The organism is Halomonas sp. 25-S5 (assembly GCF_029889845.1).
In the GTDB taxonomy this organism is placed as follows: Bacteria; Pseudomonadota; Gammaproteobacteria; order Pseudomonadales; family Halomonadaceae; genus Halomonas.
Genome location: NZ_JARANV010000011.1, coordinates 1 through 113,969, shown reverse-complemented (window position 1 = coordinate 113,969; position 113,969 = coordinate 1). Strand labels below are relative to the sequence as shown.

The 113,969-nt window shown below is 65.4% G+C and carries 102 protein-coding genes, 3 tRNA genes and 3 pseudogenes (1 of these 108 running past the window's edge); 62 read left to right on the top strand and 46 right to left on the bottom strand.

Annotation, left to right across the window (positions count from 1 at the left end; all coding sequences use genetic code 11):
* The 3 genes in view from radA to mnmH are tightly spaced (at most 50 nt apart) and all read left to right on the top strand, a layout consistent with a single transcriptional unit that may run on beyond the window.
* Positions 1-902, top strand: the 3' portion of a protein-coding gene (radA, locus tag OP498_RS09985) for a DNA repair protein RadA (RefSeq protein WP_280553413.1). Its footprint begins 478 nt before the window's first position; the window shows 902 of its 1,380 coding nt (coding positions 479-1,380); its start codon lies beyond the left edge, outside the window; its stop codon occupies positions 900-902.
* Between the two features lie 50 nt (positions 903-952).
* Positions 953-1,990 carry a selenide, water dikinase SelD gene (gene selD / locus OP498_RS09980; RefSeq protein ID WP_280553412.1) on the top strand — a complete coding sequence of 346 codons (1,038 nt, stop codon included), beginning with the start codon at positions 953-955 and terminating at the stop codon, positions 1,988-1,990.
* Positions 1,987-3,108 carry a tRNA 2-selenouridine(34) synthase MnmH gene (mnmH, locus tag OP498_RS09975; RefSeq protein ID WP_280553410.1) on the top strand — a complete coding sequence of 374 codons (1,122 nt, stop codon included), beginning with the start codon at positions 1,987-1,989 and terminating at the stop codon, positions 3,106-3,108. Before selD ends, mnmH begins: the two co-directional genes overlap by 4 nt.
* Positions 3,109-3,112: 4 nt before the next feature.
* Here the strand turns inward: mnmH and OP498_RS09970 are convergent, their stop codons facing one another.
* Positions 3,113-3,811 carry a type 1 glutamine amidotransferase gene (locus OP498_RS09970; RefSeq protein ID WP_280553409.1) on the bottom strand — a complete coding sequence of 233 codons (699 nt, stop codon included), beginning with the start codon at positions 3,809-3,811 and terminating at the stop codon, positions 3,113-3,115.
* Between the two features lie 56 nt (positions 3,812-3,867).
* Here OP498_RS09970 and OP498_RS09965 point away from each other — a divergent pair, with 56 nt between their 5' ends.
* Together OP498_RS09965 and OP498_RS09960 are read left to right on the top strand one after the other, a co-directional pair.
* Positions 3,868-4,161: an MGMT family protein gene (locus tag OP498_RS09965; protein WP_280553408.1), complete on the top strand. Its 294-nt coding sequence runs from the start codon at positions 3,868-3,870 to the stop codon at positions 4,159-4,161.
* A gap of 172 nt (positions 4,162-4,333) precedes the next feature.
* Positions 4,334-4,918 carry a YjaG family protein gene (locus tag OP498_RS09960; protein ID WP_280553407.1) on the top strand — a complete coding sequence of 195 codons (585 nt, stop codon included), beginning with the start codon at positions 4,334-4,336 and terminating at the stop codon, positions 4,916-4,918.
* A 54-nt stretch (positions 4,919-4,972) separates the two neighbouring features.
* Here the strand turns inward: OP498_RS09960 and hisF are convergent, their stop codons facing one another.
* The 4 genes from hisF to hisB form a co-directional block, all read right to left on the bottom strand.
* Positions 4,973-5,746, bottom strand: a complete 774-nt coding sequence (gene hisF / locus OP498_RS09955; protein ID WP_280553406.1) for an imidazole glycerol phosphate synthase subunit HisF — start codon at positions 5,744-5,746, stop codon at positions 4,973-4,975.
* 3 nt (positions 5,747-5,749) lie between these two features.
* The gene (gene hisA, locus OP498_RS09950) at positions 5,750-6,496 is read right to left on the bottom strand and encodes a 1-(5-phosphoribosyl)-5-[(5-phosphoribosylamino)methylideneamino]imidazole-4-carboxamide isomerase (protein ID WP_280553405.1); all 747 of its coding nucleotides are present in this window, start codon (positions 6,494-6,496) and stop codon (positions 5,750-5,752) included.
* 155 nt (positions 6,497-6,651) lie between these two features.
* The gene (gene hisH, locus OP498_RS09945) at positions 6,652-7,293 is read right to left on the bottom strand and encodes an imidazole glycerol phosphate synthase subunit HisH (protein WP_280547683.1); all 642 of its coding nucleotides are present in this window, start codon (positions 7,291-7,293) and stop codon (positions 6,652-6,654) included.
* A gap of 31 nt (positions 7,294-7,324) precedes the next feature.
* Complete coding sequence (gene hisB / locus OP498_RS09940) at positions 7,325-7,918, bottom strand: imidazoleglycerol-phosphate dehydratase HisB (RefSeq protein WP_280547684.1); 594 nt, start codon at positions 7,916-7,918, stop codon at positions 7,325-7,327.
* Positions 7,919-8,111: 193 nt separating this feature from the next.
* On the opposite strand from hisB, the gene OP498_RS09935 reads away from it, so the two are divergent.
* The 10 genes from OP498_RS09935 to OP498_RS09890 all read left to right on the top strand — a co-directional run bounded on the left by OP498_RS09935 (position 8,112) and on the right by OP498_RS09890 (position 14,894).
* Positions 8,112-8,564 carry an acetyl-CoA sensor PanZ family protein gene (locus OP498_RS09935; RefSeq protein ID WP_280547685.1) on the top strand — a complete coding sequence of 151 codons (453 nt, stop codon included), beginning with the start codon at positions 8,112-8,114 and terminating at the stop codon, positions 8,562-8,564.
* Entirely contained in the window at positions 8,561-10,906 is a 2,346-nt protein-coding gene (locus OP498_RS09930; RefSeq protein ID WP_280553403.1) for an AsmA family protein, read from the top strand. The genes OP498_RS09935 and OP498_RS09930 overlap by 4 nt, the downstream gene beginning before the upstream one ends.
* Positions 10,907-10,975: 69 nt before the next feature.
* Entirely contained in the window at positions 10,976-12,067 is a 1,092-nt protein-coding gene (gene mutY / locus OP498_RS09925; protein ID WP_280553401.1) for an A/G-specific adenine glycosylase, read from the top strand.
* 22 nt (positions 12,068-12,089) lie between these two features.
* Positions 12,090-12,362, top strand: coding sequence for an oxidative damage protection protein (locus OP498_RS09920; protein WP_250063664.1), 273 nt, complete (start codon positions 12,090-12,092; stop codon positions 12,360-12,362).
* Positions 12,363-12,454: 92 nt separating this feature from the next.
* Positions 12,455-12,530 (top strand) — tRNA-Phe (locus OP498_RS09915).
* 6 nt (positions 12,531-12,536) lie between these two features.
* Positions 12,537-12,611, top strand: a tRNA-Gln gene (locus OP498_RS09910).
* Positions 12,612-12,654: 43 nt separating this feature from the next.
* Positions 12,655-12,730, top strand: a tRNA-Thr gene (locus OP498_RS09905).
* 209 nt (positions 12,731-12,939) lie between these two features.
* Positions 12,940-13,482: a hypothetical protein gene (locus OP498_RS09900; RefSeq protein ID WP_280547688.1), complete on the top strand. Its 543-nt coding sequence runs from the start codon at positions 12,940-12,942 to the stop codon at positions 13,480-13,482.
* Complete coding sequence (locus OP498_RS09895) at positions 13,479-13,934, top strand: type II toxin-antitoxin system YafO family toxin (RefSeq protein ID WP_280547689.1); 456 nt, start codon at positions 13,479-13,481, stop codon at positions 13,932-13,934. The genes OP498_RS09900 and OP498_RS09895 overlap by 4 nt, the downstream gene beginning before the upstream one ends.
* Positions 13,935-14,228: 294 nt before the next feature.
* A complete protein-coding gene (locus OP498_RS09890; protein WP_280553400.1) occupies positions 14,229-14,894 on the top strand; it encodes a fumarylacetoacetate hydrolase family protein in 666 nt (221 codons plus the stop codon).
* Positions 14,895-14,973: 79 nt separating this feature from the next.
* Here the strand turns inward: OP498_RS09890 and speA are convergent, their stop codons facing one another.
* The 3 genes from speA to OP498_RS09875 form a co-directional block, all read right to left on the bottom strand.
* Positions 14,974-16,896 carry a biosynthetic arginine decarboxylase gene (gene speA / locus OP498_RS09885; RefSeq protein ID WP_280553399.1) on the bottom strand — a complete coding sequence of 641 codons (1,923 nt, stop codon included), beginning with the start codon at positions 16,894-16,896 and terminating at the stop codon, positions 14,974-14,976.
* Complete coding sequence (locus tag OP498_RS09880; RefSeq protein ID WP_280547692.1) at positions 16,893-17,852, bottom strand: homoserine kinase; 960 nt, start codon at positions 17,850-17,852, stop codon at positions 16,893-16,895. The genes speA and OP498_RS09880 overlap by 4 nt, the downstream gene beginning before the upstream one ends.
* A 122-nt stretch (positions 17,853-17,974) precedes the next feature.
* A complete protein-coding gene (locus tag OP498_RS09875) occupies positions 17,975-18,274 on the bottom strand; it encodes a DUF2782 domain-containing protein (RefSeq protein ID WP_280553397.1) in 300 nt (99 codons plus the stop codon).
* Positions 18,275-18,429: 155 nt separating this feature from the next.
* Between OP498_RS09875 and polA the strand changes: the two genes are divergently transcribed.
* Positions 18,430-21,198 carry a DNA polymerase I gene (gene polA, locus OP498_RS09870; RefSeq protein WP_280553395.1) on the top strand — a complete coding sequence of 923 codons (2,769 nt, stop codon included), beginning with the start codon at positions 18,430-18,432 and terminating at the stop codon, positions 21,196-21,198.
* A 1-nt stretch (position 21,199) separates the two neighbouring features.
* Here polA and OP498_RS09865 read toward each other — a convergent pair whose 3' ends face one another.
* A complete protein-coding gene (locus OP498_RS09865; protein WP_280553393.1) occupies positions 21,200-22,231 on the bottom strand; it encodes a Fe(3+) ABC transporter substrate-binding protein in 1,032 nt (343 codons plus the stop codon).
* A 242-nt stretch (positions 22,232-22,473) separates the two neighbouring features.
* Here OP498_RS09865 and OP498_RS09860 point away from each other — a divergent pair, with 242 nt between their 5' ends.
* Positions 22,474-23,661 carry an ABC transporter ATP-binding protein gene (locus OP498_RS09860; protein WP_280553392.1) on the top strand — a complete coding sequence of 396 codons (1,188 nt, stop codon included), beginning with the start codon at positions 22,474-22,476 and terminating at the stop codon, positions 23,659-23,661.
* Here the strand turns inward: OP498_RS09860 and OP498_RS09855 are convergent.
* The 4 genes from OP498_RS09855 to dctP form a co-directional block, all read right to left on the bottom strand.
* A complete protein-coding gene (locus OP498_RS09855) occupies positions 23,578-25,185 on the bottom strand; it encodes an iron ABC transporter permease (protein ID WP_280553420.1) in 1,608 nt (535 codons plus the stop codon). The two genes, OP498_RS09860 and OP498_RS09855, sit on opposite strands and share 84 nt — an antisense overlap.
* A 233-nt stretch (positions 25,186-25,418) precedes the next feature.
* Positions 25,419-26,747, bottom strand: coding sequence for a TRAP transporter large permease subunit (locus tag OP498_RS09850; RefSeq protein ID WP_280547697.1), 1,329 nt, complete (start codon positions 26,745-26,747; stop codon positions 25,419-25,421).
* Positions 26,744-27,247 (bottom strand): TRAP transporter small permease subunit, encoded by a 504-nt coding sequence (locus OP498_RS09845; RefSeq protein WP_280547698.1) that lies wholly within the window; start codon positions 27,245-27,247, stop codon positions 26,744-26,746. Before OP498_RS09845 ends, OP498_RS09850 begins: the two co-directional genes overlap by 4 nt.
* An 81-nt stretch (positions 27,248-27,328) precedes the next feature.
* Positions 27,329-28,432, bottom strand: a complete 1,104-nt coding sequence (gene dctP, locus OP498_RS09840) for a TRAP transporter substrate-binding protein DctP (RefSeq protein WP_280547699.1) — start codon at positions 28,430-28,432, stop codon at positions 27,329-27,331.
* 343 nt (positions 28,433-28,775) lie between these two features.
* Between dctP and OP498_RS09835 the strand changes: the two genes are divergently transcribed.
* Both OP498_RS09835 and rmuC read left to right on the top strand, forming a co-directional pair.
* Positions 28,776-30,947 carry a GNAT family N-acetyltransferase gene (locus OP498_RS09835; RefSeq protein WP_280553391.1) on the top strand — a complete coding sequence of 724 codons (2,172 nt, stop codon included), beginning with the start codon at positions 28,776-28,778 and terminating at the stop codon, positions 30,945-30,947.
* A 32-nt stretch (positions 30,948-30,979) separates the two neighbouring features.
* Positions 30,980-32,410, top strand: a complete 1,431-nt coding sequence (gene rmuC / locus OP498_RS09830; protein WP_280553389.1) for a DNA recombination protein RmuC — start codon at positions 30,980-30,982, stop codon at positions 32,408-32,410.
* A 69-nt stretch (positions 32,411-32,479) separates the two neighbouring features.
* On the opposite strand, the gene OP498_RS09825 is transcribed toward rmuC, so the two are convergent.
* Both OP498_RS09825 and OP498_RS09820 read right to left on the bottom strand, forming a co-directional pair.
* The gene (locus tag OP498_RS09825) at positions 32,480-32,953 is read right to left on the bottom strand and encodes a Dps family protein (protein WP_280547702.1); all 474 of its coding nucleotides are present in this window, start codon (positions 32,951-32,953) and stop codon (positions 32,480-32,482) included.
* Positions 32,954-33,072: 119 nt separating this feature from the next.
* Entirely contained in the window at positions 33,073-34,218 is a 1,146-nt protein-coding gene (locus tag OP498_RS09820) for a glycerate kinase (RefSeq protein WP_280553388.1), read from the bottom strand.
* 127 nt (positions 34,219-34,345) lie between these two features.
* On the opposite strand from OP498_RS09820, the gene OP498_RS09815 reads away from it, so the two are divergent.
* A complete protein-coding gene (locus tag OP498_RS09815) occupies positions 34,346-34,882 on the top strand; it encodes a hypothetical protein (protein ID WP_280553387.1) in 537 nt (178 codons plus the stop codon).
* Positions 34,879-35,235, top strand: coding sequence for a hypothetical protein (locus tag OP498_RS09810; RefSeq protein WP_280553386.1), 357 nt, complete (start codon positions 34,879-34,881; stop codon positions 35,233-35,235). Before OP498_RS09815 ends, OP498_RS09810 begins: the two co-directional genes overlap by 4 nt.
* Here OP498_RS09810 and OP498_RS09805 read toward each other — a convergent pair.
* Positions 35,224-35,655 (bottom strand): HIT family protein, encoded by a 432-nt coding sequence (locus OP498_RS09805; RefSeq protein WP_280553385.1) that lies wholly within the window; start codon positions 35,653-35,655, stop codon positions 35,224-35,226. The genes OP498_RS09810 and OP498_RS09805 overlap by 12 nt on opposite strands.
* A gap of 139 nt (positions 35,656-35,794) precedes the next feature.
* Between OP498_RS09805 and OP498_RS09800 the strand changes: the two genes are divergently transcribed.
* Positions 35,795-36,541 (top strand): sulfite exporter TauE/SafE family protein, encoded by a 747-nt coding sequence (locus tag OP498_RS09800; RefSeq protein WP_280553384.1) that lies wholly within the window; start codon positions 35,795-35,797, stop codon positions 36,539-36,541.
* A gap of 102 nt (positions 36,542-36,643) precedes the next feature.
* Positions 36,644-36,775, top strand: a complete 132-nt coding sequence (locus OP498_RS09795) for an entericidin A/B family lipoprotein (protein WP_280553383.1) — start codon at positions 36,644-36,646, stop codon at positions 36,773-36,775.
* A 128-nt stretch (positions 36,776-36,903) separates the two neighbouring features.
* On the opposite strand, the gene OP498_RS09790 is transcribed toward OP498_RS09795, so the two are convergent.
* The 4 genes from OP498_RS09790 to OP498_RS09775 form a co-directional block, all read right to left on the bottom strand.
* Complete coding sequence (locus OP498_RS09790) at positions 36,904-37,407, bottom strand: acyl-CoA thioesterase (RefSeq protein ID WP_280553381.1); 504 nt, start codon at positions 37,405-37,407, stop codon at positions 36,904-36,906.
* Positions 37,408-37,501: 94 nt separating this feature from the next.
* Positions 37,502-38,812: a short-chain fatty acid transporter gene (locus OP498_RS09785; RefSeq protein ID WP_280547710.1), complete on the bottom strand. Its 1,311-nt coding sequence runs from the start codon at positions 38,810-38,812 to the stop codon at positions 37,502-37,504.
* 70 nt (positions 38,813-38,882) lie between these two features.
* On the bottom strand, positions 38,883-40,256 hold the full coding sequence (locus tag OP498_RS09780) for an MATE family efflux transporter (protein ID WP_280553380.1): 1,374 nt from the start codon (positions 40,254-40,256) through the stop codon (positions 38,883-38,885).
* Positions 40,257-40,357: 101 nt separating this feature from the next.
* A complete protein-coding gene (locus OP498_RS09775; protein ID WP_280553379.1) occupies positions 40,358-40,969 on the bottom strand; it encodes a porin family protein in 612 nt (203 codons plus the stop codon).
* A 187-nt stretch (positions 40,970-41,156) separates the two neighbouring features.
* On the opposite strand from OP498_RS09775, the gene OP498_RS09770 reads away from it, so the two are divergent.
* Complete coding sequence (locus tag OP498_RS09770) at positions 41,157-41,480, top strand: hypothetical protein (RefSeq protein WP_280553378.1); 324 nt, start codon at positions 41,157-41,159, stop codon at positions 41,478-41,480.
* 177 nt (positions 41,481-41,657) lie between these two features.
* On the opposite strand, the gene OP498_RS09765 is transcribed toward OP498_RS09770, so the two are convergent.
* From OP498_RS09765 to OP498_RS09755, 3 genes are all read right to left on the bottom strand, one after another.
* Positions 41,658-41,906, bottom strand: a complete 249-nt coding sequence (locus OP498_RS09765) for a YfhL family 4Fe-4S dicluster ferredoxin (RefSeq protein WP_089713546.1) — start codon at positions 41,904-41,906, stop codon at positions 41,658-41,660.
* A gap of 67 nt (positions 41,907-41,973) precedes the next feature.
* Positions 41,974-42,453: a pantetheine-phosphate adenylyltransferase gene (gene coaD, locus OP498_RS09760; RefSeq protein ID WP_280547714.1), complete on the bottom strand. Its 480-nt coding sequence runs from the start codon at positions 42,451-42,453 to the stop codon at positions 41,974-41,976.
* Positions 42,450-44,342, bottom strand: a complete 1,893-nt coding sequence (locus OP498_RS09755) for a beta-ketoacyl synthase (RefSeq protein WP_280553419.1) — start codon at positions 44,340-44,342, stop codon at positions 42,450-42,452. Before OP498_RS09755 ends, coaD begins: the two co-directional genes overlap by 4 nt.
* Before the next feature lie 188 nt (positions 44,343-44,530).
* Between OP498_RS09755 and OP498_RS09750 the strand changes: the two genes are divergently transcribed.
* The 6 genes from OP498_RS09750 (at position 44,531) to OP498_RS09725 (ending at position 51,473) form a co-directional block, all read left to right on the top strand.
* A complete protein-coding gene (locus tag OP498_RS09750) occupies positions 44,531-45,247 on the top strand; it encodes an SAM-dependent methyltransferase (RefSeq protein ID WP_280553377.1) in 717 nt (238 codons plus the stop codon).
* Positions 45,247-45,576, top strand: a complete 330-nt coding sequence (locus tag OP498_RS09745) for an SMR family transporter (RefSeq protein WP_280547716.1) — start codon at positions 45,247-45,249, stop codon at positions 45,574-45,576. The genes OP498_RS09750 and OP498_RS09745 overlap by 1 nt, the downstream gene beginning before the upstream one ends.
* 32 nt (positions 45,577-45,608) lie before the next feature.
* Positions 45,609-47,042: a D-alanyl-D-alanine carboxypeptidase/D-alanyl-D-alanine-endopeptidase gene (gene dacB, locus OP498_RS09740; protein ID WP_280547717.1), complete on the top strand. Its 1,434-nt coding sequence runs from the start codon at positions 45,609-45,611 to the stop codon at positions 47,040-47,042.
* 18 nt (positions 47,043-47,060) lie between these two features.
* Positions 47,061-47,432 (top strand): diacylglycerol kinase, encoded by a 372-nt coding sequence (locus OP498_RS09735; RefSeq protein WP_280547718.1) that lies wholly within the window; start codon positions 47,061-47,063, stop codon positions 47,430-47,432.
* Positions 47,433-47,499: 67 nt separating this feature from the next.
* Positions 47,500-50,487 (top strand): bifunctional [glutamate--ammonia ligase]-adenylyl-L-tyrosine phosphorylase/[glutamate--ammonia-ligase] adenylyltransferase, encoded by a 2,988-nt coding sequence (glnE, locus tag OP498_RS09730; protein ID WP_280553376.1) that lies wholly within the window; start codon positions 47,500-47,502, stop codon positions 50,485-50,487.
* Between the two features lie 62 nt (positions 50,488-50,549).
* Positions 50,550-51,473, top strand: a complete 924-nt coding sequence (locus OP498_RS09725) for a branched-chain amino acid transaminase (protein ID WP_280547720.1) — start codon at positions 50,550-50,552, stop codon at positions 51,471-51,473.
* A gap of 298 nt (positions 51,474-51,771) precedes the next feature.
* Here OP498_RS09725 and OP498_RS09720 read toward each other — a convergent pair whose 3' ends face one another.
* From OP498_RS09720 to OP498_RS09700, 5 genes are all read right to left on the bottom strand, one after another.
* A complete protein-coding gene (locus OP498_RS09720; protein ID WP_280547721.1) occupies positions 51,772-52,434 on the bottom strand; it encodes an HAD-IA family hydrolase in 663 nt (220 codons plus the stop codon).
* Positions 52,435-52,504: 70 nt separating this feature from the next.
* Positions 52,505-53,386 carry a tripartite tricarboxylate transporter permease gene (locus tag OP498_RS09715; protein ID WP_280547722.1) on the bottom strand — a complete coding sequence of 294 codons (882 nt, stop codon included), beginning with the start codon at positions 53,384-53,386 and terminating at the stop codon, positions 52,505-52,507.
* Positions 53,386-53,670, bottom strand: a complete 285-nt coding sequence (locus tag OP498_RS09710) for a tripartite tricarboxylate transporter permease (RefSeq protein ID WP_280547723.1) — start codon at positions 53,668-53,670, stop codon at positions 53,386-53,388. The genes OP498_RS09715 and OP498_RS09710 overlap by 1 nt, the downstream gene beginning before the upstream one ends.
* 16 nt (positions 53,671-53,686) lie before the next feature.
* The gene (locus OP498_RS09705; RefSeq protein WP_280547724.1) at positions 53,687-54,163 is read right to left on the bottom strand and encodes a tripartite tricarboxylate transporter TctB family protein; all 477 of its coding nucleotides are present in this window, start codon (positions 54,161-54,163) and stop codon (positions 53,687-53,689) included.
* A 60-nt stretch (positions 54,164-54,223) separates the two neighbouring features.
* Complete coding sequence (locus OP498_RS09700) at positions 54,224-54,538, bottom strand: hypothetical protein (RefSeq protein WP_280547725.1); 315 nt, start codon at positions 54,536-54,538, stop codon at positions 54,224-54,226.
* Positions 54,539-55,171: 633 nt separating this feature from the next.
* Between OP498_RS09700 and OP498_RS09695 the strand changes: the two genes are divergently transcribed.
* The 6 genes from OP498_RS09695 to OP498_RS09670 all read left to right on the top strand — a co-directional run bounded on the left by OP498_RS09695 (position 55,172) and on the right by OP498_RS09670 (position 61,628).
* Positions 55,172-57,016 carry a sugar phosphate isomerase/epimerase and 4-hydroxyphenylpyruvate domain-containing protein gene (locus OP498_RS09695; RefSeq protein WP_280547726.1) on the top strand — a complete coding sequence of 615 codons (1,845 nt, stop codon included), beginning with the start codon at positions 55,172-55,174 and terminating at the stop codon, positions 57,014-57,016.
* 63 nt (positions 57,017-57,079) lie between these two features.
* Positions 57,080-57,946, top strand: coding sequence for a shikimate dehydrogenase (locus OP498_RS09690; RefSeq protein WP_280547727.1), 867 nt, complete (start codon positions 57,080-57,082; stop codon positions 57,944-57,946).
* Positions 57,943-58,392, top strand: coding sequence for a type II 3-dehydroquinate dehydratase (gene aroQ, locus OP498_RS09685; protein WP_280547728.1), 450 nt, complete (start codon positions 57,943-57,945; stop codon positions 58,390-58,392). Before OP498_RS09690 ends, aroQ begins: the two co-directional genes overlap by 4 nt.
* 334 nt (positions 58,393-58,726) lie before the next feature.
* A complete protein-coding gene (locus tag OP498_RS09680) occupies positions 58,727-59,740 on the top strand; it encodes a DctP family TRAP transporter solute-binding subunit (protein WP_280547729.1) in 1,014 nt (337 codons plus the stop codon).
* Positions 59,741-59,801: 61 nt separating this feature from the next.
* Positions 59,802-60,356, top strand: coding sequence for a TRAP transporter small permease subunit (locus OP498_RS09675; RefSeq protein WP_280547730.1), 555 nt, complete (start codon positions 59,802-59,804; stop codon positions 60,354-60,356).
* Positions 60,357-61,628 (top strand): TRAP transporter large permease, encoded by a 1,272-nt coding sequence (locus tag OP498_RS09670; RefSeq protein WP_280547731.1) that lies wholly within the window; start codon positions 60,357-60,359, stop codon positions 61,626-61,628.
* A gap of 55 nt (positions 61,629-61,683) precedes the next feature.
* Here the strand turns inward: OP498_RS09670 and OP498_RS09665 are convergent, their stop codons facing one another.
* The 6 genes from OP498_RS09665 to OP498_RS09640 all read right to left on the bottom strand — a co-directional run bounded on the left by OP498_RS09665 (position 61,684) and on the right by OP498_RS09640 (position 67,947).
* On the bottom strand, positions 61,684-62,574 hold the full coding sequence (locus tag OP498_RS09665) for a DMT family transporter (protein WP_280547732.1): 891 nt from the start codon (positions 62,572-62,574) through the stop codon (positions 61,684-61,686).
* 40 nt (positions 62,575-62,614) lie between these two features.
* A complete protein-coding gene (locus OP498_RS09660; protein ID WP_280547733.1) occupies positions 62,615-63,469 on the bottom strand; it encodes a sugar phosphate isomerase/epimerase in 855 nt (284 codons plus the stop codon).
* Positions 63,462-65,204 carry an FAD-dependent oxidoreductase gene (locus OP498_RS09655; protein WP_280553374.1) on the bottom strand — a complete coding sequence of 581 codons (1,743 nt, stop codon included), beginning with the start codon at positions 65,202-65,204 and terminating at the stop codon, positions 63,462-63,464. The genes OP498_RS09660 and OP498_RS09655 overlap by 8 nt, the downstream gene beginning before the upstream one ends.
* A 121-nt stretch (positions 65,205-65,325) precedes the next feature.
* The gene (locus OP498_RS09650; RefSeq protein ID WP_280553373.1) at positions 65,326-66,279 is read right to left on the bottom strand and encodes an AEC family transporter; all 954 of its coding nucleotides are present in this window, start codon (positions 66,277-66,279) and stop codon (positions 65,326-65,328) included.
* Between the two features lie 46 nt (positions 66,280-66,325).
* Positions 66,326-67,105, bottom strand: a complete 780-nt coding sequence (locus tag OP498_RS09645) for an IclR family transcriptional regulator (RefSeq protein ID WP_280553372.1) — start codon at positions 67,103-67,105, stop codon at positions 66,326-66,328.
* A gap of 62 nt (positions 67,106-67,167) precedes the next feature.
* Entirely contained in the window at positions 67,168-67,947 is a 780-nt protein-coding gene (locus OP498_RS09640) for an IclR family transcriptional regulator C-terminal domain-containing protein (RefSeq protein WP_280553417.1), read from the bottom strand.
* 188 nt (positions 67,948-68,135) lie between these two features.
* Here OP498_RS09640 and OP498_RS09635 point away from each other — a divergent pair, with 188 nt between their 5' ends.
* The 5 genes from OP498_RS09635 (at position 68,136) to OP498_RS09615 (ending at position 73,744) form a co-directional block, all read left to right on the top strand.
* Positions 68,136-69,494, top strand: a complete 1,359-nt coding sequence (locus OP498_RS09635; RefSeq protein ID WP_280553371.1) for an adenylosuccinate lyase family protein — start codon at positions 68,136-68,138, stop codon at positions 69,492-69,494.
* 197 nt (positions 69,495-69,691) lie between these two features.
* Positions 69,692-70,537 carry a CoA-transferase gene (locus OP498_RS09630; RefSeq protein WP_280553370.1) on the top strand — a complete coding sequence of 282 codons (846 nt, stop codon included), beginning with the start codon at positions 69,692-69,694 and terminating at the stop codon, positions 70,535-70,537.
* Positions 70,537-71,310, top strand: a complete 774-nt coding sequence (locus OP498_RS09625) for a CoA-transferase subunit beta (RefSeq protein ID WP_280553369.1) — start codon at positions 70,537-70,539, stop codon at positions 71,308-71,310. The genes OP498_RS09630 and OP498_RS09625 overlap by 1 nt, the downstream gene beginning before the upstream one ends.
* 13 nt (positions 71,311-71,323) lie before the next feature.
* Complete coding sequence (gene pcaF / locus OP498_RS09620; RefSeq protein ID WP_280553368.1) at positions 71,324-72,526, top strand: 3-oxoadipyl-CoA thiolase; 1,203 nt, start codon at positions 71,324-71,326, stop codon at positions 72,524-72,526.
* Positions 72,527-72,550: 24 nt separating this feature from the next.
* A complete protein-coding gene (locus OP498_RS09615; protein WP_280553367.1) occupies positions 72,551-73,744 on the top strand; it encodes an alpha/beta fold hydrolase in 1,194 nt (397 codons plus the stop codon).
* A gap of 71 nt (positions 73,745-73,815) precedes the next feature.
* Here the strand turns inward: OP498_RS09615 and OP498_RS09610 are convergent, their stop codons facing one another.
* The gene (locus tag OP498_RS09610) at positions 73,816-75,540 is read right to left on the bottom strand and encodes a DUF262 domain-containing protein (protein WP_280553366.1); all 1,725 of its coding nucleotides are present in this window, start codon (positions 75,538-75,540) and stop codon (positions 73,816-73,818) included.
* Positions 75,541-75,652: 112 nt separating this feature from the next.
* On the opposite strand from OP498_RS09610, the gene OP498_RS09605 reads away from it, so the two are divergent.
* From OP498_RS09605 to OP498_RS09530, 16 genes are all read left to right on the top strand, one after another.
* A complete protein-coding gene (locus OP498_RS09605; RefSeq protein ID WP_280553365.1) occupies positions 75,653-76,228 on the top strand; it encodes a plasmid pRiA4b ORF-3 family protein in 576 nt (191 codons plus the stop codon).
* Positions 76,229-76,403: 175 nt separating this feature from the next.
* Positions 76,404-77,318 carry a pca operon transcription factor PcaQ gene (gene pcaQ / locus OP498_RS09600; RefSeq protein WP_280553364.1) on the top strand — a complete coding sequence of 305 codons (915 nt, stop codon included), beginning with the start codon at positions 76,404-76,406 and terminating at the stop codon, positions 77,316-77,318.
* A gap of 311 nt (positions 77,319-77,629) precedes the next feature.
* Entirely contained in the window at positions 77,630-77,842 is a 213-nt protein-coding gene (locus OP498_RS09595) for a helix-turn-helix domain-containing protein (RefSeq protein WP_280553363.1), read from the top strand.
* Entirely contained in the window at positions 77,839-78,453 is a 615-nt protein-coding gene (locus OP498_RS09590; RefSeq protein WP_280553361.1) for a DUF1819 family protein, read from the top strand. Before OP498_RS09595 ends, OP498_RS09590 begins: the two co-directional genes overlap by 4 nt.
* 17 nt (positions 78,454-78,470) lie before the next feature.
* A complete protein-coding gene (locus tag OP498_RS09585; protein WP_348533481.1) occupies positions 78,471-79,061 on the top strand; it encodes a DUF1788 domain-containing protein in 591 nt (196 codons plus the stop codon).
* Between the two features lie 43 nt (positions 79,062-79,104).
* Positions 79,105-82,689, top strand: coding sequence for a BREX system P-loop protein BrxC (gene brxC / locus OP498_RS09580; RefSeq protein WP_280553359.1), 3,585 nt, complete (start codon positions 79,105-79,107; stop codon positions 82,687-82,689).
* Between the two features lie 40 nt (positions 82,690-82,729).
* Complete coding sequence (locus OP498_RS09575; RefSeq protein ID WP_280553358.1) at positions 82,730-84,400, top strand: crosslink repair DNA glycosylase YcaQ family protein; 1,671 nt, start codon at positions 82,730-82,732, stop codon at positions 84,398-84,400.
* 74 nt (positions 84,401-84,474) lie between these two features.
* A complete protein-coding gene (locus OP498_RS09570) occupies positions 84,475-85,689 on the top strand; it encodes an ATP-binding protein (protein ID WP_280553356.1) in 1,215 nt (404 codons plus the stop codon).
* 5 nt (positions 85,690-85,694) lie between these two features.
* Positions 85,695-86,228, top strand: coding sequence for a hypothetical protein (locus OP498_RS09565; protein ID WP_280553355.1), 534 nt, complete (start codon positions 85,695-85,697; stop codon positions 86,226-86,228).
* 11 nt (positions 86,229-86,239) lie between these two features.
* Positions 86,240-89,737 carry a BREX-1 system adenine-specific DNA-methyltransferase PglX gene (gene pglX, locus OP498_RS09560; protein ID WP_280553354.1) on the top strand — a complete coding sequence of 1,166 codons (3,498 nt, stop codon included), beginning with the start codon at positions 86,240-86,242 and terminating at the stop codon, positions 89,735-89,737.
* Between the two features lie 20 nt (positions 89,738-89,757).
* Complete coding sequence (locus OP498_RS09555) at positions 89,758-91,638, top strand: DUF262 domain-containing protein (RefSeq protein ID WP_280553353.1); 1,881 nt, start codon at positions 89,758-89,760, stop codon at positions 91,636-91,638.
* Entirely contained in the window at positions 91,635-94,133 is a 2,499-nt protein-coding gene (pglZ, locus tag OP498_RS09550) for a BREX-1 system phosphatase PglZ type A (RefSeq protein WP_280553352.1), read from the top strand. Before OP498_RS09555 ends, pglZ begins: the two co-directional genes overlap by 4 nt.
* 12 nt (positions 94,134-94,145) lie before the next feature.
* Positions 94,146-96,197 (top strand): BREX system Lon protease-like protein BrxL, encoded by a 2,052-nt coding sequence (brxL, locus tag OP498_RS09545; protein WP_280553351.1) that lies wholly within the window; start codon positions 94,146-94,148, stop codon positions 96,195-96,197.
* Between the two features lie 147 nt (positions 96,198-96,344).
* On the top strand, positions 96,345-97,073 hold the full coding sequence (gene pcaH, locus OP498_RS09540; RefSeq protein ID WP_280553350.1) for a protocatechuate 3,4-dioxygenase subunit beta: 729 nt from the start codon (positions 96,345-96,347) through the stop codon (positions 97,071-97,073).
* A gap of 36 nt (positions 97,074-97,109) precedes the next feature.
* Positions 97,110-97,742, top strand: a complete 633-nt coding sequence (pcaG, locus tag OP498_RS09535) for a protocatechuate 3,4-dioxygenase subunit alpha (protein WP_280553349.1) — start codon at positions 97,110-97,112, stop codon at positions 97,740-97,742.
* A gap of 136 nt (positions 97,743-97,878) precedes the next feature.
* Complete coding sequence (locus OP498_RS09530; protein WP_348533480.1) at positions 97,879-98,301, top strand: plasmid pRiA4b ORF-3 family protein; 423 nt, start codon at positions 97,879-97,881, stop codon at positions 98,299-98,301.
* Here the strand turns inward: OP498_RS09530 and OP498_RS09525 are convergent.
* The 4 genes and pseudogenes from OP498_RS09525 to OP498_RS09510 form a co-directional block, all read right to left on the bottom strand.
* Positions 98,256-98,456: pseudogene (locus OP498_RS09525) on the bottom strand (transposase); the annotation flags it as partial. The gene OP498_RS09530 and the pseudogene OP498_RS09525 sit on opposite strands and share 46 nt — an antisense overlap.
* Positions 98,457-98,585: 129 nt before the next feature.
* A complete protein-coding gene (locus OP498_RS09520; protein WP_280553348.1) occupies positions 98,586-99,884 on the bottom strand; it encodes an amidohydrolase in 1,299 nt (432 codons plus the stop codon).
* Between the two features lie 16 nt (positions 99,885-99,900).
* Positions 99,901-101,355, bottom strand: coding sequence for a sodium:solute symporter family protein (locus OP498_RS09515; protein ID WP_280553347.1), 1,455 nt, complete (start codon positions 101,353-101,355; stop codon positions 99,901-99,903).
* Positions 101,348-101,560 (bottom strand): hypothetical protein, encoded by a 213-nt coding sequence (locus OP498_RS09510; protein ID WP_280547755.1) that lies wholly within the window; start codon positions 101,558-101,560, stop codon positions 101,348-101,350. Before OP498_RS09510 ends, OP498_RS09515 begins: the two co-directional genes overlap by 8 nt.
* A gap of 197 nt (positions 101,561-101,757) precedes the next feature.
* On the opposite strand from OP498_RS09510, the gene OP498_RS09505 reads away from it, so the two are divergent.
* On the top strand, positions 101,758-102,681 hold the full coding sequence (locus OP498_RS09505) for a LysR family transcriptional regulator (RefSeq protein ID WP_280553346.1): 924 nt from the start codon (positions 101,758-101,760) through the stop codon (positions 102,679-102,681).
* 61 nt (positions 102,682-102,742) lie between these two features.
* A pseudogene (locus OP498_RS09500) lies at positions 102,743-103,214 on the top strand (M48 family metallopeptidase); the annotation flags it as partial.
* On the opposite strand, the gene OP498_RS09495 reads toward OP498_RS09500, so the two are convergent.
* A complete protein-coding gene (locus tag OP498_RS09495; RefSeq protein WP_280553344.1) occupies positions 103,178-104,410 on the bottom strand; it encodes an MFS transporter in 1,233 nt (410 codons plus the stop codon). The pseudogene OP498_RS09500 and the gene OP498_RS09495 overlap by 37 nt on opposite strands.
* A gap of 161 nt (positions 104,411-104,571) precedes the next feature.
* Entirely contained in the window at positions 104,572-105,477 is a 906-nt protein-coding gene (locus OP498_RS09490; protein ID WP_280553342.1) for a LysR family transcriptional regulator, read from the bottom strand.
* A gap of 215 nt (positions 105,478-105,692) precedes the next feature.
* Between OP498_RS09490 and salA the strand changes: the two genes are divergently transcribed.
* Together salA and OP498_RS09480 are read left to right on the top strand one after the other, a co-directional pair.
* Entirely contained in the window at positions 105,693-107,012 is a 1,320-nt protein-coding gene (gene salA, locus OP498_RS09485; RefSeq protein WP_280553341.1) for a salicylate 1-monooxygenase, read from the top strand.
* Between the two features lie 63 nt (positions 107,013-107,075).
* Positions 107,076-108,251, top strand: coding sequence for an ABC transporter substrate-binding protein (locus tag OP498_RS09480; protein ID WP_280553340.1), 1,176 nt, complete (start codon positions 107,076-107,078; stop codon positions 108,249-108,251).
* A gap of 76 nt (positions 108,252-108,327) precedes the next feature.
* Here OP498_RS09480 and OP498_RS09475 read toward each other — a convergent pair whose 3' ends face one another.
* The 5 genes and pseudogenes from OP498_RS09475 to OP498_RS09455 form a co-directional block, all read right to left on the bottom strand.
* Positions 108,328-108,798 (bottom strand): MarR family transcriptional regulator, encoded by a 471-nt coding sequence (locus tag OP498_RS09475; protein WP_280553338.1) that lies wholly within the window; start codon positions 108,796-108,798, stop codon positions 108,328-108,330.
* 119 nt (positions 108,799-108,917) lie between these two features.
* Positions 108,918-109,922, bottom strand: coding sequence for a TRAP transporter large permease (locus tag OP498_RS09470; protein ID WP_280553337.1), 1,005 nt, complete (start codon positions 109,920-109,922; stop codon positions 108,918-108,920).
* Between the two features lie 115 nt (positions 109,923-110,037).
* Positions 110,038-110,139, bottom strand: a pseudogene (locus OP498_RS09465) (hypothetical protein); the annotation flags it as partial.
* 43 nt (positions 110,140-110,182) lie between these two features.
* Positions 110,183-110,701, bottom strand: a complete 519-nt coding sequence (locus OP498_RS09460; protein ID WP_280553336.1) for a TRAP transporter small permease — start codon at positions 110,699-110,701, stop codon at positions 110,183-110,185.
* A gap of 63 nt (positions 110,702-110,764) precedes the next feature.
* On the bottom strand, positions 110,765-111,502 hold the full coding sequence (locus OP498_RS09455; protein ID WP_280553335.1) for a TRAP transporter substrate-binding protein: 738 nt from the start codon (positions 111,500-111,502) through the stop codon (positions 110,765-110,767).
* 246 nt (positions 111,503-111,748) lie between these two features.
* Between OP498_RS09455 and OP498_RS09450 the strand changes: the two genes are divergently transcribed.
* Positions 111,749-113,644 (top strand): FAD-dependent monooxygenase, encoded by a 1,896-nt coding sequence (locus OP498_RS09450; protein WP_280553334.1) that lies wholly within the window; start codon positions 111,749-111,751, stop codon positions 113,642-113,644.
* Positions 113,645-113,969 lie beyond the last annotated feature (325 nt).

Below are 113,969 nucleotides of genomic sequence, written 5' to 3'. Positions count from 1 at the left end.
GCATCGAGACCATCCTCGCCGTGGCCGAGCGTGAGCGTCCCGAGATCCTGATCATCGACTCCATCCAGACCATGCACCTGGAGGACATCGCCTCGGCGCCCGGTGGGGTGGCCCAGGTGCGTGAGTCCGCCGCGTCCCTGACGCGTTTTGCCAAGCAGAGCAATACCGTGCTGATGCTGGTGGGGCACGTCACCAAGGACGGCAGCCTGGCCGGCCCCAAGGTGCTGGAGCACATGATCGATGCCTCGCTGTTGCTCGAGGGCGGGGCGGACTCGCGCTTTCGCACTCTTCGGGGGCAGAAGAACCGTTTCGGCGCGGTCAACGAGCTCGGTGTGTTCGCCATGCTCGAGCACGGCCTCAAGGAGGTGAAGAACCCTAGCGCCATCTTCCTCTCGCGCAACGAGGAGCAGAGTGCCGGCAGCCTGGTGATGGTGGTCTGGGAGGGCACCCGGCCGATTCTGGTGGAGGTCCAGGCGCTGCTCGACGAGTCGGCGCTGGGCAATCCGCGCCGCGTCGCCGTGGGCCTCGACCCGAACCGCCTGGCCATGCTGCTGGCGGTGCTGCACCGCCATGGGGGGCTATTCACCGGGGACCAGGACGTCTTTCTCAACGTGGTCGGCGGGGTCAAGGTGCTGGAGACCAGCGCCGACCTCGCGGTGCTGCTGGCGGTAGTCTCCAGCCTGCAGAACCGGCCGCTCCCCCGGGAGCTGGTGGTGTTCGGCGAGGTGGGACTCTCCGGCGAGATCCGCCCGGTACCCAGCGGCCAGGAGCGCATCGTCGAAGCGGCCAAGCACGGCTTCAAGCGGGCCATCGTGCCCCGCGGCAATGCCCCCAAGCGCTCGCCCGAGGGCATGGAGGTGGTCGCCGTGGACAAGCTCGCCGAGGCCCTCGATGCCCTCTAGGTCCGGCACTCTGATGTAGAATGCGGGTAGTGAATGCCAAGGAGAACGAGATGAGCGCCATCCGCCTGACCCAGTACAGCCACGGCGCCGGCTGCGGCTGCAAGATCGCCCCCGACGTGCTAGATAGTATCCTCGCCAAGGCCGGCCCCGGGGCCAGCCACTCGCGGCTGATTGTTGGCAACCAGGGGCGCGAGGACGCCGCCGTCTACGACCTGGGCGACGGTCGCGGCATGATCGCCACCACTGACTTCTTCATGCCGATCGTCGACGACCCCTTTGATTTCGGCCGCATCGCGGCGATCAATGCCATCAGCGACGTCTATGCCATGGGCGGCAAGCCGGTGCTGGCATTGGGCATCCTCGGCTGGCCGCTGGACACGCTCGGCGCCGACATCGCCGGCGACGTGGTAGCCGGTGCCCAGGCGGTGTGTCGCGAACTGGGCGTGGCGCTGGCCGGCGGTCACTCCATCGATGCCCCCGAGCCGATCTTCGGCCTGGCGGTCAACGGCCTCGTCGACCTCGAGCATCTAAAGCTCAACAAGGGTGCCAAGCCCGGCGACCTGCTGTTCCTCACCAAGCCGCTGGGGGTGGGCCTGCTGACCACGGCCGAGAAGCAGGGGCTGATCGAGCCCGGCCATCAGGGCCTGGCGCGTGAGACCATGCTCAAGTCCAATGCCATCGGCATGGAGCTTGCGAAGGTCAAGGGCGTGCATGCCATGACCGACGTCACCGGCTTCGGCCTGGCCGGACACCTCGCCGAGATCTGCGCGGCCAGCGGCGTGGCCGCCCGGATCAACTTCCGCCGCCTGCCGCGGCTCGCCGAGGCCGAGGCCTATCGCCGCAAGGGCGCGGTGCCTGGCGGCACCCGTCGCAACCGCGAGGCGCTGGGCGAGAGCCTGCCGCAGATGGACGAGGCCCACTGGCAGTGGCTCTGCGACCCGCAGACCTCCGGTGGCCTGCTGCTCTCGGTGCACCCCTCCTGGGAGGATGATGTGGAACGCATCGGCCGCCAGCACGGCATCGAGCTCGTGCCCTTCGGCGAGGTCGTCAAGGCCAGCGGGCCGGCGCTGATCGAGGTGCGTGGATGAGCCTGCCGCTGGTCGAGCCCGACCTCGCCCTGCTGCGGGAAGGGCGCGTGCTGATCGATGTCCGCGCGCCGGTGGAGTTCGCCCAGGGGTCGCTGCCCGGCGCCGTCAATCTGCCGCTGATGGACGACGAGGAGCGCCACCTCGTGGGGATCGCCTACAAGGCGCATGGCCAGGACGCGGCCATCGCCCTGGGCGAGCGGCTGGTCAGCGGTGGCCTCAAGGCGTCCCGGGTCGCCGCCTGGCAGCGGCTCCTCGCGGCGCATCCCGATGCCGTCATCTACTGCTTCCGCGGCGGGTTGCGCTCGCGGACCGCCCAGCAGTGGCTGGCCGAGTCCGGCATCACCCGTCCGCGTATCCGCGGCGGCTGGAAGGCGATGCGCCAGGCCCTCTGCGCGCGCATCGACGCGGCGGCCGAGCAGCCTCAGCTGGTGGTGGGCGGCCTCACCGGCTGTGCCAAGACGCCGCTGATTCTGGCGCTGGGCAATGGCCTCGACCTGGAGGGCTGTGCCCGCCACAAGGGCTCGGCCTTCGGGCGCCACCCGCTGCCGGCGCCCAGCCAGATCGACTTCGAGCATGCCATGGGGCGTCGACTGCTGGAGCTGCCCGGGCCGGTGGTGGTGGAGGACGAGTCCCGCCGCATCGGGGCGGCCAACATCCCGCTGCGCTTCTGGGAGGGCATGGTGCCGGCACCGCGTATCCGCATCGAGATGCCCCTGGACTGGCGGTTGGCGCAGATCCGCAAGGACTACATCGACGACCTGTGGGAGGTCCATCGCCGGCAGTTCGGCGACTGGCTGGGCTGGGCGCTGATGCGCAAGCAGCTCACCACCGCCCTGAGCCGGCTGAGGAAGCGCCTGGGCAGCGAGCGTCTGGCGCGCCTGCAGCGCCTGCAGGCGCTCGCCTTCCGCGAGCATGAGCGGGGCAACCGCCAGGCCCATGAGGCCTGGCTGGCCCCGCTGCTGACCGAATACTATGACCCGCTCTATCGCCATCAGCTGGAGAAGCACCCCGAGCGCCACTTTCTCCACGTCGGCGACTGGGAGAGCTGTCTGCGGGTCGCCAGGGAGTGGTCGGCCGAGGCGCGCCGGGACGGCCGGCCGCAGCCTCAGTCGGCCTGAGCCGTCATGCCGCGGCGGTGCTGCCCAGCCACTGGCTGAGCAGGCGGTCGAGCAGCGGGGCCAGCCGGTCGAAGCGCCTCGGGTCGTCGAGCATCGCCGCCCGGTCCTGGGCATGGGAGCTGGTCTCGCTGCCCTCGGGCGGCGCCTGATGGTCAAGCAGCGCCCGCACGCTGTCGGTGGTCGTTTCCAGGTGGCAGAGCAGTGCCACCACCCGGCCGTCGTCCCAGGTGAAGCCCTGCAACGGGCTGGCCTGGCTGCGGCCCAGCGCCAGGGCATCGTCGGGCAGGGCGAAGACCTCGCGGTGCCACATGAAGGCCTCGAAGGTATCGGGCAGGTCGACGGGGCTCAGCGGGGCGAGGTCCACCCGGTGCCAGCCGGTCTCGGCCACGGTGCCGCGGGCCACCACCGCCCCCAGCGCCTCGGCGATCAGGCGGGCACCGAAGCCGATTCCCAGCAGCGGCTTGTTGGCATCCAGCGCCCGGTGGATCAGCTTGCGCTCGCCCCTGAGCCAGGGGCATTGGCCATCCTCGAGGCTGCCCTCGGGGCCGTCGAGCACGATCAGCGCATCGCCATCGGCCAGCCGCGGCGGCAGTTCCCCCGCATCGAGGTGGAAGACGGTGAAGCTGTGCCCCATGCTGGCAAGCCAGTCGGCGATGCGGGCCGGTCCCTGGTGGAGGCTGTGCTGGAGAAGGTGAACGTGCATGCGGGCCTCGCCTTGATGGAATGCCGAGTGACGGACGGGACGGAGCGCAAGGGTACATGAAGCCGGAGCTGCGGGAACAGATACTGACCATCCTGGCCGAGATCCCGCCCGGCCGGGTGACCAGCTACGGGCGCATTGCCGCGATGACCGATGGTGGCACCCCGCGCCTGGTGGCACGGGCCCTGCGCGAGCTGCCCGCCGGCCACGGCCTGCCCTGGTTCCGGGTGATCACCGCCTCCCGCAAGCTGGCCGATCACGGCGGGGCCGAGGAGCAGCGTCGGCGACTGGTCGCCGAAGGCGTGCTCTTCGATCCCCGTGGGCGCGCCCCGGCGGAGCTTCTATGGCCTTGATCTGCGAAACTTCAGCGGGGCTGGTTCGGCGACAGGCCTGTGGGGAGGCGCTGTGAACCCATCCCTGGGCGCTACCGACGCCATCCCTGGCGTAGGACCTCCCCTCCGGCCTGCCCCCGACGCCCCTTGCCATCCATCGAACATTCGGACAACAGGATCCCAAGGAGACTCCATGAGCGGCTTCTTCCAGCGCCTGCAGCAGCTCGACCCGCGCCGCCAGCAGGCCTTCATGGCGGCGCTCTGCGAGCGGCTGTTGCCCAACTACAGCCTCTATGCCGCCACCACCGGCGTGGGCGATCCCCACGGCCTGCGGGTGATCCTGGACCTGGTCTGGGAGCAGCTGGCGGTCAGGGAAGCACGCATCGACTTCGACCGCCAGGCCGAGAAGCTTGCCGCGCTGGAGCCCCCCGCCGAGGACGACAGCTTCGGGGCCCGGCGTGCCCTGGAGGCGGTGGTGGCGCTCTCGGCGCTGCTCGACATCCTGCGGGGCGAGGCCCCGGAGGCGGTACTGGAGGTCAGCCGGGCCTCGCGCAGCGGGGTACGCGCCTATATCGAGCTCACCGAAGGTGAGGAAGACGCCGCGCGGCTGGGCGAGCTGGTGCGCGACCATCCGCTGATGGCGGACGAGAACGACTTCCAGGACGCGGTGCTCGAGGCCCTGGAGGCGGGACCGCTTGATCGCGAGGCGCTCAAGGCGCTGCGCCGCCTGGGGCGCAACGATGGCATCAGCAACCTGGGCCTCTCCGCCGAGGAGTAGGCCCAGGCCGGCCGGAAGGCAAGGGGCTCGCCAAATGGCGAGCTCGTCGTTTGTTTACAGCCGCATCTCGATCCCCCGCTCGGCCATGTAGCGCTTGGCCTCGGGAATGGTGTACTCGCTGAAGTGGAAGATGCTGGCCGCCAGCACCGCATCGGCACCACCCTCGATGACGCCCTCGACCAGGTGGTCGAGGGTGCCGACCCCGCCGGAGGCGATCACCGGTACGCTCACCGCGTCCGCGATGGCGCGGGTCACGCCCAGGTCGAAACCGACCTTGGTGCCGTCGCGGTCCATGCTGGTCAGCAGCAGCTCGCCGGCGCCGTAGGCCACCATCTTCTTGGCCCATTCCACGGCATCCAGTCCGGTGGGACGGCGTCCGCCATGGGTGAAGATCTCCCAGCGCTCCGGCTCGCCTTCCCCGGAGACCTTCTTGGCGTCGATGGCCACCACGATGCACTGGCTGCCGAAGCGCTCGGCGGCCTCGTGCACGAAATCGGGGTTGGTCACCGCGGCGGTGTTGATCGAGACCTTGTCGGCGCCGGCGTTGAGCATGGTGCGGATGTCGTCGCAGCTGCGGATGCCGCCGCCCACGGTGAGCGGGATGAACACCTCGCCGGCGATGCGCTCGACCATCCCCACCGTGGTGTCGCGGTCCTCGTGGCTCGCCGTGATGTCGAGGAAGGTGATCTCGTCGGCGCCCTGCTGGTTGTAGCGCTGGGCGATCTCCACCGGGTCACCCGCGTCGCGGATGCCGATGAAGTTGACGCCCTTGACCACGCGGCCGGCGTCGACGTCCAGGCACGGAATAATGCGCTTGGCGAGTCCCATGGATCAGTTCCCCTTCTGGCTGAGTTCGTCGCACAGCCGCTGCGCCTCGGCGACGTCGAGGCTGCCCTCGTAGATGGCGCGCCCGGTGATGGCGCCCAGGATGCCGGGTTCGCCGGCCGCGATCAGGGCGCGCAGGTCGTCGAGGTCGGTCACCCCGCCGGAGGCGATCACCGGCAGGCCCCCCTCGCGGGCAAGCTGAGCGGTGGCCTCGACGTTGACGCCCTGCATCATGCCGTCGCGGGCGATATCGGTGTAGACGATGCTGGAGACGCCATCGTCGGCGAAGCGCTTGGCCAGGTCCACGGCCTTGACCTCGGAGACCTCGGCCCAGCCGTCGGTGGCCACGAAGCCATCCCGGGCGTCCAGGCCGACGATCACGTGGCCGGGGAAGGCCCGGCACATTTCGCCGACGAAGGCCGGCTCCTTGACCGCCTGGGTGCCGATGATCACGTAGGAGACCCCGGCCTCGAGGTAGTGCTCGATGGTCTCGGCGCTGCGGATGCCGCCGCCGATCTGGATGGGCAGGTCGGGGTAGGCCCGGGCGATGGCGGTGACCGCATCAAAGTTGACCGGCGCGCCCTCGAAGGCACCGTTGAGGTCGACCAGGTGCAGGCGCCGGGCGCCGGCCTCGACCCAGCGGGCGGCCATGGCCACCGGGTCGTCACCGTAGGTGGTGGCGTCGTCCATGCGGCCCTGCTTGAGGCGGACGCACTCGCCGTCCTTGAGGTCGATGGCGGGAATTACCAGCATGTCAGTGTCCTCGGTTGGCCCAGCCGCGGGCGCCTGCAGAAAGTAAAGAGGGGCGCGGCGGCGGGCGCCTGTAGAGTGTGGCGCGGCCGCGGGCGCCTGTGCCTGTAGAGTGTGGCGCGGCCGCGGGCGCCTGTGCCTGTAGAGTGTGGCGCCGCTCAGGGCGTCCACTGCACGAAGTTTTCCAGCAGCTTGAGGCCGGCCCGGGAGCTCTTCTCCGGGTGGAACTGCACGGCGAAGGTGGCATCGCGGCCGATGGCCACATGGGCATTCACCCGACCGTAGTCGGTGGTGCCGAAGACCGTGGCGTCGTCCGCGGCGTCGACATAGTAGCTGTGCACGAAGTAGAAGTGCTCGTCCTGGTCGATGCCCGCCCACAGGGGATGGTCGTGGTGCTGGTGCACCAGGTTCCAGCCCATGTGGGGCACCTTGAGGCGGTTGTCCCGGTCATCGCGCATGTCGGTCGGGAACTTCCTCACCTCGCCGTGCAGGAAGCCCAGGCAGCCGATGCCGCCGTTCTCCTCGCTGTGGTCGAGCAGCATCTGCTGGCCGACGCAGATGCCCAGCAGCGGCTTGGCCTGGCGGGCGAGCAGTTCCTCGACCAGGCCACGCAGCTCGGTCTTCTCGAGCTCACCCATGCAGTCGCGGATGGCGCCCTGGCCGGGCAACACCAGGCGGGTGGCGCCGCGGATGCGACGGGCATCCCGCGTCACGATCACGTTCTCGTGGGTGACGTGTTCCAGTGCCTTGGCGACGGAATGCAGGTTGCCCATCCCGTAGTCGATGACGGCAATGGTCATGGAGCGCTCCTCGTGTGATCGTTCGGCGGCCTCAGAGGCTGCCCTTGGTGGACGGCATCTGGCCGGCCATGCGCGGGTCCGGCGCCACGGCCATGCGCAGCGCGCGGCCGAAGGCCTTGAAGATGGTTTCCGCCTGGTGGTGGGCGTTGAAGCCCTTCAGGTTGTCGATGTGCAGGGTCACCCGGGCATGGTTGACGAAGCCCTGGAAGAACTCCCAGAACAGCTGGGTATCCAGGCGGCCGATGCTGGCGCGGGTGAACTCGACATCCATGAACAGCCCCGGGCGGCCGGAGAAATCCACCACCACCCGCGACAGGGCCTCGTCCAGGGGCACGTAGGCATGGCCGTAGCGGTAGATGCCGCACTTGTCGCCGATCGCCTGGTGGAAGGCCTGGCCCAGGGTGATGCCGAGGTCCTCGACGGTATGGTGGTCATCGATGTGCAGGTCGCCCAGCGCCTCGATGTCGAGGTCGATCAGGCCGTGGCGGGCCACCTGGTCGAGCATGTGGTCGAGGAAGGGCACGCCGGTCTCGCAGGCCAGGCGTCCCGCGCCGTCGAGATTGAGGGTCACCGTGATCTGGGTTTCCCGGGTGTTGCGGGTGACCGTGGCGATACGCTCGGACATGTCGAGACTCCAGCGCCGGGGCGCGTGTCGAGATGGGCCGGTGGTAGCCACCGACCGGCAAGGCGGAAGGGCGTCGGGTGCTGTGCCTGACGCCGCGAGCCTGCCATTATAGTGAATCGCCTGCCCCATCCGCTACAATGCTGGCCATTACAGTGGTGGCGACCCCGCCGCCCCGGCTCAAGGAGAACCACGCATGCCGGTGACCCTTCAACAGGTCGACCAGGCCGCCTGGGAAGCGGATGCCCAGGTACGCCACGACCTCGCGCGCATCTACGCCGACGCTCCCACCGAGCGCCTGCCCCTGCCCGTGGACGATTTCATCCGTGACCACCTCGCGAGTGGCCACCTGTTCAGCTGCGCCCGCTTCAACGACCGGCTGCTGGGCGCCGTGGCGGTGAAGCCCGACCAGCACGCCTGGTGGCTGTCGAACCTCTGCGTGCGCAGCACGACCCGGCGTCGCGGCGTCGGCTCGCGGCTGCTGGCGCTGGTCAGCGAGAACGCCCATGCCGAGGGGCGTCGCCTTTATGCCGACTCCTCCCAGCTGCCGGTGGCCGACCAGATGTTGCTCACCCGGCTCGGCTATCGGCTCACCCAGGACGGCGACTACTTCGAACTCGACCTGTCACCACGGGGAGGCCAGCAATGAAGCGCCTGTTGCGGATCCTGCTCGCCGCCATCGGCGTGCTCGGCCTGGTGATGGTCGGCGCCGTGGTCTACGTCACCACCTTCTTCGACCCCAATGATCTCAAGCCGCGGCTGGTCGAGGTGGTGCGCGAACACAGCGGGCTGGAGCTGAGCCTGGATGGCTCCCTCTCCTGGTCCTTCTATCCTCGCCTGGGGGTGAGCGTGGAGAAGGCCGAGGCCCGTCTGCCGGACCAGGCGGAAGACTCGACGCCCTTCGCCGCCTTTTCCCACGCCGAGGTCAGCCTCGCCTTCACGCCGCTGCTGCGCGGCGAGATCGCCATCGACGGCCTGACCCTCGACGGCCTCTACCTCGACCTGCAGCGCGACGAACAGGGGGCAGGCAACTGGGAAGTGCTGCTCGAGCGGCTGGGCGAGAGCAGCGAGGAGGCCGAGGCCGCCCTGGCCCCGGCCAGTGCCGGGCCCGATCCCGACATCGACACCGGCCTCTCGGTGGCGCTCAACGTCGCCAGCGTGCAGGTCCGGGACGGTGAGGTGCGCTTCCGCGATGCCGTGGGCGACCGTGAGCTGCTCTTCGAGAACGTCCAGGTCAGCGGCAGCAACGTCAATCCCGGGCGGGCCTTCCCGGTCGCGTCCTCCTTCCGGCTGACGGCCCACGAGGGCCTCGACTGGCGGGAGCAGGAGCGTGAGCCGCGCCTGGTCAGCGAGATCTCCCTGAAGGGCCGGGTAGCCCTGGGCCTGGCGGAGGGCCGGCACGTGCTGGAAGGGCTGAGCCTGGAGACGGTCAACCGCCTCGCCGGCCTCGACAGCGAACAGAAGGTCAACCTCAAGGGTGCCCAGCTGGTGGTGAACGTCGGTGAAGGCAGCCTGCAGCTGGAGGAGGGGCAGCTCGACGCCAGCCTCAAGCATCCGCGCCTGGGCGAGAAGGTGGTGCCGCTGTCGCTGGCCTTCACCCTGGACGCCGACCTCGACGAGCAGAGCGCCCGCCTGCGCGACCTGGCGCTCACCGGCCCCGACGGCCTGGCGCTCAGGGGCAACCTCAATCTCAGCCAGCTCGCCGAGGCGCCGGCCTACACCGGCCAGCTGCGCCTGGCGCCGGTGTCGCTGCGGCCCTGGCTGGCGCGGCTCGACATGATGCCGGCCATGGCCGATGGCGAGGCGCTCTCCGACGTGGCGCTGACCAGCCCCGTCAGCGGCGACCTCGAAGGCTTCGAACTCGCCGGCCTGACCCTGGTGCTGGACGGCAGCACCTTCACCGGCCGCCTGGCGGGACAGTATGACGGCGAGCAGCTCGCCGCCGACCTGCAGGGCGACCGGCTCGACCTGGATGGCTACCTGCCGCCACCGGGGGTGGAGGGCGACGGCGCCTCGCTGTGGCGCCTGCCGGGCATCCGCCGGGCCCATGCCGCCGAGTCGGAGGGGCTGGTGCCGACGGAGTGGCTGTCTGCCCTCACGCTCGATGCCCACCTGGCCCTGGGTGAGCTGCGCCTGGCGGGGCTGGACTTCCAGGACGTCGACCTGACCCTCGAGGGGCGCGACGGTCGGCATCGCCTGGTCGCCTTCGAGTCGCGCTTCCACGATGGCCGCCTGGCCGCCGACGGCGCCCTCGACCTGCGCGAGACACCGGCGCGCTGGCAGCTGGCGCCCAAGGTCGAGCGGGTGCGCCTGGAGTCGCTGCTCGAGGCCCTCGGCAACGAGCCGGCGCCCCTGAGCGGGCGCTTCAGCGGCGAGGGCGAGCTCGCCACCCGCGGCAACACCCTGGTGGAGCTCAGGCGCCACCTGGGCGGCAACCTCGCCACCCGCGTCGAGGAGGGGACGATTCCCGGTGTCAACGTCTCCCGGGAGCTGTGCACCATGGCCGCCACCCTGGAGGGCGAGCAGCTCGACCGCGAGTGGCGCGACGAGACCCGCTTCGAGCGCATCCGGGCCACCCTGAGGCTGGACGAAGGCACCGCCAGGAGCGATGACCTGCTGGTCACGCTGCCCGGCATGGAGGTGGGCGGCAAGGGCGAGCTGGACCTGGTCAGCGAGCAGTTCGACCTGCGTGCCGCGGTTCGCCTGGTCAATGCCGAGAACGCCCCCTGCGAGGTCAACCGGCGCCTGGAGCGGGTACCGCTGCCGGTGCGCTGCGAGGGGCAGCTGGGCGGCGACAGCACCGAGTGGTGCCGCCTGGACCGCCAGGCCTTCCAGGGCACCCTGGCCGAGCTGCTGCGCGACGAGGCCTCGCAGCGTGCCGGCGAGGAGGTCGAGAAGCGCCTCGAGGGTGCTGCCGAGAAGATCGACAAGCGCCTGGGCGAGGAGGCCGGCAAGGAACTTCGCGATGCCCTGAAGGGTCTATTCGATTGAGCAACACGTATGACCAGTCCCTGCGCCGACTTCCCCAGTCGGCGCTTTTTTGTTCGCAGTGAGAGCCCCATGACGGACATGCCGCCAGCCATCCTGTCGCCGGAGCGCTTCCAGCAGCGCCTGCTCGCCTGGTTCGACGCCCACGGCCGCCACGACCTGCCCTGGCAGCACGAGCGCAGCCCCTACCGAGTGTGGGTCTCGGAGATCATGCTGCAGCAGACCCAGGTGGCCACGGTGATCCCCTACTTCGAGCGTTTCATGGCGCGCTTTCCCGACGTGGCCTCCCTGGCGGCGGCCAACCAGGACGAGGTGCTGCACCTGTGGACCGGGCTCGGCTACTACGCCCGGGGGCGCAACCTCCACAAGGCCGCCAGGGTGGTGGTCGATGAGCATGGCGGGACGTTTCCCGTCCACAGCCTCGACGAGATGGCGGCGCTGCCCGGCATCGGCCGCTCCACGGCCGGGGCAATCATCGCCCAGAGCACCGGGCGGCGCGCGGTGATCCTCGACGGCAACGTCAAGCGGGTCCTCACGCGCCTGCACGCCGTGGAGGGCTGGTCGGGACGGCCGGCGGTGGAGCGCCGGCTGTGGGCCCTGGCCGAGCACTACACGCCCGATGAGCGCCTGGTTGACTTCACCCAGGCGATGATGGACCTGGGCGCGACCCTCTGCCGGCGCGGCACCCCCGACTGCGCGCGCTGCCCCTTCGCCGATGTCTGCGTGGCCCACGCCCGCGGCGAGGAGAAGCGCTTCCCCGAGTCCAAGCCGCGCAAGGCCCTGCCTACGCGCACCACCGTGATGCTGCTCCTGCAGGACCGGGAGGGGCGCGTGCTGCTCGAGCAGCGCCCCTCCAGCGGCCTGTGGGGTGGGCTCTGGAGCCTGCCCCAGTTCGACGATGCCGAGGGGCTTCAGGCCTGGCTGGACGCCCGGGCGCCGGGCAGCGCGCTCGAGCCCGCCTGGACGCCCTTCACCCATGTCTTCAGCCACTTCCGCCTCGAGATCACCCCGCAGCCGGCACGGATCGGCCGGCTTGACGCGGTGGACGAGGCGCGCTGCTGGTACGATCCCTCTGATCCCGCCAGCATCGGCCTGGCGGCCCCGGTCAAGGCGCTGCTGGCGTCCCTGGCGCCCTTCGCGCTGACCACCACCGCCGGGCCCTGACACCCGCACGAGGAGAAAACCGATGAGCCAGACCGTCTTCTGTCGCAAGTACCAGAAGGAAATGGACGCCCTGCCATTCCCGCCGCTGCCCGGCAAGAAGGGCCAGGAGATACAGGCCAGCGTTTCCCGCCAGGCCTGGGAGGAGTGGCAGGCGCTGCAGACTCGCCTGATCAACGAGAAGCACCTCAACATGCTCGATGCCGCCTCGCGGGAGTACCTGATGGAGCAGATGGAACGCTTCCTCGACAACCGCGAGACCGACCAGGCCGAGGGCTATGTTCCCCGGGGCGAGTAGCCCGCCCGTGCCGCCGATCCCCGGCCATCTTTCTGAAACGGAAGGGGTTGACGGAAACGGCCCGCTGGGGTTTAATACGCACCGTTGGCAGCGGCCAGATAGCTCAGTCGGTAGAGCAGGGGATTGAAAATCCCCGTGTCGGCGGTTCGATTCCGTCTCTGGCCACCAATCTGCTGGGGTATAGCCAAGTGGTAAGGCACCGGTTTTTGGTATCGGCATTCCCAGGTTCGAATCCTGGTACCCCAGCCACGCCAACCCTGTTTCCGATTCTGTGACTCGAGTCGGTTCCCGAGCCGGCATAGCTCAGTTGGTAGAGCAACTGACTTGTAATCAGTAGGTCGCGGGTTCGACTCCTGCTGCCGGCACCATAAAGAAATTCGGGCAAATCAGAGAGTTGCAGCACATGAAGGCCGCCCATAGAGGCGGTTTTTTCGTGTGTACGTAAAGTTCGACGTAAAATTCCCTAAGGTGTCTTGGTTTAGGGTCGGCTAAGCTTGCTTACTGCAATACTTGCATTTATGCTGCGCACCCTCCAAGAATGAATGCGTGGACACATGGTCCCGCAGGGAGAGCAGCCATGCAAAACTCACAGTCCAAATCGAGCATCGCTCTTGCCGTCATGATGTCCGGCAAGCTGCTGGCTGGCGTCGCGACTGCTGCAATGGCTGTCGATAACGTTTCCCATTCTCCCGTTGCTGAACCCGGTAGCGCCGTCACCCGCAATGATATGCATGAGCTGAAGCTGGCGATCTCCAAGGCTGATCGCGAGGCAAGCCGTGCCGCTCGGGTCTTCGAGACCGCATGTGCTGAGATAGCCCAGGCGGGACCTGATGCAAGTGCTTACCATGAGCCATTCGCTGGCATTGTGCATAACCTTCGTGAGTGTGAGCAATTCATCAAGGACGCGATTGATGAAGCAGGCCCGACATTCGTTGCAGAGCTGGGACTAGCATCACTCCGGCGTAGCCTTGCCAAGGCCAGGTCGAACGCTGTCTTGGCGCAGCATCTGGCATGGCAAACGACTGCTCAACCTGACACCGTTGAGGCTGAATCTTCTGGTCGGGCGCTCGAGGCTCTTGCAGACCATATGTCTTCTGAGCTTCACCGCCGAATCGGATGAGTCTTCGCAGGCTTCCAGTTGAAGTTTGTGTTCACCCGCAAACCGTTGATCTCTTTGATGAGGTCGAGCGGGACTATCCAGAGATAAAGCGGCAGCTTCTGGCGGACTTCCGTCAGTACGTAGAAAGCGGCTTTGAGCGCCGGCCCAAGCGGTTCGGCAAGGTGGACCTCTACACTAGGCCGGCGTCGATCCTCTCCGCGCAGCTGATGCATATCCACATATGCATGCCCCCTCCGAACGATTTTCCTGCCCACCTGCCTGTGGCCCGGATGACTTGTCGCCGAAAAGAGCCGCATCGGGACGCCTCGTTGGTATATGTGCGTGGAGAGTGTGAGGATCATCGCTATTGCATACTCGGCCTGTTGTACCCGTATGCGCATGAGCGAGCACAGAATAATGGCTTGATGCTGCGCCTGGCTGCTCTGGCCAGAGAGTTCCGCGACAACAACTGAGCTTCCTTCCCTTCCTCGTACCCGATGGCGGCTGTACGCGAAATCTGCGGCGCTTCGTGGCTCACTCCTCGCTGCATTTCACGACCGGCAGGCTGAGGTCGTAGACGTCCATCATCCCCGGTGGGCGCTGGTCGGCGCGCAGGGGCATGGCGCGGCCGCGCTTCTCCCAGATTGTGGCGCGGCGCTGCTGGGCGGCGGGCCGCGCCGGCACGCTGGACCCAGGGTGTCGCTGGGGTAGACTGAAGGGCTTGTCGCCTGACCGCGGCGGCGACCACCAGAAGGAGAAGAACCGCCATGCGTTTCGTGCCCCGTTTCACCGATGGCCAGCCGTTCCCCGAGCCACTGGGCAAGATCGTCTGCGTCGGCCGCAACTATGCCGAGCATGCCCGGGAGCTGGACAACCCGGTACCCAGCGAGCCGCTGCTGTTCATCAAGCCGGCGACGGCCGCCGTCCCGCTGGAACAGCCGGTCGACGCCCCCTTCGCACGGGGCGAGGTGCACTACGAGACGGAGCTGGCGCTGCTGATCGGCGAGGAGCTCTCCCACGTCACCGCCGACGAGGCCGAGCGCGGCATCGTCGGCATCGGGCTGGCCCTGGACCTGACCCTGCGTGACGTCCAGTCGCGCCTCAAGGAGAAGGGCCACCCTTGGGAGATCGCCAAGGCCTTCGACGGCGCCTGCCCGCTGTCGTCCTTCCTGCCGCTCTCGCAGGTGCCCAACTGGAGCGGCCTCGCCTTCACCCTGGAGGTGAACGGCGAGCCGCGCCAGCACGGCGAGGGGGCAGACATGCTCTTCCCGGTGGCGACCCTGGTGGCGGAGATGAGCCGCCACTTCACCCTGCAGCCGGGCGACGTGGTGCTCACCGGCACCCCGGCCGGTGTGGGGCCGCTGGAGCGTGGCGCGACGCTGCACTTCACCCTCACCGGCGGCCTGGAGGTCACCACCCGCGTGGTGGAGTAAGTCGACGCCGCGAACGGCCCCAGACGAAGACGCCCCGCAGTTCAAGCTGCGGGGCGTCTTCGTCTGGGGTGGCGTGTGCTCACTCCAGGTAGGTGTAGCCCTCCAGGCCATCCGAGAGGTCGTCGAGGAAGGCCTGCTGCTCGCCCCGTTCCAGGCCGCTGCGCGCGAGCTGCTCGGCCAGCCGCTCGCGCAGGGCGGCGACGTCGAAGTTGACGTAGCCGAGCACGTCGGCGACCCGGTCCCCCTGCTGGATCTGGCTGATCGACCAGCGGCCGTTGCCGTCCAGGGCGGCATCCGCCGAGTCGGTGTCGCCGAACAGGTTGTGCAGGTCGCCGAGGATCTCCTGGTAGGCCCCCACCATGAAGAAGCCCAGCAGCTTCTCGTCGCCCTCCTGCCATTCCGGCAGCGGCAGGGTGGTCTCCACGCCCTGGCCGTCCACGTAGCCATCGATGCGCCCGTCCGAGTCGCAGGTGATGTCCTGGATCACCCCGCGGCGTACCGGCTCGTGGTCAAGGCCGGTCAGCGGCAGCACCGGGAAGATCTGCTGGATGCCCCAGACGTCGGGCACCGACTGGAACAGCGAGAAGTTGACGAACAGCTTGTCGGCAAGCTTCTCGGCCAGCTCGTCGTCGATCTCGCGGTGGGCGCGGTTGCGGGTATCGAGCCGCGCACGCAGCCGGGCGCAAGCGGCGAAGTAGACGCCCTCGCCTTCGGCCCGGGCGGTGATGTCGGTCAGCCCCATCACGAAGCGCTCGTGGAGCTCGCCCATGGCCTGCACCAGGTCGTGCCAGGCCTCCACCAGGCCGCGCGGCTCGGCCTGCTCGTGCAGCAGGTCGTGGACGCGCCACAGCTCATCGACCTGGGGGTCGCCCTCGACCCGGCGCGGGGGCGCCTCGTCGCCGATGCGCTCTTCGCCGATCACGTTGGTGATCAGCACCGCGTGGTGGGCGGTGAGCGCCCGGCCCGACTCGCTGATCAGGTGGGGCTGGGGCAGGCCGTTCTCCTGGCAGGCCAGGCGGAAGGCGTACACCACGTTACGGGCGTACTCCAGCATGGAGTAGTTGGCGGAGCAGAAGCTGCGCGAGCGGGTGCCCTCGTAGTCGACGCCGAGGCCGCCGCCCACGTCCACGGTATCCACCGGCGCGCCCAGTTCCACCAGGCTCTGGTAGAAGCGCGCGCACTCGCGCAGGCCGCGCTGGATGTCGCGGATGTTGGCGATCTGCGAGCCCAGGTGGAAGTGCACCAGCTGCAGGCTGGCCAGGGCGTCGGCCTCGCGCAGCTGCTCCACCACGGCCAGCACCTGGCTGGCGGTGAGGCCGAACTTGGACTTCTCGCCGCCGGTGTTCTGCCAGCGGCCGCGCCCTACGGTGGCCAGGCGGGCGCGCAGGCCGATGCGCGGCGTGACGCCGATGCGCTCGGCCTCCTCGAGGATCAGCGGCAGCTCGGAGAGCTTCTCCACCACCAGGTAGACCCGGTGGCCGAGCTTCTCGCCCATCAGCGCCAGGCGCACGTACTCGCGGTCCTTGTAGCCGTTGCAGACGATCAGCGAGGAGCCATCGCCGGAGAGCGCGAGCACGGCGAGCAGCTCCGGCTTGCTGCCGGCCTCGAGTCCCACCCGGCCATGGCCGCGCTCCTGGGTGCCGAGGATCTCTTCCACCACCCGGCGCTGCTGGTTGACCTTGATCGGGTAGACCGCGGTGTAGCCGCCGCCGAACTCCTCCTCCCGCATGGCGGTATCGAAGGCGGCGCACAGCTGCTCGACCCGGTCGTGGAGGATGTCGGTGAAGCGCACCAGCATCGGCAGGCGTAGCCCGGCCTGGCGAAGCTCGGTCACCAGGTCGTCCAGCGGCAGGGCCGGGCCCTCGGCCTCGCTGCCCAACGGGCGCACCAGGGCGTGGCCGCTGTCGTCGACGTCGAAGTAGCCGCTGCCCCACTGGTCGATGTTCCAGGTGCGCCGCGCGCGCTGTGCCGGGCCGGCGGCACTGCTCTTGGACAGGCTCATGCGCTCACCTCGGGCAGCGGCAGGGCACCATCTTCCAGGCGCGCCTTGAGAATGATACGGAACTGCTCGGGATCATGGGGCGTGAGGTCGTGAGCCGGCGGGTCCACGTAGACCACCAGCAACCGCGACAGCCAGTAACGCAGGGCGGTCAGGCGCAGCATCATCGGCCAGGCGTCGCGCTCGGCGGCGGTCAGCGGCCGGCGCGCCAGGTAGGCGGCGAGGATGGCATCGTGGCGCGCGGCATCCAGGCGGCCATCGGGGCCGGTGGCCCAGTCGTTGATGACGATGGCCAGGTCGAACAGCAGGTCACCGGTGCAGCCGTTGTAGAAGTCGATCAGCCCGCCCAGGCGATCGCCGTCGAAGAGGGTGTTGTCGCGGAACAGATCGCCGTGCAGCGCGCCCTGCGGCAGGTCCGGGGCGTCGCCGAAGAACCCCTGGTAGATCTCCACCTCGTCCTTCATCAGCGCCTGGTCCTGCGGCGAGAGGTAGACCAGCACCTTGTGGTGCATGGGCAGCAGCCAGTGCAGGTCCCGCGGGTTGGGGCGGTGGCCGGGGAAGTGCCGGGAGACCACGTGCATGCGCCCGAGGGTGTCGCCGAGCCCGCGGCACTGGGCCAGGTTCGGGGCCTTGGGGTGCCGGCCGGGCAGTTTCGGGAACAGCAGGGCCGGCTTGCCGGCCAGGGTGTGCAGCGCGACGCCGTCGCGGTCGTGCAGCGGGCCCGGCACCGGCAGGCGGTGCTCGTCCAGGTAGTCGAGCAGCTCGACGAAGAACGGCAGCTCCTCGTGCTCGCCCTGCTCGAACAGGGTCAGCACCAGCTCGCGCCGGTCGGTGGTGACGAAGAAGGTGGTGTTCTCGGTGCCGGCGGGCACGCCCTCGAGGGAGACCAGCGAGCCGGCATCGAAGCGGCTGAGGAACTCGACGACCTGAGGTTCGGTAAGCGGTGTGAATACGGCCATGTGTCTCTCGCCCGGGAAGTGCCAAACCGCCTATTGTAGCGACTTGGCCCACCGATGCACGTGACCCGGCCGCGGCGGTTGCCTTGCCGGGGCCGGGAGTCAAAAGCGGGGTGACAGCGGGCTCAGAAGGTCTTCAGCACCCACTGGGGAACGGCGATGCGGTCGCCTTCCTGGCGCTCGAAGTCGCCGTCGCCGTCGTGGTCGACGAGATAGTAGGAGGGGCCGGAGGACGGGCGAATCTCGATGGCATAGAGCTCGCCGTTGACGCGGTACTCGCGGATAATGCGCTCATCCTCCTGGCGGACGGTGATATCCGGCTGCAGTTCATCGCCGGACTGGGCCAGCGCCGGGGCCGTGGCGGCGAAGGCTAGGCCCAGGGTCAGCAGCAGGGCGGTGATCGAGCGTCTCGGGAACTTCTTCATGATGACCTCCAGGGCCGCACGAGGCGGGGAAGCAGGGTTACCCCCAGTGTAGGGGCTTGCGACCTCCCGGCCTACCACCCGCGGAAAAAGGCGGCGGCAATGCGTATCATGGATGACCAGGATCACCTCACGCCACGCTTCAATGGATGCCCTACATGGCCGATACGCCCATCGTTCTCGTCGACGGTTCCTCCTATCTGTACCGCGCCTTCCACGCCCTGCCGCCGCTGACCACCTCCGATGGCCAGCCCACCGGGGCGATCAAGGGCGTGCTCAACATGCTCAAGCGGCTGATCAAGGACTATCCCGACAGCCCCATGGCGGTGGTCTTCGACGCCCCGGGCAAGACCTTCCGCGACGAGCTGTTCGAGCAGTACAAGTCCCACCGGCCGCCGATGCCCGATGACCTGCGCTCCCAGGTACTGCCGCTGCACGACTGCGTGAAGGCGCTGGGCCTGCCGTTGTTGTGCATCGAGGGGGTCGAGGCCGACGATGTCATCGGCACTCTGGCCCGCCAGGCCACCGAGGCCGGCCGCGATGCGGTGATCTCCACCGGCGACAAGGACATGGCCCAGCTGGTCAACGCGCACATCACGCTGGTCAACACCATGAAGGACGAGACGCTGGACGTCGCCGGCGTGAAGGAGAAGTTCGGCCTGCCGCCGGAGCGGATCATCGACTTCCTGGCACTCATGGGCGACAAGGTCGACAACATTCCCGGCGTGCCGGGGGTCGGCGAGAAGACCGCGCTGGGCCTGCTGCAGGGCATGGACGGCGGGCTCGAGACCCTCTATGCGGACCTGGAAAGGGTCAGGACGCTGGGCTTTCGCGGCGCCAAGACGCTGCCCAAGAAACTCGAGGAGCACCGCGACCAGGCCTTCCTCTCCTACCAGCTCGCGACCATCAAGACCGACTGCGAGCTGCCGGTGGGGCTTGACGACCTGGACATCGCCCACCCCGAGCGTGAGGCGCTGCTCGAGCTCTATCGCAGGCTCGAGTTCCGGGCCTGGCTCTCCGAGCTGCTCGAGGGCAAGGACGAGGGGGTCGACGACGCGGCGGGCGGCATGCCGCTGCCGACCGAGGACGACGCGACGACCGGCTCAGGCCGCCGGGCCGCCCGCGAGGACCATGTCATCCTCGCGCAGGCCGACCTCGACGCCTGGCTCGAGCGGCTCAAGGCGAGCGATACCTTCTGCTTCGACCTGGAGACCACCAGCCTGAACTACATGGAGGCGCAGGTGGTCGGCGTGGGGCTGTCGCTGGAAGCGGGTGAGGCGGCCTACATTCCGCTGGCCCATGACTACCTCGATGCCCCCGAACAGCTCGACCGCGAGACGGTGCTCGAGGCCCTGCGCCCGCTCTGGGAGGGCGAGGGCCGGACCAAGGTCGGCCAGAACCTCAAGTACGACATCTCGGTGCTGGCCAATGTCGGCATCGCGGTGGCCGGGCCCCTGGAGGACACCATGCTGGAGTCCTATGTGCTCGACTCCACGGCGACCCGCCACGACATGGACTCCCTGGCACTCAAGTACCTGGGCGAGAAGACCATCTCCTTCGAGGAGGTCGCCGGCAAGGGCGCCAAGCAGCTGACCTTCAACCAGGTGGCCCTGGAACAGGCTGCGCCCTACGCCTGCGAGGACGTCGACATCACCCTGCGCCTGCACCACGAGCTGCGTCCCCGCGTCGAGGCCGAGGGGCGGCTCGCCGAGGTGCTCGAGGCGATCGAGCTGCCGCTGATCCCGGTACTCTCGCGCATGGAGCGCACCGGGGTGGCACTGGACCCCGAGCGGCTGCATGTCCAGAGCCGCGAGCTCGAGACGCGCATCCGCGAGCTGGAGGCCAGGGCCTTCGAGCTCGCCGGCCGCGAGTTCAACCTCGGCTCACCCAAGCAGCTCGGCCAGATCCTCTTCGATGAGCAGAAGATCCCGGTGATCAAAAAGACCCCCAAGGGGGCGCCTTCCACCGCCGAGGCGGTGCTCGAGGAACTGGCGCTGGACTACCCGCTGCCCAAGGTGATCATGGAGCACCGCGGACTCGCCAAGCTCAAGTCCACCTACACCGACAAGCTGCCGCGGCTGGTCAACAGGGCCACCGGGCGACTGCACACCAGCTACCACCAGGCGGTCACCGCCACCGGGCGGCTGTCGTCGTCGGACCCCAACCTGCAGAACATCCCGATCCGCACCGAGGAGGGGCGCAAGATCCGGCAGGCCTTCATCGCCCGGCCCGGCTACCGCATCGTCGCCGCCGACTACTCGCAGATCGAGCTGCGCATCATGGCCCATCTTTCCGGCGACAAGGGACTGCTCGAGGCCTTCGCCGAGGGCCGCGACATCCACGCCGCCACCGCCGCCGAGGTGTTCGGGGTGGTCCTGGACAAGGTCTCGTCCGACCAGCGGCGCAGCGCCAAGGCGATCAACTTCGGGCTGATCTATGGCATGAGCGCCTGGGGCCTGGGCCGGCAGCTGCACATCGAGCGCGGCCAGGCCCAGACCTATATCGACCGCTACTTCGACCGCTACCCCGGTGTGGCCCGCTACATGGAACGCATTCGCGCCCAGGCGGCCGAGGATGGCTATGTGGAGACGGTCTTCGGCCGGCGCCTGCACCTGCCGGAGATCCGCGCCCAGAACCGTGCCCGCCGCCAGGGCGCCGAGCGCACCGCCATCAATGCCCCGATGCAGGGCACCGCGGCCGACATCATCAAGCGGGCGATGATCGACGTCGATGCCTGGCTCGCGGGCGAGGCGTTCGATGCGGTGATGGTGATGCAGGTCCACGACGAACTGGTCTTCGAGGTGGCCGAAGGCCAGGTCGAGGCCTTCATCGAGGAGGTGAAGGGGCGCATGGAAGGCGCCGCCAAGCTCGACGTGGCGCTGACCGTCGAGGCCGAGTCGGGGGCCAACTGGGACGAGGCCCACTGAGTTAGCGCCAGCCGACGCGATCGAAGATCCGAATGGCCTCGGGGTTGTTCTCGCCCAGCACACTGACGTTCAGGTCGTCCTTCTTGAAGTCGCCCCAGGAGGCGATGACGCCATCGATCTCCACGGATTCTACCGCGGGGAACTCGTAGTTGCCGGAGGCGAAGAGGGCCTGGGCCTCGTCGGAGGCGAGGAACTCGAGGAAGCGCACGGCGTTCTCCGCGTTCGGCGCGCCCTTGACCATGCCGGCACCGCCGATGTTGACGTGCGCGCCGCGATCACCCTGGTTGGGGAAGACGATCTCGACCTTCTCGGCCGCCTCGCGGTCGCTCTCGTTGTCGGAGTTGACCAGGCGCACGTAGTAGTAGTGGTTGGCCAGGGCGATGTTGCACTCGCCACTGGCAACGCCGAGGATCTGGTCGGTGTCGCCGCCCTCGGGGTCACGCGCGAAGTTGTCGACCACGCCCTTGGCCCAGGCCTGCGCTTCTTCCTCGCCGTGGTGGGCGATCAGCGAGGCCAGCAGGGACTGGTTGTAGATGTTGTTCGAGGAGCGGATGCAGACCTGGCCCGCGAACTTGGGGTCCGCCAGGTCCTCGTAGCGGGTGATCGCGTCGGCCTCGACCTCGGTGGGGTCGATGAAGATCGCCCGGACGCGCTGGCTGAAGCCGAACCACTTGCCTTCCGGGTGTCGCATGTAGTCGGGCAGCCGCTCGTCGAGTACCTCCGACGCCACGCTGGCGAAGATGCCCTCCTGCTCGCCGCGCCACAGGCGGCCGGCGTCCACGGTGATCATCACGTCGGCGGGGCTGGCCTCGCCCTCCAGCTTGAGGCGCTGGATCAGCTGGTCGGAGTCGCCCTCCAGGATGTTGACCTCGATGCCGGTCTGTTCGGTGAAGGCGGCATAGAGCGCCTCGTCGGAGTCGTAGTGGCGAGCCGAGTAGACATTGAGCTCCTCGGCGGCCGCGGCCTGGGAGGCCATGGCGGAGCCGGCCACCAGGGCGGCGAGGGGCATGGCGAGACGGCGGTTCAGCGGCATGGAGACACCTCATGTTGCGGGGTTGCGGTTTCGAATGATAATGCTTTGCATTAAACTTACGCCATTGAAGCGCCTCCCGCTGCCGGCGTCAAGGCCTGCCGGCGGGCAACCTGATCCAGGTCAGGAGTCGCCCCGCCTTGACAGCCGGTGGCGCGAAATGCGAGCGATAGTACAACGCATTCAGGAGGCTTTCGCGTTACCATGCAGGACATACCTTCTCTCCCAATGGCCGCTCAGATCCCATGACTAGCCAACCGATGCTCCCGATCGACGAGAACGCCGCCGTGGCACCCGTTCTCGCCATGCACCAGATCCGCCATGCCTACCAGCAGCACCTGGCCGTGGAGGACGTCTCCCTCGAGGTCAAGCCCGGGGAGATCGTCTGCCTGCTGGGCCCCTCCGGCTGCGGCAAGTCCACCCTGCTGCGGATCGCCGCGGGGCTCGAGGTGGTTCAGCAGGGGCGCGTGGCGCTGGGCGGCGAGTCGATGGGACGCACCGGGCGTTCCCATGTGCCCCCCGAGAAGCGCAACGTCGGCCTGGCCTTCCAGGACTCGGCGCTGTTCCCGCACCTCTCGGTGCTCGACAACGTGGCCTTCGGGCTCGAGTCGCAGCCCGCCCAGCAGCGTCGCCGCCGTGCCTTTGATCTTCTCGAGCTGCTGGGCATGGAGCGCTATGCCCGGGTCTTCCCGCACATGCTTTCGGGCGGACAGCAGCAGCGTATCGCCCTGGCCCGGGCGCTGGCGCCAGCGCCGCAGCTGATGCTGCTCGACGAACCCTTCTCCAGCCTCGATGCTCGTCTGCGTGACCAGATCCGTGACGATACCCTGCACGTGCTGAAGAAGTTGGGCGCGGGGGTGCTGCTGGTGACCCACGACCCCGAGGAGGCCATGTTCATGGCCGATCGCATCGTGCTGATGCGCGAGGGGCGGGTGGTGCAGGCCGGAACGCCGCTGGACCTCTACTGCGCCCCCACCGACCCCTTCGTGGTCACCTTCTTCGGCGAGGTGAACGAGCTCGAGGGGCACGTGGTGGACGGCAAGGTGGCGACGCCGGTGGGCGATGTCTCCGGCAGCGGGCTGCCCGAAGGCAGCCGGGTGCGGGTGATGATCCGTCCCGAGGCGCTGCGGGTGGTGCCGCTGGATGAGCCGCCGGAGCATCACCACAGCCACGTCATCATGGCCAAGCTGCTAGGACGCACCAGCCTGCTGCACATATGCGCCCACGCCTCCGACGGCCGGGAGAGTCACCTGCATGCCCGGTCCCCGGGGGTGTTCCTGCCCCGGGAGGGCCAGCCGGTCATGATTGGCCTGGATGCCTCCCAGGTCTTCGTCTTCCCCCTCGAGGCCTCAGCGACTGCCGGGACGAGAGCGGCGCATGGCGATGCTCAGCAGGATCACCGGGAGGATGCCTACTGCCACGATGGCCAGTGACGAGGTCGAGGCCTCGGCCAGGCGTTCGTCGGCGGCCAGGCTATGGGCGCGGATCGCCAGGGTGTCGAAGTTGAAGGGGCGCAGGATCACCGTGGCCGGCAGCTCCTTCATCACGTCCACGAATACCAGGATGCCGGCGGCGATCAGGCTGCCGCGCATGATCGGGGTGTGCACCTTGCGCAGGGTGCCGCCCGCCGTCTGACCCAGGGTCCGGGAGGCCGCATCCATGCTCGGTGTGACCTTGCCCAGGCTCGCCTCGATGGCATTGAAGGAAACGGCGAGGAAGCGTACCAGGTAGGCATACACCAGGATGAAGGCCGACCCGCTGAGCAGCAGCCCCACCGCGACCCCGAACTGCCCCTTCATGACGTCGTTGATCTGGTGGTCCATCCACACGAAGGGGATCAGGATGCCCACTGCCACTACCGAGCCGGGGACCGCATAGCCCATGGCGGCCACGCGCGTCGCCACACGCGTGACCTTGCCGGGGTGCAGGCGGGCGCCGTAGCTGAGCAGCAGCGCCAGGCTCACGGCGACCATTGATGCGAGCGACGCCAGCAGCAGGCTGTTGCCGGCAAAGGTCAGGAAGGCCGAGCCGAACAGCGCATCGCCGCCCTGGATCGAGAGGTAGCCCAGCAGGCCGCTGGGGATCAGGAAGCCGAGCAGCACCGGCGTCAGGCAGGCCAGGGTGGCGGCCCAGGCACGCCAGCCGTGGAGCGCGAATTCCGGCAGATGCTGGTAGCGACCGGTGGTGTGGAAGTAGCGGCGCTTGCCGCGCGAGGCGCGCTCGATCAGCACCAGGGCGATGACGAAGGCCAGCAGGCAGGCGGCGAGCTGGGCCGCGGCCACCTGCTCACCCATCCCGAACCAGGTGCGATAGATGCCAGTGGTGAAGGTGTCTACCCCGAAGTACTGCACCGCCCCGAACTCGTTGAGGGTCTCCATCAGCGCCAGCGACACGCCGCCGACGATGGCCGGCCGCGCCAGCGGCAGGGCCACGCTGGTGAACAGCCGCCAGGGCCCCCGCCCCAGGGTCCGCCCCACGTCCAGCACGCACACCGACTGCTCCAGGAAGGCCGCCCGCGCCAGCATGTAGACATAGGGATAGAGCACCAGGGTGATCAGGGTGGCCGCTCCCCACAGGGAACGGATGTTGGGGAAGACGTAGTCGCTGGCCGACCAGCCGAAGCTCTCCCGCAGCCAGGTCTGGACGGGGCCGGCGAACTGCAGGAAGTCCGTGTAGGCATAGGCGATCACGTAGGTCGGCACCGCTAGCGGCAGCAACAGCCCCCACTCGAACAGCCGGCGTCCCGGGAAGCGGCACATCACTACCAGCCAGGCGGTCCCGGTGCCGATGACGAAGGTGCCGAGGCCCACCGTCACCACCAGGAAGAGGGTATTGACGAGATACCTGGGCAGTACGGTGCTGGCCAGGTGCTGCCAGATGCCCTCGGTGGGCATGAACAGGTGCGCCAGCACCACGATGACCGGCAGCGCCACGATCAGGGCGATGCCGATGGTCAGGGCGTTCCAGACATTGAAGGGCAACGACAGGCGGGAGAGGGCGCGGGAACGGGCCGGACTGGTCAACGAGGTCTCCTTCCAGCGGGGTCTGGAGGCGGTGTGGATGCGAGGCATTTGCGAGTGAGAATTGTATCAGCTGCCCCCCGTGGCTGCAGCCATGGCGGCTGACCCGGATCAACATAAACGCCCGCCGCTCGATGAGCGGCGGGCGTCATGGGGCCGTCGGGAGAGGCTCAGTAGCCGATCAGCAGGGACGGCAGGCCGGTGATCAGTACCGGGAAGAAGGCCATCAGCACGCAGGCCAGCACGATCAGCGCACAGAAGGGGATCACCGCCTTGTAGAGGTCGACGATCTCGACCCCCTTGGGCGCCACCCCCTTCAGGTAGAAGAGCGCATAGCCGAATGGCGGGGTGAGGAAGGAGGTCTGCAGCACCACGGCGACCATCACCACGAACCACAGCACGTCGATGCCCATGTTCTCGACGATCGGCAGCATGATCGGGAAGCTCAGCAGCACGATACCGGTCCAGTCCAGGAACATGCCCAGGATGAACACCAGGAACAGCATCAGGATCAGCGCCCCGGTGGTGCCGCCCGGCATCGCCATCACCAGGTCGTGGATCACCTGCATGCCGCCGCCGCGGGAGAAGACCCCGGTGAAGGCGGTAGCGCCGACCAGCACCAGCATTACCATGGTGGTGGTCTTGCTGGCATCGATCAGGGTGCGGTAGCAGGTCGAGACCTTGCGGTCGCCGAAGATCAGGAACAGCAGGAAGGCGATGGTCACGCCGATCGCCGAGGCCTCGGTGGCGGTGGCGATGCCGGTGAACAGGGCGCCGAGCACGCCGAGGATCAGGGACATCGGCGGCAGCACGTACTTGGCCAGCATGACCAGCAGCTCGCGGGTGCTGGTCTCGGCGCGCTCCGCTGCCGGCACCAGCGGGCCATAGGAGGGCTTCACGTGGCAGATGATCAGCACATAGAGGGCATACATCACGCCGAGCAGCAGGCCCGGCACCAGGGCGCCGGCGAACAGCGCGCCCACCGAGACCGGCGAGTAGCTGGCCATCAGGATCAGCATGATGCTCGGCGGGATCAGGATGCCCAGGCAGCCGCTGGCCATGATCACCCCGGTACTGAGCTCCTTGTTGTAGCCGTACTTGAGCATCGGCACCAGGGCGATCATGCCCATCACCGCGATCGAGGCGCCGACGATGCCGGTGGTGGCGGCGAGCAGCACCGAGACGATGACCACGGTGAGCGCCAGGCCGCCGCGCAGGTTGCCGAGCAGCAGGCGCATCGCCTCGAACATTTTCTCGGTGACGCCCGAGTCGTTGAGAAAGCGCGCCATCAGGATGAACAACGGGATGGCCACCAGGACATAGTTGTCCATGGCGTTGCCGTAGATGTTGTTGATCAGGGAGCCGAGGATCTTGGCACCCGGGCCGAGCCAGGCGCCCATCACGGCGATGCCGCCCAGCACGAAGGCCAGCGGGTGGCCCATGAACAGGCCGATCAGCAGGCCGCCGAACATGAACAGGGTGAGCATTTCGGGGCTCATGCGGTCTCCTCCTGGCGCAATTGCTGGATGGCGCGGATGACGATGGCGATGGCCTGCAGCAGGAGCAAGAACGCGGCGATGACGATCACCGCCTTCACCGGATAGACGGGGATGGCGACCATGCCATAGGTGGTCTCGGCGCGGCTGAAGGAGCGCATGAAGAAGTCCCAGCCCAGCGTCAGCAGCATCCAGATGAAGGGCACGAAGAAGACCAGGTAGCCGAGTATCTCCAGGGCGGCCTGCTTGCGGCGCGACAGCAGCCGCTTGAGGACGTCGACCTCCACGTGGGCATGGTGGCGCAGCCCGTAGGCGGCCATCAGCATGAAGTGGACGCCGAATAGCATCTTGGTGGTATCGAAGGCCCAGTCACTGGGGCGTCCGATGAAGAAACGCATGGCGATGTCGTAGATCACGATCAGCGTGATCACGGCGATCAGCGGAGCGATCAGGCGACCGAAGGCCTCGTTGAGGGCATCGATGGCCTTGGCAATGGCGTTCATGAGCGGGGATCTCGTGAATCAGTGGGAACACGACGTTTGGCCGGCCGGCGGGCCCTCTCGGGAGAGGGCCCTGGCGGGGCCTTACATGCAGGCCTCGATCTCCTCGAGAGAGGGCAGGTCGTCGGTGACGCGGCTCATGTTGTAGGGCACGGAGATATCGCGCCAGTTGGCGTAGTGCTCCAGGTAGCTGATCATGGAGTGGTAGATCTTGGCGTGCATCGGGTCCTCGCAGGCCCCCTGCACGATCACCTCATTGGTGATGCGCTGGATCTCGGCGAGGTCTTCCTCGGAGAGCTGGTTGATCTCGGTGCCGTCCTCGAGGAACTTCACGGTGCCCTCGGTGGACTCGCGCTCGGACCAGGCCAGTGACCAGGTCATGGTGGCCTGTGCCGCGATCTTCAGCTTTTCCTGGGTCTCCTCCGAGAGGGCGTCCCAGGCATCCTTGTTGATCATCACGCCGAACACGCTGGCGGACTGGTGCCAGCCCGGCACGGACCAGTAGTCGGCCACCTCGGAGAAGCCGGCCTTGTAGTCCACACCCGGGGTGGAGAACTCGGCACCGTCGACCACGCCACGCTCGATGGCCTGGTAGATCTCGCCGCCGGCCAGGGTGACCTGGGAGCCGCCGAGTTGCTCGAGCACCCGGCCCTGATCGCGGCCGGAGAGGCGCAAACGCTTGCCCTTCAGGTCGGCCAGGCTCTCGATGGGCGTGCCGCCGCGGAAGCCGGACTCGTTGTTGGTGATGCCGTAGGGCAGGTAGACCATGTTGTAGTTGCCATAGACCTCCTGGTAGAGCTCGAAGCCGCCCCACTGGTTGATCCAGTTCAGGTAGTCCATGCCGTTGAACAGGCTGGTGGTGGTGGCCAGCGGCGAGAAGGCCGGGCTGCGGCCGGCCCAGTAGCCCGGCCAGTCGCCGGCGGCCTCGATGCTGCCGGTCTCGGTGGCATCGAAGACCTCGGTACCGGGCATCAGGGTGCCGCCGGCACGGAACTCGATTTGCACCTCGTCACCGGCGAGCTTGTTGACCAGCTCCGCCCAGTGGCGGTCGATCTGGATCAGGTCCAGGTTATCTGGCCAGGTGGTGGTCATGGTCCACTGTTCCTGGGCCTGGGCGGTGGAGCTCATGGCGGCGAGGGCGACGCCCGCTGCCAGCCCGGTGAGGGCGAATTTGGTCATCTTCTTCATTGAGGTGCTCCCTGGTGGGTTGTTCTGCTTGTCGAGAAGTCGATGGAAGACGGCCGTCGGTGCCGGGAAGCGCCCACCTGCGGTGCGGGTGGGCCTGACCGTCCGGGCAACTCGGCAACAGGAAACAAGCTAGCATGGGACGACGGACATGTTCGACCGGTGCCGTGGCGGCACCGGCGCCCCGGACAGGCCCCGCAAGGCCTCCGTCAGGAGGTGGAGAACGCCTTTTCAATCAAAGGGTTGAAACGATCGTATGACGACTGTGTTGCAGTGCCGAAATGCCCGGTAACGTTGAAAGGTCGTGCACCCTTAGACCAAAGTTGAGCCTCGGATGGAGCCCCGGATGACCCCCGACCGCCTCGCCCCCCTGCAGGAGACCCGACGCCGGCTGGGCCAGCAGCGCTGGCGCGGTCTGGTCTGGCTGACCGGCGCGGCCGATGCCTGCCGCCGGGAGGCCTTGGCCCTGTGGCAGGGGGATGACTGGCCGTCGCCGCTGTGGGTCGCCGCCGAGCCAGTCGAGGGCATCGAGGCGTCGCGCTGGCTGCCGGCGGCCAAGGCCCGCACGCGGCTGGGGGGCGAGCAGGACCTGGTGGTGATGGACGCCGTCTCGGCCGAGAGCGGCTTCGACCCCGAGGCCTTCGGCGCGCTGGCCGGCACCCTGCGGGCCGGTGGCCTGCTGGTGCTGATGACCCCGTCCGACTGGGGCGCGCGCCCCGATGCCGACTACCGCCGCCTGGCCGAGCACCCCTGGCGGGCCGAGCAGCTCAGCGCCCGCTACCTGGCCCGGCTTGCCCGGCTGCTGCGTGCCGACGAGCGCGTGATCCACTGGACGGCGGGGGAGGTGCCGCCGCGCCTGCGTCTGCCCGAGGCGCCGCCGGCAGGGGCGCCGTCGACTTCCGGTGATGGGGACTGCCTGACCCGCGACCAGGCCGAGGCGGTGGCACGGCTTACCCGGCTGCGCCGCCGTCGGCCGCTGGTGCTGACCGCCGACCGCGGCCGTGGCAAGACGGCGGCCCTGGGCATCGCCTGTGCGCGGCTGCTGGCGGCGGGAGAGTCGGATATCCTGGTCACGGCGCCGCGCCCCTCGTCCGTGGCCGGGCTCTTCGAGCGGCTGGCAGCCCTCTGCCCCGAGGGGCAGCGGTGCGGCAATGCCTTTGAGGCGGGTCGCGGGCGGGTCGCCTTTCTGCCCCCCGACGCCCTGGCTCAGCTGGCCGAGCAGGGTGAGGTCGGTGGTCCCGGCCGCTTGCTGCTGGTCGATGAGGCGGCGGCGATTCCCGCGCCGCTGCTGGGGCGCTGGCTTGATGTTTTCCCGCGTATCGCCTTCGCCACCACGCTGCACGGCTACGAGGGATCGGGGCGTGGCTTCGCACTGCGCTTCCGTGAACGGCTCGCGCGCCAGACGCCCGACTGGCGGGCCTGCCACCTGGCCGAGCCGATCCGCTGGGCCGAGGGCGACCCCCTGGAGGCGCTGACCTCGCGCCTGTTGCTGCTGGATGCCGAGCCGGCGGCAAGCCCGAGCGCAGCGGAGACCCCGGCTCTCCGGCGCCTGGACCGCGATGCCCTGGCCCGCGACGAGCCGCGGCTGCGGGCGCTGTTCGGCCTGCTGGTGCAGGCCCACTACCGCACCACGCCCGCCGACCTGCGTCGCCTGCTGGATGGCCCCGGGGTCGCCATTACCGTCCTCGAGGCCGGGCCGGCCCTGCAGGGTGTGGTGGTGAGCGGCGACGAGGGGGGCTTCGCGGCCGGCCTCGCCGAGCAGGTGGCGCGGGGCGAGCGGCGTCCGCGAGGCCACCTGTTGGCCCAGTCGCTGGCCGCCCATGCCGGTGAGCGCGAGGCGCTGACCGCCCGCCTGCGGCGGGTGCTGCGCATCGCCGTGCCGGCCGAGCGGCGTCGTCACGGGGCGGGGCGGCGCCTGGTCGAGGGCGAGGTCGCGCGGGCCCGTCGCGACGGCATCGAGCTGCTGGGGGCGAGCTTCGGCGCCGAGCCGGGGCTGCAGGCCTTCTGGCAGGCCGCGGGCTTCCGGGCGGTGCGCCTGGGGCTGACCCGGGAGACGGCCACCGGCGAGCATGCGCTGATGGTGGTGCGGCCCACCGGCCCTGCGGGGCAGCGACTCGTCGAGCGCCTCCAGGCGCGCTTCCACCGCCAGCTGCCGGGGTTGCTGGCCTTCGAGCTGGCCGAGCTGGCGCCGGCGGTGGTGGTGGCGCTGTTCGCCGAGGCGCCCGCCGCGCCCCTGGGCGACGAGGATCGCCGCGACCTCGATGACGTGGCCTTCGGCCATCGCGAGCCCGCCCTGGCCCGCCCGGCGCTCCAGGCCCTGGTGAGGAGCCGGGCGGGCCGCCAGGACGAGGCGCTGGCGCTGCTCGCCGCCTGGGCCTTCCAGGGGCGCGAGGCGGCCTGGCTGGCGGCGCGCCTCGGGGTGTCGGGGAAGCGAGGTGTGCAGGCCTGGCTGCGCGAGGCCGTGGCACGGCTCCTCGACGGCGAGCGCGGGCTTTCCCCCGGCGAGGCCGGCCGGTAGAGTCCCCGGGTCGATCGCGAGACACAAGCACCATGAACACACATCTAATGAACGAACTGCTGCAGCAGGCCGTGCCGGCCTGGGTGGCCTGGGGGCTGGCCGGGCTGCTGCTGGCGATGGCTTGGGCGGGGCTGTCCTGGCGCAAGCGCCTGGTCGCCGCCGAGGCGCGACTGCTCGTCCGTGAGCGGGAACACGCCGATAGCGAGGCCAGCGTGCGGCGGCTGGAACAGGAGCTGGCCCACAGCGATGCACAGCTGGATGGCAGCCGCGAGCGCCTGGCCGCCCTGGAGGTTGAGCTTTCCGCGACGCGTGAGCGGCTGGCCGAGCGGCGCGAGCATGCCGCCCGGCTGGAGGTCGAGCGCGAGCAGCTGGCGCTGCGGCACCGTGAGCAGCTGGCCCTGCTGGAGGAGGCCCGGGAGCGGCTCAAGGAGGAGTTCCGCCAGCTCGCCGGGCGCATCTTCGAGGAGCGCCAGCAGGCCTTCTCGGTGCAGAGTCGCGACAGTCTGGAGGCCCTGCTGCGCCCCTTCCGCGAGCAGGTCGACCAGTTCCGCCGCCGGGTCGAGGAGCTGCATGGCCAGCAGAGCCGCGACAGCGGCTCCCTCAAGACCCAGCTCGAACAGCTCGCCGGGCTCAATGCCCGCCTCGGCGAGGAGGCCGCGGGCCTCGCCCGGGCCCTCAAGGGCGACCAGAAGGCGCAGGGCCACTGGGGCGAGCTGATGCTCGAGACCGTGCTCGAGCGTAGCGGCCTGCGCCGGGACATCGAATACCGCCGCGAGGTCTCGCTGCACGGGGACCAGGGGCGCCAGCGCCCCGATGCGGTGATCTATCTGCCCGACGACCGCCACCTGATCGTCGACGCCAAGGTGTCGCTGGTGGCCTGGACCCGGGTGGTCAACGCCGAGGACGACGCCGAGCGCGAGGCGGCCATGAAGGCCCACCTGCAGTCGCTGCGTGGCCATGTCACCGGCCTTTCGGGCAAGGACTACCCGGCGCTGCCGGGGCTCAACTCGCCGGACTTCGTGTTCCTGTTCGTGCCGGTGGAGCCGGCCTTCGCCGCCGCCTTCGAGCGCGACCCCACGCTCTTCCAGGAGGCCTTCGACCATCAGGTGGTGGTGGTCACCCCGACCACCCTGCTGGCCAGCCTGCGCACCGTGGCCGGCCTGTGGAGCCTGGAGCGCCAGAACGAGAACGCGCGCCTGATCGGCGACCGGGCCGAGAAGCTGCTGGCCAAGTTCTCCGGCTTCGTCGAGAGCCTCGAGGAGGTCGGCCGTCACCTGGAACGCGCGGGCGACAGCCATCGCCGGGCCATGGGGCGGCTCTCCAGCGGGCAGGGCAGCCTGGTGGCCCAGGCCACCGAGCTGCAGCGCCTGGGGGTGCGCATGAAGAAGCCGTTGCCCACGGAGCTGGTGCGCGCCGCCGGGGGGGAGGGCGAGCCGGACGACGAGGCGACGGGGCGCGCCTGAGCCGCGGCACCGCAACGACGACGCCGCCCCTCGGGGCGGCGTCGTGCTTCGGTTCCGCGGTGCCGGTGATCAGCCGAGGTAGGCGCCCAGCATCCACACGGTCTTCTCCTGCTCGCGGATGTAGTCGCCGGCCTGGGCGGCGGTGCCCTCGTCGTCGGCATCCGAGGCCAGCGAGAGCAGATCGCGCTGCAGCTCGATCAGGGTCTGGTAACCCTGGAGCACGCCGCGCACGCAGGCCTCGCCGTCATGGACGTTCTTGTCCTCCTGGATCCTGGCGAGCTTCACGTAGTCGCTGTAGGCGTGCACCGGCTGGTGGCCCAGGGTGAGGATGCGCTCGGCGACTTCGTCGACCTTGGTCAGCAGATCGGTGTAGAACTCCTCGAACTTCTCGTGGAGCTGGAAGAACTGGCGGCCCTTCACGTTCCAGTGGTAGCCGCGCACGTTCATGTAGAAGATCTGGTAGTTGGCCAGCAGCTCGTTGAGCTTCTCGGCCAGCTGGCTGGCGCTGGCCTCGTGCAGGCCGATGGTATTGGTGTCGCTCATTCAATGCCTCCTTGATCGCGATGCAGGTAGGGTAATACGTCCGCCGGCGGCGGATAAGCCAATTGTCTCCATGGCCACCATAGCCGCTGCCCATGACGTGCGGGTGTCGGGCGCGCTCTTCAAGGCCGGGGGGCGGCCAGGGCGACCCAGAGGCGCACCAGGCCCTCGGTGCGGTCGGCCAGCAGTTCGGCGCAGCGCGCGAGGGCCTCGTCGAGCGCCATGGGGCCATCGGCCAGGGCGAAGGCCGCGGTGACGCCCTCGTCGAAGGCGGCCTGCCAGCCTGGGGCCAGGCGTCCGGCCAGCACCACCACCGGCACCCCGTGTCGATGGGCCAGCCGTGCCACGCCCACCGGGGTCTTGCCGGCCAGGCTCTGGCCGTCGAGCTGGCCTTCGCCGGTGATCACCAGGTCGGCATCCGCCAGCAGGGCCTCGACGCCGGCCTGAGCCATCACCAGCTCGATGCCGGGGCGCAGCTCGGCGCCGAGGAAGGCCCGGGCGGCGAAGCCCATGCCCCCGGCGGCGCCGGCCCCGGGCAGGTCGCGGTGATCCTCGCCCAGGGTCGCGGCGGTGACGTCGGCGAAGCGGGCCAGGGCGGCATCGAGGCGCGCCACCTCGTCCGGTGTGGCCCCCTTCTGGGGGCCGAAGACCGCACTGGCGCCGCGCTCGCCCAGCAACGGGTTGTCCACGTCCACCGCGGTCTCGACCCGCAGGCCGGCCAGGCGCGGGTCGAGACCCTGCAGATCGAGCTCGGCCAGGTCGGCCAGGGGGGCGCCGCCCGGGGCCAGGTCGAGGCCCTTGCCGTCGCGCAGTCGCGCGCCCAGGGCGGCCAGCATCCCTGCCCCGCCGTCGTTGGTAGCGCTGCCGCCGAGGGTCAGCAGTAGCCGCTCGGCACCGCTGTCCAGCGCCTCGCGGATCAGCTCGCCGACGCCGAAGGTGGTGCTGTGCAGGGCGGTGCGTTCGTCGGGCGCCAGCGCCTGCAGGCCGCTGGCCTCGGCCAGCTCCACGTAGGCGGTGCGGCTCCCGGCGTGCCAGCCCCAGTCGGCCCGGGTCGGGTGCCCCAGGGCGTCATGGACGTCCGCCGAGCGCCGCTCGGCCCCGGTGGCGGCCAGCAGGGCATCGAGGCTGCCCTCGCCGCCATCGGCCAACGGGCATTCCAGGGCCTCGATGTCGCCGCCGGCGCGCCGCGCCCCGCCGGCGATGGCGCGCGCGGCAGCGGCGGCGGGCAGGGCATCCTTGAAGCTGTCCGGGCAGATGAGGATCTTCATGGCCGCTCTCGTCGTGTGGAAGGGGTTTCCAGCTTAGCGCCAGCCGGCGCGGGACAGAACCCCGGGGCGCTTCATCCCCGCCGGCTTCCGGCGTAGACTGCTTTTAACCTTCCGCGGAGATCATGCGATGCGTGCATGGCTACTGTTGCTGCTGCCGGCGGCGCTGGCCGGTTGCCAGGTGACGCCGACGACCCTGCCGGTGGCCGAGCCCGCCCCGGCCGCCGAGTGCCGCTGGCCCGCCGGGCCCGGCGATAGCCTGGCCAGGGCCGTCACGGCCCTGGAGGCGCAGGGCTTCCTGGTGCGCCACACCGATGCGCCGCTGGGGCTGGTCAGCGCCGAACGCGCCCGGAAAACCTTCTATCACGGCCATGGGGACGAGCGCCTGCCCCGCTTTGGCGGTTTCGTGCTGGGCGGCAGCGGTGGCCATATTTCTTCCGGCGTGATGCTCGGCATCGGTGGCGGCATCGGGCCGGTGACCGACGAGGCGACCCGCATCGAGCGGGTCTCGGTGGTGGTGGGGGAGCCGCAGGTGCAGGTGTCCCGGGATATCCGCATTTTCGACTGGCGAGGCGAGCTGCGCGAGTCACGCAGTGCCAGCGATGCCGCCTTCTGCCGCGAGCTGCGCGATGCCATCGAGGCCGTACCGGCACAGGAGGCCCCATGATGCGACCCCCCGTCGTTATCCTGCTGGTCGCCTGGCTGGCCGGCTGTGCCACCCCGGCCCCGCCCGAGCCCCGCGAGATTCACCTGGCGGCAGTGCCCGAGACCACCCTGCGCGAGGCCATGGAGCTGCTGATGGAGCGCGGCTACGTGATCCGCCATGCCGACGGCGACCTGGGTCGCCTGGAGGCGGTGCTGGGTCGGATGCCGGGCTACGGCGTGTCGCTGCGCGTGTCCGGCCAGGGAGACGGCAGCCGGGTCAGCTTCATCGCCACCCGCGGTGGGCGGCCCTTGCCGCCCACCGTGCTGGACCCCCTGCTGACCGACCTGCAGTCGCGACTGGGATTATTGCCCTGAGGCGAGGTCCAGCCCTTCCACCTCGGCCAGGATGCGGGCACGCATGTCGGCCAGGCCGTCCAGGTCGTAGGCCTCGGCCTGGCCATGGCCCCAGACCGGCGCCGGCCAGGCGGCGTCCTCGCGACGCCGCACGATGACATGCACATGCAACTGGGCGACGACATTGCCGAGGCTGGCGATGTTGAGCTTGTCGCCGCCCAGGGCACCGAGCATGGCCCTGCCGACCGCCGTGGCCTCCCGCCACAGCTGCTGTTGCGCCGAGGCGTCGAGCTCGAAGACCTCGCTGACGTTGAGGCGGCGCGGTATCAGTACCAGCCAGGGGAAGCGGGCGTCGTCCATCAGTCGCAGCTGGCAGAGCGGCAGTTCGGTGACCGGGTAGCTGTCTGCCACCAGGCGGGCATCGGGTTCGAACTTCGGCATCACGGGTCTCCTTGCGCGTCGGCGGTCCCTGTGCCGGTCATCATGGCACAGCCATCCGGCATCGGGGCAGATTCCCCCGGCAGGGCTGCCCCGGTATGCTGGGTAGCCTATCTCCGACCCGCCCACAACGGACGCTACCATGACGCTGCTCGAGGCGCTTGCCCTGCTGGCCATCGGGACCCTGGCCGGCTTCATCAACGTGCTCTCCGCGGGGGGCTCGATGCTGACCCTGCCACTGCTGATGTTCCTGGGGCTGCCGCCCCAGGCCGCCAATGGCACCAACCGGGTTTCGATCGCGCTGCAGAGCATCTCCGCGGTGACCAGCTTCTTGCGTGCCGGTGCCCGCTACGTGGGGCTCTCGCTGCGGCTCTCGGTGCCGGCGGTGGTCGGCTCGCTGCTCGGTGCCTGGCTGGCCCTGCAGACCGGGGATGCGCTCTTCGAGGCGATCCTGATCACGGTGATGGCGTGCTCGGCGGTGCTGATGCTGCTGCCCCAGCCGCGCCTGGAGACCCGCCCGCTGACCCCGGAGCGCCTCACCCCGGCGGTCTATCTGGCGATGTTCGCCATCGGCCTCTACGGCGGGTTCATCCAGGTCGGGGTGGGCGTCCTGTTCATCGTGGTGCTCTATCGCATGCTGAAGATCGACCTCGCCCAGGTGAACGTCTTCAAGGTGCTGATCGTGCTGGTCTATACCCTGCCGGCCCTGGCGATCTTCCTGGCCAATGACCAGGTGCGCTGGAGCTATGGCCTGGTGCTGGCGGGGGGCAGCATGCTGGGAGCCTGGCTGGCGGTGAAGGTCAACATGAGCCCGCGCGGGGCCTTCGTCGTCAAGTGGCTGACCGTCGCGGTCATCGCCGCGATCATCCTGCGCCTGCTGCTGGGCTAGGGGCCGTTGCCGGGCTGGGCGGCCTGTCGCTGCGGCCATCACGTGCTAAATTAAGGATGTAGCATTCCCTTACTGCATAACGGAAAGGACGAGGAGGCGAGCATGAAAAGGACACTTGCACTGGTGCTGGTCGCGCTGTTCAGCCTGTCGCTGCTTGGTGGCTGCAATACCATGCGTGGCGCCGGACAGGACATCGAGGAGGGCGGCAAGGCGGTGCAGGACGCCGCCAGTTGATGCCCCTGGGCATGATAGAGAAACCCTCCCGCGCGGCGCCGGAGTCCTGCTCCGGCGTGTGAAGATACCGGCAGGGCCGGGCAGGTGACGCCTGTCTCCCTGCCCCTCTATCTCCCGCCTTTCCCCATTCAGGGGTCCTCGTGCCTGGCCTGGGTACGACGCTCCTCCTCCTCGGCCTGCTTGCGCAGCTTCTTGCGCAGGGCGGCCTTCTCGAAACGCAGCTTCTGCAGACGGGTGTCCAGCCTGAGCGGCGGCACCCTGGCCGGCTTGCCATGGTCGTCCACGGCGACCATGGTCAGGTAGCAGCTGTTGGTGTGGCGGATCATCTTCTGGCGAATATCCTCGGCGACCACCTTGATGCCGATCTCCATGGAGGAGCTTCCGACGTGGTTGACGCTGGCCAGGAAGGTGACCAGTTCACCGACATGGATCGGCTGCTTGAACAGTACCTGGTCGACGGACAGCGTCACCACGTAATGACCGGCGTAGCGGCTGGCACAGGCATAGGCCACCTCGTCGAGTTTCTTGAGGATGGCGCCGCCATGCACCTTGCCGCTGAAGTTGGCCATGTCCGGGGTCATCAGCACGGTCATCGAGAGCTCGTGCTGGCCCGTCAGGGTCTGGTCGTCCATCGAAGTGTCCCCGTGAAGGTTTTCCACAGCATAACGCCTTGCTCCCGCGGAGGGGAGCAAGGCGTTGTCGGGCGGGTATCGGCGCGTGCCGGGGTCAGAACCAGGTCAGGCCGACGGCGATGATGATGCCGGTGATGAGCAGCTGGATCAGGCAGAAGCCCATGATGTCCTTCGCCTTGAGGCCGGCGATCCCGAGCACCGGCAGGGCCCAGAAGGGCTGCAGCAGGTTGGTCCAGGCGTCGCCCCAGGCCACGGCCATGGCCACCCGGGGGATGTCCACGCCCAGGGCCTGGGCGGCCGGCAGCATCACCGGGGCCTGCACGGCCCACTGGCCGCCACCGGAGGGCACGAAGATGTTGACGATGCCGGCACTGATGAAGGACCAGAAGGGCAGGGTGGTCTCGGTGGCGAAGGAGATCAGCGCGCCGGACAGGGTCTCGGCGAGCCCGGACTGCACCATGATCGCCATGATCCCGGCGTAGAAGGGGAACTGGATCACGATCCCGGCGCCGCCCTTGATGGCCTCATGCAGGCTGTTGAGCAGGCTCTGGGGCGTGCGATGCAACACGATGGCCAGGAACAGGAACAGGAAGTTCACCACGTTCAGGTTGAGGCCGCCGCCGCGCAGCACGAAATGGTCGAACAGGAACAGCAGGCCGGGGATGCCGACCAGCCAGGCCAGCGTCATGCTGTTCTCGAGGCGCTCCGCCGGGCGGGTGATGCGCGGCCGTTGCGTCTCGGTCTCGCCAAGCAGCTTGGGATCGATGTAGACGCTGTCCTTCTCGTCTGGAAGCATCATCCGGTTGACCAGCGGTACCGCCACGAACAGGCAGAGCACGATAGCGATGTTGAACAGCGAGAAGATGGTCTCGCCGGTACCGATCACGCCGATCTGCTCGACGGTGAAATGGCCCTCGGTGGCGATGGTCAGAGGGATCGAGCCGGCGAGCCCGCCGTGCCATACGACGAAGCCGGAGTAGGCGCTCGCCACCAGCAGGCGATAGTCCACCCGAACCTGGCGGGCCAGCTCCTTGGCGAACAGGGCGCCGACCACCAGGCCGAAGCCCCAGTTGATCCAGCTGGCGGCCAGCGAGACCAGGGTCACGAGCAGGATGGCGGCGCCGGCGTTGTTGGCCAGGCCGGCCAGCTTCTGCAGCAGGCGGCTGACGGGGGGGGAGCTTGCCAGCATGAAGCCGGTGACCAGCACCAGCAGCATCTGCATCGAGAAGGTCAGCAGGTTCCAGAAGCCGTCCCCCCAGAACCTCAGCACCGCCAGCGGGGTCTGTCGCTCCACGGCGATGGCCGCGGCGGCGGCAATGACCGTCAGCAGCAGCACGAAGATGTAGGGGTCGGGCAGGTACTTCTCGACCAGCCTGACGGCCGGTCTCGATAGGGCCTTGAGCATGGGGGTTCCCTTGTTCTGTTGTCGATGTTGGCGTGCCTGACAGAAAGTAGCGCACCCTCAGAAGGTTGCGCTACCCGGGGCGGTACTCGTCGTCAACGAAGCCGGCCCCGCCGTGGTGGCGCCAGCGAGTGCGGCGATGGTGACGATAGTAGGCCGCGAGCACGCCCGAGCGCACCATAGCAAAGGCCAGGAAGGCCAGCCACAGGCCGTGGTTGCCCAGTGGCGTGGTCAGCCACCAGAGCGGCAGGTAGACCGCGAGCCCCGCATAGATGCTGTTGCGCATCTCGCGGATCGCCGTGGCGCCGATGAAGACGCCGTCCAGCAGATAGCTCCATACCGCCACCAGCGGCATGACGACCATCCAGGGCAGGTAGTCGCCGGCGGTGGCGCGCACCTCCGGCAGGCCGGTGAGCAGCGCGATCAGCCACTCGCCGCCCAGGGCGAAGGCCAGCGCGGCGAGCCCCGCCGTGACCAGCGAGAAGCGGGCGGCGCTGCTGACGACCCGGCCGAACTCGTCGAAGCGCCGGCGGCCCACGGCGCGGCCGGCCAGCGCCTCGGCGGCATGGGCGAAGCCGTCCAGGGCGTAGCTGGTCAGCATGATGAACTGCAGCAGCACGGCATTGGCCGCCAGCACGGTATCGCCCTGGGCGGCGCCGCGGGAGGTGAAGAAGGCCATGGCGAACAGCAGGCCCAGGGTGCGTACGAAGAGGTTGGCGTTGACCCGGAAGAGCTCGCCGTAGGCGGCCAGGCGCAGCAGCCGCTCGCGCAGGAAGTGACCCGACAGCCACCTGAGCTGACGCGACACCAGCCAGAGGCCGAAGGCCAGTGCCGTGTAGTCGGCGAGCACCGTGGCCCAGGCGACGCCGTCGCTGGTCATCCCCAGCCCCACCACGAACAGCAGGTCGAGGGCGATGTTGACGCCGTTGGTCAGCACCAGGATGGACAGCGTCACCCGCGAGTTCTGCTGGCCGAGGAACCAGCCGAGGATGGCGTAGTTGGCCAGCACCGCCGGGGCCGAGAGCAGCCGGATGCGGGCGTACTCCGCGGCCAGCTGCGTGGCGACCTCGCTGCCGTCGAGCAGCCACAGTCCCAGCGTCACCAGCGGGCCCCCGGCCAGTATCAGTCCCAGGCCGATCCCCAGGGCGAGCAGCAGCGACTGGCCGAGCAGGTTGCGTACCTCGCCGTCCGCCTCGCGGCCCACCGCCTGGGAGGTGAGGCCGGTGGTGCCCATGCGCAGGAAGCCGAAGCCCCAGTAGAGAAAGCTGAAGAGCGTCGCCCCCAGGGTCACCCCGGCGAGATAGCGCGAGTCGGGCAGGTGGCCGACCACGGCGGTATCCACCAGCCCGAGCAGCGGCACGGTGACGTTGGAGAGGATGATCGGCCAGGCCAGCGCCAGGATGCGCTGTCGCGTGCCTACGCGGTCGGTGCTCGAGGGCGACGTCACGGTGGGTCCCTTAGGGTGAAACGGGGCAGGGTGGCGCGTCTCGCCCCGTAACGCAACGGCCCCGCCGGTTGGCGGGGCCGTAGGGAAGCATGCGGAGGACGCTAGAAGCGGTAGCCCAGGCTGGCGGAGAAGAGGTCGATCTCGAAGTCCTCGCCGCTGTCGCTGATATCGTAGCGCTCGTATTCGGCACGCATCATGATCTGCTGGATCTCGTACTCGGCGCCGATGCCGTAGAAGGGATCGGTGCCATCCTCGCCAGCGGAAGCACGATAATATGAGCCATCAAGCGTTGCGTTTCCTTCCAAGTCAGCCTCCCAAGCAACCATGCCCAGCTTGCCATGGACACTGAAGCCGTTCTGGATCGGAAGCTTGCCTACTAGGGCAAATCCAAACCCATCAACGCCCAGTTTGATGTTGGCATTGTCTGGACCGCTTGAGCCACTTGCACTGAAGTCGCCAAAGTCCAGATAGCTGGCCTCGACGGCAAAGTTGGGATTGAACTGGTAGCCGGCAAACAGCTTGTAGCCGGTATCAGTATCATCGGTGCTGACCCCGTAACTATCCCATTCATTTAACGTATCGTTATCTAGCGAGGAGTGGCCAATCCCGGCACCCAGGTAGGGCCCCTCGGCGGGATTGTACTGATAGCTCTGGGCGAAGGCGGGCGAGGCGACCAGGCCGGCCAGGGCGGCGGTGGCGATCAGGCGTTTCATCATGCGCTCCTTTGCATGCTGGGGCAGGCGGGCCTGCAGTTGGGCAAGCGGCAAAAGCCGGCTACCCTGATGTAAGATCCTGTGAAAGGATGTAACCTCGATGATTCTAGGTGCTAATTCGAATGAATGCCATGGTCCGGCGGCGGCCGGCAGGGCGACAATCCAGGCGACAGGGCAGGGAGCGAGGATGATGAAGCGACTGGGCAAGAGCACGATGTTCGCCATGCTGGCACTGGTGATGCTGCTGGGCAGCCTGCCGGCCGTGGCACAGGGAGAGCGTATGGAGGCCCAGCCCAGCGGCGGGGCGATGATCGCCGATGCGGTCGTCGCCCGGCCGCTGCTGGCGGTGGCCACGGTCGGTGGTGCGGCGATCTTCCTGGTGTCGCTGCCGTTCACGGCTCTCGGCGGCAACGTGGACGAGGCGGCGGAGACCCTGATCAAGACTCCGGCCGAGGCGGCCTTCCGGCGCTGCCTGGGCTGCAAGGTGAGCAGGCGCGCCGACGAGCTGTAGGGAAAACACTGATTTATTGCTGTCCTCGCCATCCTGGCTGCCAGCGGTGCCGAGGCGTCGGGTCGTCGTTCGCGACATAAATCAGCGTTATCCCGCTTTGTCGATATGCCTTGAGAACAAAACAAGGCGCCCCGCTCGATGAGCGGGGCGCCGTTGGTCGTGCTGGCGTCGAACGGGTCAGGCCGCGGTGATGAGGTGGTACTTCTCCATCAGCGCGTCACGACTCTCCTTGTGCTCCGGGTCCAGCGGAATGCAGTCCACCGGACAGACCTGTTGGCACTGGGGCTCGTCGTAGTGGCCGACGCATTCGGTGCACAGGCCGGGGTCGATGACATAGATCTCTTCCCCCGGCGAAATGGCGCCGTTGGGGCATTCGGGTTCGCAGACGTCGCAGTTGATGCACTCGTCGGTGATCATCAGGGCCATGGGGTACCTCACGGATGTCGCTGGCCGGCAAGCGGTCCCGGGAAGGAGCTAATCCCGAGTTTCCTGGTCAGGTATTGTAATGGCTCTTCAGCGTCTCGGCGACCCTGGGGTGCACGTGCTTGGAGACATCGCCGCCTAGCCCGGCGATCTCGCGCACCAGGGTGGAGGAGATGTAGGAGTTCTCCACCTCCGGCGTCAGGAAGACCGTCTCCAGCTCCGGCATCTGGGCGCGGTTCATGTTGGCCAGTTGCAGCTCGTACTCGAAGTCCGACACCGCCCTCAGCCCGCGCAGCAGCACGCGGGCCTGCTGTTGCTTCATGAACTCGGTCATCAGCCCCGAGAAGCCGACCACCTCGACGTTGTCGAGGCCGGCCACCACCTCTTGGGTCAGGGCGATGCGGGTGTCGATGTCCAGCACAGGCCCCTTGCCGGGACTCGTGGCGATGGCCACCACCACCTTGTCGAACAGCCGGGCGGCACGCTCGATCAGGTCGAGGTGGCCGTTGGTGATGGGGTCGAAGGTGCCGGGATAGACGGCGGTATTCATCTCGCTTCTCCTTCGTCGAGTCGTCCGAAGGGGTTGTTCACGGCCAGCGACACTTCCCGCGCATAGCCAGGAATGCGGATGGCGTCCCGGCCGACATCGAGTTCGGGCCCCTCCAGTACGCCCTCGCCGAAGCGGTAGCGAGCCACGAAGCGGCCTCGGTCGGCAGCCTGATGATAAGCCGCGGCGGCCTCCCGGGTGGCCTCGCGGCGCGTCTGCCAGGCGGCCACGGCGGTCTCGCCATGGCGCTGCAGCAGCAGTCGCTCGGTCACCGCGGGGGAGAGCACCACGCCGGTGGCGTTGTTGCCACCGAAGCCCTTGGCGTTGATGAAGGCGGCATCCGCGACGAAGGGCAGCGGTTCGCGGAATAGCTTCAGGCGCTCGGCGTGGACGTCGTCGGCCACGGCATCCAGGGTGAAGATGCCCGGCAGCAGCCCGTGGGCGAAGCTGCCCAGGGCGCTGGTCAGCTGGTCGCCGGCGGCACTGCCCTGGGAGTGGCCGACGAAGGCCTTCACCGCCACCACCGGCCACGCCGTGATGCCGTGGGCGCGGGCCACCTGGTCGAAGACATGGGACTCGGTGATGCGGTTCTTGGGCGTGCTGGTGCCATGGGCGTGGAGGAAGGTGCGCTCGCGCAGGGCCTTCTCGCCGAGCATGTCGCGCACCAGCGCGGCCGCCTTGGCCAGGGAGATGTAGTTGCCGATGCCGGGGGCGGAGATCGAGCGCTTCCAGCCGTCGGCATTGACGAACACGCCCGGCACGCTGCCGAGGACCTCGGCACCGGTCTCAAGGGCCAGGGCGTCATCCATCAGCATGATGAACTGGCTGGACTCGCCCATGGTGAAGCCGCAGTTGCGGGCGAAGGGCCGGCAGGCCCGCTGGTAGTCGGCGTCGGTGAGCAGCTCCAGAGCATCCAGCGCCTTGAGGCCGTCGTCATCGGCCAGCGCTCCCATGGTGCGGAAGCCCTCGATGACCTCGGGCGTGATCGGGGCATCGGCAGTGCCCACCAGCACGACCCGGCGGCGGCCGGCTCGGATGTCGTCCACGCCCAGGCGCAGGTTGTAGAGGAAGCTGGCGCAGGCGCCGAGTGCCGCCCCGGTGCCGCCCACGCTGCCCAGCACATAGGCATTGATGAAGTCGGCGGGCATCTGACCATAGCCCAGCGGCATCTGCTTGGAGGTGGCGCGCTTGCCGGAGACGAAGCTCTTGAGCAGGCCGCCCCAGCCCTCGTCGTCGAGCTGGCCGATGGAGTTGCCGGCGTAGACGGCGACCTCGTCGGGGTCCAGGCGGTCGCGCAGGCTGTCCCACTCCAGGCCGCTGTCGCCCAGGCAGTCGCTGGCGGCGAAGATCGTCATCGCCAGGCCGCGGGGATGGTGCACGCTGCGATAGAGGCGGCTGGGCTCGAAACCCGTGGGAAGCTGGCCGGCGGCGCGCACCTGGGCCGGGCGCGTCTCGGGCAGCATCACTTCCATGGTGCCGGCGGGGACGGTGACCTCGAGGCTCTGGCGGTCCAGTTCCTGGACCTGCCAGGTGGGGGGCAGGTCGTCGGGCAGTTGCCGGCGACGGATGCGGAAGGTCAGCGGGGTGTCCAGCGCGAGGCTCGCCTTGCGGTTGGCCGGCAGGCCCTCCTCGTTGAAGCGGGGATCCTCGATGCGCCGGATCAGGGTGTGGTCGAGCACCTGCTGGCGGGTCTGCTCGACGATCTCGGCGGCGTCCAACGGCCGGCCCTCGGCGTCATGCCAGGCACCATCTGCCTGGCAGTCGGCCAGGCGCATCATCGCCGCCAGGCCCAGCAGGGTGCGGGCCTGGTCGTCGTCGGGCAGGGCGTTGAGCACGGTACGGCGAAACGCCTGGTGGCCCGAGGTTCGGCCGGCGGGATTCACGCCGCCCATGCCGACGATCACCGGTAAGTGTGGCAAGCCGGGTTCCTCGTTGTGCGGTTGATATCGTGGCTGCATGTGTCGCTGTCAGGCCATGGATCATAGCACCCGGCTCGTGGCGGCGTCATGCCGGGGCCCCTGCGCGGGGGGCTTGCGGCTGGTAGAATGCTGGCCCTTTCCGTTTCCGCCGAGCCGCTGCCATGACTGCCCGTTCGCGATCCATCGTCAGCCGCCAGACCGGCCCCCACCAGGACCTGCCCCGCCGCGTGGCGCGGGCCCTGGCGCACCCCCTGCGCAAGCCACTCGCCGCGCACACCCGTGAGGCCTTTGACCGGGCCCGGGACTGGCTCGAGCACCGCAATGGGGCGTCATTGATCCTGGATGCGGGATGCGGCGTGGGGCTCTCGACGCGCCGGCTGGCCGAGCAGGACCCGGCCGCCGCGGTGATCGGCGTCGACCGTAGCGCCGATCGTCTCTCCCGGGATCACGGCCCGCTGCCGGACAATGCCCTTCTGGTGCGCGCCGACCTGGTGGACTTCTGGCGCCTGGCCCTGGACGCCGGCTGGCGCCCGGCGCGTCACTTCCTGCTCTACCCCAACCCCTACCCCAAGGCCGCACACCTGAAGATGCGCTGGCAGGGGCATCCGGTGCTGCCGGTGATCCTGGCGCTGGGCGGCCGGCTGGAGCTGCGCTCCAACTGGCGGCTCTACGCGGAAGAGTTCGCCCTGGCGGTGACCCAGGTCACCGGGGTGGCGACCGAGGCGGAACCCTTCGTGCCGGGCGAGGCCTGCCTGACGCCCTTCGAGCAGAAGTACGATGCCAGCGGGCAGGCGCTCTGGCGGCTGGTGGCCGAGCTTCCCCACGACCCCGGTCTGGTGCCCGGGGGCGCGCTGCCGGCCGCCGGGGAGGAGGGCTGATGACGTTCCTGTTCCTGGCCCTGGCGATCGTTGCAGAGGTGATCGCCACCAGTGCGCTGAAGGCCTCGGCGGGTTTCACCCGACTGTGGCCCAGCGTCACGGTGGTGGTCGGCTATGGCCTGGCCTTCTACCTGCTCGCCTTGGTGCTGCGCACCATGCCGGTGGGCATCGCCTACGCCTTCTGGGCGGGGCTCGGCATCGTGCTGGTGACTCTGGTGGGCATCCTGGTCTATGGCGAGAAGCCGGACCTTCCGGCACTGCTGGGCCTGGCCATGATCGTTGGTGGCGTGGTGGTGATCCAGGTGTTCTCTTCCATCTCGTCCCATTAAGCTGAGGGCCTTTCATGCTCCCTGGAGGTTCCATGCGCCGTCGCCCGCTGCTCTGCGTCCTGCTGATGCTGCTGCCGCTGTTCGCCCAGGCGAGTGGCTTCACCCGCCTGGCGGAGCTCGCCGACAAGGGCTTCCTGCTTGGGGCCGAGGCGCGTCTGCTGGGCAGCGGCGAGACCCTGGGTGCCATCGAGCCCGAGCGCCAGCTGTCACCGGCCTCGGTGTCCAAGGTCTACCTGGCGGCGGCGGCACTGGAGCGCTGGGGCCCCCAGCACCGGTTCACCACCCGGCTGGTGAGCCTGGCCGAGCCTGATGCGGACGGGGTGCTGCACGGTAATCTGGTGCTCGACGGCGGGGGCGACCCGATGCTGACCAGCGAGGATCTGTGGCGCCTGGTGCAACGCCTCCATCAGGCCGGGGTGCGGCGCGTCGACGGCCGGCTGGTGATCAGCCAGTGGCGATACGGCCCGGTAGAGTGCATCACCACCGACCGTTGCCAGGCCCATTCCCGGGTGGCCAATGCTTACAGTGCGTTGCTCTCCTCGGCTGGCGTGAACTATGGCAGCTGGTGCGTCAGTGTGGCTCCGGCCACCGTGCCCGGCGACCCCGCCCGCATCACCAGCTGCGACAGCCAGGCGCCGATCGTCGGGATCGACAACCGCGTCGAGACCAAGCCCGACGACAGCGGCACCCGGCTCAATGCCGAGCGTGTGCTGCGTGACAGCGGCGACGTCATGGTGGTGAGCGGGCAGATCTCCACCAATGCCCGGCCCCGGCCCATCTACCGGGCCAGTTCAGACCCGGCGCGCCAGAGCGCGGCCACTCTCCTGGCGATGCTGGAACAGGCCGGAATCGGCGTGCGTGACGGTGCCGGCGTGGCTGCCACCGAGCCGCCGGCCGAGGCCCGTTCCCTGGCCGAGGTGGAGAGCGAGCCGCTGCAGGAGCTGCTGCTGCGCACCCTCAACTACTCCAACAACTTCATGGCCGACCAGCTGGCGCTGAATCTGGTGGAATCTCCCCGCGCCGGTCTGGTGCAGGCCGGCAGGGCACTGGAGGCCTTCGTGGCCGGCCTTCCCGGTCACGGTCCCGTGACCCTGCGCAGCGGCAGTGGCCTGACCCCGGAGAACCGCACCTCGGCGGCGGGCATCACCGCCCTGCTGGAGAGCATGTACCGCCGGCCGGCGCTCTTTCCCAGCTTCGTCGCTGCCCTGCAGTTGCCAGCCAACGGCGTGATGCGCTACCTGCGCCGCGGATCAACGACCTTCCAGCAGCATGTCATGCTCAAGACCGGCACCCTCAACCAGCCAGTGGCGGTGCGCGCCGTGGGCGGCTACTTCCGCACCCGCAGCGGGCAGTGGGGCGTGTTCGCGGCGCTCGTCAACGGTACCGCGAACACCCCCTGGCTCAACTGGCAGCAGGTGCTCGAGCCGCTGGCCGCCGACCTCGAGGAGATGATCGATGCCCACTGATATTCCGGATCTCGCGACATGAAGCCAGGACACACCGGCTGGCAGCACCTGGTGCACTCCACCCGCTACTCCCTCAAGGGGCTCAGGGCGGCCTTTCGCAACGAGGCCGCCTTCCGCCAGGAGCTCGGGGTCTGCGTGGTCCTGCTGCCGCTGGCCTGGTGGGTCGGCCAGGGACCGGTGGAGTGGATCCTGCTGGCGGGCAGCTGCCTGCTGGTGCTGATCGTGGAACTGCTCAACAGCGCCATCGAGAACGTGGTGGACCGCATCGGCAGCGAGCACCACGAGCTCTCGGGCCGTGCCAAGGACATCGGCTCGGCGGCGGTGATGCTGTCGCTGTTCATCGCCGGCCTGACCTGGGGGTTACTGGCCTGGCAGAAATTCCTCGGCTAGGCCGGGTTATGGGGCGGGGCAGGCTTCGCTATGCTGGAGGCATTCGAGAACCGGATGCGAGATGCCCATGGCCCTGCCCGATGACTTCCTGCCGCTGGATGATATTCCCGAGCCCCTGAGGGCTCCCCTGGCACATGCCCGTGACCGGCTGGCGAGCGCGCTGGAGCAGGCCGACAACCTGGCCGACATGAACGGCAGCGACTCCCCGCGGGAGGACTGGCTGGCGCTGTCGGATGCGCGGCGCCGTCAACTGGCGCGGGTGCTGGCCGTCTCGACCTTCGCCGCCGAGACCCTGGTGCGCTATCCGGAGTGGCTGTTGCACCTGGATGCCAGCGGCGAGCTGGACGCGACGCCCTCCGCGGAAGCCCTGCGCGATTGGCTCGACGAGCGGCTGGAGGCTGCCGAGGACGAGGCGGCCCTGCATGGCGCCATCCGCCGCTTTCGTCGTGCCCGCATGCTGGGCATCGTCTGGCGTGACCTGACTCGCCCCCCGGATCTCGACATGTGGGCAACCAGCGGCGCCGTATCGCGGCTCGCCGAGACCTGCCTGGAGGGGGCCCTGGCCTGGCTCGAGGCCCATTTCGCGCCGCGCTGGGGGCGGCCCGCCGCGCGGCGCGACGGCAGTGAGCAGCGGCTGGTGGTGCTGGGCATGGGCAAGCTCGGCGCCGGCGAGCTGAACCTCTCCTCCGACATCGACCTGATCTTCGCCTTCCCCGAGAAGGGTGAGACCGAGGGCGGGCGCAAGCCCCTGGAGCACCAGGAGTATTTCACCAAGCTCGGCCAGAAGCTGATCACCGCTCTGGACGCGGTGACCGCCGACGGCTTCGCCTTTCGCGTCGACATGCGCCTGCGCCCGCTGGGCGATGGCGGCCCCCTGGTGGGAAGCTTCTCCTCGCTGGCCGGCTACTACCAGGACCAGGGGCGCGAGTGGGAGCGTTACGCCATGCTCAAGGCCAGACCCGTCGCTGGCGACCTGGGCGCGGGCGCCGAGCTGCTGTCGAGCCTGCACCCTTTCGTCTATCGCAAGTACCTGGACTTCGGCGCCATCGAGTCGCTGCGCGAGCTCAAGTCGATGATCAACCGCGAGGTCCGGCGCAAGGGCATGCAGGGCAACATCAAGCTCGGTCCCGGGGGCATCCGCGAGGTCGAGTTCGTGGTCCAGGCCTTCCAGTTGATCCGCGGTGGCCGTGACACCGAGTTGCAGGTCACTTCGCTGAAGACCGCCCTGGAGCGCCTGCCCGAGCTTGGCCTGCTGCCCCGGGAGGTGATCGACGAGCTGATGCCCGACTACGTCCTCCTGCGCGACCTGGAGCATGTGCTGCAGGCCCTGGAGGATCGCCAGACCCAGACCCTGCCTGACGACGACATCGACCGCGAGCGGGTGGCCCTGGCGCTCGACATGGAGGACTGGCCGGCGGTAATGGCCCGCCTCGACGAGGTGCGCGAGCGAGTGCGCCGGCACTTCGACGCGGTGATCGCCGAGCCCGAGGAGGAGGTGGAGGACACCGATGACGCCGACCAGCCGGCCGGTGCCGTCGGCCTGGAGGAGTGGCGCGCGCTGTGGCGCGGCGAGCTGGAGCAGGACGAGGCCCGGGAGCTGCTCGAGGAAGCCGGCCTGGCGGAGCCGGATGCCGCCCTGCGCCGGCTGCAGACACTGCGCCAGTCCCGCCAGGTGCAGGCCATGCAGCGCATCGGCTTCGAGCGACTCGAGGCGCTGATACCGCTGCTGCTCGATGCCGTGGTCGCCAGCGAGACCCCGGACATCGCCCTGGAGCGGGTGCTGCCACTGGTCGAGGCGGTGTTGCGACGCACCGCCTACCTGGCGCTGCTGCGCGAGAACCCGGATGTCCTGGGACACCTGATGAAGCTGTGCAGCGCCAGTCCCTGGATCGCCGCCCAGCTCGCCCGCCATCCCATCCTGCTCGACGAACTGCTGACGCCCGAGACCCTCTACACCCCCGCCGACAAGCAGCGCCTGGCCGATGAGCTGCGCCAGGCCCTGGGGCGGCTTCCCGAGGATGACGAGGAGGCCCAGCTCGAGGCCCTGCGGGTCTTCAAGCATGCCCAGGTGCTGCACGTAGCGGCCTCCGACATCGCCGGCACCCGCCACCTGATGAAGGTCAGCGACTATCTCACCTATATCGCCGAGGTGGTCCTGGAGGCGGTGCTGGCCATGGCCTGGAAGCACCTGACCCGCAAGCACGGCTTTCCGGAACGTCGCGAGGAGGGGCGCTGCGGCAGCGAGCCCGAATTCCTGGTGGTCGGCTACGGCAAGCTCGGCGGCATCGAGCTGGGCTACAGCTCCGACCTGGACCTGGTGTTCCTCCATGACGGCGCCACCCAGGGGGCCACCGACGGCAAGCGTCCGATCGACAACGCGATCTTCTTCACCCGGCTGGGCCAGCGCATCATCCACTTGCTCACCGCGGTGACACCGGCGGGCAGTCTCTACGAGGTGGACATGCGGCTGCGCCCCTCGGGCAACTCGGGGCTGCTGGTCTCGACGCTCTCGGCCTTCGCCGACTACCAGCGCGAGCAGGCCTGGACCTGGGAGCACCAGGCCCTGGTGCGAGCCCGGGTGGTGGCCGGCCATCCGCGCCTGGCCGAGCGCTTCGACGCGATTCGCGGCGAGATCCTCGGCCGAGAGCGGGACCTCGAGGCGCTGCGCGAGGAGGTGGTGAAGATGCGCCACAAGATGCGCGACCACCTGGGCGGCAAGAGCGGGAAGGGCGAGTTCGACCTCAAGCACGACCCCGGCGGGATGGTCGACATCGAGTTCTTGTGCCAGTTCGCGGTGCTCTCTATGGCGCATGATACCCTCGAGCTATTGGCGTACAGCGACAATATTCGTATTCTGGAGACTCTCGAAGCGACCGATCGCCTGCCGAGCCAGGATTGCCAGCGGCTGCGCGAGGCCTATCTCGCCTGTCGCACGGCCGCCCACCGGGCGGCCCTGACCGGCGGGGCCGGGCGCGGTCGCAACGACGCATTTCGGGCGCATCGCGAGGCCGTCGTCGAGCTCTGGCAACGCCTGCTCGAACCGCAAGGTCACTGAGCGCGGGTGGGTTCCCGCGGGTTTCCCGTTTCCACGATTTAGAAGATGAAAGGACGTAGATTATGTCGATGGCTGACCGAGACGGTCTCATCTGGTTCGACGGCGAACTGGTTCCCTGGCGCGATGCCCAGGTGCACGTACTGACCCACACCCTGCACTACGGCATGGGCTGCTTCGAGGGCGTGCGCGCCTACGCGACCGATAAGGGCGCGGCCATCTTCCGGCTCAAGGAGCACACCGACCGCCTGTTCGATTCGGCCAAGATCCTCGGCATGCACATGCCCTTCAGCAAGGAGCAGATCAACGAGGCCCAGCGTGCCGCGGTGCGCGAGAATGGCCTCGACGAGGCCTACCTGCGCCCCATGGTGTTCTTCGGCAGCGAGGGGATGGGCCTGCGCGCCGACAACCTCAAGACCCACCTGATCGTCGCCGCCTGGGAGTGGCCCTCCTACATGTCGCCCGAGGCCCGCGAGCTCGGCATCAAGGTGCAGACCTCCTCGTTCACTCGGCACCACGTCAATATCGCCATGACCCGTGCCAAGGCCAACGGCCAGTACATCAACTCGATGATGGCGCTGGCCGAGGCCCAGCGCGGCGGCTATGACGAGGCGCTGCTGCTCGACCCTCAGGGCTATGCCGCCGAGGGCTCCGGCGAGAACCTCTTCATGGTCAAGAACGGCGTCATCTACACGCCGATGCTGACCTCCTGCCTCAACGGCATCACCCGCAACACCGTGCTTCACATGGCCGAGCACCTGGGCTTTGAGCTGCGCGAGAAGCTGATCACCCGCGACGAGATCTACATCGCCGACGAGGCCTTCTTCACCGGCACCGCCGCCGAGGTGCTGCCGATTCGTGAACTCGACGGCCGCACCATCGGCGAGGGCCGTCGAGGCCCGATCACCGAGAAGATTCAGTCGCTCTACTTCGACGTGGTGCGCGGCAAGCAGGCCATCGATGCCAGCTGGTTGACGCCGGTGGCCTGATACCCCGCCCCCTCCCACTTCCGGCCCCTGCGGGAGTGAAAGCCCGGCGCCCCGCCTGTCACCCGCAGGCGGGGCGCCTTGCGTGGACTCCACGCCGTAGGCCTTCTTCATCTGCGCTGTCACCCGCAGGCGGGGCGCCTTGCGTCTGCGGTCCGGCAAGCTCCCTCGCCCCGAGGCGGGCCTCGAATATATTGTTGATCCGTATTGTCTGCAGGCCCGCCTGGCAATGACAGTTGCCTCCAGGGCCAATCTGACCAGACTGGATGTTTTGCGATGGTGCGAGGAGAGGCGGGTGGCGCTACAGCTTTGACAGGGCCATCTCCAGCCCCGTCAGGTCGACGGTGGTGATCACGTCATCGGGAAAGGGCGAGGCGGTGGGGTCGGCGGTCACGCCGATGAAGGCCGTACCGTTGGAGCGTGCGGCACGGTAGTCATTGTAGGAGTCGCCGATCATCACGGTATCCGCGGGAACGTGACCACGGCGCGCCAGCAGGTTGCGCAGGCCGTTGACCTTGTCGGGCGGCGCGCCGATCACCTCCACGAAATAGCGATCCAGTCTACGCCGTGCGGTGATGGTCTTGAGCTCGGGCTCCGGCGTGGCCGAGAGCAGGTAGAGCGGCAGGTGCCCCCGCCAGCGTTCCAGGAACTCGAGCGCGCCGGGAATGGCCGGTGCTTCGAGCAGGCGCTGTTCGACATGGGCCTTGAAGCGCCGACAGAGCTCCTGGATACGGGATTCTCCGGCATCGCGGCCCAGGATCTGGCCTTCGATGTGGCGGAACTTGACCTCCCGCGGCTGTCCTCCGCGACGGTTGAGATAGGCGACCACGGCCCGGCGGTTCTTCTCCGGTTCGTCGTCGTAGAGGTCGGCGAAGGCCTGGCGCTTGAGAATCGCCGAATCGAGGATCACGCCATCGAAATCGAAGACCAGCACGCTTCCGTTGCCTGGGGATACGTCGTTCACTGGTTCGCTCCACATCTGCGCCAACAGGAACGCGGCCCGGTGGGCCGCGTCATTGCCGTCGGGTGAGGCATCAGTGTCGCTTGAACAGGTTCTTCAGCCAAGCCTTGGCCGGTGTCTGGCCCAGCAGGACCAGCACGATCACGGCGGTCAGCACCAGCGAGAGGGGGTTGGCCACCAGTGCCAGCAGAAACTGGCTACCGTTGTCGCCGACCGAGGACATCGCCTGGCGATAGGTCTCGTCGAGCAGTGGCCCGAGGATCACGCCGAGGATGACGGGGCCCATCTGGAAGCCGAATACCTTCAGCCAGTAGCCCAGGATACCGAAGCCCAGCATCCAGTAAACTTCCGTCATGTTGCTGTTGATGGAGTAGGTACCCACCACGCAGAGCACCAGGATCAGCGGGATCAGCAGTGCCTTGGGCACCTCGACCACCTTCGAGAAGACCTTGATGCCGGTAAGGCCGAAGATCAGCAGGAAGATGTTGGCCAGTGCCAGGTTGCCCACCGTGAACCAGAAGATGTGCGGGGTCTCGATCATCAGCATGGGGCCGGGATTGAGGCCGTGGATGACCAGGGCGCCGAGGATCACCGCGGTGACCGCATCGCCGGGCATTCCCAGGGTCAGCATCGGCACATAGGCACCCCCTACGGCGGCGTTATTGGCGGTCTCGGGGGCGACCAGCCCCTCATAGGCACCCTCGCCGAAGGGGCTAGAGGGGTTCTTGACGGTACACTTGGCGTGGTCGTAGGCGAACAGCGAGGCGATGTCACCCCCGGTGCCGGGCAGGGCGCCAACGATGACACCGATGATCGAGGTGCGCGCGGAGAGCGGCAGGTACTTCAGCACCATGCTCAGTGGCGGAATGATCTTGTCGACCTTCTGCTTGACCGGCACCTTGGAGAGGTTGTGCAGCTGGTAGAAGGCCTCGGCCACGCCGAACAGACCGATCATTACCACCACATAATGGATGCCGCCGAGGGCGCGCCGGGAATGTTGAGCAGGATGGCCGTGCGCGAACCACCGTAGACGCCGCCCACATAGATGCCCACCATCAGCGCCAGGGCATTGTTGATGTCCCAGGAAAAGGTGAAGGAGATCAGGATCGAGGCGGCCATGGTCACGGAGAGACCAGGGATCGCGCCGACGTAGATGCCGGCCAGGGTGCCCAGTGCTGTCAGCAGCAGAAGCTGAGGATCCACCCAGGCCATCAGGAGGTAGGAAAACGTATCACTCATCGTGGGATCTCAGGGGTCAGGGGAGGTAGACGCGGAACACCAGGGTGAATAGGGCATAGATCACCGCGATGGCCACGGCCGAGATGATCAACGAGCTCACTACCTTGCCCTGTCGGAAATAGATGAAGGTCACCGCCAGGAAGAGGTAGGTGCTGACATAGAAACTCGCCCAGACGATGGCGGCCAGATAGGCCACGGCGAGGAAGGTGAACACCACGATATGCGGTTGGAAGTGCTCGTTGAGAAAGACCTGGGCCTCGTGGAACGCGTTGCGGATGCGCGGATCCCGACGCTTATGGCGGTGGCTGACCAGGATGACCACCGACGAGGCCAGCATCACCAGTGCCAGGCCGACAGGAAAGGTACCCGGTGAGTTGAGGCCGGGAATCCCGTCGATGCGATAGGCCTCGAACAGCACGCCGATGCTGAACAGCAGCAGCAACCAGTCGAAGACTTTCTCTCCCGCCTGGACGCGCTCGAATTTCTGGCTCATGTCATGACTCCGGGGGAGGCCGGCCCGTGACCGACCTCCCCGTCAGGTAGGCATTGTGGGTCAGGGGCGCGGGATGCCGAGCGCCTCGGGGGTGGTCTCGAGCGTTTCGGCATCGGCCTCGTACATGGCCCAGGCGGTCACCGACTGCCAGTTATCCAGGTACTGCTCGGCCTCCTCGCCGTTGAGGTTGAGCGGCTCCGCACCGAAGTTGCTCAAGAATTCCTGGAACTGCTCATTGGCTACCGCCTGTTCATAGGTCTCTTCCAGGGTCGCCTTGATCTCGTCCGGGGTATCCTGATGGACGAAGACGCCCCAGAACGGCCCCCAGGGGAGGAAGGACTCGATGTCCGGCAGCGCCTCGGTGATCGGTGGCACCACCGGCCCCCCACTGGATAGTGCCCTGGATATTGCGCTCGGGATACTCGGCCAGGGCACTGCCAGCCATGGTCAGCGATCCGACGGCGACGGCGAGGCTGGTGAGAAGCGGTTTGAACATGGGGAATCCTCCGGGACTCGTGTTGTTGGCCTGCTCTAGGGCAGTGGTCTTCTTGTGTTGGGACCTGGGTGAATTGTGTTGGGACCTGGGTGAAAAGGCGTTCGGTTGTCGAACGATATGTTCTTGATGCGAACACTAGAACTCCCTTCCAATACTGTCAATGCAGGATGTGGCCACCTACGACCATGGTCGTATGAGGGTGGCGCCTGCCGCTGCCGCAAGTATGTATTCATAAGAAGTGTAGAGGTATTGCAGTCCCCATCCTCTTTTTCGCCTCCTATAGTAGTAGCAGGTATCTTGGGCCACGGCGGAGAGGCCGTGCAGCAGGGGCTTGCCGAGCCATCCTATTTTTCGCGCATATTGCGAACTAAAGAACGCCATGCGAACATTGGAACTATGTTCTAAACTTGCCGAGTGAGACGTATGATACCCACTCGCTCTGATACGATGAATACCGTGGAGTGAGGCTGCCACGCTCACGCCCTCGATATCGCTCCCCCTTGGAGGACAAGATGCGCGCCATTGCCACCGTCTGCCTGAGCGGCGACCTGAGAACCAAGCTCGAGGCCAGCGCCCGTGCCGGCTTCGATGGCGTCGAGATCTTCGAGAACGACCTGCTCTCCTTCGACGGCACGCCGGGCGAGGTGCGCGAGCTGTGCGAACGCTTGGGGCTGGCGATCGTCGCTTTCCAGCCCTTCCGGGACTTCGAGGCCATGCCCGAGCCCCAGCGTGGCCGCAACCTTCAGCGAGCCGAGCGCAAGTTCGATCTGATGGAGCAGCTCGGAACTGACTTCCTGCTGGTCTGCAGCAACGTCTCTCCCCAGGCCATCGACGACATGGAGCGGGTCGTGGAGGACCTTCGTGAACTGGCCGAGAGAGCGCACCGGCGGGGCATTCGCGTGGGCTTCGAGGCGCTCGCCTGGGGGCGGCATATCTCGGACTATCGCGATGCCTGGGAGGTGGTACGCCGCGCCGACCACCCCGCACTGGGCGTGGTGCTCGACAGCTTCCATATCCTTTCCCGCGGTCACGACCTTTCGACCATCGGCAAGATCCCCCGGGACAAGATCTTCTTCGTCCAGGTCGCCGATGCGCCGCTGCTGGACATGGACATCCTGCAGTGGAGCCGCCATTTCCGCTGCTTCCCCGGCCAGGGACGGTTGCCGCTCGAGGCCTTCATGGCCGCCCTGGCGAAGGCCGGCTATGCCGGCCCGCTGTCACTGGAGATCTTCAGTGATGCCTTCCGGGCCGCTCCGACCGAAGCCACTGCCCTGGATGGCCTGCGCTCGCTGATCTGGCTGGAGAATCTGCTGCCGGAGGGGCCCTGGGCGAGCCCCATCCCGCCGGCACCCCGCTACAACGGTATCCACTTCATCGAGTTCACCCTCGACGAGGAGAGCGCAGCCCCGCTGGGCGAGTTCATCGGTGCCCTGGGGTTCCGCCATGTCGGTCGCCACCGTTCCAAGAACGTCGAGCTCTGGAAGCAGGGCGAGATCCACCTGGTGCTCAACTTCGAGACCGATAGCTTCGCGCATACCTTCCGCCTGCTGCATGGCACCTCGGTATGTGCGGTGGGCTTCCGGGTCGACGACGTGGAGAAGGCCCTGGCCCGGGCGAGAGCCTTCAAGGCCCAGACCTATAGCGGCCAGGTGGGCGAGGGGGAGATGGAGATCCCCGCCCTGCGCGGCATCGAGGGCAGCCTGGTCTACCTGGTGGATGACGAGGCCGCCGGCGACCTGCAGTGGCGCACCGACTTCGAGCTCTTCGACCAGGCGAGCCGCGACGAGGCGGGCCTGACCCGGGTCGATCACCTCTCCTATGTGCTGCCTGCCACCCAACTGCTGGGCTGGCAGCTGTTCCATCGCACCGTGTTCGGCTTCGAGGCCGAACCGGAGCACGAGATCGTCGATCCCCGCGGCATGATGATCAGCCAGGCAGTCAACAGCCCCGACCGCAGCATCCGCCTGCCGCTGACCGTTTCCCAGGCTCAGGAGACCCAGCCGGGTCGCTTCCTCAGCGAGTTTCGTGGCGGGGTGCAGCAGATCGCCTTCGAGAGCCAGGATCTCTTCGCCACCGTGGATGAGCTCCAGGCTCGGGGACTGCCGTTGTTGCGCATCCCGCAGAACTACTATGACGACCTCGAGGCGCGCTTCGGGCTCGATGAGGACCTGCTGGAGGCCATGCGCTCGCGCAACATCCTCTATGACCGCAAGGACGAGGGCGACTTCTTCCATGCGTACACCGAGACCTTCTCGGGGCGCTTCTTCTTCGAGATCGTCGAGCGGCGAGGTGGCTACAACCAGTTCGGCGAGGCCAACGCGGGCATCCGTCTGGCGGCTCAGGCCGCTCAGCGCTGAAGCGGATCGCACCCTAATGACAGGGAGCTTGCCAAGCGCCGCTCCTGACTTCGGAGGAATCCCATGAAACTCGGCCTGATCGGCAAGGCAATCATGAACTCCAGCTCGCCGGACCTGCATGTGCGGCTCGGCGAGCTGACCGGCATCCCGGTGACCTATGACCTGTTCGATGCCAACGAGCAGCGCATCGCGTCCCTGGAAAGCCAGGTCACTCAGGTGATCGCCGACGGCTACCGCGGCGTCAACGTGACCTTCCCCTGGAAGGACGCGGCGGTGAAGCTGGCCACTCGCCCCTCCGAGGGCGCCCGCATGGTCGGGTCCGCCAATACCCTGGTGTTCGAGGGGAGCGAGATCATCGCCGAGAATACCGACTTCACCGGGTTCATCAGTGGCTACCAGGCGACTCTCGGTGACCGGCCGCCGGGCCGCGTATTGCTGCTCGGCACCGGTGGCGTGGGCAAGGCGGTGGCCTTTGGCCTGGGCAAGCTGGGGGCCGAGGAGGTGATCCTGATGGACCTCGACGAGGCCAAGTCCCGCCAGCTGGTCGAGGAGCTCCAGAACCAGGGGTTCCGTGCCTCCTTCATCACGCGAGAGCAGGTCGACGAGACGGTGCCGTCCTGTGACGGCCTGGTCAACTGCACCCCCATCGGTCACGAGAAAAGCCCCGGCTGCCCGCTGCCCAAGGAGCTGATCGCTGCCCACCACTGGATCTTCGACGCGGTCTACGTGCCGGCGGTCACCGAGTTCGTCGCCGCCGCCAAGGCGGCCGGTGCCGGTGTGATGAGCGGGGTCAGCCTGTTCGTCTTCCAGGGCGTGGATGCCTTCAAGCTGTTCTGCGAGGATGCCGATAGACGCGCCGCCGCCGACGAGCAGGCGATGACTCTGTTCGCCCATTACAGGCGGGCGCTGCTCAAGGAGGACGAGGCATGAGTCAGGGCAAGGTACTGGTACTGCACGGTCCCAATCTCAATCTGCTGGGTACTCGCCAGCCGGAGATCTACGGCCACGAGACGCTCGACGACGTCAACAACGCCCTGCGCGAGAAGGCCGATCTCAAGGGCTGGGAGCTCAACAGCTTCCAGAGCAACCACGAGGGGGCGCTGATCGACGCCATCCATGCCGCGCGACTCGACGGCACCCTGGCGATCATCATCAATCCGGCGGCCTATACCCATACCTCGGTGGCGATCCTCGATGCCCTCAACGCCTTCGAGGGCACCGTCTACGAGGTGCATATCTCCAACGTGCACCAGCGCGAGAGCTTCCGTCACCACTCCTATGTCTCGCTGCGCGCCGATGGCGTCATCGCCGGGCTCGGCACCCAGGGCTATCAGGCCGCCCTGGACGCCGCGATCAAGGCCCTGAGAAAGGCCTGAGCCACACTCGCTTTCCCGCTTTTCTCTCCGGCCCGCTTCATGACGAGTCTTTTGCGTCGAGCTAGCGCATTCAACGTTGTCCGGCCCCTCTTCTGCGGGGCCGGCGGCTACCCTAGAGATAGGGCGGCGCCCGCCTGCGACGGCTGGTGCGCCTTGCCGCCAGTGTGTTGGGGGCGCCAGCAGGGCCTGCTCTACACCTTTACCAGCAGGGCCTGTTCTACACCTTTAGTTGTAGAGGCGCGGTAGGCGTTGACATAACTGGAAGCCAGTTCTAGTGTTCGCATAAAGCACTATCGTTCGTATTACAAACAACCACTACCACGGAGGACTTTCCATGTTCAAATCATCAGCCAGCGCGACAACGGCAACGCTCGGTGCCCTGATCTTCGCCATGAGCACTCTGGCTCAGGCCGATACCATTCGCTTCGCTCATGTCGACCCCGACGACTGGCAGAGCTCCAAGAAGGGAGCGGCCGCGCACATGTTCAAGAACGTCGTCGAGAGCGAGACCGAGCACAGTGTGGATATCTACCCCGCAGCCTCGCTGGGCGACGAAGACGAGCTGATCCAGCAGGCCATGGATGGCACCACCCAGGTGGTCATGGTCTCGGGGGCCATGTCGAAGATCTGCCCTGCCGCGGGGGTGCTGGACATTCCCTACATGTTCGAGACGCCGCTGGTCGCCTGGGAGGTGCTCGACGGCGAATTCGGCAACGCCCTGGCCGAGCACTGCCTCGAGCAGACCGGACTGCGCACGCTGGGCTATGGCGAGACCGGGGTGCGCCACTTCACCAACAACAAGCTCGAGATTCGTACCCCCGAGGACATGAATGGGCTCAAGTTCCGGGTCCAGGACATTCCGCTCTACGTCGAGATGGTGGAAGGGCTCGGCGCCCAGCCGACGCCGATTGCCTGGTCGGAGTTGCCGACCGCCCTGTCGACGGGCGTGGTGGATGGTCAGGAGAATCCGGTCGGGACCATCTACAACAACAACCTGCATGAGCTGCAGGACTACCTGACGCTCGACGGCCATATCTATGCGGCCGACTTCCTGGTGATCAACGATGCTTACTTCAGCGGCCTCTCCGAGGCGGACCGCGAGGTGATCCAGCGGGCCGGGGTGATGGCCGGCATGATGGGGCGCTCCATCCAGCAGTTCACCACCGCCCAGGGCCTCAAGGCCGTGCAGGAAGAGGGCATGCAGGTCTACAGCCCGACATCCGAGGAGCTCGCGCAGTTCCGCGAGCAGGCCCAGCCGCCGGTCATCGCCTGGCTGGAGGAGGACCTGGGTTCTGACGCCGAGTGGATCCAGCGCCTGCAGGATGCGGTGGCCGACGCCACCGAGTGATCCTCCCGCCACCCCGTGCTCCTGATGGCACGGGGTGGTTTCCTCCAGAGGCTCGAGACACATGGCAGCTATCTTCCAGTCATTTCAGCGCCTGGCGGCGGGGGTCTTTGCCGCCGGCGCGGGGCTCTCCATGGCCCTGATCTTCCTGATCGTCTTCCTCAATGCCCTGGGGCGCTACACCCTGGGGAGCTCCCTGGCCTGGGGCGACCAGGTGCCGGTCTTCCTGGGGATCTACGGGGTCATGTTCGGCATGGCGCTGGCCTACCTGCAGGATCGCCACGTGCGCCTGGGGGTGATCGTGGACTTCCTGTCGGTACGTGTCCGCGAGGCCCTGTTCCTGATCGTCGACCTGCTCGTGGTGGTGACCGGGGCGCTACTCGCCTGGTCGGGCTACCTGTTCATGTCCAGCCGCGGCGGCATGCGAATCTCGGGGCTCAACAGCACCATTCGCAGCCTGCGGGAGGCGACGGGGCTTGAGCTCTTCAACGTGTTCGGCACGATGGCACCCTACCAATTCGCCATCGTGCTGGGCGGTGGCATGCTGGCCGTGGCCGCCACGCTCAAGTTCATCGAGCGGATTGGCACGCTACGTGCGATGACAGACGAGGTGTCGTGAATGGTCTATCTCATCCTGCTGGTCGGCCTGGCCATCGGCATACCGGTTGCCTTCGCCATCGTGGCGGCGTTGCTCTATTTCATGGCCGTGGGCGAGTTTCCCTATCAGCTCTCCGCTGTCGCCACCCAGATGTTCTCCGGAATCAACTCCTTCGCCCTGCTGGCGATACCCCTGTTCATCCTGGCCGGGGAGCTGATGAACGAGAGCGGTATCACCATGCGGATCATTGCCTTCTCCAAGATCCTGGTCGGAAGGCTCAAGGGCGGACTGGCTCACGTGAACATCTGGGCCTCGGTGATCTTCGCCGGGCTTTCCGGTTCGGCGGTGGCCGATACCTCGGCACTGGGACGGGTGTTCATCCCCGAGATGGAGAAGGAGGGCTATCCCCGTGATTTCGCGGCGGCGCTCACCGCGGCCTCGTCGGTGATCGGCCCGATCATTCCGCCGAGCATCCCGGTGATCATCTACGCGCTGATCGTTACCGGCGTCTCGGTGCCGGCGCTGTTCCTGGCGGGTATCGTGCCGGGCCTCCTGCTGGCCCTCTTCCTCTCAGGTTACGTGATGATCTTCGCGGGGAAGTACCAGAAACGGCCCACGGCACTGCCCTCCGGGGAAAAGCGCAAGATCTTGCTTGAAGGCGTCATCCCGTTGTTCATGCCGGTGTTCGTGGTGGGTTCGATCCTGCTGGGCATCGTCACCCCCACCGAGGCGGCTGCCTTTGCCGTGGCCTATGCGCTGTTCGTGGGCATGGTGGTCTTCCGCAAGATCCATTTTCGCGATCTACCGAGCATCTTCACGCGCACCATGGTCGACACGGCGGTGATCATGATCATCATCGCGGCGGTGGCGGCGGCCAACTGGCTGCTCACCTTCAACCGCGTGCCCAACATGCTCACCGATCTGACGCTCGCCTATATCACATCGGAGTGGACCTTCCTGCTGGCGGTGATCGTGCTGTTCCTGGTCGCCGGGCTCTTCCTGGAAGGGATTGCCGCCATGCTGGTGCTGGTGCCGATCCTGCACCCCATCGCGGTGGGCATGGGGGTGGATCCGGTGCACTTCGGCATCATCGTCATCTTCAACCTGATGATCGGCTTGATCACCCCGCCCATGGGGTTGTGTCTGTTCGTGGCCGACTCCGTGGCCAATGTGGGGCTGTCCCGGCTGTCGCGGCGGATCCTGCCGCTGTTCCTGGTGGAGCTGCTGGTATTGCTGCTCATCACGTTCGTGCCGAGTATCGTGACCGGCCTGCCCAGGCTGATGGGTTACTGATGAACGGTGGCGTGGTCAGCCCCATGCCTCGAGGTCATGCCGTCGGACGCCGGCATTAGCTGCGCCGGGTGGCGAGGAAGAGGCCGGCGCCGATGATCAGGATGGCACCCAGGTAGGTCTGCAGTAGCGGTACGTCCCCGAAGACCAGATACCCTGCCGCCGAGACCCAGACGATCTGCAGGTAGAGGAAGGGCGAGACCAGCGAGGCCGGGGCGCAGCGCATGGCCATGATAAGCCCCAACTGACTCACGGCGCCCAGGATGCCGACGGCCAGAAACAGGGGAAGGTCGCCGAGGGCGATGGGCGTCCAGAAGAGGGGGACGATGGCCGAGCTGACCAGGGCGCCTGCCAGGCCGGCATAGAACAGCGAGGTCAAGGGGTGATCGTGGCGGCCGAAGCGTCGCGTGGCGAGCTGATAGAGCGCAAAGCAGCAGGCCATCCCGAAGGGCAGCAGCGCCGCAGGCTGGGCACGCCAGTCCACCGGTCCCACGGCGATCATCACGCCGACAAAGCCTGCCGCGACGGCCAGGCCCCGTGCCAGGGTCACCCGCTCCTTGAGCAGCGGGATGGCCAGCAGGGTGACCAGCAGCGGGGAGCTGAAGTTGATGACATAGACCTGCAGCATGGGCAGCTCGCGCAGCGCCAGGTAGGCGAAGGTACTGGCGCCGAACAACAAGAGGCCGCGCAGTACCTGACCGAAGAGCGATTCCGTACGCATCAGTTCACGGCAGCGCGGTAGCCCCAGCCAAGCGAGGTAACCCGACAGCACCAGCATGTGTCCCGCATAGCGGGCCCACACCACCTGGATCGGGGAGTAGTCCTGGCCGAGCCACTTGACGCCGGTATCCAGCAGCACGAACAGCAGGCCGGCGGCGAGCATGAAGGCGATGCCGAGCAGTGGGCGATCAGCGGGTAGTGCAGGAACTAGAGGGGGAGAGATGGCCATGGGGCTCCCGGGACGTGGGCGAGACTTCAATACTAGCAAGCTAACGATGTTTAGGGTAAGTGTCGGGTGAACAGGCCTCCACCACTCGCCGTGCCTTCTGCAGTGCCAGGCAGGCGCGCTCCAGCGCACTGATACCCTGGCGACGAAGCCCCTCGGTGGGAATCTCCAGGCTCAATGGCAGGTCGCGGGGTAACCTCGCCAGCAGGGCCGGCAGGTCGATATCACCGTCACCCGGGAAGCAGCGTTCCTGGCGTGCCTCGCGAAGGATCTCCGCCATGTCGTCGGGGACCGGGCCGGCCACGTCGCATAGCTGCGAATAGCGCATCCACTCACGGGGAACCCGTGACAGCTCCTCCATCGGGCTGGCCGAACGATTGAAGTGGAAGGCATCCACCAGCAGGAAGGCGTTATCCCGGCCCGCCTCCCGGGCCGCGGCGACGATGCGCTGCGCCTGGGAGAGGTTCTTCACGCCGGTCCAGGGCATGAACTCGAGGTGCGGATTCAGCCCCAGCGGCTTGGCCAGTTCGCATAGCGCTGCGAAGTTGTCGATGGTCCTAGTCGCATCCTCATCGTTGCCGGCCACCAGCACCTCGCTGGCGCCCAGCTCTGCCCCGATTTCCAGGATTCGGGCAAAGTCCTCGCCGACTCGGGTCTCGGGCTTGAGGCGCAGGATCTCGATATCCACGACTCTCAGGCCGGTATCGCGTAGTCGCTCCCGAGTATGGCGCCGCAGGGCCGTATCGTGGGCGAGCGGGAAATGGTGCTCCTCTGAGGTGGCGGGGATCAGGCGCAGGCCGACGCCATCGTAGCCCGCCCGGGCGGCCACCTCGACCATGGCGGGAGGAGACAACTCCAGCACGGTCAGGGCGGCCAGGGAGAAGGGGCGGTCATGCATCGGCGTTCTCGCCAGGTGTCTCGGGTGAGCCGGTCGCGCGCTGGCCGGCGGCGTGCAGGCCGGCAATATGCCCGAAGGTCATGGCCGGGCCGAGGTTGATGCCACCGGCAGGATAGTAGCCGCCCATGATGCTGGCCATGTCGCTGCCTGCCGCGTAGAGGCCGTCGATCGGGAGGCCCCGGGCATCCAGGACCTGGGCGTGCTCATTGGTCTTGAGGCCGGCGAAGGTGCCGAAGCAGCCGGGCACCACCTTCACCGCGTAGAACGGGCCCCGGTCCAGGGGCGCCACGCAGGGGTTGGGACCGTGGGCGGGATCGCCACTCTTGCGGTTGTAGGGGGTGGAGCCGCGGCCGAATTCCGGGTCCTCGCCGCGGGCGGCGTGGCGGTTGTACTCGGCCACGGTGGCGGCGAGCCCGTCCGGGTCGATGCCGCAGTTCCGGGCCAGCTCCTCGAGGGTCTTGCCGGCCTTGAGATAGCCCTTGCGGATCCAGTGCCGGAAGGGCACCGGGGCCGGTCGGGTGATGCCGATCCCGTAGCGGCGCTGGAAGCGGTGGCTGCAGATCAGCCAGGAACAGAGCTCCTCGTTCTCCGGTACCGCCTTGACCATGGCGTCAACGTAGTCGTAGTAGCCAGCGGCCTCGTTGACGAAGCGCCTGCCATTGCTCAGCACCCCGATGATGCCCGGCTTGCCGCGGTCGATGATGTGCGGGAAGTGGCCGACATGGCCGTCCGGGTAGGGGACCACGGAGACCGGCGCCCAGGCCACCGGCGAGTAGAGGCCGGTGTCGATCTCGCCGCCCACCGACTCGCCGAGGCGCAGGCCGTCGCCACTGGCGGAGGGGGGCGGTAACGGCCAGTGTTCCTTACCTGTGGGTGTGCGGGGGAAGAGCTCGCGGCGCCGCTCGACGTCCCAGGGGAAGCCGCCGGCGGCCAGCACCACGCCGCGCCGAGCGGTCAGGGTCATCTCGCCGTCGGGCGTCTCGACGACCACGCCGGTGATTCGAGCGCCCTCCTTGATCAAATGTTTTGCCGGCGATGAGACCCAGGTCTCGACCCCCAGGGCATCGGCGGACTTGGCCAGTCGCCCGGTCAGGGCCACGCCGTTGACCAGTTGCATGGCGCGGCCGTAGCGGGCCAGGTCATGGAGATGCCGGGTAACACGCTTGGCGACGTGGACGAAGGACCGGAACGAACGGGTAACGGTCAGGAAGGCCATCAGATCCGGCCCGGCCTGGATCGGCATGCCCAGGAAGGCGGTCTCCGGCATGGTCTTGCGCAGCTTCTTCAGCGTCTTCCTGTCGAGCTGGCGGCCATCGAAGGGCGCGGCGATCACCGAGCGCCCGCCGGTGCCGGCACCGGGGGTATCGCCATGGACATCGGCGATGGCGTTGCCGTCGGCAAACTGCAGGGCGGTCTTCTCGTTGAAAAAGGCGACCATCTTCGGGGCGGCGTCGAGGAAGGCATCGATCTTCGCGGGATCGTAACGCTCGCCCAGCTCATGGCGCAGGTAGGTGCGCACCGTCTCCGGGGCCTCGTCGATCCCGGCGGCCTTGGCCAGGGGGTTAAGCGGGGCCCACATCCAGCCGCCGGACCAAGCAGTGGCACCACCCAGGCCCTCGGCCTTCTCCACCACCACCACCTTGAGGCCATGCCAGGCGGCGGTGACGGCGGCGGCGAGGCCGGCCGCGCCGGAGCCCACCACCACCAGATCGACGTCTTGCTGTCTGTCGGCCATTGCCGGTCCTCTGGAATGCTGTTCCAGAATAATCTAGAACAATGTTCCACTTTAATCAATAGGCGAACGCCCGGAACAGCCTCGAAACGTTACCGCCATCCGCGATAGCTCTGGCAGCGGGTCAGGAAACCGGCAGCAGGCCGAAGCGGGTCAATAGCCCGATCAGCAGGCTGATGGTGACGAAGGAGCCCAGGGTGCCGACCATCAGGGCGGCGGCACTGACCCCGCCCAGGCCATAGCGCTGGCCGAACAGCGGAAAGACACTGATCATCGGGGCACAGGCGAACAGCAGGGCACCGGTCAGCAGCAGGGGATCCGCCTCGGGCAGCAGCAGGAAGACACCGAGCACGGCAAGGGGGTGCAGCAGCAGCTTGCCGACGACGATCTGGCCCACGTCGGAGGCCATGCCGCGGACCTGGAGCCCATACAAAGAGCCGCCGATCACGAACAGCGCGGCGGGACCGGCGGCATCGGCCAGCATGTCGATGGCCTTGGCCAGCGGGCCCGGCAGAGTGAGGCCTGATATGGCGAGCAGCACGCCCACCACCAGGCCGATCAGGATGGGGTTGCGGACCAGGCGCAGGGCCGTCTGGCGTAGCGTCGTAGCGAGCCCGTCCCCGCTCTGGTTCGCCATCTCGGCCAGGATCAGCGCCGCGGGAATGATCAGCAGGTTCTCGATCAGCATGTTCAGCGCCAGGAACACCGCGGCGGGCGAACCGAGCACCATGGCCGCCACCGGGTAGCCGATGAAGCCGCTGTTGGAGGCGGCCATGCCCAGGGCATGCATGGCCCCGATGCCGAGCGACTTGCGCTGGATCCCCAGGGTCAGCAGCAGGGCGAAGGCGAACACCGCCACCGAGCCCAGGCCATAGGCCAGCAGATAGTGGGGGTTGAAGACCTCGGCGAGCGGGTTCTGGTTGAGGGCCCGGATCACCAGGGAGGGCAGAGCGCAGTACATGACGAAGGTGCCCACGCCCTGGAGCTGCTCGCGGGTGATGATGCGGCTGGCCATGATCACATAGCCCACGCCGATCAGCAGGAAGATCGGCGTGGTGATGGCGAGAATCTCGAGCACTATGGCCTCCTTGCCGGTAACGGTGACAGACGCCTGGCGCCGGGCATCAGCTGAACAGGCGTGACGAGGCGCTGGCCTGGGAGAGCTCCGCCGCCGCCGCCATCAGGTTCGGCCCCAGGGCCTGGACGCGCTCGGCATCGAGCCGCACGCTGGGCCCGGCGATGCTCAGTGCCCCGATGGGATGGCCGTCGAGCGGGTGGCGCACCACGGCCGCCATGGCCGTGGTGCCCGGCCCCATGCTGTCGCTGACCCAGCTGTAGCCGCGCTCCCGGGTCTGGCGCAGATGCTCGAACACGGCCTCGCGGGTGCGCGGGGCCCCGGGCCCTACCGGGTGGTCGGTCTCCAGGCCATGGGCCTCGATCAGGGCCGTCGCCGCCTGGTCGCTGAGGTCGGCCAGCCAGGCATGGCCGCTGGCGGTACAGAAGAGCGGCGCTTCGCGGCCCATGTCCGGATCGTAGCGCAGCCCGCTGCGTGCACCCTGGGCCTTGGCGATCCAGGTCAGGTGTTCTCCCTCGATGACCGAGAGGCGCACCAGCTCGCCGCTCTCCTCGGCCAGGCGGTCGAGGATCGGCTGGAGGACGTCGCTGGCTCCCGTGCTCGCCAGGTAGCTCAGCCCCATGGCCATCAGCCGCGTGGTGAGCCGGTAGCGCTGGGTATTCGGGTCCTGGCGGACGTGGCCGAGCCGGATCAGCTCGTTGCAGATGCGGTGGGCCGCGCTCTTGGGAATGCGCAGCCGGTCGGCGATGACCAGCAAGGGCATGCCCTCGGCGTCCTCCGAGAGGATTTCCAGCACCCCCAGGGTGCGTTCGATCAGGCTACCCGCCATGATGGCTATCCATTCGTCGCGAAAACCTTGATTCTAGAATCGTGTTTTGGAATTTGCACCCATCAGCTGACGCTGGCGCGGATCTGTCGGGCCTTCTCCTGCAGCAGCGGCAGGTACTGGCGCATCAGGGTGTCGAAGTCGACCCGGGCGGCATTGGTGCTGATGTTGATCGCACCGAGCAGCCGGCCGTTGGCATCGAAGGCCGGCACGGCCACCGAGCGCAACCCGGAGTCGAGCTCCTGGTCGGCGATGGCGTAGCCCTGCTGGCGCACTTTCAGGATGCAGCGCTTGAGCTCGGCCTTGTCGGTGATGGTCTTGTCGGTATGCGGCTCGAGGACCACTCGCGCCAGGAAGGCGTCGAGTTGGGCATCCGGCAGCTGGGCCAGCAGCACCCGCCCCATGGAGGTGTGGGCCGCGGGCAGGCGCGTGCCCACCGAGAGGGTGATGGCCATCAGCCGGTGGCGCGACGAGGAGCGCGCCACATAGGTGACGTCGTCGCCGTCCAGCACACCCAGCGACGAGGACTCGCCACACTCGGAGGTGATGTCCTCGAGAATCTGCTGGATCACGCTGCGGTAGTTGTTGGCGGAGAGAAACGCATAGCCGAGGTTCAGCACCTTGGGGGCCAGCTCGAAGTGGCGCTGATGCTTGCGGACATAGCCCAGCGCATGCAGGGTTAGCAGGAAGCGTCGCGCCCGGGCACGGTTCATGCCGGTGCGCGCCGCCACCTCGCTGAGCGTCATGCGTGGGTGGGCCTCGTCGAAGGCCAGGATGACCTCGAGGCCACTGGCCAGTGCGGTCACGAAGTCACGATCGTCGGGGCTCAGGGCCTCGTCCTGCATTGCCGTTTCCATCCCTCGTTATCCTTGGTCGTGTTGCCGGAGAACCTTGGTCTAATCTAGCATATTTGTTCGAACAGCGAACACGTGTGCGACTATAGACGAAGCCTGCCCAGCCATCGGCCGAGCCCCACGCAACCATCCACGCAACTATCCACGCAACCATCCACGCACCTCCCGGAGAGACCGTCATGCCTGCCGCCCTGATCCAGCACCCCTTCATGAGCCAGCAGGCGCTGGCCGAGTGCAATGCCCGGGCCATGGTCGATGCCATGCTGGCGTTCGAGCTGTCCCTGGCCGAGGTCCAGGAGGCCCGCGGGGCGGTGCCCGAGGGTGCCAGCCAGGCCATGCGCCAGACCCTCGAGGCGCATGACTTCGACCTGGAGGCCATCGCCGCCGGCGTCGCCAGCGGCGGCAATGCGGCCATCCCCTTCGTCAAGCAGGGGCGCGCGGCCTTGCCGGAGGAGCTCAAGCGCTACTGGCACCAGGGCGCGACCAGCCAGGACGTGGTCGACAGCGCCCTGTTGTTGATGCTGGCGCCGCGCCTGGCCGCCCTCGATGCCCTGCTGGTGCGCTGTCGCACCGCGGCCCTCAGCCTGATGCAGGCCCATGACCAGACCGTGATGGTGGGCCGCACCCTGATGCAGCAGGCGCTGCCGATCACCTTCGGCGTCAAGGTGGCCCACTGGGCCATCGGCCTGGAGCAGGCGCGTCGTCGCTTGGCCGGGCTCGAGCTGCCGGTGCAGTTCGGCGGTGCCGTGGGGGTGCACTCTGGTCTAGACGGGCCGGGCCGGGACGACCAGGGCCTCGCCTTCATGGACGCCCTGGCCGAGCGGCTGGGCCTTGCGGCTGCCGTGCTGCCCTGGCACACCGATCGCCAGCCGATCCATGCCCTGGCCACGGGGCTGGATGCCGCCGCCGGCGCCGCCGAGAAGCTGGCCCTGGACGTGTCGCTGCTGACCCAGACGGAGCTCGGCGAGGTGGCCGAGCCGGCGGCCCCCGGCATGGGGGAGTCCTCCTCGATGCCGCACAAGCGCAACCCGGTGCGCTGCGCGCTGATCCGTGGCGCCGCCCGCCAGGTGCATGGCCATGCCACGGTGATCCTCAACGCCGCGGCCCAGCCCTTGGAGCGGGGCCTGGGCGAGTGGCACGCCGAGTGGGCGCCGCTGCTCGACAGTGCCCTGCTGCTCGAAGGCGCGCTGGAACAGGCCGCGGTGCTGCTCGAGGGCCTGGAGGTCCATCCCGAGGCGATGCGGCGCAACCTGGCGGTGACGGGCGGCGGCATCATGGCCGAGCCGGTCTCGCGCCTGCTGGCCCCGGTCGTGGGCCAGGACGCCGCCAAGCGGATCAGCGCCGAGGCCGCCGAGACGGCACGCCTGACGGGCCGCCCCTATGCCCAGGTACTGCACGAACAGCTGCTCGCGGAGCACAAAGAGCTGGCGGGTCGCGTCGAGCGTGCCGAGCTCGAGCGGGCCAGTGATCCGGCCTTATACCTTGGCAGTAGTCAAGCCCAGGTGCAGCGTGCCATCGTCTGGCTGGAGGGCAAGTAATCGACTGAAAGTTCGATATTTATGCAGGTTGATCGCGAGGGGAGGCCAGGCCTCCCTTTTTTCTTGCGCGCTCGGCGGGATTTGACGGGTGAGCATGACGGCGGTAATTTGTTCGCACTACAAACCTATGTTCACTTTACGAACATCTTCGGGCCGGCCGGTGGCCTCCCGAACGCAACAGCAAGAGGCGAACCATCATGGCCGAGTTTCTCAGCCTGCATGACGCGGTCGCGCGCTACGTCGAGGACGGCGCCACCGTGGCCATGGAAGGCTTTACCCACCTGATTCCCTTCGCCGCGGGTCACGAGGTGATCCGCCAGAAGAAGCGCGACCTGACGCTGATCCGCATGACCCCCGACCTGATCTACGATCAGCTGATCGGCGCGGGCTGTGCGAAGAAGGTGATCTTCTCCTGGGGCGGCAACCCCGGCGTGGGCTCCCTGCACCGCCTGCGCGACGCCGTGGAGAAGGGCTGGCCCCGCAAGATCGAGATCCTAGAGCACAGCCACGCCGCCATGGCCTGCGCCTTCGAGGCCGGGGCCGCCGGCCTGCCACTGGCCGTGCTGCGCGGCTATGTGGGCAGTGAGCTGCCCAACGTCAACGACCAGATCAAGTTCATCGAATGCCCCTTTACCGGCGAGCGCCTCGCGGCAGTGCCGGCGGTGCGCCCGGATGTCTCCATCGTCCACGCCCAGAAGGCCGACCGGGCCGGCAACGTGCTGGTGGAAGGCATCGTCGGCGTGCAGAAGGAGGCCGTGCTGGCGGCGACGCGGAGCATCGTCACCGTCGAGGAGATCGTCGAGGACCTGACCGCCGAGCCGGACTATCACCCCAACACTTGCATCATCCCGGGCTGGGCCATCGATGCCATCGCCGTGGCCGAGAAGGGCGCCTTGCCCTCCTATGCCCATGGCTACTACCCGCGCAACAACCGCTTCTACAAGGAGTGGGATGCCATCGCCCGTGACCGCGACGCCTTCACCCGGTGGCTCGACGAGAACGTCTACGATCAAGATGCCAACTCGACAGGGGGAAATGCCTGATGAGCCTCGCCTACACATCCTCGGAGATGATGACCGTCACCGCCGCCCGGGCACTCGAAAACGGCATGACCTGCTTCGTCGGCATCGGCCTGCCCAGTGAGGCCGCCAACCTGGCGCGCCTGACCCATGCCCCCGACGTGGTGCTGATCTACGAGTCCGGCACCCTGCAGACCAAGCCGGAGGTGCTGCCGCTCTCCATCGGCGACGGCGAACTGTGCGAGTCGGCCCTGACCACCGTCGCGGTGCCGGAGATGTTCCGCTACTGGCTGCAGGGCGGCAAGATCAGCGTGGGGTTCCTGGGCACCGCCCAGATCGACCGCTACGCCAATCTCAACACCACCCTGATCGGCGACTACCAGTCACCCAAGGTGCGCCTGCCGGGCGGCGGCGGGGCGCCGGAGATCGCCACCAACGCCGGCGAGGTCTTTATCACCCTGAAGCACTCCAAGCGTGCCTTCGTGAAGGACGTCGACTTCGTCACCACCCTGGGCTTCGGACGCGACGGCAAGGGCCGCGACGGCGTGCCGAACATCGGCAAGGGGCCCACGCGCGTCATCACCGACCTCTGCGTGATGAAGCCCGACCTCGAGACCAAGGAGCTCACGGTGGTCTCGCTGCATCCGGGCGTGAGCCGCGAGGACGTGTGTGATGCCACCGGCTGGGAGATCCGCTTCGCCGGCGAGCTCGAGAGCACCCCGGAGCCCAGTGCGCATGAGCTCGAGATCCTGCGCGAGCTGAAGGACAGAACCGAACGCCAGCACGCCGGCGAGTAACAGGAGACCCTCCATGACCGACGTATTCCTCTGTCATCCGCGGCGCAGCGCCGTGGGCCGCTTCGGCGGCACCCTTTCCAGCGTGCGCCCCGACGATCTCGCCGCCAGCATCTTCAAGGCGGTGCTGGCCGAGGCCCCGGGGCTCGACCCGGCGGCCATCGACGATGTCTTCATGGGCTGTGCCAACCAGGCCGGCGAGGACAACCGCAGCGTGGCGCGCATGTCGGCGCTGCTGGCGGGCCTGCCGACCTCCGTGCCCGGCACCACCATGAACCGCCTGTGCGGCTCCGGCATGGACGCGGTGGGCACCGCCTTCCGTGCCATCAAGGCCGGCGAGATGGAACTGGCCCTGGCCGGCGGCGTGGAGTCCATGTCCCGCGCGCCCTACGTGATGGGCAAGGCCGACAGCGCCTTCTCCCGCGGCCAGAAGCTCGAGGACACCACCATCGGCTGGCGCTTCATCAACCCGTTGATGAAGAAGGCCTACGGCGTGGAGTCCATGCCCGAGACCGCCGAGAACGTGGCCGAGCAGTTCACGATCTCCCGCGAGGACCAGGACGCCTTCGCCCTGCGCTCCCAGCAGAAGGCCGCCGCCGCCCAGCAGGCCGGCCGCTTCGCGCTGGAGATCACCGCCATCGAGATCCCGCGCCGCAAGCAGGCGCCGCTGGTCTTCGACCAGGACGAGCACCTGCGCGAGACCACGCTTGCGAAGCTCGCCGGCCTGTCCACCCCCTTCCGCGAGGGCGGCAGCGTCACCGCCGGCAACGCCTCGGGCGTCAACGACGGCGCCGCGGCCATGCTGGTGGCAAGTCGAGAAGCGGTGGAGCAACACGGCCTCACGCCCATGGCGAAGATTCTCGGCATGGCCACCGCCGGCGTCGAGCCGCGCATCATGGGCTATGGCCCGGTGCCCGCGGTCAACAAGCTGCTCGCGCGCACCGGCGTGTCGCTCGACGAGATCGACGTGATCGAGCTCAACGAGGCCTTCGCCGCCCAGGCGCTGGCCTGCATGCGCGACCTCGGTCTTGCCGACGACGACCCACGGGTCAACCCCAACGGCGGCGCCATCGCCCTGGGCCATCCGCTGGGCATGTCTGGCGCCCGCCTGCTGCTGACCGCCGCCCACGAGCTCAAGAAGAGCGGCAAGCGCTACGCCCTGTGCACCATGTGCGTGGGCGTGGGCCAAGGAATTGCTACCCTGATCGAGCGGGTATAAAGCGGCTATAACAGGAGAGACACCATGGCATTTCTGAACATCAACGGGCGCAGCGTCGCCTATCGCCTGCTCGGCGCCGAGGCTAATCCCCTGGTGATGCTGGCTCATCCGCTGGGCATGAGCCAGGCGGTGTGGGACGACGTCCTGCCCCTGCTGTTGCCGCGCTACCGCGTGCTGACCTGGGACCTGCCCGGCCACGGCGCGAGCCAGGCCTGGGGCAACGACCCGATCACCCCGGCCGACCTGGCCACTGAGGCCCTGGCGCTGGCCGACCACGCCGGCGCCGGCCGCTTCCACTTCGCCGGCACCTCCATCGGCGGCGTGGTGGGCCAGCAGCTGGTCAGCCAGCACGGCGAGCGGCTGCTCTCCGCCACCCTGACCAACACCGGGGCGGTGATCGGCAACGCCGAGCTGTGGAACACCCGTGCCGGCCGCGTACGTCAGGAAGGCCTGGCGGCGATGTCCGAGGAGATCGTGCCACGCTGGTTCGCCCCCGCCTGCTTCGAGGCCGAGCCGGCCCTCAAGGCAGGCTGGTGCACCCAGATGGGCCGCGGTGATGACGAGTCCTACGCGCGGCTCTGCGAGATGCTGGGGCGCGACGTCTTCACCGGCAAGCTGTCCGGCCCTCTATCTCAACACCCGGGCGTCAAGGTGCAGCTCTTCGGCGGCAGCGAGGACATGGCGACCCCCCCGGCGACCCTGGAGGCCCTGGCGGCCGAGTGCGACGGCGCCCCGCTCGAGATCCTCGAGGGCGTCGGCCACGTGCCCTCCGTGGAGGTGCCGGGCCTGTTCGCCGAGAAGCTGCTGGCGGTGCTGGCGGTAAACCTGGGCGACGTGGGCGCCAACGGCGTCGACTATGCCACCGGCCTCGAGACCCGCAAGCAGGTGCTGGGCGAGGAGCACGTGGCGCGCTCCACCGAGAATGCCACCAGCCTGGATGCCCCCTTCCAGCAGATGATCACCCGCCTGGCCTGGGGCGAGCTGTGGAGCAACGACGACCTGACCCGTCGCGAGCGCAGCATGATCACCACCGGCATCCTCGCCGCCCTGGGTCGCGAGGAGCTGACCTTGCACCTCAAGACGGCCAAGCGCATCGGCCTGACCGAGGCGGAGCTGCGCCAGGTGCTGATGCATGTGGCCATCTACGGTGGCGTGCCGGCGGCCAACCATGCCTTCTCGCTGGCCAAGGAGCTGGGCTGGGGCAGCGGCGAAGCCTGACGGGTCTTGCTTGTCGAGAAGCCTCCGTCCCCCATGGGCCTTCGTCGTGGAGGCGCAAGCCTGAAGCCAGGTTAGTGATCGACAAAGTCGACCCGCCATATCCCGGCGGCGATATCGGCCAGCCGCTTCTGGCGGGCCTCGATACGGCTCTCGTCCCAGTGGTCATTCTGTTCGGCAATTGCCCGTGTGATCTGAAAGTCACTGGCGAGATAGGCACGGCGTTTCTCATCGAAGTCGGCATGGCCGATATCCCGGTTCACCCGGCTTTCCAGAGGCGTCATGTTGCCCAGACGGTAGATCAGCCCTTCCAGCTTCCCGTCTGGGATATGCGTCCAGGTCTCTGACGGATGTTCAGGCAGTACATGCTCCAAACTATAGGCGGGGCTCTCGAAGTCCAAGGACTGACCGCTACGCTGGCGCTCGATCTCGAACAGCATGTAGCGCACCACCTTGCGGTTGCGACTGCTGGTGGTGCGCAGTGCCTTCTCGGTGAAGGCGGCCTTGAACTGGCGATCATCGGGATAGACGCCACGCAACGCTGCCAGTACCTGCCGGAGGTTGCCGATCTCGCCTTCCGCTAGTTTCCAGGCCACCTCGTTGTAGGTTCGCTCCTGCTCATGGGTCGGCAGGCTGCAGATCACGTTGTAGCGCAATGCGATTACGGCGATTGCGCGCAAGATACGGATGAACACTTCCCGTTCCTGCTCGAAGAAACGCCGGTGGCAGGCCAGCAGCATGGCAAGCGGCTGGCGCACATTGAACATCTGCAGCTGTTCCAGGGCGCGCTGCTCCGGCTCGTTCCAGCCCGGGTCCTGGGGATCCCGCAGAGCCGCATAGAGTCCCGCATGGTGATCGAGTTCGCGGATCAGGCCAAAGGCACCTTCCCGGTCGCTGACGCGGCGGCGTATGGTCTTGAACAGCTCGGCCTTGCGCACCAGCCGATGCCGGCTGTTCCAGTAGACGCGCAGGAACTCGGGGAAGCTCTCGCTGCCAAGAAGACCCACGATGCGTTCCCAGCGGTCCTCCAGGGCCTTCAACTCGGCCTCATGGGTCGAGGCGGAGCTGACCAGCGAGAACAGGTAGTTCTTCAACAGGTCGGTGGAGGAGAGGCGAACGCCGCGGGCGTTGAGCGTCTCGAACACCTTGAAGGCGTTGAGCTCGTCGGTGACCGTGATCACGGTGAAGAACAGCTTGTCGACCAGGTTGTCGATGAAGGCTGCCAACCGCTGGCCGCCGCCGTCTTCGCTGCCGATATGCTCCTTGAGGTGTTCCCGGAACCAGCCATACGCCTTGCGCAGATGGTGCTCCGAGGCATGCAGGCCCCGTTGGGGCAAACGCTCCAGGGGGACCAGGTAGGTCTGGTAGAAGCGGTCATTGTGGCGGTTCAGGGTCAGCTTGGACTGCGGAATCAGCGAGACCGGATCCATGTAGCCGATATAGCTGTTGCGCAATTGCTCCTGGCGACGACGATTGTCATCGGCATCCTGTCCCGCCTCGACCAGCATCTGCAGGAGCCCCAGCCCCGCCAGGATCATCACGCTCAGGGTGGTGATGCGCTGCTGACCGTCGATGATGTCGAAGTGCTTGCTATCGGCGGATTGGAGCACCAGGTAGCCCATGTAGTGGGCCGGCTCGCCGTCCTCCTCGAACAGACCCAGCACATCTTGCCAGAGGTCTTCCCACTCATCCTCTCCCCAGGAGTAGTCGCGCTGGAAGGGCGGTACCCGGTAGGTGAGGCCATTGCCCAGCAGCTGGCGCAGGGTCTGGTTGGCCGTATTGAAATTCATCGTCGCCATGGCGTACCGTCGCTGATCATTGGGCTTAACTTATCAAGTCTACCTGCCGCTACAGTGTCTGTAGAGCCAGTCAGCATCCACCATAAACACGGCAACAACGACTACTCTCACCATGCCAGATACCCGCCTGCGTATCGAACTGCTCGACACCGATCCCCTGGTCTGGCGCCGCGTGCTGGTGCCGGAGCAGATCAACCTGCACCGTCTGCACGAGGTCATCCAGGCCGCCATGGGCTGGGAGGATTGTCACCTCTTCGAGTTCGAGTGCAACGGCCGCTACTACGGCGAGCCGGACGACTGGAGCGACCGGCCCATCGCGCTGGCGCGCAATGCCAGGCTCAAGATCATCGCCGCGCGGCTGAAGGACAACACCTTCCACTACCTCTACGACTTCGGCGACGACTGGATACATCGCATCGTGGTGGAAGCGACCGGCCTCGCCGAGACCAACCCCTGCCCGCGGCTGATCGACGGCGCCATGGCCTGCCCGCCGGAGGATATCGGCGGCATCAGCGGGTTCGAGGCGCTCAAGGAGGCCGCCGCCGGCCGCGGCGATGAGCACGGCGAGATGCTGCTGGACGCCGCGGACGGCCACTTCGATCCGGAAACGCTGGACGAAGAAGAGATCGATTTCATGCTGGCGCCGATCCAGGCCGGCTTTCGACGGGGCGGGCGCTGCCACGGCTGATGGGCGGCATGCCCTTCTTCGGCTATCTTCTGGTCTTCGTCATCACCGTGGTGGGGGCGGGCTCTATGACCTCCCGGGGGTCGTGGCGCTGGCCTTCCTGCCGACCCTGGCGATCAGCCTGGCGGCCATGGCCTGCACCCGCCGGCTGCTCGCATCCCGCCAACCGGAGGCCTGAATGCTCAATGCCCGGATCAAGCTGCGCCACCTCCAGGCCTTCCTGGAGGTGGCCCGCCAGCGCAGCTTCGCGCGTGCCGCCGAGCGCCTGGCGATCACCCAGCCGGGCATGTCCAAGACCATCAAGGAACTCGAGGAGATCCTCGGCACCGCGCTCTTCGAGCGGACCTCCCGCGGGGTGGCGCTGACCCAGGCCGGCCTGACCCTGCTGCGCCATGCCGGCCCGGCGATCCGTGCCCTGGAGGAGGGCGTCAGCGCGTTGGGCGAGGCGCACGCCACGGTTCGCTGGCTGCGGGTGGGGGCGCTCTCCACGGTGGAGAGCCGCCTGCTGCCCGAGGCGATCCGGCGCTGGCAGCAGGCCGAGGTCGGCGAGGCCGGGGTCAATGTGGTGACCGGCCCCAGTGCCTTCCTGCTGTCCCGGCTGCGCCGCGGCGAACTGGACCTGGTGGTGGGGCGCATGACCGAGGCCCGAGAGATCCGCGACCTGGCCTTCGAGCATCTCTACTACGAGCGCCTGATATTGGTGGCGCGGCGGGGGCACCCGCTGGCCGGGGTCGAGCCGTTCGAGGCCCACCGGCTGGAGGACTATGCCTGGGTGCTGCCGCCCCCTCAGACCACCCTGCGCCAGCAGGTCGACAGCTTCTGTGTGCGCCACTCGCTGCGCCTGCCGGGGCGTCAGCTGGAGACCCTTTCGCTGCCGTTGAGCCATCGCTACACCCTGGAGAGTGACGCCGTCTGGGTGGCGCCTGAAGAGGCCGTTCGCGACGCCCTGGACGAGGGCCGGCTCTGCGAGCTGGCCCTGCCGCTGGAGCAGCAGGGCGGTTCGGTGGGGCTCTGTACCAACAGCAGCCTGGAACCTTCCCTGGCCTTGGAGGGGTTCTGCGAGACGCTGAGGGTGGTAGCCGCCGGGCGTTAGCTTTTCCTGAAACCTGTCTAGATATTCGCCGAGACAGAGTATGAAGCCGTTCTCAACGATACCTAATTATGCTTAGCATTAGAGGGGGCTTAGCTTTGCTCTCCGCCAAAAACCTCCAGAAGAAGATAAGCAATTTCTTAAAAAACTTGGTTGCCAGTGCAGGCCTATGCGGGTCTGTACCGATCAAAGCATATAAAACCAATGCTTGTGCAACCACATAGGAGAGGGTACTTTCCACAAGGCTGTTCCGCCCACGAGACCGTGCCGCCTCAGGCGAGGAGGCAACACCATCGCCCATAGGAAGCGAAAACATGGCCCAGATGGAAGATCGCTGGTTATCCGTAGACGAAATAGGCAAGCACCTTGGTGTCAGCAATGACACCGTGTACCGCTGGATCGAAAAGCATGCGATGCCCGCCCACCGCATGGGACGCTTTTGGAAGTTCAAAAAAATCGAGGTAGATGAGTGGGTCAAAGCCGGTGGAGCCGCCGAAACGCCTAGCAAGGGTGAGCGTTCCGAATGACCCAAGGAAGGTACCGCATCTCATTCACGTCCGGCAGCCTGTATCATCGCGAATCGGTGAAGCTGGCCGAGCTGTACCTGTCACTCCGTGACTGGGAAGAGGTACGGGCTCAAGCGCTGCGCGGCAACTTGCTTCAGGCCAGGACTGAAAGTACGGCAAAGCGTACCTGTAGAGAGGCGATTGCGCGCTTGAAGACGTTGAACGATGGTGAACTGGCTTTCCTTCCGGAGGCAAACCACCAGGACCAGGCTCACCTCCTATGGGTTGCAGTGTGCCGTCTGTATCGGTTTATCGCGGATTTTGCGGTGGACGTTCTCCATGAACGGTTTGTCGCGATGAAGCTGGACCTCAGCTTTGAGGATTTCGACGCCTTCTATAACCGTAAATCGGAATGGCATGAAGAACTTGATAACACAAGCGCTTCAACGCGCAATAAATTGCGGCAGGTCCTGTTCAGAATGCTGCGGGAGGCTGGGTTATTAGCTAAGGACAAAACCATCAACGCGGTACTACTAAGCCCAAGGCTGGTTGAGTTACTTCGTCAGAACAACCCTGACGAGTTTCTGTACTTTCCAGTCTATGAATCAGGTATCAAGGAGATGTCAAAGTGAGAAAGGACATTGCCAAGGTGCCGATGCCGGACCGACTCCAGCACCTGTTCAGCGTCGTTTCTGGACAGCGATTTCTGAACAAGCAGGGGCTAGGCAATGAAGTACCATTCTTCATCTGCCCCTACCGGCCGGAAGAAGCCGTCGAAATGGAGCGTCTTCAGCGGCAGCTGGTCAACCGACTGGAGCAGTCGGGCATCCGGATCCTTAGCATCAATCTGTATGACCTGGCCGTCGATATTTTGAAAGAAAGAGATATCTGGAACCAGGTGTTGGAGCTTGAGCCCACGGCTTCAAAGGATCAGCTGAAAGAACTGTTACAGGGAGTGCTGGACCCGGAAGCTCATTTGGTGCCGGCTATTGCGGAAAAACTCCAATCCATTGAGTTTGACGTGCTGTTTCTTTCAGGGGTGGGTGAAGTCTTCCCCTACATACGTTCCCATAACGTGCTCAACAACTTACAAAGCACCGCCAAAGACCAGCCAACGGTGATGTTTTTCCCAGGGTCCTACACTCACTCCTTGGAAACTGGTGCATCATTGGACCTGTTCGGCAGGTTGCATGACGACAAGTACTACCGTGCGTTCAACATTTTCCATTACGAAGCCTGAGCGGACGACTCGATTCGAGGCGTAATCATTAAGGGAAAGTGCAATGACATTGAAGAACATTTTTCTAAAGCCCGTTGACCGCCCCATCGAAGGCGTTATAAAAGCCGACGATGAAGCCAGTCTTCGCCTCGAGATTGAAGAATACGTATTGACCAACGAAGTCGAAAAGCGTCTGGAGGAGTTCCTGGATGCTTACAATAATTACGAAGGAGCAAACGGTGTATGGGTGTCCGGTTTCTTCGGTTCGGGTAAGTCTCACCTGCTCAAGATGCTGGCGCTATTGCTTGAAAACAGGGTGCTGGAAAACAGGGAGATGGATAGTGCTTCAACCCTGGACCTGTTCCTTCCCAAATGCAGCGAGAATGAAATTCTCCGGGGCGATCTAAAGCGAGCAGTCTCCATCCCCTCGAAGAGCATTCTGTTCAACATCGACCAAAAAGCGGATGTCATCAGCAAAACCCAGATCGATGCACTTCTGGCCGTGTTCGTTAAAGTCTTCGACGAAATGTGCGGCTACTATGGCAAACAAGGGCACATTGCCCAGTTTGAGCGCGATCTGGACAGTCGTGGCCTGTACGAACAGTTCAAAGCCGAGTATGAGGCCATTGCTGGCCGCTCCTGGCAGAAAGGCCGAGAGCAGGCCCTGCTGGAAGGGACTAATATTGCCAAAGCCTACGCCGCTGTGACTGGCGGAGACCAGCAGTCGGCAGCAGGCATCCTCGACAAGTACCGCAGCGAATACCGAGTCTCGATTGAGGACTTCGCCGACAATGTGAATGCCTATATCGAGAATCAGGCAAACGAGGGCGTCCACAAAGAGTTCCGCCTGAACTTTTTTGTGGACGAGGTTGGCCAGTACATTGCCGACAACATCAAGCTTATGACCAACCTGCAAACCATTGCAGAGAGCCTCGCCACCAAGTGTCGGGGCCGGGCCTGGATTATCGTCACTGCTCAGGAAGAGATGAAAGATGTTGTGGGAGAAGAAGGTAAGCAGCAGGGTAATGACTTCTCAAAAATCCAGGCGCGCTTTAGGAATCGAATGAAGCTGTCCAGTGCGGACGTGGCTGAGGTCATCCAGAAGCGCCTACTGACCAAGACCGAAGAAGGCGTCAATCAGTTGTCAGACGTCTACCACGCGCAAGCGAACAATTTCAAAACGCTCTTTGACTTTGCGGATGGATCGGCTACCTACCGGAACTTCCGGGATAGGGAGCACTTTATCCACAGCTATCCCTTCGTCCCCTATCAGTTTGCGTTGTTCCAGTCAGCGATCCAGAATTTGTCCGAGCACAACGCCTTCGAGGGTAAACACAGTTCTGTCGGTGAGCGCTCCATGCTGGGGGTTTTCCAGCAGGTGGCCATCCACATCAGCAACCATGAGGTGGGTCAGCTGGCCACCTTTGACCTGATGTTTGAAGGCATCCGCTCTGCACTGAAGTCACAAATACAGCGGGCGATTATTCAGGCCGAAAACCACCTCGATAATGCCTTCGCCATCCGGCTGCTGAAGGCCCTATTCCTGGTCAAATATGTCAAGGAATTCAAGCCCACGGTGCGCAACCTTTGCGTGCTGATGCTGGATGCCTTCGATCAGGATCTGCCGGCACTTCGCACCAAGGTCGAAGAAGCCCTGAGCCTTCTGGAGCAACAGACCTACATACAGCGCAACGGCGACCAGTACGAGTACCTGACGGACGAGGAAAAGGACGTCGAGCAGGAGATCAAGAACACAGAGGTTGAGTCATCGGACGTTGCGGACGAGCTGGAAAAGATCGTTTTCGACTTTGTTATAAAACAGCGCAAAATCCGCTATGACGCCGGTTCCTCCCAAAACCAGGGGCAGGACTACTCCTATTCGCGCAAACTGGATGATCGTCTGCATGGGCGTGAATACGAGCTCTCGATCAATGTCATCAGCCCGTTCCACGAGCATACTGACAACGAGCAGATGCTACGCACAGCCTCGACCTACAAGGCGGACGAGCTGTTCGTGCTCATGCCGTCCGACGAGCGCCTGGTGCGCGATTTGCTCATGTTCAAGCGCACCGAGAAGTACATCAAGCAGAACATTTCCGTTACCCAGCAGGAAGCAGTTAAGCGGATCCTGAATGACAAGGGCTTCCAGAACCGTGAGCGCGAGGCCAGGCTCCGGCAACAGGTTCAGACCCTCATTGGCAAGTCCAAGTTGCTCATTGGTGGCGCCGATGTGGAAGTGGCGAATGAGGACCCCCAGACCCGCATTATTCGGGGTTTCCATGAGCTGATTTCACGGGCTTACCCCAACCTCCGCATGTTGCGCGGCGTTTCCTACACGGAAAGCGACATCAGCAATTGCCTCAACCGTACAGAGGATGGCCTTTTCGGTAACGACGCCACGGCTCTGGCGGAATCCGAGCAGGAGGTGCTGGCGTTCATTCAGAGCAACAACCGGGGCGGTGTCCGCACCACCCTCAAGAGCCTGCTGGAAAAGTTCGAACGCAAACCCTATGGCTGGTATTACGCCGCGATTCTCTGCACCCTGGCCAACCTGTGTGCCCGTGGCAAGGTGGAAGTTCGTCTCGACGGGAATATCCTGGAGGACAGCGAGCTGGAGCGCGCCCTGCGTAACACTCACGGCCACGGCAACGTGGTGCTGGAACCACAGATTGAGTTCACCGCCTCTCAGGTCCGGGCCCTCAAGTCGTTCTATGAGGACTTCTTCGACAGCCCGCCCCGCAGCAGCGAAGCCAAGGCCCTGGGTAAAGAGGCCGGCGAAGCCTTCCAGGACATGTACCACGACCTGGATCGGCGGATAGCGCAGGTCGACCAGTACCCGTTTCTCAATGCCTTGAAACCTGCCCTGGTGACGCTGAAAGAAGTGGCCGGAAAGCCCTACACCTGGCACCTGACGGAATTGGGCAAGCAGGAAGATCAACTGCTGGACCTGAAAGAAGATGTCATCGACCCCATCCGCAAGTTTATGGGCGGTTCACAAAAAGACATCTATAACCAGGCTCGGTCCTTCCTGCAGAACCAGGAGCCCAACTTTATCTATGTGTCCGGGGATGAGATCGAGCAGATCCGCACCATCCTGAACGACCCCAACTGCTACAAAGGGAATCGCATTCAGCAGCTCAAGGGCCAGTTGGATAGCTTGCAGGAGCGCATCGACGAGAAAGTACAGCAAACCCGAGCTCAGGCAGAAACGTCCCTGAAGACCATGCAGGAACGCATGCAAAGCATGGGCGAATATCAGTCCTTGCCGGAGCCCCGTCAGGAGGAACTCAATAAACCGTTCCGGGATCTGGTCGATTACATTGGGCAGGAGCGCCTGATTGCCGTGATCAAGGACCGGACCCGGTACTTTGAAGAAGAGGGCTACCAGAAGCTGCTGGGCAAAATGGTGGCGCTGGCCAATCAGAAATCAGCACCGGCAGACGACCCCGATCAGCCCCCAGGGGGCCAGAGTGAAGGGGGCCCTCACGAGATCAAGGAACCGCCCGCCGACTACGTTCACACCCGCAACCTCCGTGTCGCGTTCGACAAGGCCTGGTTGGCCGACGAGGAGGATGTGGACCGGTACCTGAATGCCCTGCGCGAGGCCCTGCTGGTTGAAATCCAGCAAGGCCGCAAGGTCCAGATCTGAGCGTGCCGAACCGTCTAACCGGTCGATGTTGGGGATAGCCATGCACGAAGCCGAACAGGAAATCCGGGCGCTCATCCGCGGTGGCGAAAGCCTCGCCGTCGAGTTCAAGAGCGACGTCAAAAGCCTGCCGGACCGGGACCTGGTAGCCGCGGTGGTGGCCCTGGCCAACACCGAGGGCGGCGACCTGTTCCTGGGCGTTGAAGACGATGGCACCCCGACCGGGCTGCATGCCAACCACCGCAACCTCGCCGGCCTGCCCGCACTGATTGCCAACAAGACCATTCCCTCACTGGCCGTGCGCGTTGAGGCCCTTGAGCTGGAAGGGCAACCTGTTGCCAGGATCCAGGTGCCCAAATCCCGGCAGCTGGTGTCCACCTCGGATGGCCTGCTGCAACGTCGGCGCTTGAGAATGGACGGAACTCCAGAGGCCGTGCCCTTCTACCCCCATGAGTTTGTTCAACGCCAGTCCAGCCTGGGGGTAACCGACCCCTCGGCCTTGCCGGTGGAAAACCTGGCGGTTGATGACCTGGATCCGATTCAGCGCATCCGAATCCGCAACGCCATCAAGAAGTACGGCGGCGACCAGAGCCTGATGCCCCTGGCGGACGATGAGCTGGACGGCGCCCTGGGGCTGACTGTGAGCGTGGGAGGCCAGCGCCACCCCACCGTGGCGGGTTTGCTGCTGCTGGGGAACGACATGCAGCTCCGGCAACACCTGCCCTCTCACGAAGTCGCCTTTCAGGTGCTGCGCGGTACCGATGTCCTGGTCAATGAGTTCTACCGCAAACCGCTGCTGGAGACCTTCGAAGAAGTCGAGGTGCTGTTCCGCGCCCGGGTGGAGGAAGAGGAGATTCAGGTCGGGCTGTTTCGCGTGCCCATCCCCAACTTTGACCGCCGGGCCTTCCGGGAAGCCTTTGTGAATGCCCTGGTTCACCGCGACTACAGTGCTCTGGGCGCCGTGCACGTCAAACTGGACGATGACGGCCTGAGCATCAGCAATCCCGGTGGTTTTGTGGAGGGCGTCAACCTGGACAACCTGCTGGTGGCCGACCCCCGCTCCCGTAACCCACTGCTGGCCGACATCATAAAGCGCATCGGCCTGGCCGAACGTACGGGCCGGGGCATCGACCGGATCTTCGAGGGCATGCTCCGCTACGGACGCACTGCACCCGACTACTCCATGTCATCCGCACACACCGTCTCCGTGCGCATGAGCGCAGCGGACGCGGACGCCGAGTTCCTGCGCATGATTGTCGAGCGCGAGGAACAGACCGGCGCCGCCATGCCCATCGACAGCCTGATTATCCTGTCCCGGCTGCGCAATGAGCGGCGCTTAAGAACGGCGGACCTGGCCAAATCCGTGCAAAAGCCCGAAACCGTGGTCCGGGGCACCCTGGAAAAGCTGGTGGAAGCCGGCATGGTGGAAGCCCACGGCACCGGCAAGGGCCGCACCTACACCTTGAGCGCCAAGGTGTACCGGGGGGCGGGACAGAAGGCGGCCTACGTTCGCCAAGCGGGGTTCGATGCCATCCAACAGGAGCAAATGGTGCTGAATTTCATCGATACCCACGGCAGCATCAAACGAGCGGATGCCGCCGATCTGTGCCATATCAGCCCTTTCCAGGCCACTCGGCTGCTCAACCGCTTGAAAGACAAGGGCGTGATACGCCCGGTAGGCCAGGGGAAGGGGACCCGATATGAGCGAAGCTGATAAAATACGTGCGGCGCACGAAAAATACGAGCGGATACGAGCGCCGCGCGTATTTTCGCGTGCAAGTGAGGGCAGTGGCCGACCGGGTGCTGGATCAGGGGATAGTGAACAATCGGGAAGTAATGATGATAGACCGGCTTGAACTCAAAAACTTTACGTCATTCGGTGATCTGGACATCGATTTCTCATCCAAGATCAACGTGATCATTGGCGAAAACGGTACCGGCAAAACACACTTGCTCAAGGCGGCCTATGGGCTTTGTGCCGGCGCATCGTTTTTCAAGAGCAAGCCGGATCTCGGTAAAGCCGAGCTCGAAGCGGCATTGACTGCCAAGTTTTTGCGCCTGTTCATGCCTCTGGATAACAAGCTCGGGAAGATGCACCTCCATGGGGCCAGAGAGCACGCCATTTTAACCGCACAGTTTGCAGGGGGGCAGAAGGTCAACGCGACCTTTTTCAACAACTCCTCTGAGCTTTCGATCAAGAATTCGCAAAGCTACGCTAAGTACCGGGCTGAGCCCGTGTTCATCCCAACCAAAGAGGTGCTCTCTCTGGTCAAGGGCATGGCCGACGAAACTCACGACCAGAAGACGGTTGAGCTGATATTTGATGATGGCTACGTGGATCTTGCCAAGGCCTTGGCAAAAGCCAGTGACGAAGACCTGGAAGTGCGAGTCAACGAAGATCCGAGGTTGAATTCGATTATTCCGCAATTGGTCAGTCTGATTGGTGGGCGCTATCAATGGGAAAACGGCGGTTTTTGCTTCCAGCCAGGTGAATATCGGGAAAAGCCCTCGCCTAAACGAACCAATTCCAAGTCCGCCCAAGCGTATCAGGACTCCACCGTGACGGAGTTCGTCGCAGAAAGCGGTCGTCAGTACTCCAGCAGCATGACAGCGGAGGGCTTCAGGAAGATCGGTATTCTGCACAGGTTGCTGAGCAACGGCGTGCTGTCTCCTGGGTCGAGTGGCCCACTGTTCTGGGACGAACCCGAATCCAATATGAACCCCAAGCTGATGAAACAGCTCGTGCAGGTACTCTTGGAGCTTTCTCGAAACGGTCAGCAAGTCATTATCGGAACGCATGACTATGTCTTATTGAAATGGCTGGACCTGCTTTCTGATAAAGGGGCGGGGGATCACGTGCGCTATCACTCTTTATACTGCAAAGAGGGTGTTGGCGAAGTTTATATTGAAACAACTGATGAATACGACGGGGTTAGCAAGTCTGCTATTTCAAATGCTTTTGCTGAACTCTATGACGCAGATGTAAAAAGGGCTTTGGGGTAGTTTGAATGGCAGCTTACAAAGCAGAGAAAAATGCTGATCTTGAGTTCAATTTCCCGGAAGGGCTTGAATGGAACGAGCTGGATAGGCAGGGCGTTAAACTTCCTGTTCGCATGAAGTTTGTTGATCTTGTAATCGAGCGTGAGCGGGACATCCTCCTTATTGAAATAAAAGATCCTTCGCATTCAAAAAGCCCTGATGTGAACAGAAATCAATATCTCAAAAGCCTTGCGGACAACTCTCTCTTGACACAAGAGCTAACTCCAAAGGCTCGAGATTCTTACCTTTATCTTCATCTGATGGAAAAAGATGAAAAGCCTTTCAAATACATTGTCCTGATAGGCCTGGATGCCTTCGACTCAGAGAAACAAAAAGCAGTCTTGTCTGGATTCAAAGACCGGCTGATGGCAGACATTCGCTGTGAATCGTTTGAGGCGTGGAAACGAAAGCACATATCTGATTGTGTCGTATTATCGGTTGATACCTGGAACAAAACATTTCCAGATTGGCCTGTATCACGCATAGCCGATGCACAAGTTTGAGGATAGTAATCGTGGAAACTGGAAAGCTAAAAAAGTTCGCCCAATTCGCTCGCCGTAGCCTCCTCGAACAGGTTACCGCCAAGCTAAAATTGGTATTGGCCGACGAGAGTCCCGCTCGGCGAGAAAGGCCACAGGCGATTAAAAAGCTGGAAGAGGCGGTAAACGACCAAGGCAAAGAGCAGATTATCGAGCGGGTGGCCTACATCTGGTTCAACCGCTTCTGCGCCCTGCGTTTCATGGATGTGAATCGTTACAACCGTATTGGCATTGTTTCCCCTGCTGAGGGGCAGTTCCAGCCTGAAATCCTGGCTGATGCCAAAATGGGCCATATCGATGAAGACATGGTGTCGGAGTCAACCCGCCAGAAGATCTTCGCACTGCTGGACGGAAAGACACCAAGTCAGGACCCGCAGGGGGAAGCCTATCGCCTTCTGGTCGTCGCGGCCTGTAACTATTGGTACAACGCGATGCCGTTCCTGTTCGAGCGTATTGATGACTACACCGAACTTTTGATGCCGGATGATCTACTCTCAGGCAACTCGATCCTGGCCTATACCCGCGAGGCCATGACGCCGGATGCCTGTGAAGATGTCGAGGTTATTGGCTGGCTGTATCAGTTCTATATCTCCGAGAAGAAAGACCAGGTATTCGCTGATCTTAAGAAAAACAAGAAGGTTACTCCTGAGAATATCCCGGCGGCGACCCAGCTGTTCACGCCGCACTGGATTGTGCGTTATCTGGTGGAGAACTCACTAGGCCGCCTCTGGATGCTCAACCGTCCTGATTCTGGCTTGATTAAGCAGATGGATTACTACATTAAGCCGGAAGAGCCTGAGACGGATTTTCTGCGTATCAGCAGCCCGGAAGAAATCAAGATCTGCGATCCAGCCTGTGGATCGGGGCACATGCTGACTTATGCCTTCGATCTGCTGTATGCCATTTATGAGGAGGAAGGCCACGAGCCGTCCGAAATCCCGGAAAAGATTCTGACACAGAACCTCCATGGCATCGAGATCGACGAGCGTGCCGGCGAGCTGGCTGCCTTTGCGCTGACCATGAAGGCCCGAGCCAAGCAGCGCCGATTCTTTCGAAAACCGGTGCAGCCGAATGTTGTCGTCCTGGAAAACGTGACTTTTACCGAAACCGAGATGCAGGATGTATCAACTTTGGTGGGTAAGGATCTTTTTACGGACGAACTGCGTGAGACGCTGAGTCAGTTTGAGCAAGCGAGAAACTTCGGCTCATTGATCGTGCCGAAGTTACGCGAACCGGCCGTGATTCTGCGGGCGCTGGAAGCGCGAGATTTCGGCTCTGATATGCTGCTGAAAGTTTTGTACGAGCGGCTAATGGAGGTGCTACGCATGGTTGAGGCGTTATCGCCGAAATATCATGTGGTAGTGGCGAATCCTCCTTATATGGGTCGTGGTGGCGCAAATGAAGCGCTGTCATCTTGGACTCAGAAACAATACCCAAAGAGCAGAGCAGATTTGTATGCGATGTTCATTGAGAGGTGCGGGCAGTTGTCAATTCCCGCTGGCTTTTTCTCTATGATCACTATGCATGGCTGGATGTTCTTATCAACGTTCGAAAAGCTTCGGCGTGAGCTACTGCTCGAAAATCATATTGTGACAATGGCACATCTTGGTGAGCGGGCCTTTGACTCGATCGGCGGAGCTGTTGTTTCAACAGCAGCTTTTGTATTCGAGCACAAAAGGCGACTAAGGTCACGAGGCACCTATATCCGCCTAGTAGAAGGTGGGAACGAACAGGTAAAACGAGATGCCCTGATTGATGCTTCCAATAACGAAAATTCTATTTTTCGTTTCACGGCTTCCTCAAATGACTTCAACAAAATTTCGAGTGCTCCTGTCGCATACTGGGTGTCACCCCTCCTTTTCAGTCTTTTCGAGGATGGGACGCCGATAAAGGATAAGGTCATCTCAAGAGATGGATTAAACACGGGAAATAATGAACTTTTTATTAGGCAGTTCTGGGAAGTTCCCCTTGCATCGTCGAAATCCGGAGCGCAGTCCGCTGAGGAATTTTGGTCATCAGGAGCTCGGTGGGCGCCACTTATCAAAGGCGGCCCGTATCGGAAGTGGTATGGCAATCTTCAGCATGTGATCACCTATGACAGGCAAGGTTTTGAACGGCTAGCGCGGTCGGGCAACAAGCTGCCATCACGTGAGTTCTACTTTAGAGAATGTTTTGCGTGGACGCGAATCTCTAGTCCGGCAGGCTCGTTCCGCTACTATCCAGAGGGAGCGATATTCGAAAGTGCAAGTCTTTGCGTCTATTCAGATAGCCCCAAAGATCTGAGAGAGTCATTGGCCTTTTCGAATAGTAATCTGGCTCCCAAGGAACTCGCTGCGCTCAGTCCTACGGTTAATCTTCTCTCAGGCTACTTTGATATGCTCGTGGTGCCTCCTTTGGGTAACCAATCGCAAAACATCATTGAAATCTGCGGACAGTGCATTGATATTGCCAGAAGCGACTGGGACGCATACGAAACCTCTTGGGATTTCACGAGATTGCCTTTGTTGAATCCTAACTACCGTCAGCCAAGTCTAGACGCCTCCTATCAGAACCTCCGCGCCTACTGGCGAGAGATGGCACAGGAAATGCGACGGTTAGAGGAAGATAATAACCGCATCTTTATCGACGCTTATAGTCTGCAGGATGAGCTGGCCCCAGATGTACCGCTGGAGGATATCACTCTGACCTGCAACCCTCACTACCGCTACGGCAACAACAAAAGTGAGGACGAGCTGGAGTCACTTCTTCTGGCTGACACCATGCGCGAGCTGGTCTCCTACGCCGTTGGCTGTATGTTCGGCCGCTACGCGCTGGACAAACCGGGGCTGATCCTGGCCAACCAGGGCGAAACTGTTGAGGATTACTTGAAGCAAATCCCGGAGCCGAGCTTTCCGGCGGACGATGACAATGTCATTCCCATGCTCGACGGTGACTGGTTCACCGATGACATCACCGAGCGCTTCCGTGAATTTCTGCGCATCGCCTTTGGCGAAGCACACTATGAGGAAAACCTCCGCTTTGTCGAGCAGGCACTAGGAAAGGACATCCGCAAGTACTTCCTGAAGGACTTCTACAACGACCACGTGCGCCGTTACAAGAAACGGCCCATCTACTGGCTGTTCTCCTCTCCCAAGGGCTCATTCAGCGCGCTGATCTACATGCACCGCTACCAGCCTCACACCGTAGGCACGGTGCTGGAGTATTTGCGCGATTTCAAAGATGAAAAGCTGCAAGCCCGGAAGAACCATCTGGAAGCAGTCAGCATCAGCGCCGGGGCCTCTCCTGGCGAGAAGACCAAGGCCCTGAAAGAGATCGAGAAGATCAACAAAATCCTAGCCGAGTTGGATGACTACGAGCGGGATGTACTTTATCCCCTGGCTACCGAACAGGTGGAAATCGATCTCGATGACGGGGTGAAGGCCAATTATCCGAAATTTGGCGAAGCCTTGAAGAAAATTCCAGGCTTGTCCTGAAGCAGTAAGGAGCTGTCGGCATGGCAGGTGAGTACGAAAAGGCCATTACTATCAAAGACGCGATTGATGCCATCAATCAGCGAGACTATCTGTTGCCGGCAATACAGCGGAAGTTCGTCTGGAGCAGCCATCAGATCTGCGTGCTGTTCGACTCCATCATGCGGGGTTACCCCATCAACACATTCATGATGTGGGAGATCAAGGATGATGGCATCAAGAACGACTACAAATTCTACGAGTTCCTGAAATCCTACTGCCAGCGTTTCAGTGAGGAAAACCCTCACGTTGCAACCAATGCGAGTTATAAGGATTTCAGGGCAGTTATCGATGGCCAGCAGCGTCTTACATCCCTCTACATTGGGCTTTGCGGTACATATGCGTACAAGAAGCCAAGAGTTTGGTGGCCTAGCACTCGCGACGACAAGGTGTTGCCGCCCCGCAAGCTGTATCTGGAACTAAAAGCACCACTGGAATCGGAAGACGATGAATCGCTGATGTATTACAACTTCCGATTCCTCACAGCCCGGCAATATAAAGACTCATTGGCTGCAGAGACCCCGGCCCACCACTGGCTTTGCATGCATGAAATACTCAGGTATCCACACCACGAAAGTAGCGATGATGTGCTTTTGGAGGTGGTAATGCCAGAGCTCGAGCGACGAGGACTCAGTACAAATACCTTTGCCCGAAAAACACTGCTGAAAGTTTATGACGTGATCCGTTCCCAGCGGATCATTCACTACTTCAATGAGAACAGTCAGCAAATCGACCATGTTTTAGATGTATTTATCCGAACCAACAGCGGAGGCACCAAGCTGGACTTTTCTGACCTGCTGATGTCGATTGCCGTTGCCCACTGGGATGGAGATTTTCGGAAAGAGCTTGACGACTTGACCCAGCACATCCATCAGAACACGGAGATGGGTTTCTACATAGAGCGTGACTGGTTGTTGAAAACCTGCTTGATGCTCACGGAAGCCGATGTCCGTTTCAAAGTGAGAAATTTCAAGGGCGAGCAGGTTGCTCGAATCCAGCAAGAGTGGCCCGAGATCAAAGAATGTATTACCGAAACATTCCGCCTCGTGCGGCGGTTCGGTATTACGCCGCAGTCCCTGACCTCCAGAAACGCTGTTATTCCGATCTGTTACTACTTGTATAAAAAATGCTCTTCAGGAGAGCCACTCTTCAGGAAAATTAATAATCTTGCGAAATGCCATGAGCAACGTGCGGTAATCAGTCAGTGGTTTTACATGGCGCTGTTGAAAGGGGTCTTCGGTGGTCAAGCCGACTCCATTTTAAGCAGCATGAGGGATGTTCTGGAAAAACACCTCACCAACGATATCTTCCCGTTGCCCGCCATCATCGAGCGTTACAAAGCGACGAACAAGGATCTGCGTTTCGATGAAGAAACCCTCGATAAACTGCTGGAAACGCAGCACGGAGAGGGGCGCTGCCGCGCGTTACTGCATTTGCTGTTCCCAGAAATGAACGTTTCAGAGGTTTTTCACATTGATCACCTTCACCCGAGGGCATCCTTTGACAAGAAATTGTTAAATAAAGCTAGCTTCCTGCAGGATGACGAGCAGTTGATGGCGTTTTATCGTAATCCAGTCCACTGGAATGCGATCCCCAATCTTCACCTATTGAATCATTCGCAAAACCTTGCGAAGAAAGACCGCCCTTTGAAGGAATGGCTTTCTGACCAGAATGTGCACCTGACCCCTGGTGATCTGCTCATCGAGAATGTGGATCTGGAATTTACTTCATTCAAGGCGTTCTATCTGGCAAGGCGAGAAGCCCTAAAACAGCGCTTGATATCCCGAGTTTACATGTCCGCGCCGTTGGCGGCGGAGAGTGTGGCTGACAGTGAAGACGAAGAGCTGGAAGAGGTGGTCTCATGAGCAGCCAGATTCAAACGGCTCTGACGCGACTGTTTGATAAGCACCGGATCATTTTCTGGTACGACACCAAGCAAGAGCTGCGCGGTGATTTCGAGACGGTTTCCATCCCGCACGTGGAGAAGCTGGAAATCGCCAACAACGAGTACAGTCTGAAATATCGTGTTCTGCGGGAGTCACCCGACCAGAAGTTCCTTCTGTACAAAGAAGGACCGCAACCGGAGGATCTGGATAACTGGTTGCTGGATGTGCAGTTGGCCCACGGCGAGTTCCGGACTGACCAGGTGGCTATCTGGCTGTCCGAACTGGAGCTGGGCCTGGAGTTCGCCGAGGTCGCCCAGGCCCACGCGGAATTTTTCCAGGCGATCAAGCGCAAAGACGCTTTGAAGAAGTTGCTGAAATCGGACGACACTGCCGGCCAGCTGCGCCTGAAGATGCTGGCTGTCTGTGCCGGTAGCGAGCCGCGTATGGACTCGGTGGTGGAAACCCTGCTGCAGCAACTGGCGGAAGAGCGCGATGATGGGATCAGGCTGATCGAACGGTGCGGCTTGGATAGCTTCCTGTGGGAACAACTGACCCGTTTCTACGGCTACGAGGCCAGTGCCCCCAGCCTGCGAGACTTTGTGATCGAGCTGTTCAAGTCCTGCTACGCCATGGGTACCGATGGCGATGTCAAACTGACCGGCGACGCCCTGGTGTTCCTCAAGCGCTGGAAAGACAGCCGGCAGTTCGAGCAGGGGTTTGAAACCCTGTCTGCCGAGTGTGCCGAGGTGCTGGGCATTGAGCAGGATCTGGGTAAGCGGGACTTCCGGGAACTGGTTGAGCTGGATTACTTCCGGCTAATCGACCAGAAGATTATCAGTGACCTGGTGCGGGCGGTGGTAGGCCGCACGGTCACCAGTGGCGATGTGGCACTGTGGGTGCGACAGCGGCGACAGGGACATTGGTACGGGGAGTTCCGCCACCTGTATGAAGCCATTGAGTTTGCGGCCCGTTTTGTCCAGATGCTCGGTGAGGCTCGTCTCACCATGGAAAGCCTCTCCGACGGTGTTCAGAGATACAGCCGCTCCTGGTTCCAGTTGGACCAGCTCTACCGCAAGTTTACCTACCATGTGCGTATGTCCGGCCAGGCATCGTTAATGGGCGAGCTCAGTGAGCAGGTGGAGAACCTGTATTCCAACAACTATCTGCTCAAGCTGGGCGACGGCTTCCAGGTTCACGTGGATGCCGCGCCGCGCTGGGAGGCCTATCCGGTCGTTCAGCAAAAGGCCTTTTTCGAGCACTGGGTTCGCCCGTACCTGCGCAAGGACAAACGGATCTGCGTGATCATTTCCGACGCCATGCGCTACGAGATAGGTGACGAGCTGCTGGGCCTTATCCGGCAGGAAGATCGCTACAGCGGGGAGCTCGAACCGGCGCTCTCGACCCTTCCCAGCTATACCCAGCTCGGTATGGCGGCGCTGCTGCCCAACAAGTCCCTGGCGATCGCCGACAATGACACCGGCACGGTACTGGTGGATGGCCAAAGCTCACAGGGCACGGTCAACCGTACTAAAATCCTGCAGGCCGCCCTGGATGGGCGGGGCCAGGCCGTTAAGGCGGAGGATTTTATGCAGCTCAACCGGGACGACAGCCGGGAGCTGCTCAAGGGTAACGATGTGGTGTACATCTACCACAACCGCATTGATCACACCGGTGACAAGATGCATTCAGAGGGGCAGGCTTTTGAAGCCGCAGAACAAACCCTGGATGACCTGATTCGTCTGATCAAGAAGCTCACGGCGGCCAACGCCAATAACCTGCTGATCACCGCTGACCATGGCTTTATTTACCAGAACCGTGAGCTGGATGAGAGTGATTTCCTGGGCGATGCCGTTTTTGGCGATGATATTCGCTACCGGGACCGTCGGTTCGTGCTGGGTAAGGGGCTGTCCGCCTCTCCGGCGTTCCATCACTTCTCGTCCGAGCAGCTTGGGCTGGATGGCGATATGGAAGTGCAGATTCCCAAGTCCATCAACCGGCTGCGCCTTAAAGGCTCTGGCAGCCGCTTTGTGCATGGCGGCGCATCCCTTCAGGAGGTTGTGATTCCGGTCCTGAAGGTCAACAAGAAGCGCCAGAGTGATGTCAGCGCCGTTAAGGTGGACATCCTGCGTGGGGCCAGCTCGGTGATCACTTCCGGCCAACTGGCCGTCACCTTGTATCAGTCCGGGCCGGTTACCGAGAAAGTACAGCCTCGCCACCTGCGGGCTGGGATTTATACCCAGTCAGGGGAGTTGATTTCGGACAGTCACGACCTGTCGTTTGACCTGACCTCGGATAACCCCCGCGAGCGGGAGCTTCAGGTGCGCTTCGTGCTGAGCCGCAAAGCGGACGAGGCCAACGGCCAAGAGGTTTTCCTGCGGCTGGAAGAACAGCACGCCGGTACCTCCCACTACAAGGAATACAAGTCGCTCAGGTATTTGATGCGGCGGTCCTTTACCAGCGATTTTGATTTCTGAGGGTTATAGCCAATGAGTACGCTTGACCAAAAGATCAACGAACACTTCCCAGGGCTGGTGGTGCGCAAAGACCTGGTGAAAACGGTCAAGGGCAACGCCATCGTCCCCTCATACGTGCTGGAGTACCTGCTCGGCCAATACTGCGCCACCAACGACGAGGCCACGATTCAGACCGGGATTGAAACGGTCAAGGAGATTCTGGCCAAGCACTATGTCCACCGCAACGAGGCCGGACTGGTGCGCTCGAATATCAAGGAAAAGGGGCGCTACAAGGTCATCGATAAGATCAGCGTGGCCCTGAATGAGAAGACGGATGCCTACGAGGCGCAGTTTTCCAACCTGGGAATCAAGAAAGTGTTGGTGGATTCTGGGACCGTGAAGGCCCACCCCAAACTGCTGGTAAGCGGCGTCTGGTGCATTGCGGACATCGAATACGTATTTTCTGAAGACCAGAACGTCAGCCCCTGGATTCTGTCCACCCTCAAACCGATTCAGCTATCTCACTTCGACTACGACGCCTACGTTGCCGCGCGTCAGCAGTTCAGCACCGATGAGTGGATTGACCTGCTGATACAGAGCATCGGCTTTAACCCGGAGATGTTCGGACGGCGCAGCAAGCTGACCCAGCTGGTCCGTTTGATTCCGTTCTGCGAACGGAACTACAACCTTATCGAACTTGGCCCCAAGGGGACGGGTAAATCCCACGTTTACTCCGAATTCTCGCCCCATGGGATCCTGGTTTCTGGTGGTGAGGTCACTGTACCCAAGCTGTTTGTGAACAACTCCAGCGGCAAAATCGGCCTGGTGGGCTACTGGGATTGCGTGGCCTTCGACGAGTTCGCCGGCAAGCAGAAACGCGTCGATAAAGCACTGGTCGACATCATGAAGAACTACATGGCTAACAAGTCCTTCTCCCGGGGCGTGGAAACACTGGGCGCCGAGGCGTCCATGGTGTTCGTGGGGAACACCCGGCATACCGTGCCTTACATGCTGAAGCATTCGGACCTGTTCGATGAGCTGCCGGACAAGTTCTACGATTCTGCCTTTCTGGACCGGATCCATTTCTACATACCCGGGTGGGAGGTCGATATCATCCGTGGCGAAATGTTCTCCGACGGCTATGGCTTCGTGGTGGACTACCTTGCGGAAATCCTGCGCTCGATGCGGAACTACGATTATTCCGACCAGTATAAGGAGCACTTTACCCTTTCTTCGGATATCTCGACCCGTGACCGGGACGGTATCAACAAGACCTTTTCCGGCTTGATGAAGATCCTGTTCCCCCAGGGCGGAGCAACCAGGGGTGAGGTTGAAGAAGTGCTGCGCTTTGCCATCGAGGGGCGCAAACGGGTCAAGGACCAGTTGCAGCGGATTGATACCACCTACGGCGAAGTCCGATTTTCCTATCAGGACCAGGAAGGCCAGGAAACGCTGGTCACCACACTTGAGGAAGAAGAGTACCCGGGTTACTACCACCAGACGGTGTCTACTCCTGATGACGGGGGATTAGAGCCCGAGCCAGCAGCAGACGTTAAAGGTGGCGAGCCCAAAGAGCCCCGCGCCTCTGAACCAGTGCTGGAGGAAAAGCACCTGACCTTCCAGGAGAATCAAAAAGGCATCTCATTCGACGGCTTGTTTGGCGCATACCTGAAAGGAGCCAGCAAGATCACCGTTACAGATCCCTACATCCGGCTTTTCTACCAGATCCGCAATTTCATGGAGTTTCTCGAGGCCATCGTGAAGAACAAGGCCGAGGAAGATGAAGTGGCGGTTCACCTGGTCACCGTCCGGGACGAGTTCAAGGGTGATCTACAAGACGAGAGCTTTGAAAAAATCCAGGAATCCGCTCGCACCGTGGGCATCGACTTCACCTGGGAGTTTGACGAAAGCGGGACCATTCATGCCCGTCATATCGTGACAGACCACGGCTGGAAGATTTCACTGGATCGAGGGCTGGACATCTTCCAGCACTACGAAATGAATGAAGCTTTCGCATTTGCCAACAGGCTGCAGAAGTTTCGGTCCAGCAAGGCCTTCGAGGTGACCTTTATAAAATTGCACTGATCATCCGGGACTCCACGGTTATCAATTTATCACGCTTGTGATTTTCACATAACCTATAGGTTATGTGAGGTCCTGGAGACGTCAATTGGCAGACCTGCGACAAGCCGCCACACTGATCGGGATCCACAACCCCTGGAGACGATCGATATGCAGGACGACAACAAGCGCTTCGTGGAGCGCGACCGCAACTGGCACCCGCCGGCCTATGCGCCCGGCTACAAGACCTCCGTGGCCCGCTCGCCGCAGCAGGCGCTGGTCAGCATGCAGAAGCCCAGCGTCTCGGAGCTCTCCGGTCCGGACTTCCGGCACCTGGGCATGGGCCCCCACGACAACGACCTGTTGCTCAACTTTCGCCAAGATCAGAGCCAGGGCCTGCCGGTGGGCGAGCGCATCGTCATGTTCGGCCGCGTGGTCGACCAGTTCGGCAAGCCGGTGCCGCATACCCTGGTGGAGATGTGGCAGGCCAACGCCGGCGGCCGCTATCGGCACAAGAACGACAACTACCTGGCCCCGCTGGACCCCAACTTCGGCGGTGTGGGCCGCTGCCTGACCGACGAGGCGGGCTGGTATCGCTTCCGCACCATCAAGCCGGGCCCCTATCCCTGGCCCAACGACATGAACAGCTGGCGCCCCTCCCACATCCACGTTTCGGTGATGGGCCCGTCGATCTCCACCCGCCTGATCACCCAGATGTACTTCGAGGGCGATCCGCTGATCCCGCTGTGCCCCATCGTCCATACCCTCAAGGATCCCGACGCCGTCGAGACCATGATCGGTCGCCTGGACATGGCCCGCAGCAACCCCATGGACTGCCTGGCCTACCGCTTCGACCTGGTGGTGCGCGGTGAGCTGCAGACCTACTTTGAAAACCAGTGATCGGTTCGATAATCAGTGACAGGACGGGGTAACGAGATGAAACAGCCGAATTCCCAGCCCGCCAGCGAGCTGATGCTGCGCGAGACCGCCTCCCAGACCGCCGGGCCCTATGTTCACATCGGCCTGGCCCTGGCCGCCGCCGGCAACCCGGCCCGTGACGAGGAGATCTGGAACGAGATGGCCCGGCCCGAGGCCGAGGGCGAGCACATCGAGATTGTCGGTACCGTGATCGACGGCAACGGCGACCTGGTGCGCGACGCCTTCCTCGAGGCCTGGCAGGCCGACGCCAACGGTGAGTACCAGCGCGAGTACGACCTGAAGAAGCCGTTCAACAGCTTCGGGCGCACCGCCACCACGTTCGACCACGGCAGTGAATGGTCGCTCAAGACCCTCAAGCCGGGCCCGGTGGTCCACGCCAGCGGCCAGCCGATGGCGCCGCACATCAACCTGACGCTCTTCGCCCGCGGCATCAACATTCACCTGCAGACCCGCCTCTACTTCGAGGATGAGGCCGAGGCCAACGCCCAGTGCCCGGTGCTCTCCCGCATCGAGTCGCCGGCGCGGCGCCAGACGCTGATCGCCAGGCGCGAGGAGGCAGACGGCAAGGTGCGCTATCGTTTCGATATCCGCCTGCAGGGCGAGGGCGAGACGGTGTTCTTCGACTTTTGATCGACGGGAAAGCGAAGCGGTGAGCCAGTGGTAAGCGGCCCCGGGGGTATGGCCCCCGGGGCCCGCCAATGGTGTTAATGGCCGACGCAACGGCGTCCATGGGATACTCTGCGGCCAACGGAACCTGACCTTCGCCATGGTCTGGACGCTTCACCACCTGTTCGGCATTCCAGCCAAGAGCCTGATCAAGGCCCCCATGCCTGATATTCGCCTGCGTATCGAACTGCTCGACACCGATCCCCTGGTCTGGCGCCGCGTGCTGGTGCCGGAGCAGATCAACCTGCACCGCCTGCACGAGGTCATCCAGGCCGCCATGGGCTGGGAGGATTGTCACCTCTTCGAGTTCGAGTGCAACGGCCGCTACTACGGCGAGCCGGACGACTGGAGCGACCGGCCCATCGCGCTGGCGCGCAATGCCAGGCTCAAGATCATCGCCGCGCGGCTGAAGGACAACACCTTCCACTACCTCTACGACTTCGGCGACGACTGGATACATCGCATCGTGGTGGAAGCGACTGGCTTCGGGCCTCGTTTGCCCTCGAAAAGGGAGCCTGCCTGATCCAGAATGGCCTTCTTCCACTGGCCCACCTGGACGGGATGGACCCCGTAGGCTTGCCCGATCTCATTCACGGTCTTGACCCCGTGAATAGCCTCTAATCCGACTTTCGCTTTGAATTCAGGACTGTAAGAATTCCGCTTTCGCTTTTCGCTCATCTCGAAGTCATCCCGATTCGAAGGCTCGGCTACAGCTTAAACCGTTGTCCGGATATTGGGGTCCACTTTAGAGTATGAAAAGGTGGATGCCGCCCTCCCGTTCTGCACGGCGTCGCTGTCCTGCCGAGGCTAACCCAGGTAGGCGAGCGCACCGGCCGCCATGGCCTCGATGCCGGTGCGCAGCGTGACCTCGTTGCCCGGGAAGTAGTAGGGCGAGTGGGGCATCTCCAGGTGGCGCATCTTCTCCGCCACGCTGTTGCCCGGCGTGGCCTGCCAGCGCTCCTCGGGGGTGGCGCCGATGAACCAGTAGACGTAGGGGATGTCCTCGCCGCCGAAGCCGCCCTCCGCGGCGTTGCCGAAGAACGGGAAGTCCTCGCTGCCGTTGAGGCGCGGCATGGCGTAGAGGCCAGCCTCGCCGAAGTGCTCGCCGTGGGCCCGGCGCACCCGCTCGACCGTCGCCGGGTCGTTGTGCAGGGCGAGGGTCTCGTTGAGCACGCGGAACTCCGGCGGCTTCGGCGAGCGGCCGGCCTCGCACTCGGCGCGCACGATGCGCTCGATGGCCTCCACCACCTGCCGGTGCAGGGCGTTGTCGAAGCTGCGGATATTGATCTCGAGCTCGGCGGAGTGGGGGATGATGTTGGCCTGGGTGCCGGCGTGCAGCTTGCCGACGGTGACCACTACGGTCTCCTCCGGCGGCACCTCTCGGGAGACGATGGTCTGCAGGCGGGTGACCACATGGGCGGCGATCACCACCGGGTCCACCGTCTGCGCCGGCATGGAGCCGTGCCCGCCGGCGCCGTGGATCGTCACGGCCAGGTTGGTGCAGGCGGCCATGGCGCTGCCGGCACGATGCCCGACGGTGCCGGCGAGGGCCGGCATGTTGTGCTGGCCGAGGATGACATCGGGCCGGGGGAAACGCGTGTAGAGGCCGTCATCGAGCATGGCCCTGGCGCCGCCGAAGATCTCCTCGGCCGGCTGGCAGATCAGCATCAGGGTGCCGGACCAGTGTGCCTTGAGCCCCGCCATCACGGCGGCGGCCCCCACCACGCAGCTGCTGTGCAGGTCATGGCCGCAGGCATGCATCAGCGGCACCGTGCCGCTCTCGGTCTGTGCCGTGCGCGTGCTGGCGAAGTCCAGGCCGGTGTCCTCCTTGATCGGCAGGGCATCCATGTCGCCGCGCAGCATCACCGTGGGGCCGTCGCCGTTCTCGAGCAGGGCCACCACGCCGGTGCCGCCCACGTCGCGGGTTACTTCATAGCCCAGCGCTTCCAGCGCCTCGGCCAGGCGGGCGCTGGTCTCGTGCTCCTGGAAGGGCAGCTCGGGATGCTGGTGAATCTGGCGGTACAGCGCCTGAACCTCCTCGAGGGTCGTTTCCACCTGGGCGCCGATGGCGCCCTTGAGATCCTGAATGTCGGTTTGCGTCGTCATCGTGGTCTCCCAGGGCTTAGTGGCTGTTATGGGGCTGGGGGGCGTGCGCGGTGCTACTGAAACGCTGCCAGACGGCGACCGCCACCACGTTGAGCAGCATCGCCCAGACGCCGGCGTGCCAGCCCAGCGGGGAGCTCCAGATGAACTCCATCAGCAGATAGGCCAGGCTGCCGGTCAGGGCGCCGAGCATCACGCTGGCGCGGCGCAGACGCGGGAAGAACAAAGCGCCGATCACCATCGGGAACAGCTGGACGAGCAGGCCATAGGCCCCGAGCAGCAGCATGACTAGCGAGGCGGGGTTGATCAGCGCAAAGAGATAGGCGATCAGCGACAGCCCGAGCACGCTCCAGCGGGTGGCAGACACCGAGGCCTTCTCGCTGGCCCCCTTCATGACCGTGGGGCCGAAGACATCGCGGACGAGCACCACGGCCGCGGTATGGGCCAGGTTGGCCCCGGTGGACATGGCGGCCGCCAGCGCGCCGGAGAGCATCAGGCCGATCACCCAGGGCGAGAAATTGGCCACATCCATCACCATGCGCAGCAGCACGGTGTCGGCACGCGCCAGGGGCTCGTCGGCGAACACCAGGATGCCGGCGAAGCCGATGAACAGCAGGGGGACCAGTAGGGTGGCATAGAGCGGATAGAAGACGCTGACCTTGCGCAAAGTCTTGCCGCTGTCCGCCGAGTAGAACTTCATGAACAGGTGTGGCCACATGGCGCCGCCGAAGGCACTGACCAGCACCGCGGTACTGAAGTAGCCCCAGCCCATGCCGGTGGCCCTGGGCATGGTCAGGTACTCCGGTGCCTGCTGCTGGAGCTGGGTAAACATCTCCCCCACGCCGCCATAGAGGCGCTCGGAGATGGCCAGTCCCAGGAACCAGGCGATGGCGATCATCATCACGCCCTGTACCAGGTTGGTCCAGCCGATCCCGCTCAGGCCGCTGCAGAACACGTAGGCGGCCACCACCACGAAGGCCAGCAGGCCACCCAGCCAGAAGGGCACCATGCCGTCGGTCGCGGCCTGGAACAGCAGGCCGGCACCGGCGATCTGGATGGTCAGGTAGGGCACCAGGGCCACCACGCCGATGATGCCGGCGAGCATGCCGAGCGGCTTGCTGCGGTAGTGGTCGGCGATCATGTCGCCCTGGGTCAGGTAGCCCCGCTCGCGGCCCAGCTTGGCCACCCGCGGGCCCAGTGCCCAGATGGTGATGGGTACCAGCGACAGGTAGGCGAGGATATAGAAGGCCGGCGCGCCGTGCTGGTAGGCCCAGCCCGGCGTGCCGAGGAAGGCGAAGGCGGAGAAGATCTCGGCCCCGAGGATGAAGAACAGGATCACCACGCCCACGTGGCGGCCGCCGGCGACATAACCTTCCAGGCTGGAGTTCGACTGGCCGCGGGCGCGCAGTCCCACCACCAGCACCATCGCCAGGTAGACGAGCGTAATGCCGACGATGATCACGGAATCACTCATGGCGGCCACCTCCGTGACGGACGACGAAGGCGACCCACATGCCGGCGAAGAGCACCAGCATCCACAGGGTGTACCAGAAGAAGAGGAAGGGCAGGCCCAGCACGGTGGGCTCGATACGGTTGGCGATCAGGGCGCCGGGCCAGATCATGGCCAGGGTGCATACTGCGAAGTGCAACCCCGTCAGCAGGTGATAGGTCTTGTTCATGGGGGGAGTCCAGCTCGCCGAGGGCGAGTCTTGTTATGGGTTGTCCCCTCACTATGAAACACGCCCGTCGATACCGAAAATATCACTTCTGGATGCAAGCCATACCTTTTATGTATGGAAAGCCGGCAGCCGAGGCACGATACTGCCCAGGTTATGTGCGAAACGTCGCCCTTGATCCCAGAGGTGTCATCGGTGCCATGGAATTTCGTCAGCTGGACTACTTCGTGGCGGTGGTGGAGACAGGCTCCATCTCCGCGGCCAGCCGCCGGGTGCACGTCGCCCAGCCGGCGCTGACGCGCCAGATGCGGCTGCTGGAAGACGACCTGGACACTCGGCTCTTCGACCGCCATGCCCGCGGCATCCGGCTCACGGTCGCGGGTCGCGCGCTGTACGAGGAGGCCATCCAGCTGCTCGATGCCCGTGCCCAGATCAAGGCGCGCCTGGCGGCACTGGGCAGCGGTCAGGTCGGCAAGCTCTGTCTCGGCATCACCGTGACTCACCTCTGGGTACCCGACGTGGCGCGGCTGATGGGAGGCTACCGGCAGTGCTATCCCGGCGTCGCCTTCGAGGTCTTTCCCCTGCTGTCGGGGCCCCAGCTGGAGCGGCTGCGGGAGGGCAGCCTGGATGCCGGCATTCTCTACCTGGACAGTGCCGAACAGCCCGGCCTCGAGACCCGCCTGCTGCAGCACGACCACCTGATGCTGGCCGTTCCGGAGGCCTCACCCTGGTCGGCAGCGCCACCGGCAAGTCTGGACGAGCTGAAGGAGGCCGACTTCGTGTGGGGTTTTCGCAGTGCTTCCCCGGTTTACTACGACCGCATGTTGGCCCACTTCGAGCGCCTGAGTTTTTCGCCACGCGTGGTCCAGTACGGTGCCGACAACATCACCATCCTCAGCATGGTGGCGGCCGGACTCGGTATTGCCATCGTGCCCTCGGCCAGCAGCGCCCACCCCATGCCCGGCATCCGCTTCGTGCACCTGCCGGAACTCGAGGCCTGCGACATGCCGCTGTGGATGGCCTGGCGGGCGAGCAACGACTCGCCGGCGCTGCACAACCTGGTCGGCCTGGTCGAGGAGGTGTTCGGGGACGGGGGCGTTTCCTCCCCCGGCCAGGCGGGCTAGGGTGGTCCACCCGTCCTGACCCACGCCATGAGGGGCGAAACGATGCGTCTGCGCTGCCGGGGGGGGACGCATCGGCGTGCATACCGGCCTCTTGCGGGTGGCCGAGACCCCGGCCCAGCTGGCGGCGGTGATCGGTCACGAGGTGGGTCATGTGCTGGCCGACCACGGAAACGAGCGTCTCACCCAGCAACTCGGCATCAAGGCCGTGTTGCTGCTGGTGGGACTGTTCAGCGAAGGGGAGCTGGGACAGCAGCAGTTGATGCAGGCCCTGGGTCTCGGCGCCTGGCTTGGCATCAGCCTGCCGTTCAGCCGCGCCCACGAGGAGGAGGTCGACCTGATGGGCCTGGCGATCATGGCGCGAGCGGGGTTCGACCCGCAAGCGAGCGTGCATGGCAGCCACCGGCGGTGGCCAGCCTCCCGAGTTCCTCTTGACCCATCCGGCCCACGGCTCGCGCATCGAGGCCCTTCAAGACGCCATGGAGGAGGCCGACGCGACCTATCGCGCCACCACCCCGGCCGACTGCGCCGGGTAATCGTGGCGGCTCCGTCCCAGGCGCCAGGCCAGCAGGATGCCGAGCAGCGAGGCCGCGCCGGTCAGGGCCCAGGTCCAGTGCCAGCCTCCGACCTCGGCGGCCAGCCAGGCCACCAGAGGCGGTCCGGCGAACTGTCCGAAGGCCGACCACTGCTGCATCCAGCCGATGGTGGTCGAGACGGTGTGCTCGCTGGGGGCCAATCGCACGGCCAGCGCGAAGAGTGCGCCCGGGATGACGCCGCCGATCGCGGAGAACATCAGGATGGCGGCAAAGCGCAGCACGGGCGCCTGAGCCGTCGGCTCGCCGAAGGCCATGAAGGTGCCCAGGGCGGTGAAGACGAAGCCGAGGTAAAGCAGGTGCGCGGGGGCAACCCCCCGGTGCATCAGCTGCCCCGCCCCCAGGTTGCCGATGATATTGATGGCGGCCACCAGCGCGGTTAGTGAACCGGCCACGAGGCCGGTGAGCCCCGCCTGCTGGTAGATGGTGGGCAGAAAGCCGATCACCGCCAGCCACTGGCTCGAGTACATGGCAAAGCAGACGGCGACCAGCCAGGGGCCAGGCGTGCCCAGGGTGAGCGTCAGGCGTTGGCGCCAGCCTTCCCCGATCCCGGCCGACAGGGCGAGCGCTTCGCGGCGATGCTGGTCGGCCGGGACCCGGTGGCCCAGCCAGGCCAACATGATCGCCGTCCACCCGGCCAGGCTCCACCACCAGCCCTGCCAGCCCAGCCAGGCGATCATCCACGGGCCGAGCAGCAGGGCGCTGCCGATGCCCAGCCCCATGTAACAGCTCCACAGGGCTAGCGTCCTGTTCAGGCGCTCCACGGGCACCAGTTGGCGGAGCAGGCCGGGGGCCGGCAGCACTACTAGCAGGAAGCCCAGGCCCTCCAGGCCTCGGCAGGCGAGCAGGAAGGCGGGCGTCTGGGCCAGGCCGCCCAGGGTGCTGGCCGCCAGGAGGATGCCCAGGCCGAGGGTCATGCTGCGTTTGAGGCCCAGCGAATCCGCCGACAGGCCGACCAGCAGACCCAGGGACATGCCGGCAAGCTGGACCAGCGAGACCAGGAAGCCGGCCTGAAGCAGGGTAATGTCCAGGGCTTCCCCGAGGACCGGTAGGGCCGGAGGCAGCTTGCCCACGTGCAGGGCGGCGGTGACACCCGAGAGGACCACCACCAGGCCGGGGGGTATGGTGAGAGGCGTCATCGACTGGCTCCAGGACAAAGAGGATGGGACGTCATTCCTTAGGAGACTAAGAGAGTGCCTCGCGGGTGACCATGCCTGCTTTAGTCGAGGGGGGGCGAGTCCCGGCAGGGCGCATCTGCCCATCCGGCCCATCATTGCTCGTTGCCGCTTCGGCCATGGTGTCACTCGGCGAACATCTCGAACAGCAGGCCGCGCAGCCAGCGGTTGCCGGCATCCTGATGGAAGCGGCGGTGCCAGAAGACCTTGATGGGGATCTCGGGGAAGGGCAGGGGATGCTCGCGCATCGTCAACGCGAAGCGCTCGCGGGTTACCTCGGCCAGCTTGTCGGTGACCGTCACCACCAGGTCGGTGTGGCTGATGATATAGGGCACGGCGGCGAAGTGGGGCAGCTCCAGCCGGACCGGCCGGACGACCCCGGCCCTGGCCAGCGACTCCTCGACGATGCCGTGCCCGGTGCCGCGGGCCACCACCACGGCATGGCGGGCGGCGGTGAAGTCTTCCAGGTCGAAGTCTTCGGCCGCCAGGGGGTGGTCGTGGCGCATCAGGCAGACATAGCGCTGCACGAAGAGCCCCTGCTGATAGAAGCCGGCGCCGAGCTGGGGAATCAGGCCGATCGCCAGGTCGACCCGGCCATCCTCCATCTCCCGCTTCAGGTCGTCGTGCTGGCTGCGCACGGTGCTCAGCCGGATGCCGGGCGCCTGTTCGGCCAGGCGCTGCAGCAGGCGGGGCAGGAAGACGATCTCGCCGATGTCGGTCATGGCGATGTTGAAGGTGCGCTCGCTGATGGCGGGGTCGAAGTCGTCCGGCCGGTTGAGGGCCTCCTGCAGATGGGCCAGGGCCTGGGCCACCGGTGGGTGCAGGCGGCTGGCCAGCGGGGTCGGCATCAGCCCTTGCGAGGTGCGCTCGAAGAGCTCGTCGCCCAGCAGCTTGCGCAACCGCTTCAGGGCGTGGCTGACCGCCGGCTGGGTGAGACCCAGGCGCAGGGCCACCCGCTGGGTGTTCTGCTCCTGGTAGAGCAGGTCGAAAACCACCAGCAGGTTGGTGTCGATCTCCGAGAGCCGGATCATGGGTGCTTCCCGCGGCCCGGGCAGGCATTCGGGGCGCGCCGCCCGGCATGGGACAAAGGTCTATGCCGCTTCCCGGAAAGGCTGGCAAGTGATTGATCCATCTTCTTATTCGTGTCGCTTATGCGGTGAATGAAGGCGGCTGTGTGGCCGCTGCCCGGCCCGGGGCATAGCGTGAGGGAAACCCCACGACACCCCCTGGCTGGAGACACACATACATGGTATCCGACAACCACGACACGCGTCTTTCCATCGGCATCGTCGGCGGCGGCATCGGCGGCGTTGCCCTGGCCGTGGCCCTCTCGCGGGGGCCGGGCCTCGAGGTGCGGCTCTTCGAGGCCGCCGAGCGCTTCTCGGAAATCGGCGCCGGCGTCTCCTTCGGGCCCAACGCCGTCCGGGCGATCACGCTGCTCGGCCTGGAGGCCTCCTACCGGCGCATCGCCGACTCCTCTCCCGCGCCCTTCGAGGATGTCTGGTTCGAGTGGCGGCGCTGGCATGACGATGCCTACCTGACCGCCACCCTGGCGCCGGGCTGTGGCCAGTCCTCGGTTCACCGGGCCGACTTCCTGGAGGCCATCGTCGAGAACCTGCCCGAGGGAATCGCCCGTTTCGGCAAGCGCTGCGTCGAGGTGACCCAGAACGCTGAGTGCGCCACGGCTCACTTTTCCGATGGCACCACCTTCAGCGCTGACATCCTGATCGGCTTCGATGGCATCAAGTCGGCGGTGCGCGAGCATGTGCTGCCCCCGGCGCAGCATGGCGATCTCGGTCCCTTCTGGAGCGGGACCTATGCCTATCGCGGCATGATTCCCACCGAGCAGCTGGAGGCCGCCATGGAGGCCAAGGGCGCCGACAAGCGCCTGGCGCGGGTGCCGCAGATGTATCTGGGACCGGACCGCCACATCCTGACCTTTCCGGTGAAGCAGACCGAGTTGATCAACGTGGTGGCCTTCATCACCGACCGCTCCACCCCGGCTCCCCAATTGCCTGAGGGTGAGGAGTGGGTCAATGCCGTGACCCCGGAGGAGATGCAAGGCGTCTTCGACGGCTGGGGGGCGGCGTCCCAGGCGATCCTGGCGTGTATCCCCGAGCCCACTCGCTGGGCCTTGCACGAGCTGCCCGAACTGCCGCGCTACCGTCGCGGCCGGGTGCTGATCGTGGGCGATGCCGCCCATGCCATGGTACCCCACCAGGGCGCGGGCGCGGGCCAGGCGCTGGAAGATGCCTACGTGCTGGCCGGCCTGCTGACCGACGCGGCCTGCGATCGGCATAACGCTGACAAGGCGCTGGCGGCCTTCGAGGCGGTCCGCCACGAGCGCACCTGCAAGGTGCAGCGCACCTCCCATGAGGCGGGCGACGTCTACGAGTACGCCGCTGCCGGCATCGGCGACGATGAAACCCGGCTGATCGAGAACCTGGAGACTCGCTACGACTGGCTGTGGCACCACGACCCGCAAGACGACGTGGCCGAGGCGCGGCGTCGGTTGGGTTGGGAGCCGCATGCCGACTCGCGGGCGGCGAAATCACGACAGGCCTGAGCGGCCTTGGCGGTAGTGAAATAACCCACAACGACAATACCCCTGACGAGAGACGAACCCACCATGATGAACCAGAAAAAGACGCGACTGAGGGCCCTGCTGGGGGCTGCTCTCCTGCTGGCCGGCCAGTCGGCCCTGGCGGAGAATGACGAGCCGGTGAAACTCGGCCTGATGCTGCCCTATTCAGGGACTTATGCGGCCCTGGGCGAGGCCATCACCAACGGCCTGAAGCTTGCCATCGAGCAGAACGGCGGCCAGCTCGGCGGCCGCGACGTGGCCTACGTGGTGCTCGATTCCGAGGCCAAACCGGCCAAGGCGCCCCAGAACATGAGTCGCCTGGTGAAAGGCGATGGCGTCGATGTGGTCATCGGCCCGGTGCACTCCGGCGTGGCCATGGGCATGCTGCGGGTCGCCAAGCAGACCGGTGCCATCACCCTGATCCCCAATGCCGGGCTCGAGGCGGCCACCAACCAGCTGTGCATGCCCAATGTCTTCCGTACCTCCCACAACATGTGGCAGGACAGCTACCCCATGGGCAAGGTGGCCTTCGAACGCGGCCATCGCCGGGTGGTGACCATCACCTGGGACTATGCCGGGGGCAAGGAGGACCTGGCCGCCTTCGAGAACGCCTTCAGCGAGGAGGGCGGCGAGATCGTCGAGCAGATCCTGGTGCCCTTCCCGAGCACCGAGTTCCAGAGCTACCTGACGCAGATCGCCAGCCTAAAGCCGGATGCCGTCTACACCTTCTTCGCCGGGGGCGGCGGGGTGAGCTTCGTGCGCGACTACGCCGCCGCCGGCCTCAAGGAGAGCATCCCGCTGCTGGGCTCGGGCTTTCTGACCGAGGGCAACCTCGCGGCGCTGGGCGATGCCGGGGAGGGGGTGCTGACCACCCTGCACTATGCCGAGACGCTGGACAGCGACGAGAACCGGGCCTTCGTCTCGGCCTATGAAGCGGCCTACGGCGAGACCCCCGATGCCTATGCGGTGCATGGCTATGACACCGGCGCCATGCTGGCCCAGGCCCTCGACGCGGTGGGAGGTGACACAGAGGACCGCGATGCCCTGATCGAGGCCCTGGCCGAAGTGGAACTGCAGAGTCCGCGGGGGCCGCTGAGCTTCTCCGACTCCCATCACCCGATCCAGAACATCTACCTGCGCGAGATCCGCGATGGCCGCCATGAGGTCATCGACGTCGCCCATGAACAGCTGGAGGCGCCGGACGGCGACTGCCGGATGTGAGCGTCCCGCGGTGTCAGCGCGGAACAGCGGCGGGCCCGTCGGCCCGCCGCTGTTCCGTATGCCATGCCAGGCGGGCTCACCCCGCCTGGCGCACCGGCACGCGGCTCAGGTGGTTGTTCTCGTCCGCGATGCGAGTCAGCAGCCGGCACAGGGTCTCCCGCTCGTCCTCGTTCAGGGGGGCGAGGATCTCCTCCTGCACCTCGGCCACCTGCGGCTCGGCGGCGTGGCGAAGGCGCTCGCCCTCCGCGGTCAGGGTCACCAGCATGGAGCGGCGATCCTCGGGGTTGCGGCGTCGGGTCACCAGGCCACGCTCCTCCAGCTTGCGCACCACCACGGCCACGGTATTGCGATCCAGTGCCGTATGGCCGCCCAGGGTGATCTGGTCGACCGGCCCCTTCTCCTCGAGCGCGCAGAGGAGGATGTACTGCAGTTGGGTCAGGTGGTAGGCCTCGCACTTGCGCAGGAAGATCGCGACGCTGATCTGGTGGCAGCGCCGCAGCAGGTTGCCGGGCAGCACACTGGCCTGGGTAAGCGGAATTCCGGTCATCGTCTCGTCATCTCGAGGGCGGGTGGCTGGCCGGGCAGGCGGTCGGCCCGGCATGGTGGACTAACGTAACAGAGTGCGCGGGCCCGGGCATCCGCTTGCGATCCCGAGCCCGGCACGGGCTAGCGGAAGACGCTGACCAGCCAGGGATTGAAGATGATCGCCAGGATCACCAGGCAGGCCGCCAGCACGAAGGGCATGATCCACTTGGTGATGCGTGGCAGGCTGACGTTGCTGATGGTCGAGGCGACATAGAGGCCCGCCCCCACCGGCGGCGTCAGCAGCCCGAGGCTCAGGGTCATGCAGGTGACGATGCCGAAGTGGATGGGGTCGATGCCGTAGCTCTGCTGGGCCACCAGCAGCAGGATCGGCACCAGGATGATCAGCGCGGCGATGCCGTCGAGCACCATGCCCACCACGATCAGCATCACGAACACCAGCAGCATGAACACCAGCGGGCTCTCGGTGGTGCCCTGCATCAGCCCGGCCTCCTGCTGGGGAATCTGGTTGTAGATCAGCACCCAGCCGAAGGCCTTGGCGGCGGCGATCAGGAACAGCACGATGGACGTGTTACGCGCCGTCCGTCTGAGCACGCCGGGGAACTGTCCCCACCTGAGCTCACGGAAGAACAGGCCGCCGAGGATCAGCGCCATCAGGGTCGCCACGGCGGCGGATTCCGTGGGCGTGACGATGCCGAAGGCGATGCCGCCGACGATGACCACGGGGATGCACAGGGTGAGCAGGGCACCCCGTGTGGCCTTCCACAGCGGGATGCTGGCCCGCTCCTCCATTCCCTTCTTGCGCGCCCGGCCGGCGAGCAGCGCGATCAGGCCGCTGATCAGCACGAACAGCACCAGCCCCGGGAGGATGCCCCCCATGAACATCGCGCCGATGGAGACCTGGGCGATGACCCCGTAGATGATGAAGACCATGGAGGGCGGGATGATCGGGCCCAGCAGGCCGGCCCCCGCCGTCAGGGCGGCGGCGAAGCCCTTGTCGTAGCCGTCGCGTTCCATCTCCGGGGTCATCACCCGACTCATGATGGCGATCTGTGCGGTCGCCGAGCCCATGATCGAGGCCAGCATCAGGTTCGAGGTCAGGGAGACATAGGCGATGCTGTGTGGCACCCAGGAGAACCAGGCGCGGGCCGCGGTGATGATCCTCCGGGTGATCCCCCCCCTCGTTCATGATCTCCCCGAGCAGGATGAAGAGCGGGATCGCCAGCAGGTCGAAGACCTCCAGCGAGCCGAAGATCACCTGGGGCAGGTTCTCGAGCAGCCGGTAGTTGCCGGAGGCGATGACGAAGGTGAAGGTCGAGGCCAGCAGCACGAAGGCGATGGGCATGCCGAGCAGCATGAACAGCAGGAAGGCAACGAGCGTCATGCGGTCACTCCTCGTCGCTGACCAGGGTGAAGACGGTGCGTGAGCGGTCCGACAGCCTGGCGATGAGGTGGAAGATCGAGGTGGCGCAGAAGATCGGTACGATTAGGTAGAAGTGCCACTTGGGCCAGTCGAGGGTGATGGCGATGTCGTAGCCGACCGAGGGCGAGCGCAGCCAGCCGATGGCGTACCAGAGGATCACCGCCAGCATCGCCAGGCAGACCAGTTCGGTCAGCCAGTAGCAGGCCCGCTGGGCCGGTGTGGGCAGCAGTCCCACCAGCATGGTGAGGCGCACGTGCTGGTCGTGGTGGATCGAGATCGAGATGGCCAGGAAGGCCATCCAGATCAGGATGTAGACGGCCAGCTCGCTGGCGAAGAAGATTGGGCTGTTCAGCACGTAGCGGGCGAAGACGTTGGCGATCAGCAGCACGCCGAAGGCGGCGATCAGCGCGCTGCAGGCCAGCTGCTCCAGCCCGGCCAGCCGGCGGTTTGCCCGGCTGAGCCAGGTGTCATGTCGTGCGTTCATGGGGGACTCCTATCGTTCCGGGCCGGGCTGTCCGGACTGGGGCGCCTGCGCGCCCCGTCACGTTCATTCGGCGTCGAGGAGTTGGGCGGACTGCTGCTGGAAGGCCTGGATCACCGGGTGCTCGCCGAAGCGCTCGTCGAAGGCCTGGTTGGCCTCGCCGAACACGCCCTCGGCATCCTCGAGGGTGAAGACATCGATATTCGCCTCGAGGGTGGCGAGGTTTTGCTCCTCGGCCTCGATCTGGGCCTCGATGCCCCACGCCAGGGCCTCGTCCATGGCCTCGTCGAGGATCCGGCGCTGCTCGTCGGTTAGGGCGTCCCGGGACATCTGGCTCATCACCGAGACGGCGGGAAAGGCCATGTGGTTGGTGAGCGTCAGGTGCTCGGCGACCTCGTAGAAGCCGGAGCCCACCAGGGCGTCGAGGTCGATGTCCACGCCGTCGAGCATCTTGTTCTGCAGGCCCTGGTAGACGTCGGGCAGGCTGACCGGGGTGGGGCTGGCGCCGGTGGCGCGCCACCAGGTATTCATGGCGGCGAAGGGGATGATGCGGATCTTCTTGCCGTCGACATCCGCCAGGCTCTCCACGCGACCATCGCGCATCAGGATGTGGCGCATGCCGGCGAAGGTGTAGCCGAAGGCGTGCAGGCCCTTGTTCTCGAGGTTCGCCAGCATCTGCTGGGCGGCCTCGGTCTCGGCGGCCTGGGCCGCCTCGGCGACGCTGTCGAACAGGAAGGGGCTGAACCAGCCGATGATCGAGGGCTCGCGCTGGCTGGTCAGGGCGGCGGTCAGGGAAGTGATCACTCTTTGATCTGCGTCAGTATTGTGATCATCACAGTAATGATCAATTATCCGAAGGTCGATACCGCAACACCCTTCCGGAACATCGATGCCGGGGCACAGGACACCGGGTATTGGCGGAAAGTCGTATTGTCCGTCGCGCTAATGATCACAATACTGATCATTATCGCCGTGGCGGATTGCCGCAGCGGACCCTACCCCTGATGGTTTATCAACAACGACCCGTGACAAGCGGAATGGAGCGAACAGATGCAGTACTTCCTCGACGGTTACCGCAGTGGCGACCCGCGAATCCAGCCCCTGGCCGAAGGACGCAGTGACACGCAGGGGCCGCTGCCGGAAGAGGTGGACGTGCTCATCGTCGGCACCGGCCCGGCGGGGCTGCTGCTGGCCGCCCAGCTCTCGACCTTCCCGGAGATCGTCACCCGCGTGGTGGAGAAGGCCGATGCACCCCTCGAGGTGGGTCGCGCCGACGGCATCGCCTGCCGCACCGTGGAGATGTTCGAGGCCTTCGGCCTCTCCGAGAAACTGACCACCGAGGCCTACTGGATCAACGAGACCCACTTCTGGGGGCCGGACGCCGACGACAAGTCGCGCATCGCCCGGCTCGGCCGCGTGCAGGACGTGCGTGATGGCCTCTCCGAGTTCCCCCACGTGATCGTCAACCAGGCCCGCCTGCTCGACTTCCTGCTGGAGTACATGCACAACTCCCCCAGCCGCCTGCAGGTCGACTACAGCCACGAGACCCTCGAGGTGAAGGTGCCCGAGGCCCCCGACGAGCGCGTCACGGTGAGGCTCAACACGCCGGACGGCGAGAAGAGCGTCCGCGCCAGGCACGTGGTCGGCTGCGACGGCGCGCACAGCGTGGTGCGCGACTCCATCGGTCGCGTGCCCCAGGGCCACGGCGAGGACAAGGCGTGGGGCGTGATGGACGTGCTGGCGGTGACCGACTTCCCGGACATCCGCTTCAAGTGCACCATCCAGTCCGCCGAGGCGGGCAACATCCTGTTGATTCCCCGCGAGGGCGGCTACATGGTCCGGCTCTACGTCGACATGGGCAATATCGCCCCGGACGCCTGGCTGACCAAGGAGCAGGTGCTGGCCAAGGCCCAGGCGGTGCTGGCGCCGTACACCTTCGAGGTGAAGGAGACCGCCTGGTTCTCCGTCTACCGTGTCGGTCACCGGGTCACCGACAAGTTCGATGATGTCGACGACGACCAGATGGAGAGCCGCACGCCACGGGTCTTCATCGCCGGCGATGCCTGCCACACCCACACCGCCAAGGCCGGCCAGGGCATGAACGTCTCGATGCAGGATACCTTCAACCTCGGCTGGAAGCTGATCTCGGTGCTCGAAGGACGCAGCCCGGCCAGCCTGCTCCACACCTACAACGCCGAGCGCCACGTCATCGCGGAAAACCTCATCGAAATGGATACCCGCTGGTCACGGGCGATCGGCGCCGCCCAGGACGCCGACGACCCGCAGGCCGCGATGAAGGGCCTGGCCGAGGTGCAGCGCCAGTTCGTCACCAACAGCGAGTTCACCGCGGGGTTCGCCACCCACTACGCGCCGGACCTGCTCACCGGCGACGACCGCCACCTGCACCTGGCCACCGGCTTCCCGCCCGGGCGCCGCTTCCATTCGGCCGAGGTCATCCGGCTCGGCGATGCCAAGCAGGTCCACCTGGGCCACGTGCATCGCGCCGACGGCCGCTGGCGGTTCTACGCCTTCGCCGACATGGTCGACCCGAGAAGCCCGGGCTCGCGCTTCAACCAGCTGATGGATTACCTGGCCAGCGACGCCTCGCCGATCCGCCGTTTCACCCCGCAGGGGGCCGACCCGGACGCGATCTTCGACGTCCACGGCATCATCCAGCAGTCGCACCTCGAGGTGGACTGGGCCGACATGCATGAGCTGCTCAAGCCGCACAAGGGGGCTCTCGGGCTCCAGGACTACCAGAAGGCCCACGCCCCGGTGCTGGGGACGGATCAGGACATCTTCGACCTGCGGGGCATCGACCGCGGCGCCGGCGCGCTGGTGGTGGTGCGCCCGGACCAGTACGTTTCCCTGGTGCTCCCGCTCGATGGGTTCGACGAGCTCGACGCCTTCTTCTCCCGCTTCATGGTGGAGCCGAGCCGAGCCTGAGGTAATCGCGCTTCACCCGCGATAAAGGAAGGGTGGACCAGCATTTTCGGGTGCTGGTCCACCCCTTTTTTGTGGCACACCGCACGCCAAGGCGGCGTCCCCGATCGATGGTCCCTCGCTGATGCGCCCCTAGAACGTAAACGGCCATTCCGGCGCGTCATTTCTTGAAGCCGCCTGACCCCCTACGCTACCCCCGTCATCCAACGACGGGGAGTCAGTTCCGATGTCTGCAAGACGCAACAAACGCCACTCAGCCGAGCAGTGGCAAGTCTGGATCGAGGAGCAAGCCAGCAGCGGGCTGTCACAGCAGGTGTTCTGTGAACAG

Coding starts and splice junctions, on each gene's coding strand:
- OP498_RS09655 (WP_280553374.1), bottom strand. CDS start 65,204: ATGGCCGACAGACAGCAAGACGTCGATCTGGTGGTGGTGGGCTCCGGC.
- brxC (WP_280553359.1), top strand. CDS start 79,105: ATGACATTGAAGAACATTTTTCTAAAGCCCGTTGACCGCCCCATCGAA.
- OP498_RS09610 (WP_280553366.1), bottom strand. CDS start 75,540: ATGGCGACGATGAATTTCAATACGGCCAACCAGACCCTGCGCCAGCTG.
- OP498_RS09835 (WP_280553391.1), top strand. CDS start 28,776: ATGACCCCCGACCGCCTCGCCCCCCTGCAGGAGACCCGACGCCGGCTG.
- OP498_RS09705 (WP_280547724.1), bottom strand. CDS start 54,163: ATGAGCCAGAAATTCGAGCGCGTCCAGGCGGGAGAGAAAGTCTTCGAC.
- rmuC (WP_280553389.1), top strand. CDS start 30,980: ATGAACACACATCTAATGAACGAACTGCTGCAGCAGGCCGTGCCGGCC.
- glnE (WP_280553376.1), top strand. CDS start 47,500: ATGGCCCTGCCCGATGACTTCCTGCCGCTGGATGATATTCCCGAGCCC.
- OP498_RS09790 (WP_280553381.1), bottom strand. CDS start 37,407: ATGGACGACCAGACCCTGACGGGCCAGCACGAGCTCTCGATGACCGTG.
- OP498_RS09530 (WP_348533480.1), top strand. CDS start 97,879: ATGGTCTGGACGCTTCACCACCTGTTCGGCATTCCAGCCAAGAGCCTG.
- OP498_RS09785 (WP_280547710.1), bottom strand. CDS start 38,812: ATGCTCAAGGCCCTATCGAGACCGGCCGTCAGGCTGGTCGAGAAGTAC.
- coaD (WP_280547714.1), bottom strand. CDS start 42,453: ATGAATACCGCCGTCTATCCCGGCACCTTCGACCCCATCACCAACGGC.
- polA (WP_280553395.1), top strand. CDS start 18,430: ATGGCCGATACGCCCATCGTTCTCGTCGACGGTTCCTCCTATCTGTAC.
- OP498_RS09640 (WP_280553417.1), bottom strand. CDS start 67,947: ATGCAGGACGAGGCCCTGAGCCCCGACGATCGTGACTTCGTGACCGCA.
- OP498_RS09770 (WP_280553378.1), top strand. CDS start 41,157: ATGATGAAGCGACTGGGCAAGAGCACGATGTTCGCCATGCTGGCACTG.
- OP498_RS09475 (WP_280553338.1), bottom strand. CDS start 108,798: ATGACCGGAATTCCGCTTACCCAGGCCAGTGTGCTGCCCGGCAACCTG.
- OP498_RS09825 (WP_280547702.1), bottom strand. CDS start 32,953: ATGAGCGACACCAATACCATCGGCCTGCACGAGGCCAGCGCCAGCCAG.
- OP498_RS09665 (WP_280547732.1), bottom strand. CDS start 62,574: ATGGCCATCTCTCCCCCTCTAGTTCCTGCACTACCCGCTGATCGCCCA.
- OP498_RS09460 (WP_280553336.1), bottom strand. CDS start 110,701: ATGAACGCACGACATGACACCTGGCTCAGCCGGGCAAACCGCCGGCTG.
- OP498_RS09815 (WP_280553387.1), top strand. CDS start 34,346: ATGCGTGCATGGCTACTGTTGCTGCTGCCGGCGGCGCTGGCCGGTTGC.
- OP498_RS09920 (WP_250063664.1), top strand. CDS start 12,090: ATGAGCCAGACCGTCTTCTGTCGCAAGTACCAGAAGGAAATGGACGCC.
- pcaG (WP_280553349.1), top strand. CDS start 97,110: ATGAAACAGCCGAATTCCCAGCCCGCCAGCGAGCTGATGCTGCGCGAG.
- OP498_RS09680 (WP_280547729.1), top strand. CDS start 58,727: ATGTTCAAATCATCAGCCAGCGCGACAACGGCAACGCTCGGTGCCCTG.
- OP498_RS09645 (WP_280553372.1), bottom strand. CDS start 67,105: ATGGCGGGTAGCCTGATCGAACGCACCCTGGGGGTGCTGGAAATCCTC.
- pglZ (WP_280553352.1), top strand. CDS start 91,635: ATGAGCAGCCAGATTCAAACGGCTCTGACGCGACTGTTTGATAAGCAC.
- OP498_RS09775 (WP_280553379.1), bottom strand. CDS start 40,969: ATGAAACGCCTGATCGCCACCGCCGCCCTGGCCGGCCTGGTCGCCTCG.
- pcaH (WP_280553350.1), top strand. CDS start 96,345: ATGCAGGACGACAACAAGCGCTTCGTGGAGCGCGACCGCAACTGGCAC.
- speA (WP_280553399.1), bottom strand. CDS start 16,896: ATGAGCCTGTCCAAGAGCAGTGCCGCCGGCCCGGCACAGCGCGCGCGG.
- OP498_RS09605 (WP_280553365.1), top strand. CDS start 75,653: ATGCCAGATACCCGCCTGCGTATCGAACTGCTCGACACCGATCCCCTG.
- OP498_RS09595 (WP_280553363.1), top strand. CDS start 77,630: ATGGCCCAGATGGAAGATCGCTGGTTATCCGTAGACGAAATAGGCAAG.
- OP498_RS09575 (WP_280553358.1), top strand. CDS start 82,730: ATGCACGAAGCCGAACAGGAAATCCGGGCGCTCATCCGCGGTGGCGAA.
- OP498_RS09965 (WP_280553408.1), top strand. CDS start 3,868: ATGAAGCCGGAGCTGCGGGAACAGATACTGACCATCCTGGCCGAGATC.
- mutY (WP_280553401.1), top strand. CDS start 10,976: ATGACGGACATGCCGCCAGCCATCCTGTCGCCGGAGCGCTTCCAGCAG.
- OP498_RS09960 (WP_280553407.1), top strand. CDS start 4,334: ATGAGCGGCTTCTTCCAGCGCCTGCAGCAGCTCGACCCGCGCCGCCAG.
- OP498_RS09480 (WP_280553340.1), top strand. CDS start 107,076: ATGATGAACCAGAAAAAGACGCGACTGAGGGCCCTGCTGGGGGCTGCT.
- OP498_RS09675 (WP_280547730.1), top strand. CDS start 59,802: ATGGCAGCTATCTTCCAGTCATTTCAGCGCCTGGCGGCGGGGGTCTTT.
- OP498_RS09495 (WP_280553344.1), bottom strand. CDS start 104,410: ATGACGCCTCTCACCATACCCCCCGGCCTGGTGGTGGTCCTCTCGGGT.
- OP498_RS09805 (WP_280553385.1), bottom strand. CDS start 35,655: ATGCCGAAGTTCGAACCCGATGCCCGCCTGGTGGCAGACAGCTACCCG.
- OP498_RS09875 (WP_280553397.1), bottom strand. CDS start 18,274: ATGAAGAAGTTCCCGAGACGCTCGATCACCGCCCTGCTGCTGACCCTG.
- OP498_RS09555 (WP_280553353.1), top strand. CDS start 89,758: ATGGCAGGTGAGTACGAAAAGGCCATTACTATCAAAGACGCGATTGAT.
- OP498_RS09630 (WP_280553370.1), top strand. CDS start 69,692: ATGGCCGAGTTTCTCAGCCTGCATGACGCGGTCGCGCGCTACGTCGAG.
- OP498_RS09795 (WP_280553383.1), top strand. CDS start 36,644: ATGAAAAGGACACTTGCACTGGTGCTGGTCGCGCTGTTCAGCCTGTCG.
- pcaF (WP_280553368.1), top strand. CDS start 71,324: ATGACCGACGTATTCCTCTGTCATCCGCGGCGCAGCGCCGTGGGCCGC.
- OP498_RS09565 (WP_280553355.1), top strand. CDS start 85,695: ATGGCAGCTTACAAAGCAGAGAAAAATGCTGATCTTGAGTTCAATTTC.
- salA (WP_280553341.1), top strand. CDS start 105,693: ATGGTATCCGACAACCACGACACGCGTCTTTCCATCGGCATCGTCGGC.
- OP498_RS09890 (WP_280553400.1), top strand. CDS start 14,229: ATGCGTTTCGTGCCCCGTTTCACCGATGGCCAGCCGTTCCCCGAGCCA.
- dacB (WP_280547717.1), top strand. CDS start 45,609: ATGCGCCGTCGCCCGCTGCTCTGCGTCCTGCTGATGCTGCTGCCGCTG.
- OP498_RS09690 (WP_280547727.1), top strand. CDS start 57,080: ATGAAACTCGGCCTGATCGGCAAGGCAATCATGAACTCCAGCTCGCCG.
- OP498_RS09505 (WP_280553346.1), top strand. CDS start 101,758: ATGGAATTTCGTCAGCTGGACTACTTCGTGGCGGTGGTGGAGACAGGC.
- aroQ (WP_280547728.1), top strand. CDS start 57,943: ATGAGTCAGGGCAAGGTACTGGTACTGCACGGTCCCAATCTCAATCTG.
- OP498_RS09865 (WP_280553393.1), bottom strand. CDS start 22,231: ATGCCGCTGAACCGCCGTCTCGCCATGCCCCTCGCCGCCCTGGTGGCC.
- OP498_RS09970 (WP_280553409.1), bottom strand. CDS start 3,811: ATGCACGTTCACCTTCTCCAGCACAGCCTCCACCAGGGACCGGCCCGC.
- dctP (WP_280547699.1), bottom strand. CDS start 28,432: ATGAAGAAGATGACCAAATTCGCCCTCACCGGGCTGGCAGCGGGCGTC.
- hisH (WP_280547683.1), bottom strand. CDS start 7,293: ATGACCATTGCCGTCATCGACTACGGGATGGGCAACCTGCATTCCGTC.
- OP498_RS09810 (WP_280553386.1), top strand. CDS start 34,879: ATGATGCGACCCCCCGTCGTTATCCTGCTGGTCGCCTGGCTGGCCGGC.
- OP498_RS09750 (WP_280553377.1), top strand. CDS start 44,531: ATGACTGCCCGTTCGCGATCCATCGTCAGCCGCCAGACCGGCCCCCAC.
- hisF (WP_280553406.1), bottom strand. CDS start 5,746: ATGGGACTCGCCAAGCGCATTATTCCGTGCCTGGACGTCGACGCCGGC.
- hisA (WP_280553405.1), bottom strand. CDS start 6,496: ATGCTGGTAATTCCCGCCATCGACCTCAAGGACGGCGAGTGCGTCCGC.
- OP498_RS09510 (WP_280547755.1), bottom strand. CDS start 101,560: ATGAACAAGACCTATCACCTGCTGACGGGGTTGCACTTCGCAGTATGC.
- OP498_RS09800 (WP_280553384.1), top strand. CDS start 35,795: ATGACGCTGCTCGAGGCGCTTGCCCTGCTGGCCATCGGGACCCTGGCC.
- brxL (WP_280553351.1), top strand. CDS start 94,146: ATGAGTACGCTTGACCAAAAGATCAACGAACACTTCCCAGGGCTGGTG.
- OP498_RS09930 (WP_280553403.1), top strand. CDS start 8,561: ATGAAGCGCCTGTTGCGGATCCTGCTCGCCGCCATCGGCGTGCTCGGC.
- OP498_RS09515 (WP_280553347.1), bottom strand. CDS start 101,355: ATGAGTGATTCCGTGATCATCGTCGGCATTACGCTCGTCTACCTGGCG.
- OP498_RS09765 (WP_089713546.1), bottom strand. CDS start 41,906: ATGGCCCTGATGATCACCGACGAGTGCATCAACTGCGACGTCTGCGAA.
- OP498_RS09450 (WP_280553334.1), top strand. CDS start 111,749: ATGCAGTACTTCCTCGACGGTTACCGCAGTGGCGACCCGCGAATCCAG.
- OP498_RS09635 (WP_280553371.1), top strand. CDS start 68,136: ATGCCTGCCGCCCTGATCCAGCACCCCTTCATGAGCCAGCAGGCGCTG.
- OP498_RS09715 (WP_280547722.1), bottom strand. CDS start 53,386: ATGATCGGTCTGTTCGGCGTGGCCGAGGCCTTCTACCAGCTGCACAAC.
- OP498_RS09860 (WP_280553392.1), top strand. CDS start 22,474: ATGACTAGCCAACCGATGCTCCCGATCGACGAGAACGCCGCCGTGGCA.
- hisB (WP_280547684.1), bottom strand. CDS start 7,918: ATGTCCGAGCGTATCGCCACGGTCACCCGCAACACCCGGGAAACCCAG.
- OP498_RS09735 (WP_280547718.1), top strand. CDS start 47,061: ATGAAGCCAGGACACACCGGCTGGCAGCACCTGGTGCACTCCACCCGC.
- pcaQ (WP_280553364.1), top strand. CDS start 76,404: ATGCTCAATGCCCGGATCAAGCTGCGCCACCTCCAGGCCTTCCTGGAG.
- mnmH (WP_280553410.1), top strand. CDS start 1,987: ATGAGCCTGCCGCTGGTCGAGCCCGACCTCGCCCTGCTGCGGGAAGGG.
- OP498_RS09820 (WP_280553388.1), bottom strand. CDS start 34,218: ATGAAGATCCTCATCTGCCCGGACAGCTTCAAGGATGCCCTGCCCGCC.
- OP498_RS09490 (WP_280553342.1), bottom strand. CDS start 105,477: ATGATCCGGCTCTCGGAGATCGACACCAACCTGCTGGTGGTTTTCGAC.
- selD (WP_280553412.1), top strand. CDS start 953: ATGAGCGCCATCCGCCTGACCCAGTACAGCCACGGCGCCGGCTGCGGC.
- OP498_RS09745 (WP_280547716.1), top strand. CDS start 45,247: ATGACGTTCCTGTTCCTGGCCCTGGCGATCGTTGCAGAGGTGATCGCC.
- OP498_RS09900 (WP_280547688.1), top strand. CDS start 12,940: ATGCAAAACTCACAGTCCAAATCGAGCATCGCTCTTGCCGTCATGATG.
- OP498_RS09845 (WP_280547698.1), bottom strand. CDS start 27,247: ATGAACGCCATTGCCAAGGCCATCGATGCCCTCAACGAGGCCTTCGGT.
- OP498_RS09725 (WP_280547720.1), top strand. CDS start 50,550: ATGTCGATGGCTGACCGAGACGGTCTCATCTGGTTCGACGGCGAACTG.
- OP498_RS09625 (WP_280553369.1), top strand. CDS start 70,537: ATGAGCCTCGCCTACACATCCTCGGAGATGATGACCGTCACCGCCGCC.
- OP498_RS09850 (WP_280547697.1), bottom strand. CDS start 26,747: ATGAGCCCCGAAATGCTCACCCTGTTCATGTTCGGCGGCCTGCTGATC.
- OP498_RS09710 (WP_280547723.1), bottom strand. CDS start 53,670: ATGAGTGATACGTTTTCCTACCTCCTGATGGCCTGGGTGGATCCTCAG.
- OP498_RS09520 (WP_280553348.1), bottom strand. CDS start 99,884: ATGACGACGCAAACCGACATTCAGGATCTCAAGGGCGCCATCGGCGCC.
- OP498_RS09935 (WP_280547685.1), top strand. CDS start 8,112: ATGCCGGTGACCCTTCAACAGGTCGACCAGGCCGCCTGGGAAGCGGAT.
- OP498_RS09695 (WP_280547726.1), top strand. CDS start 55,172: ATGCGCGCCATTGCCACCGTCTGCCTGAGCGGCGACCTGAGAACCAAG.
- OP498_RS09895 (WP_280547689.1), top strand. CDS start 13,479: ATGAGTCTTCGCAGGCTTCCAGTTGAAGTTTGTGTTCACCCGCAAACC.
- OP498_RS09670 (WP_280547731.1), top strand. CDS start 60,357: ATGGTCTATCTCATCCTGCTGGTCGGCCTGGCCATCGGCATACCGGTT.
- OP498_RS09660 (WP_280547733.1), bottom strand. CDS start 63,469: ATGCATGACCGCCCCTTCTCCCTGGCCGCCCTGACCGTGCTGGAGTTG.
- OP498_RS09615 (WP_280553367.1), top strand. CDS start 72,551: ATGGCATTTCTGAACATCAACGGGCGCAGCGTCGCCTATCGCCTGCTC.
- OP498_RS09590 (WP_280553361.1), top strand. CDS start 77,839: ATGACCCAAGGAAGGTACCGCATCTCATTCACGTCCGGCAGCCTGTAT.
- OP498_RS09755 (WP_280553419.1), bottom strand. CDS start 44,342: ATGGGCGGCGTGAATCCCGCCGGCCGAACCTCGGGCCACCAGGCGTTT.
- OP498_RS09880 (WP_280547692.1), bottom strand. CDS start 17,852: ATGGCCGTATTCACACCGCTTACCGAACCTCAGGTCGTCGAGTTCCTC.